The 112,577-nt window shown below is 72.1% G+C and carries 105 protein-coding genes and 4 pseudogenes (1 of these 109 cut by a window edge); 70 read left to right on the top strand and 39 right to left on the bottom strand.

Translation table 11 applies throughout. The annotated features are described in order from the left end of the window. The 3 genes from ACZ4YL_RS16950 to ACZ4YL_RS16940 form a co-directional block, all read right to left on the bottom strand. Positions 1-1,165, bottom strand: partial view of a DUF58 domain-containing protein gene (locus ACZ4YL_RS16950; protein WP_468117199.1) — the 5' portion only. It extends 212 nt beyond the left edge of the window; only the first 1,165 of its 1,377 coding nucleotides appear in the window; it begins with the start codon at positions 1,163-1,165; its stop codon lies beyond the left edge, outside the window. Next, positions 1,165-2,175, bottom strand: coding sequence for an AAA family ATPase (locus ACZ4YL_RS16945; protein WP_301371679.1), 1,011 nt, complete (start codon positions 2,173-2,175; stop codon positions 1,165-1,167). Before ACZ4YL_RS16945 ends, ACZ4YL_RS16950 begins: the two co-directional genes overlap by 1 nt. A gap of 137 nt (positions 2,176-2,312) precedes the next feature. Beyond that, a complete protein-coding gene (locus ACZ4YL_RS16940) occupies positions 2,313-2,927 on the bottom strand; it encodes a beta-class carbonic anhydrase (RefSeq protein ID WP_468117197.1) in 615 nt (204 codons plus the stop codon). 333 nt (positions 2,928-3,260) lie between these two features. Between ACZ4YL_RS16940 and rsmH the strand changes: the two genes are divergently transcribed. The 16 genes from rsmH (at position 3,261) to ACZ4YL_RS16860 (ending at position 21,545) form a co-directional block, all read left to right on the top strand. Beyond that, positions 3,261-4,220, top strand: coding sequence for a 16S rRNA (cytosine(1402)-N(4))-methyltransferase RsmH (gene rsmH / locus ACZ4YL_RS16935; protein ID WP_468117195.1), 960 nt, complete (start codon positions 3,261-3,263; stop codon positions 4,218-4,220). Continuing rightward, on the top strand, positions 4,217-4,756 hold the full coding sequence (gene ftsL / locus ACZ4YL_RS16930) for a cell division protein FtsL (RefSeq protein WP_468117193.1): 540 nt from the start codon (positions 4,217-4,219) through the stop codon (positions 4,754-4,756). The genes rsmH and ftsL overlap by 4 nt, the downstream gene beginning before the upstream one ends. A 168-nt stretch (positions 4,757-4,924) precedes the next feature. Beyond that, positions 4,925-6,934 (top strand): peptidoglycan D,D-transpeptidase FtsI family protein, encoded by a 2,010-nt coding sequence (locus tag ACZ4YL_RS16925; RefSeq protein ID WP_468117191.1) that lies wholly within the window; start codon positions 4,925-4,927, stop codon positions 6,932-6,934. A gap of 44 nt (positions 6,935-6,978) precedes the next feature. Further along, the gene (locus ACZ4YL_RS16920) at positions 6,979-8,703 is read left to right on the top strand and encodes a UDP-N-acetylmuramoyl-L-alanyl-D-glutamate--2,6-diaminopimelate ligase (RefSeq protein ID WP_468117190.1); all 1,725 of its coding nucleotides are present in this window, start codon (positions 6,979-6,981) and stop codon (positions 8,701-8,703) included. Next, the gene (locus ACZ4YL_RS16915) at positions 8,700-10,130 is read left to right on the top strand and encodes a UDP-N-acetylmuramoyl-tripeptide--D-alanyl-D-alanine ligase (protein WP_351156198.1); all 1,431 of its coding nucleotides are present in this window, start codon (positions 8,700-8,702) and stop codon (positions 10,128-10,130) included. Before ACZ4YL_RS16920 ends, ACZ4YL_RS16915 begins: the two co-directional genes overlap by 4 nt. Then, positions 10,127-11,197, top strand: a complete 1,071-nt coding sequence (gene mraY / locus ACZ4YL_RS16910) for a phospho-N-acetylmuramoyl-pentapeptide-transferase (RefSeq protein ID WP_266390627.1) — start codon at positions 10,127-10,129, stop codon at positions 11,195-11,197. The genes ACZ4YL_RS16915 and mraY overlap by 4 nt, the downstream gene beginning before the upstream one ends. Continuing rightward, the gene (murD, locus tag ACZ4YL_RS16905) at positions 11,179-12,696 is read left to right on the top strand and encodes a UDP-N-acetylmuramoyl-L-alanine--D-glutamate ligase (RefSeq protein WP_468117188.1); all 1,518 of its coding nucleotides are present in this window, start codon (positions 11,179-11,181) and stop codon (positions 12,694-12,696) included. Before mraY ends, murD begins: the two co-directional genes overlap by 19 nt. Positions 12,697-12,766: 70 nt before the next feature. Next, a complete protein-coding gene (ftsW, locus tag ACZ4YL_RS16900) occupies positions 12,767-14,128 on the top strand; it encodes a putative lipid II flippase FtsW (protein ID WP_468117187.1) in 1,362 nt (453 codons plus the stop codon). Between the two features lie 6 nt (positions 14,129-14,134). After that, complete coding sequence (murG, locus tag ACZ4YL_RS16895; protein WP_468117185.1) at positions 14,135-15,229, top strand: undecaprenyldiphospho-muramoylpentapeptide beta-N-acetylglucosaminyltransferase; 1,095 nt, start codon at positions 14,135-14,137, stop codon at positions 15,227-15,229. Between the two features lie 31 nt (positions 15,230-15,260). After that, positions 15,261-16,124 (top strand): cell division protein FtsQ/DivIB, encoded by an 864-nt coding sequence (locus ACZ4YL_RS16890; protein ID WP_468117183.1) that lies wholly within the window; start codon positions 15,261-15,263, stop codon positions 16,122-16,124. Between the two features lie 279 nt (positions 16,125-16,403). Further along, positions 16,404-17,609 (top strand): cell division protein FtsZ, encoded by a 1,206-nt coding sequence (gene ftsZ / locus ACZ4YL_RS16885; protein WP_468117182.1) that lies wholly within the window; start codon positions 16,404-16,406, stop codon positions 17,607-17,609. Positions 17,610-17,626: 17 nt separating this feature from the next. Further along, positions 17,627-18,394 (top strand): peptidoglycan editing factor PgeF, encoded by a 768-nt coding sequence (pgeF, locus tag ACZ4YL_RS16880; RefSeq protein WP_468117180.1) that lies wholly within the window; start codon positions 17,627-17,629, stop codon positions 18,392-18,394. Further along, positions 18,381-19,100 carry a YggS family pyridoxal phosphate-dependent enzyme gene (locus tag ACZ4YL_RS16875; RefSeq protein ID WP_468117178.1) on the top strand — a complete coding sequence of 240 codons (720 nt, stop codon included), beginning with the start codon at positions 18,381-18,383 and terminating at the stop codon, positions 19,098-19,100. The genes pgeF and ACZ4YL_RS16875 overlap by 14 nt, the downstream gene beginning before the upstream one ends. 149 nt (positions 19,101-19,249) lie before the next feature. Further along, positions 19,250-19,867, top strand: a complete 618-nt coding sequence (locus ACZ4YL_RS16870) for a cell division protein SepF (RefSeq protein ID WP_468117176.1) — start codon at positions 19,250-19,252, stop codon at positions 19,865-19,867. Positions 19,868-19,927: 60 nt separating this feature from the next. Beyond that, positions 19,928-20,224, top strand: coding sequence for a YggT family protein (locus tag ACZ4YL_RS16865; protein WP_030012625.1), 297 nt, complete (start codon positions 19,928-19,930; stop codon positions 20,222-20,224). Positions 20,225-20,306: 82 nt separating this feature from the next. Further along, complete coding sequence (locus ACZ4YL_RS16860) at positions 20,307-21,545, top strand: DivIVA domain-containing protein (RefSeq protein WP_468117174.1); 1,239 nt, start codon at positions 20,307-20,309, stop codon at positions 21,543-21,545. A gap of 348 nt (positions 21,546-21,893) precedes the next feature. Here the strand turns inward: ACZ4YL_RS16860 and ileS are convergent, their stop codons facing one another. Further along, positions 21,894-25,052: an isoleucine--tRNA ligase gene (gene ileS, locus ACZ4YL_RS16855; protein WP_468117172.1), complete on the bottom strand. Its 3,159-nt coding sequence runs from the start codon at positions 25,050-25,052 to the stop codon at positions 21,894-21,896. Between the two features lie 599 nt (positions 25,053-25,651). Between ileS and ACZ4YL_RS16850 the strand changes: the two genes are divergently transcribed. From ACZ4YL_RS16850 to ACZ4YL_RS16830, 5 genes are all read left to right on the top strand, one after another. Further along, a complete protein-coding gene (locus ACZ4YL_RS16850; RefSeq protein ID WP_382550732.1) occupies positions 25,652-26,401 on the top strand; it encodes a TraR/DksA family transcriptional regulator in 750 nt (249 codons plus the stop codon). A 123-nt stretch (positions 26,402-26,524) separates the two neighbouring features. After that, the gene (gene lspA / locus ACZ4YL_RS16845) at positions 26,525-27,067 is read left to right on the top strand and encodes a signal peptidase II (protein WP_258309950.1); all 543 of its coding nucleotides are present in this window, start codon (positions 26,525-26,527) and stop codon (positions 27,065-27,067) included. 41 nt (positions 27,068-27,108) lie between these two features. Beyond that, positions 27,109-28,050: an RluA family pseudouridine synthase gene (locus tag ACZ4YL_RS16840; protein ID WP_468117170.1), complete on the top strand. Its 942-nt coding sequence runs from the start codon at positions 27,109-27,111 to the stop codon at positions 28,048-28,050. After that, positions 28,047-28,517, top strand: coding sequence for a GNAT family N-acetyltransferase (locus ACZ4YL_RS16835; RefSeq protein ID WP_468117168.1), 471 nt, complete (start codon positions 28,047-28,049; stop codon positions 28,515-28,517). The genes ACZ4YL_RS16840 and ACZ4YL_RS16835 overlap by 4 nt, the downstream gene beginning before the upstream one ends. A gap of 135 nt (positions 28,518-28,652) precedes the next feature. Next, on the top strand, positions 28,653-30,245 hold the full coding sequence (locus ACZ4YL_RS16830) for a Na+/H+ antiporter (RefSeq protein ID WP_468117167.1): 1,593 nt from the start codon (positions 28,653-28,655) through the stop codon (positions 30,243-30,245). Here the strand turns inward: ACZ4YL_RS16830 and ACZ4YL_RS16825 are convergent. Next, a complete protein-coding gene (locus ACZ4YL_RS16825; RefSeq protein WP_468117165.1) occupies positions 30,242-30,745 on the bottom strand; it encodes an SRPBCC family protein in 504 nt (167 codons plus the stop codon). The genes ACZ4YL_RS16830 and ACZ4YL_RS16825 overlap by 4 nt on opposite strands. A gap of 66 nt (positions 30,746-30,811) precedes the next feature. Here ACZ4YL_RS16825 and ACZ4YL_RS16820 point away from each other — a divergent pair, with 66 nt between their 5' ends. Further along, a complete protein-coding gene (locus tag ACZ4YL_RS16820) occupies positions 30,812-31,399 on the top strand; it encodes a TetR/AcrR family transcriptional regulator (RefSeq protein ID WP_468117163.1) in 588 nt (195 codons plus the stop codon). On the opposite strand, the pseudogene ACZ4YL_RS16815 reads toward ACZ4YL_RS16820, so the two are convergent. Then, positions 31,399-32,433, bottom strand: a pseudogene (locus ACZ4YL_RS16815) (mechanosensitive ion channel family protein); the annotation flags it as partial. The gene ACZ4YL_RS16820 and the pseudogene ACZ4YL_RS16815 sit on opposite strands and share 1 nt — an antisense overlap. Before the next feature lie 71 nt (positions 32,434-32,504). Between ACZ4YL_RS16815 and ACZ4YL_RS16810 the strand changes: the two are divergent. Further along, a complete protein-coding gene (locus ACZ4YL_RS16810; RefSeq protein ID WP_468117161.1) occupies positions 32,505-33,074 on the top strand; it encodes a dienelactone hydrolase family protein in 570 nt (189 codons plus the stop codon). A 61-nt stretch (positions 33,075-33,135) separates the two neighbouring features. Here ACZ4YL_RS16810 and ACZ4YL_RS16805 read toward each other — a convergent pair whose 3' ends face one another. The 5 genes from ACZ4YL_RS16805 to ACZ4YL_RS16785 form a co-directional block, all read right to left on the bottom strand. Beyond that, positions 33,136-34,089: a zinc metalloprotease gene (locus ACZ4YL_RS16805; protein ID WP_468117290.1), complete on the bottom strand. Its 954-nt coding sequence runs from the start codon at positions 34,087-34,089 to the stop codon at positions 33,136-33,138. 232 nt (positions 34,090-34,321) lie between these two features. Further along, positions 34,322-35,983 (bottom strand): alkaline phosphatase D family protein, encoded by a 1,662-nt coding sequence (locus ACZ4YL_RS16800; protein ID WP_468117160.1) that lies wholly within the window; start codon positions 35,981-35,983, stop codon positions 34,322-34,324. 130 nt (positions 35,984-36,113) lie between these two features. Further along, positions 36,114-36,908: a DsbA family protein gene (locus ACZ4YL_RS16795; protein ID WP_468117158.1), complete on the bottom strand. Its 795-nt coding sequence runs from the start codon at positions 36,906-36,908 to the stop codon at positions 36,114-36,116. 48 nt (positions 36,909-36,956) lie between these two features. Continuing rightward, positions 36,957-37,643 (bottom strand): hypothetical protein, encoded by a 687-nt coding sequence (locus ACZ4YL_RS16790; RefSeq protein ID WP_468117157.1) that lies wholly within the window; start codon positions 37,641-37,643, stop codon positions 36,957-36,959. A 38-nt stretch (positions 37,644-37,681) separates the two neighbouring features. Then, a complete protein-coding gene (locus tag ACZ4YL_RS16785) occupies positions 37,682-39,016 on the bottom strand; it encodes a DUF2252 domain-containing protein (RefSeq protein ID WP_468117155.1) in 1,335 nt (444 codons plus the stop codon). Positions 39,017-39,189: 173 nt separating this feature from the next. Here ACZ4YL_RS16785 and dnaE point away from each other — a divergent pair, with 173 nt between their 5' ends. Beyond that, positions 39,190-42,732, top strand: a complete 3,543-nt coding sequence (dnaE, locus tag ACZ4YL_RS16780) for a DNA polymerase III subunit alpha (RefSeq protein ID WP_468117154.1) — start codon at positions 39,190-39,192, stop codon at positions 42,730-42,732. A gap of 73 nt (positions 42,733-42,805) precedes the next feature. On the opposite strand, the gene ACZ4YL_RS16775 is transcribed toward dnaE, so the two are convergent. Next, on the bottom strand, positions 42,806-42,970 hold the full coding sequence (locus ACZ4YL_RS16775; RefSeq protein WP_189736171.1) for a hypothetical protein: 165 nt from the start codon (positions 42,968-42,970) through the stop codon (positions 42,806-42,808). A gap of 220 nt (positions 42,971-43,190) precedes the next feature. Between ACZ4YL_RS16775 and ACZ4YL_RS16770 the strand changes: the two genes are divergently transcribed. The 4 genes from ACZ4YL_RS16770 (at position 43,191) to ACZ4YL_RS16755 (ending at position 47,164) form a co-directional block, all read left to right on the top strand. Continuing rightward, positions 43,191-44,498 (top strand): NYN domain-containing protein, encoded by a 1,308-nt coding sequence (locus ACZ4YL_RS16770; RefSeq protein ID WP_468117152.1) that lies wholly within the window; start codon positions 43,191-43,193, stop codon positions 44,496-44,498. A 28-nt stretch (positions 44,499-44,526) separates the two neighbouring features. Then, a complete protein-coding gene (locus ACZ4YL_RS16765; protein ID WP_468117151.1) occupies positions 44,527-45,564 on the top strand; it encodes an ABC transporter ATP-binding protein in 1,038 nt (345 codons plus the stop codon). 89 nt (positions 45,565-45,653) lie between these two features. Next, positions 45,654-46,445, top strand: coding sequence for an ABC transporter permease (locus ACZ4YL_RS16760; RefSeq protein WP_468117289.1), 792 nt, complete (start codon positions 45,654-45,656; stop codon positions 46,443-46,445). A 47-nt stretch (positions 46,446-46,492) separates the two neighbouring features. Further along, on the top strand, positions 46,493-47,164 hold the full coding sequence (locus tag ACZ4YL_RS16755) for a hypothetical protein (protein ID WP_468117150.1): 672 nt from the start codon (positions 46,493-46,495) through the stop codon (positions 47,162-47,164). A 289-nt stretch (positions 47,165-47,453) separates the two neighbouring features. Here the strand turns inward: ACZ4YL_RS16755 and ybaK are convergent, their stop codons facing one another. From ybaK to ACZ4YL_RS16740, 3 genes are all read right to left on the bottom strand, one after another. Continuing rightward, a complete protein-coding gene (gene ybaK, locus ACZ4YL_RS16750) occupies positions 47,454-47,948 on the bottom strand; it encodes a Cys-tRNA(Pro) deacylase (protein ID WP_468117149.1) in 495 nt (164 codons plus the stop codon). A gap of 10 nt (positions 47,949-47,958) precedes the next feature. Further along, positions 47,959-48,696 carry an LON peptidase substrate-binding domain-containing protein gene (locus tag ACZ4YL_RS16745; protein WP_030009959.1) on the bottom strand — a complete coding sequence of 246 codons (738 nt, stop codon included), beginning with the start codon at positions 48,694-48,696 and terminating at the stop codon, positions 47,959-47,961. Between the two features lie 96 nt (positions 48,697-48,792). Then, complete coding sequence (locus tag ACZ4YL_RS16740) at positions 48,793-50,388, bottom strand: oxidoreductase (RefSeq protein WP_468117148.1); 1,596 nt, start codon at positions 50,386-50,388, stop codon at positions 48,793-48,795. A 125-nt stretch (positions 50,389-50,513) separates the two neighbouring features. On the opposite strand from ACZ4YL_RS16740, the gene hisD reads away from it, so the two are divergent. Genes hisD through hisF form a run of 8 tightly spaced genes read left to right on the top strand, consistent with a single transcriptional unit; the run spans position 50,514 to position 56,233 of the window. Then, the gene (gene hisD / locus ACZ4YL_RS16735) at positions 50,514-51,836 is read left to right on the top strand and encodes a histidinol dehydrogenase (protein WP_468117146.1); all 1,323 of its coding nucleotides are present in this window, start codon (positions 50,514-50,516) and stop codon (positions 51,834-51,836) included. Next, positions 51,833-52,954 carry a histidinol-phosphate transaminase gene (locus tag ACZ4YL_RS16730; protein ID WP_468117145.1) on the top strand — a complete coding sequence of 374 codons (1,122 nt, stop codon included), beginning with the start codon at positions 51,833-51,835 and terminating at the stop codon, positions 52,952-52,954. Before hisD ends, ACZ4YL_RS16730 begins: the two co-directional genes overlap by 4 nt. Continuing rightward, entirely contained in the window at positions 52,951-53,544 is a 594-nt protein-coding gene (gene hisB, locus ACZ4YL_RS16725; protein WP_030009963.1) for an imidazoleglycerol-phosphate dehydratase HisB, read from the top strand. The genes ACZ4YL_RS16730 and hisB overlap by 4 nt, the downstream gene beginning before the upstream one ends. 2 nt (positions 53,545-53,546) lie before the next feature. Further along, positions 53,547-53,714 carry a hypothetical protein gene (locus ACZ4YL_RS16720; RefSeq protein ID WP_030009964.1) on the top strand — a complete coding sequence of 56 codons (168 nt, stop codon included), beginning with the start codon at positions 53,547-53,549 and terminating at the stop codon, positions 53,712-53,714. Beyond that, positions 53,711-54,361 carry an imidazole glycerol phosphate synthase subunit HisH gene (gene hisH / locus ACZ4YL_RS16715; RefSeq protein WP_030009965.1) on the top strand — a complete coding sequence of 217 codons (651 nt, stop codon included), beginning with the start codon at positions 53,711-53,713 and terminating at the stop codon, positions 54,359-54,361. Before ACZ4YL_RS16720 ends, hisH begins: the two co-directional genes overlap by 4 nt. Further along, entirely contained in the window at positions 54,361-55,092 is a 732-nt protein-coding gene (gene priA, locus ACZ4YL_RS16710) for a bifunctional 1-(5-phosphoribosyl)-5-((5-phosphoribosylamino)methylideneamino)imidazole-4-carboxamide isomerase/phosphoribosylanthranilate isomerase PriA (protein WP_030009966.1), read from the top strand. The genes hisH and priA overlap by 1 nt, the downstream gene beginning before the upstream one ends. Next, a complete protein-coding gene (locus ACZ4YL_RS16705; protein WP_468117143.1) occupies positions 55,089-55,481 on the top strand; it encodes a RidA family protein in 393 nt (130 codons plus the stop codon). Before priA ends, ACZ4YL_RS16705 begins: the two co-directional genes overlap by 4 nt. Next, positions 55,478-56,233 carry an imidazole glycerol phosphate synthase subunit HisF gene (hisF, locus tag ACZ4YL_RS16700; protein WP_030724523.1) on the top strand — a complete coding sequence of 252 codons (756 nt, stop codon included), beginning with the start codon at positions 55,478-55,480 and terminating at the stop codon, positions 56,231-56,233. The genes ACZ4YL_RS16705 and hisF overlap by 4 nt, the downstream gene beginning before the upstream one ends. Before the next feature lie 557 nt (positions 56,234-56,790). Here hisF and ACZ4YL_RS16695 read toward each other — a convergent pair. Further along, positions 56,791-57,423, bottom strand: coding sequence for a TIGR03085 family metal-binding protein (locus ACZ4YL_RS16695; RefSeq protein WP_468117141.1), 633 nt, complete (start codon positions 57,421-57,423; stop codon positions 56,791-56,793). A gap of 91 nt (positions 57,424-57,514) precedes the next feature. Between ACZ4YL_RS16695 and hisI the strand changes: the two genes are divergently transcribed. The 11 genes and pseudogenes from hisI (at position 57,515) to lgt (ending at position 66,785) form a co-directional block, all read left to right on the top strand. Beyond that, positions 57,515-57,883, top strand: a complete 369-nt coding sequence (gene hisI, locus ACZ4YL_RS16690; RefSeq protein ID WP_030012381.1) for a phosphoribosyl-AMP cyclohydrolase — start codon at positions 57,515-57,517, stop codon at positions 57,881-57,883. A gap of 15 nt (positions 57,884-57,898) precedes the next feature. After that, positions 57,899-59,389: an anthranilate synthase component I gene (locus tag ACZ4YL_RS16685; protein ID WP_351159577.1), complete on the top strand. Its 1,491-nt coding sequence runs from the start codon at positions 57,899-57,901 to the stop codon at positions 59,387-59,389. Between the two features lie 14 nt (positions 59,390-59,403). Next, positions 59,404-60,087: a TIGR02234 family membrane protein gene (locus tag ACZ4YL_RS16680; RefSeq protein WP_468117139.1), complete on the top strand. Its 684-nt coding sequence runs from the start codon at positions 59,404-59,406 to the stop codon at positions 60,085-60,087. Between the two features lie 111 nt (positions 60,088-60,198). Further along, complete coding sequence (locus tag ACZ4YL_RS16675) at positions 60,199-60,450, top strand: HGxxPAAW family protein (protein ID WP_030724546.1); 252 nt, start codon at positions 60,199-60,201, stop codon at positions 60,448-60,450. A 99-nt stretch (positions 60,451-60,549) separates the two neighbouring features. Next, on the top strand, positions 60,550-61,056 hold the full coding sequence (locus ACZ4YL_RS16670; RefSeq protein WP_468117137.1) for a DUF2752 domain-containing protein: 507 nt from the start codon (positions 60,550-60,552) through the stop codon (positions 61,054-61,056). Positions 61,057-61,228: 172 nt separating this feature from the next. Further along, positions 61,229-62,038 (top strand): indole-3-glycerol phosphate synthase TrpC, encoded by an 810-nt coding sequence (gene trpC, locus ACZ4YL_RS16665; protein WP_030012837.1) that lies wholly within the window; start codon positions 61,229-61,231, stop codon positions 62,036-62,038. A gap of 9 nt (positions 62,039-62,047) precedes the next feature. After that, positions 62,048-62,257 carry a tryptophan biosynthesis modulator TrpM gene (gene trpM, locus ACZ4YL_RS16660; protein WP_301371718.1) on the top strand — a complete coding sequence of 70 codons (210 nt, stop codon included), beginning with the start codon at positions 62,048-62,050 and terminating at the stop codon, positions 62,255-62,257. Positions 62,258-62,462: 205 nt separating this feature from the next. Then, a complete protein-coding gene (gene trpB / locus ACZ4YL_RS16655; RefSeq protein ID WP_301371719.1) occupies positions 62,463-63,704 on the top strand; it encodes a tryptophan synthase subunit beta in 1,242 nt (413 codons plus the stop codon). Further along, on the top strand, positions 63,701-64,516 hold the full coding sequence (gene trpA / locus ACZ4YL_RS16650) for a tryptophan synthase subunit alpha (RefSeq protein ID WP_189736136.1): 816 nt from the start codon (positions 63,701-63,703) through the stop codon (positions 64,514-64,516). The genes trpB and trpA overlap by 4 nt, the downstream gene beginning before the upstream one ends. A gap of 120 nt (positions 64,517-64,636) precedes the next feature. Continuing rightward, positions 64,637-65,428 (top strand): annotated as a pseudogene (locus tag ACZ4YL_RS16645) (DsbA family protein); the annotation flags it as partial. 328 nt (positions 65,429-65,756) lie between these two features. After that, the gene (lgt, locus tag ACZ4YL_RS16640) at positions 65,757-66,785 is read left to right on the top strand and encodes a prolipoprotein diacylglyceryl transferase (protein WP_468117287.1); all 1,029 of its coding nucleotides are present in this window, start codon (positions 65,757-65,759) and stop codon (positions 66,783-66,785) included. A 275-nt stretch (positions 66,786-67,060) separates the two neighbouring features. Here lgt and ACZ4YL_RS16635 read toward each other — a convergent pair whose 3' ends face one another. The 7 genes from ACZ4YL_RS16635 to ACZ4YL_RS16605 all read right to left on the bottom strand — a co-directional run bounded on the left by ACZ4YL_RS16635 (position 67,061) and on the right by ACZ4YL_RS16605 (position 75,816). Then, complete coding sequence (locus tag ACZ4YL_RS16635) at positions 67,061-67,876, bottom strand: HpcH/HpaI aldolase/citrate lyase family protein (RefSeq protein WP_468117134.1); 816 nt, start codon at positions 67,874-67,876, stop codon at positions 67,061-67,063. Further along, positions 67,873-69,066, bottom strand: coding sequence for a CaiB/BaiF CoA transferase family protein (locus ACZ4YL_RS16630; protein WP_468117133.1), 1,194 nt, complete (start codon positions 69,064-69,066; stop codon positions 67,873-67,875). Before ACZ4YL_RS16630 ends, ACZ4YL_RS16635 begins: the two co-directional genes overlap by 4 nt. Further along, entirely contained in the window at positions 69,063-70,001 is a 939-nt protein-coding gene (rbsK, locus tag ACZ4YL_RS16625; protein WP_468117131.1) for a ribokinase, read from the bottom strand. The genes ACZ4YL_RS16630 and rbsK overlap by 4 nt, the downstream gene beginning before the upstream one ends. Then, a complete protein-coding gene (locus ACZ4YL_RS16620) occupies positions 69,998-71,407 on the bottom strand; it encodes an ADP-ribosylglycohydrolase family protein (RefSeq protein WP_468117285.1) in 1,410 nt (469 codons plus the stop codon). The genes rbsK and ACZ4YL_RS16620 overlap by 4 nt, the downstream gene beginning before the upstream one ends. Positions 71,408-71,913: 506 nt before the next feature. Then, positions 71,914-73,059 carry an ADP-ribosylglycohydrolase family protein gene (locus tag ACZ4YL_RS16615; protein WP_468117129.1) on the bottom strand — a complete coding sequence of 382 codons (1,146 nt, stop codon included), beginning with the start codon at positions 73,057-73,059 and terminating at the stop codon, positions 71,914-71,916. Positions 73,060-73,066: 7 nt separating this feature from the next. Then, positions 73,067-74,563, bottom strand: a complete 1,497-nt coding sequence (locus tag ACZ4YL_RS16610; protein ID WP_468117283.1) for an ADP-ribosylglycohydrolase family protein — start codon at positions 74,561-74,563, stop codon at positions 73,067-73,069. A gap of 266 nt (positions 74,564-74,829) precedes the next feature. Beyond that, positions 74,830-75,816, bottom strand: coding sequence for an ADP-ribosylglycohydrolase family protein (locus ACZ4YL_RS16605; protein ID WP_301371725.1), 987 nt, complete (start codon positions 75,814-75,816; stop codon positions 74,830-74,832). 259 nt (positions 75,817-76,075) lie between these two features. Between ACZ4YL_RS16605 and ACZ4YL_RS16600 the strand changes: the two genes are divergently transcribed. The 3 genes from ACZ4YL_RS16600 (at position 76,076) to ACZ4YL_RS16590 (ending at position 83,202) form a co-directional block, all read left to right on the top strand. After that, a complete protein-coding gene (locus tag ACZ4YL_RS16600; RefSeq protein WP_390172923.1) occupies positions 76,076-76,807 on the top strand; it encodes a VIT1/CCC1 transporter family protein in 732 nt (243 codons plus the stop codon). A gap of 373 nt (positions 76,808-77,180) precedes the next feature. Continuing rightward, on the top strand, positions 77,181-81,749 hold the full coding sequence (gene gltB / locus ACZ4YL_RS16595; RefSeq protein ID WP_468117281.1) for a glutamate synthase large subunit: 4,569 nt from the start codon (positions 77,181-77,183) through the stop codon (positions 81,747-81,749). Continuing rightward, the gene (locus tag ACZ4YL_RS16590; RefSeq protein WP_468117127.1) at positions 81,742-83,202 is read left to right on the top strand and encodes a glutamate synthase subunit beta; all 1,461 of its coding nucleotides are present in this window, start codon (positions 81,742-81,744) and stop codon (positions 83,200-83,202) included. The genes gltB and ACZ4YL_RS16590 overlap by 8 nt, the downstream gene beginning before the upstream one ends. 226 nt (positions 83,203-83,428) lie before the next feature. On the opposite strand, the gene ACZ4YL_RS16585 is transcribed toward ACZ4YL_RS16590, so the two are convergent. Next, the gene (locus ACZ4YL_RS16585; protein WP_468117125.1) at positions 83,429-83,860 is read right to left on the bottom strand and encodes a hypothetical protein; all 432 of its coding nucleotides are present in this window, start codon (positions 83,858-83,860) and stop codon (positions 83,429-83,431) included. Between the two features lie 174 nt (positions 83,861-84,034). Between ACZ4YL_RS16585 and ACZ4YL_RS16580 the strand changes: the two genes are divergently transcribed. Further along, the gene (locus ACZ4YL_RS16580) at positions 84,035-84,865 is read left to right on the top strand and encodes a helix-turn-helix domain-containing protein (protein ID WP_468117124.1); all 831 of its coding nucleotides are present in this window, start codon (positions 84,035-84,037) and stop codon (positions 84,863-84,865) included. Then, positions 84,856-85,056, top strand: coding sequence for a DUF397 domain-containing protein (locus tag ACZ4YL_RS16575; RefSeq protein WP_468117122.1), 201 nt, complete (start codon positions 84,856-84,858; stop codon positions 85,054-85,056). Before ACZ4YL_RS16580 ends, ACZ4YL_RS16575 begins: the two co-directional genes overlap by 10 nt. On the opposite strand, the gene ACZ4YL_RS16570 is transcribed toward ACZ4YL_RS16575, so the two are convergent. The 4 genes from ACZ4YL_RS16570 to ACZ4YL_RS16555 are packed head-to-tail and all read right to left on the bottom strand — an operon-like array spanning position 85,028 to position 87,123. Then, positions 85,028-85,576, bottom strand: a complete 549-nt coding sequence (locus ACZ4YL_RS16570) for a GntR family transcriptional regulator (protein WP_468117120.1) — start codon at positions 85,574-85,576, stop codon at positions 85,028-85,030. The genes ACZ4YL_RS16575 and ACZ4YL_RS16570 overlap by 29 nt on opposite strands. Beyond that, positions 85,560-86,399 carry an alpha/beta hydrolase gene (locus ACZ4YL_RS16565; protein WP_468117118.1) on the bottom strand — a complete coding sequence of 280 codons (840 nt, stop codon included), beginning with the start codon at positions 86,397-86,399 and terminating at the stop codon, positions 85,560-85,562. The genes ACZ4YL_RS16570 and ACZ4YL_RS16565 overlap by 17 nt, the downstream gene beginning before the upstream one ends. Next, on the bottom strand, positions 86,396-86,791 hold the full coding sequence (locus ACZ4YL_RS16560; protein WP_468117116.1) for a DUF1048 domain-containing protein: 396 nt from the start codon (positions 86,789-86,791) through the stop codon (positions 86,396-86,398). The genes ACZ4YL_RS16565 and ACZ4YL_RS16560 overlap by 4 nt, the downstream gene beginning before the upstream one ends. 2 nt (positions 86,792-86,793) lie before the next feature. Continuing rightward, the gene (locus ACZ4YL_RS16555; RefSeq protein ID WP_266597700.1) at positions 86,794-87,123 is read right to left on the bottom strand and encodes a PadR family transcriptional regulator; all 330 of its coding nucleotides are present in this window, start codon (positions 87,121-87,123) and stop codon (positions 86,794-86,796) included. 187 nt (positions 87,124-87,310) lie between these two features. On the opposite strand from ACZ4YL_RS16555, the gene ACZ4YL_RS16550 reads away from it, so the two are divergent. The 3 genes from ACZ4YL_RS16550 to ACZ4YL_RS16540 are packed head-to-tail and all read left to right on the top strand — an operon-like array spanning position 87,311 to position 89,639. Continuing rightward, a complete protein-coding gene (locus tag ACZ4YL_RS16550) occupies positions 87,311-87,718 on the top strand; it encodes a GntR family transcriptional regulator (RefSeq protein WP_189736102.1) in 408 nt (135 codons plus the stop codon). Beyond that, a complete protein-coding gene (locus ACZ4YL_RS16545; RefSeq protein WP_468117114.1) occupies positions 87,715-88,608 on the top strand; it encodes an ABC transporter ATP-binding protein in 894 nt (297 codons plus the stop codon). The genes ACZ4YL_RS16550 and ACZ4YL_RS16545 overlap by 4 nt, the downstream gene beginning before the upstream one ends. Then, positions 88,605-89,639, top strand: coding sequence for an ABC transporter permease (locus ACZ4YL_RS16540; RefSeq protein ID WP_468117112.1), 1,035 nt, complete (start codon positions 88,605-88,607; stop codon positions 89,637-89,639). Before ACZ4YL_RS16545 ends, ACZ4YL_RS16540 begins: the two co-directional genes overlap by 4 nt. Before the next feature lie 61 nt (positions 89,640-89,700). Here the strand turns inward: ACZ4YL_RS16540 and ACZ4YL_RS16535 are convergent, their stop codons facing one another. Further along, the gene (locus tag ACZ4YL_RS16535) at positions 89,701-90,663 is read right to left on the bottom strand and encodes a GlxA family transcriptional regulator (RefSeq protein ID WP_468117110.1); all 963 of its coding nucleotides are present in this window, start codon (positions 90,661-90,663) and stop codon (positions 89,701-89,703) included. A 112-nt stretch (positions 90,664-90,775) separates the two neighbouring features. Between ACZ4YL_RS16535 and ACZ4YL_RS16530 the strand changes: the two genes are divergently transcribed. Continuing rightward, positions 90,776-91,711: an NAD-dependent epimerase/dehydratase family protein gene (locus tag ACZ4YL_RS16530; protein WP_468117108.1), complete on the top strand. Its 936-nt coding sequence runs from the start codon at positions 90,776-90,778 to the stop codon at positions 91,709-91,711. Positions 91,712-91,966: 255 nt separating this feature from the next. Continuing rightward, the gene (locus ACZ4YL_RS16525; protein WP_468117107.1) at positions 91,967-93,250 is read left to right on the top strand and encodes a DUF1906 domain-containing protein; all 1,284 of its coding nucleotides are present in this window, start codon (positions 91,967-91,969) and stop codon (positions 93,248-93,250) included. On the opposite strand, the gene ACZ4YL_RS16520 is transcribed toward ACZ4YL_RS16525, so the two are convergent. Genes ACZ4YL_RS16520 through ACZ4YL_RS16505 form a run of 4 tightly spaced genes read right to left on the bottom strand, consistent with a single transcriptional unit; the run spans position 93,247 to position 97,252 of the window. After that, positions 93,247-93,753, bottom strand: coding sequence for a pyridoxamine 5'-phosphate oxidase family protein (locus ACZ4YL_RS16520; RefSeq protein WP_468117106.1), 507 nt, complete (start codon positions 93,751-93,753; stop codon positions 93,247-93,249). The genes ACZ4YL_RS16525 and ACZ4YL_RS16520 overlap by 4 nt on opposite strands. Positions 93,754-93,788: 35 nt before the next feature. Beyond that, positions 93,789-94,517 (bottom strand): VWA domain-containing protein, encoded by a 729-nt coding sequence (locus ACZ4YL_RS16515; protein WP_468117104.1) that lies wholly within the window; start codon positions 94,515-94,517, stop codon positions 93,789-93,791. A gap of 54 nt (positions 94,518-94,571) precedes the next feature. Beyond that, positions 94,572-95,663, bottom strand: coding sequence for an acyl-CoA dehydrogenase family protein (locus ACZ4YL_RS16510; RefSeq protein ID WP_468117103.1), 1,092 nt, complete (start codon positions 95,661-95,663; stop codon positions 94,572-94,574). Next, on the bottom strand, positions 95,660-97,252 hold the full coding sequence (locus ACZ4YL_RS16505; RefSeq protein ID WP_468117101.1) for a FadD3 family acyl-CoA ligase: 1,593 nt from the start codon (positions 97,250-97,252) through the stop codon (positions 95,660-95,662). Before ACZ4YL_RS16505 ends, ACZ4YL_RS16510 begins: the two co-directional genes overlap by 4 nt. Before the next feature lie 99 nt (positions 97,253-97,351). On the opposite strand from ACZ4YL_RS16505, the gene ACZ4YL_RS16500 reads away from it, so the two are divergent. Next, a complete protein-coding gene (locus ACZ4YL_RS16500; RefSeq protein ID WP_468117100.1) occupies positions 97,352-97,882 on the top strand; it encodes a flavin reductase family protein in 531 nt (176 codons plus the stop codon). Here the strand turns inward: ACZ4YL_RS16500 and ACZ4YL_RS16495 are convergent. Further along, complete coding sequence (locus ACZ4YL_RS16495) at positions 97,804-98,388, bottom strand: PadR family transcriptional regulator (RefSeq protein WP_468117098.1); 585 nt, start codon at positions 98,386-98,388, stop codon at positions 97,804-97,806. The genes ACZ4YL_RS16500 and ACZ4YL_RS16495 overlap by 79 nt on opposite strands. 121 nt (positions 98,389-98,509) lie before the next feature. Between ACZ4YL_RS16495 and ACZ4YL_RS16490 the strand changes: the two genes are divergently transcribed. The 4 genes from ACZ4YL_RS16490 to ACZ4YL_RS16475 are packed head-to-tail and all read left to right on the top strand — an operon-like array spanning position 98,510 to position 101,839. Next, a complete protein-coding gene (locus tag ACZ4YL_RS16490; RefSeq protein ID WP_468117097.1) occupies positions 98,510-99,631 on the top strand; it encodes an LLM class flavin-dependent oxidoreductase in 1,122 nt (373 codons plus the stop codon). A gap of 3 nt (positions 99,632-99,634) precedes the next feature. After that, a complete protein-coding gene (locus ACZ4YL_RS16485) occupies positions 99,635-100,366 on the top strand; it encodes an SDR family NAD(P)-dependent oxidoreductase (protein ID WP_468117095.1) in 732 nt (243 codons plus the stop codon). Beyond that, positions 100,363-101,286, top strand: coding sequence for an alpha/beta hydrolase (locus tag ACZ4YL_RS16480; RefSeq protein WP_468117093.1), 924 nt, complete (start codon positions 100,363-100,365; stop codon positions 101,284-101,286). Before ACZ4YL_RS16485 ends, ACZ4YL_RS16480 begins: the two co-directional genes overlap by 4 nt. Positions 101,287-101,293: 7 nt before the next feature. Then, on the top strand, positions 101,294-101,839 hold the full coding sequence (locus ACZ4YL_RS16475) for a hypothetical protein (protein WP_468117092.1): 546 nt from the start codon (positions 101,294-101,296) through the stop codon (positions 101,837-101,839). 152 nt (positions 101,840-101,991) lie between these two features. Here the strand turns inward: ACZ4YL_RS16475 and ACZ4YL_RS16470 are convergent, their stop codons facing one another. Then, entirely contained in the window at positions 101,992-102,570 is a 579-nt protein-coding gene (locus ACZ4YL_RS16470; protein WP_468117091.1) for a TetR/AcrR family transcriptional regulator, read from the bottom strand. A gap of 86 nt (positions 102,571-102,656) precedes the next feature. Between ACZ4YL_RS16470 and ACZ4YL_RS16465 the strand changes: the two genes are divergently transcribed. The 3 genes and pseudogenes from ACZ4YL_RS16465 to ACZ4YL_RS16455 form a co-directional block, all read left to right on the top strand. Next, positions 102,657-103,106: an anthrone oxygenase family protein gene (locus ACZ4YL_RS16465; RefSeq protein ID WP_468117090.1), complete on the top strand. Its 450-nt coding sequence runs from the start codon at positions 102,657-102,659 to the stop codon at positions 103,104-103,106. A 70-nt stretch (positions 103,107-103,176) separates the two neighbouring features. Further along, a pseudogene (locus tag ACZ4YL_RS16460) lies at positions 103,177-103,599 on the top strand (DUF4267 domain-containing protein); the annotation flags it as partial. Between the two features lie 181 nt (positions 103,600-103,780). Further along, positions 103,781-103,918 (top strand): annotated as a pseudogene (locus tag ACZ4YL_RS16455) (IS5/IS1182 family transposase); the annotation flags it as partial. 627 nt (positions 103,919-104,545) lie between these two features. Here ACZ4YL_RS16455 and ACZ4YL_RS16450 read toward each other — a convergent pair. Beyond that, entirely contained in the window at positions 104,546-104,698 is a 153-nt protein-coding gene (locus ACZ4YL_RS16450) for a hypothetical protein (protein ID WP_468117088.1), read from the bottom strand. Positions 104,699-104,834: 136 nt separating this feature from the next. On the opposite strand from ACZ4YL_RS16450, the gene ACZ4YL_RS16445 reads away from it, so the two are divergent. Beyond that, positions 104,835-105,560: a class I SAM-dependent methyltransferase gene (locus tag ACZ4YL_RS16445; protein WP_468117086.1), complete on the top strand. Its 726-nt coding sequence runs from the start codon at positions 104,835-104,837 to the stop codon at positions 105,558-105,560. Here ACZ4YL_RS16445 and ACZ4YL_RS16440 read toward each other — a convergent pair. From ACZ4YL_RS16440 to ACZ4YL_RS16430, 3 genes are read right to left on the bottom strand one after another with little or no spacing between them, the layout of a single operon-like run. Next, the gene (locus ACZ4YL_RS16440) at positions 105,541-106,572 is read right to left on the bottom strand and encodes an acyl-CoA dehydrogenase family protein (RefSeq protein ID WP_468117084.1); all 1,032 of its coding nucleotides are present in this window, start codon (positions 106,570-106,572) and stop codon (positions 105,541-105,543) included. The two genes, ACZ4YL_RS16445 and ACZ4YL_RS16440, sit on opposite strands and share 20 nt — an antisense overlap. Beyond that, complete coding sequence (locus ACZ4YL_RS16435; protein ID WP_468117082.1) at positions 106,572-107,717, bottom strand: acyl-CoA dehydrogenase family protein; 1,146 nt, start codon at positions 107,715-107,717, stop codon at positions 106,572-106,574. The genes ACZ4YL_RS16440 and ACZ4YL_RS16435 overlap by 1 nt, the downstream gene beginning before the upstream one ends. After that, entirely contained in the window at positions 107,717-108,589 is an 873-nt protein-coding gene (locus tag ACZ4YL_RS16430; RefSeq protein WP_468117080.1) for an enoyl-CoA hydratase, read from the bottom strand. The genes ACZ4YL_RS16435 and ACZ4YL_RS16430 overlap by 1 nt, the downstream gene beginning before the upstream one ends. Before the next feature lie 63 nt (positions 108,590-108,652). Here ACZ4YL_RS16430 and ACZ4YL_RS16425 point away from each other — a divergent pair, with 63 nt between their 5' ends. The 4 genes from ACZ4YL_RS16425 to ACZ4YL_RS16410 are packed head-to-tail and all read left to right on the top strand — an operon-like array spanning position 108,653 to position 112,432. After that, a complete protein-coding gene (locus ACZ4YL_RS16425; RefSeq protein WP_468117078.1) occupies positions 108,653-109,801 on the top strand; it encodes an acyl-CoA dehydrogenase family protein in 1,149 nt (382 codons plus the stop codon). After that, positions 109,798-110,580, top strand: coding sequence for an SDR family oxidoreductase (locus tag ACZ4YL_RS16420; RefSeq protein ID WP_468117077.1), 783 nt, complete (start codon positions 109,798-109,800; stop codon positions 110,578-110,580). Before ACZ4YL_RS16425 ends, ACZ4YL_RS16420 begins: the two co-directional genes overlap by 4 nt. 25 nt (positions 110,581-110,605) lie before the next feature. Continuing rightward, positions 110,606-111,235 carry a TetR/AcrR family transcriptional regulator gene (locus ACZ4YL_RS16415; protein ID WP_301371752.1) on the top strand — a complete coding sequence of 210 codons (630 nt, stop codon included), beginning with the start codon at positions 110,606-110,608 and terminating at the stop codon, positions 111,233-111,235. Between the two features lie 39 nt (positions 111,236-111,274). Continuing rightward, complete coding sequence (locus tag ACZ4YL_RS16410; RefSeq protein ID WP_468117075.1) at positions 111,275-112,432, top strand: acetyl-CoA C-acetyltransferase; 1,158 nt, start codon at positions 111,275-111,277, stop codon at positions 112,430-112,432. The last annotated feature ends 145 nt before the right edge of the window (positions 112,433-112,577 follow it).

The raw sequence follows: 112,577 nt of genomic DNA, 5'->3' as shown, positions 1-112,577 counted from the left end.
AGGTGCGCTGGCGCATCCGGGCCGCCAGTTCTGTCTGTACGTCGTCCAGGTCGCCGAAGAAGGCGATGAGGAGCCCGTCACCGCCGGCTCCGCCGAAGCCGCCGCTGCCGCCGGAGCGCACCGCGTCGTAGGCGCGGGAGAGCCCGGCGCCGTCGGAGTGCCCGACGACCGCGAGGGTGTCCATCATCAGCCCGGAGGCCTCCGCGGACTCCTGGCCGCCGGAGGAGAAACCGCCGCCGCCCTCACCGGGCACGGCGTCGCCGGTGTCGGTGAGCAGCCGTGCGGAGAAGCCCTGTTCCAGGACGTGCACCAGGCTGGAGGCGGCCGCCGAGACGGCCCACTCGAAGGCGGAGTCGGGGCCGGCGCCGTCGAAGGCCAGGCGTCGGGTGTCCAGCAGGACGGTGGCCCGGCTGCGCTGCGGCTGCTCCTCGCGGCGGACCATCAGCTCGCCGTAGCGGGCGGTGGAGCGCCAGTGCACGCGGCGCAGGTCGTCGCCGCGCCGGTAGCCGCGGGGGATCACGTCGTCGTCGCCGGCCAGGGCCAGGGAGCGGCGGCTGCCGTCGCCGTAGCCGTTGGACTCGCCGGCCAGGCGGACCGGCGGCAGGGGCTCGGTGCGCGGGATGACGGTGAGGATGTCGTAGGTGCTGAAGGAACGGGTCAGCTCGACCAGCCCGAAGGGGTCGGAGAGGCGCAGCTGGAGCGGGCCGAGCGGATAGCGGCCGCGCAGGTCGGAGCGGACCCGGTAGGACACCTCGCGGCGGCCGCCGGGCTCGACCCGGTCCAGTACGAACCGCGGGCGCGGGCCCAGTACGTAGGGCACCCGGTCCTGGAGCATCAGCAGGCCGGTGGGGAGCCGGGAGACGTTGTCCATGCGCAGCTGCACGCGGGCCTCGCTGCCCGCGGGGACCCGCCCCGGGCTGAGCCGGCGGCTGCCGGAGACCCGGAAGCGGGTGCGGTGGAGGGCGTAGACGCAGATCAGCGGCAGGAGGGCGAGCAGCATGCCGACCCGCAGCAGTTCGCCTTGGCCCAGGACGTACGCGCAGACGGCGGCGGCTATCCCGGCGGCCAGGAACGAGCGGCCGCGGGTGGTCAGTCCGGACAGCGACGCGCGCAGTCCGCCACCCTCCCCCGGGCCACCGGCGCCGCGCGGGCCACCGGCGCTCATCAGAAGCCCCGGATGCCAGCGCCGGGCGGCATCTCGCCGCGGGCGTGCGCGGCCGGTACGGGGGTGCGCTGCAGGATCTCGCCGACGACCTGCTCGGCGGTGCGGCGGTTCAGCTGGGCCTGCGCGGTGGGCAGCAGCCGGTGCGCGAGGACCGGGGCGGCCAGGGCCTGGACGTCGTCGGGCAGGACGTAGTCCCGGCCGGCGAGCGCGGCGGAGGCCTTCACGGCGCGCAGCAGGTGCAGGGTGGCCCGGGGCGAGGCGCCGAGCCGCAGGTCGGGGTGGGTGCGGGTGGCGGAGACCAGGTCGACGACGTAGCGCTTGACGGGCTCGGCCACGTACACCTCGCGGACCGCCTCGATCAGCTTGACGATCTCGTGGGAGTGCGCGACGGAGGTCAGGTCGTCGAGCGGGGAGACCCCGCCGTGCACGTCGAGCATCTGGAGCTCGGCCTCGGGGCTGGGGTAGCCGACGGAGACGCGGGCCATGAAGCGGTCGCGCTGGGCCTCGGGCAGCGGGTACGTGCCCTCCATCTCCACCGGGTTCTGGGTGGCGACGACCATGAAGGGGCTGGGCAGCGTGTAGGTCGTGCCGTCGATGGTGACCTGGCGCTCCTCCATCGACTCCAGCAGCGCGGACTGGGTCTTCGGCGAGGCGCGGTTGATCTCGTCACCGATGACGATCTGCGCGAAGATCGCGCCCGGCTTGAACTCGAACTCGCGGCGCTGCTGGTCGTAGATGCTGACACCGGTGATGTCGGAGGGCAGCAGGTCCGGCGTGAACTGGATGCGCTGGACCGAGCAGTCGATGGACTTGGCGAGCGTCTTGGCGAGCATCGTCTTGCCGACGCCGGGTACGTCCTCGATCAGCAGGTGTCCCTCGGCGAGGAGCACGGTCAGCGCGAGGCGCACGACCTCGGGCTTGCCCTCGATCACGCTCTCGACCGACCGGCGCACCCGCTCCACCGTGCTGGTCAGATCCGCGAGGCTCGCTCGGTCGTCGTACGTCGTCACCTTGGTTCTCCTCGGCCCTTTCCCAGGGCCGACGCCCTTGGCGCATGAACCGGCCCACCCCGAAACACGGACACCGGCCCCGGGGATCCCGGGTGGTGCCATCCCGCATTCTTGACGGCGTTACGGCCTCGTGTCACTCAAGAGCTGGGATCGATCTCCCGCAGGAGCCCGGTGTGCACATCGAAGACGAAGCCTCGCACATCGTCCTTGTGGGGCAGGAACGGGTTCGTGCGGACCCGCTGCATCGACTGGCGAACGTCCTGGTCGACGTCCCGGAAGGCCTCGACGGCCCAGGCGGGACGCTGGCCGACCTCGTCCTCCAGCTCGTGCCGGAAGTCCTCGGTCAGGTTTTCGAGACCACAGCCGGTGTGGTGGATGAGTATGACCGCGCGGGTGCCCAGGGCGCGCTGGCTGATCGTGAGGGAGCGGATCGTGTCGTCGGTGACCACACCGCCCGCGTTGCGGATCGTGTGACAGTCGCCGAGTTCCAGGCCGAGGGCCTTGTGCAGGTCGAGGCGGGCGTCCATGCAGGCCACGACGGCGACCTTGAGGACGGGGCGGGCGTCCATGCCAGGGTCGGAGAACTCCGCGGCATAGCGCTGATTCGCCTCGACCAGCCGGTCGGTGACGGATCCGCCGACGGATGCCTCGGGCGCGGACTCGGCAGGCAGGGATGCGGAAGTCGTCATGGGTACGACGTTAGTGGTCACGGCGGCTTGTGGCCTCGCGTGAGAGCGGACAAAGAACGCCAACGAGGCTTGTTGTGAGCTAACCCACAGGGGTGGGCGTGACGCGGCTGTTCGGGTGATTCGCGGCATTTGCCGGTTCGCCCCGAGAGCCGTGGACGGCGCGCGGGGCGGTTCGTTGACCGCGGCGACCGTTGCACTAAAGTGACGCGAACCGGCCGGAGCCCGGCCCTGACCGGCCGCCCGGCCCCCGATGAACACTCCGCGTGCGCGGCGCGTACGTACGGCCCGGCCCTCTCCCGCTCACCGGCCGGCCGGCGCCACCTTCCCCGGCGCCGGCCGCGGATGCGGGGGCCCGGTGGTGCGTACGCCTGCCGCGCCGTTATCTGAGAGGGCGCTTTGACTAGCGAGTCCCGACATGTCCCGGTGATGCTCCAGCGGTGCCTGGACCTGTTGGCCCCGGCGCTGGAGAGGCCCGGGGCCGTCGTCGTCGACTGCACCCTCGGCCTCGGCGGCCACAGCGAGGCCCTGCTGACCCGGTTCCCCGAGGCCCACCTGATCGGCCTCGACCGCGACAAGGAGGCCCTGCGGCTCTCCGGCGAGCGGCTCGCGCCCTTCGGCGACCGGGCCACCCTCGTCCACGCGATCTACGCCGACCTCGCCGAGGTCCTGGACGGGCTGGGCATCCCGGCGGTCCAGGGCATCCTCTTCGACCTGGGCGTCTCCTCCATGCAGCTGGACGAGGCCGACCGCGGGTTCGCGTACGCCCAGGACGCGCCACTGGACATGCGCATGGACCAGACGACGGGCATCAGCGCCGCCGAGGTGCTCAACAGCTACGCGCCGGGCGAGCTGGTGCGGATCCTGCGCCAGTACGGCGAGGAGAAGCAGGCCAAGCGGATCGTCTCGGCGATCGTCCGGGAGCGGGGGAAGGAGCCCTTCACCAACAGCGCCCGGCTGGTCGAACTGATCCGCGACTCCCTTCCGCAGGCCGCCAAGCGGACCGGCGGCAACCCGGCGAAGCGGACCTTCCAGGCACTGCGGATCGAGGTCAACGGGGAGCTCTCCGGGCTGGAGCGGGCCATTCCGGCGGCGGTGGACCGGATCGCGGTCGGCGGCCGGATCGCGGTGCTCTCGTACCACTCGCTGGAAGACCGGCTGGTCAAGCAGGTCTTCGCGGCCGGTGCCACCTCGACGGCCCCGCCCGGCCTGCCGGTGGTGCCCGAGAAGTACCAGCCGAAGCTGAAACTGCTCACGCGCGGCGCCGAGCTGCCCACCGAGGAGGAGATCGCCGAGAACCGGCGGGCCGCCCCCGCCAGATTCCGGGGCGTCGAACGCATCCGGGAGGCGCGGCTGTGACCAAGGCCGGGAAGGTCGCCACGCTGACCCGCGGGCAGGCGGCCCGCCTCGGCCGGGTGCTCGGCGGCCGCCCGGCCCGCCCCCGGCCCGGCGGGCAGGCGGCCCGGATGCCGTTCGTCCTGCTGGTCGTGGCCCTGCTCGGCGGCGGCCTGATCAGCCTGCTGCTGCTGAACTCGGCACTGAACGAAGGCTCCTTCCAGCTCAGCAAGCTCACGAAGGAGACCACCGCCCTCACCGACGAGGAGCAGGCGCTGCAGCGCGACGTCGACGCCTACTCCGCACCCGACGCGCTCCAGCGCCGGGCGCACGAGCTGGGCCTGGTCCCCGGCGGCAGCCCGGTCTTCATCGGCCCGGACGGCAAGGTCGCCGGCAGCGCGGCACCGGCCGAAGCCCCGCCGTCGCCGACCCCGCCCCCACCGGCGGCCCCGAACGCCTCCCCGGCCGCACCTGCCGCGTCGGCTCCGGCCTCGCAGAGCCCGGCAGCCGCGTCCCCGGCCCAGCCCTTGCAGCAGCCCACCCCCAACCCAGGTCGGTGATGTCGTGACGCGGATCCCTGCGGGGCCGTTCCCCACCTCGCCCTTCCTCCGTTCCCCGGGCTCTGCCCGGACCCGCTCCTCAATCGCCGGCGAGGCTGGATCTGCAGCCCCTCCGGCGTTCGAGGAGCGGGGTTCGGGGCGGAGCCCCGCCACCGCGGCGGTGGCCGCGTGAGCCCGCAGGAGCCGCCCCGGCGGCGGGTGCCCGGACCGGCCAGGCCGCCGCGGGCCGGCGACCGGGCCAGGGCCACCGCCCGCCCGGCCTCGCGCCCGGCGACCCGGCGGCCGGCGGGCCCCCGTACCCCGCACACGATCCGGCTCGGCAGCCCACGGCCCCGGCTGCGCCTGGTCAGCGTCGGCCTGACCCTCGTCATGCTGGCCTTCGTGGTCCGCCTGCTCCAGGTCCAGGCCGTCGACGCCGCGGCGTTCTCCGCCGAGGCCTCCAAGAACCGCTACACCAGCGTCAAGCTGGCCGCCGAGCGCGGTGAGATCACCGACCGCCGGGGCGTGGCGCTCGCCACCAGCGTCGACGCGTACGACATCACCGCCGACCCGAAGATGTTCACCCCGCAGGACAGCAAGGCCCCGGACGCCCCGCAGCAGGCCGCCGCCCTCCTCGCGCCCATCCTCGGCAAGGACGCCAAGGAGCTCGCCCAGCGGCTGAGCACCAAGAACTCCCGGTACGTCGTCCTCGCGCAGCGCCAGACCCCCCAGGTCTGGAACCAGATCAAGGACCTCAAGCGGGTCTTCGCGGACAAGGCGGCGGCCGACAAGCGGAGCAACGGCCCCGGCGCCAACGTCCTCGCCGGCGTGTTCAAGGAGACCAGCAGCAAGCGCGTGTACCCGAACGGCGACCTCGCCGCCGGGATACTGGGTTACGTCAACGCCGAGGGCAGGGGCGCCGGCGGCCTGGAGTCCTCCCTCGACAAGAAGCTGTCCGGCAAGGACGGCGAGATCACCTACGCCCAGTCCGGCGGCCGCCAGGTGCCCACCGCCGACTCCAACGAGAAGCCCGCCGTCCCCGGCGAGGACATCCAGCTGACCATCGACCGGGACATCCAGTGGGCGGCGCAGAGCGCGATCGCCGAGCAGGTCCAGAAGTCCGAGGCCGACCGCGGCTACGTCATCGTCCAGGACACCCGCACCGGCGAGGTACTGGCCATGGCCAACGCCCCCGGCTTCGACCCCAACGACCTGACCCGGGCCAGCTCCGCCGCCATGGGCAACGCCGCGCTCCAGGACGTGTACGAGCCCGGCTCCACCGCCAAGGTCATGTCGATGGCCGCTGTGCTGGAGGAGAAGAAGGCCACCCCGGAGACCCGTGTCGAGGTCCCCAACCGGCTGCACCGCGGCGACCGGCTGTTCAAGGACGACATCGACCACCCGACCTGGTACCTGACCCTCAACGGGGTCCTCGCCAAGTCCTCCAACATCGGCACCATCCTGGCCACCGGCCAGCTCGGCCCCACCCAGCCCGAGGCCAACGAGGTCCTGCACTCCTACCTGACCAAGTTCGGCATCGGCCGGCCCACCGGCCTGAACTACCCCGGCGAGTCCCGCGGCATCCTCGCCGACGCCAAGGACTGGTCCACCTCCCAGCAGTTCACGATCCCCTTCGGCCAGGGACTCTCCCTCAACGCCATGCAGGCGGCCTCCGTGTACTCGGCCATCGCCAACGGCGGGGTCCGCATCGAGCCGACGCTGGTGCGCGGCACCAAGGGCCCCGACGGCCGCTTCACCCCGGCCCCCGCCCCCGAGCGCAGCCGCGTGGTCAGTGCCGAGACCGCCAAGACCCTCGCCGAGATGCTCGAATCCGTGGTCGACGACCAGGAGGGCACCGGCACCAAGGCGCGGATCCCCGGCTACCGGGTCGGCGGCAAGACCGGCACCTCCAACCGGGTGGATCCGGCCACCGGCCGCTACAAGGGCTACACCGCCTCCTTCGCCGGATTCGCACCCGCGGACAACCCGCGCATCACCGTCTACTGCGCCATCCAGAACCCCACGAAGGGCAGCTACTTCGGCGGCCAGATCTGCGGCCCCATCTACAAGAAGGTCATGGAGTTCGCGCTCAAGACCCTCCAGGTGGCTCCCACGGGAACCGCACCTGCCGGGCTTCCCGTCACCTACGACGCCGCTCCTCAGCCCGCCCCGCAGCCCAGTCCGCAGCCCGGTCAGTGACCCACAGCCAGGCCGGCCCGCAAGAAAAGCGTGAGGCACCATCAGTGACAACCATCACCCCGGAACCCGGGAACCCGACGACCGCCGAGGCCGAGGCCGGGGCCTCATTTCGCGGGCGGCCCGCCGCGCCCGGTACGCTCACCGCCGTGCCCCACGCTGATCAGCCCAGAAAGACCCAGAAAGCCCCGGCGACGCCGCCGGGAGCGCCCCGGCCCGCGTCCGCCAGCCCGAGCCCGCTGGGCGAGCTGGCCACCCTGCTGGGCATCCCGGCGCCCGGCGCGGCGCAGATCACCGGCATCACGCACGACTCCCGTGCGGTCCGCCCCGGTGACCTGTACGCGGCCCTGCCGGGAGCCAGGACGCACGGCGCCGACTTCGCCGCCCAGGCGGCCGGTCTCGGCGCCGCCGCCGTGCTGACCGACCCGGCGGGGGCGGAGCGCGCCGCGGCGACCGGCCTGCCGGTCCTGACCGTCGACGCCCCGCGCGGCCGGATGGGAGAGCTCGCCGCCGCGATCTACGGGCGCCCCGGTGAGGGCCTGCTCCAGATCGGCATCACCGGCACCTCCGGCAAGACCACCACGGCGTACCTCGTCGAGGGCGGCCTGCGCGCGGCGGGCCGCAGCACCGGACTGGTCGGCACCGTCGAGATGCGCATCGGCGACGAGCGCATCAAGTCCGAGCGGACCACCCCCGAGGCCACCGACCTCCAGGCCCTCTTCGCGGTCATGCGCGAACGCGGGGTCGAGGCCGTGGCCATGGAGGTCTCCAGCCACGCCCTGGTGCTCGGCCGGGTCGACGGCTGCGTCTTCGACGTCGCCGTCTTCAACAACCTGAGCCCGGAGCACATGGAGTTCCACTCCGACATGGAGGACTACTTCCAGGCCAAGGCGGGGCTCTTCACCGCCCGCCGGGCCCGCCTGGGCGTGGTCAACCTCGACGACGAGTACGGCCGCCGCCTGGCCAAGGAGGCCACCGTCCCGGTCGTCACCTTCTCCGCCGCGGGCGACCCGGCCGCCGACTGGCGCGCCGAGGACGTGGTCTTCGGCCCGGCGAGCTCCACCCTGACCCTGCTGGGCCCCGAAGGACAGCGCGTCCGCGCCACCGCGCCGCTGCCCGGCCCGTTCAACGTCGCCAACACCGTCGCCGCGATCGTCACGCTTGCCGCCGCCGGCCTCGACCCGCAGACCGCCGCGGACGGCGTCGCCGCGGTCCCCGGGGTCCCCGGCCGGCTGGAGCGGGTGGACGCGGGACAGCCGTACCTCGCCGTCGTCGACTACGCGCACAAGACCGACGCCGTGGAATCGGTGCTGCGCGCGCTGCGCGAGGTCACCGAGGGCAAGCTGCACATCGTGCTCGGCTGCGGCGGCGACCGTGACACCACCAAGCGCGGCCCGATGGGGGCCGCGGCCGCCCGGTTCGCCGACGTAGCCGTCCTGACCTCCGACAACCCGCGCTCCGAGGACCCGCTCGCGATCCTCGCCGCGATGTTCGAGGGCGCCGTGTCCGTGCCTCCCGCCGAGCGGGGCACCGTCCTGGTCGACGCCGACCGGGCCGCGGCCATCGCGGCCGCCGTCGCCCGCGCCCGGCCCGGTGACACCGTGCTGGTGGCCGGCAAGGGGCACGAGCAGGGCCAGGACACCGCCGGTGTCGTACGCCCCTTCGACGACCGCGAGGTGCTCCGCGCCGCGATCGAGCACCAGACCGTGCTCGACCGGACGGCCGCGCCCGATGAAACGACTCAGGTCCGACAGGCCGAGGTGAACCAGTGATCGCCCTTTCCCTCGCCGAGATCGCCGACATCACCGGCGGGCGGCCCCACGACATACCGGATCCGTCCGTCCAGGTCACCGGCCCCGTGGTCTACGACTCCCGTGAGGTCGGGCCGGGCAGCCTGTTCGCCGCCTTCGTCGGCGAGCGGGTCGACGGCCACGACTACGCGGAACGCGCGGTGTCCGCCGGGGCCGTGGGCGTCCTCGCGACCAGGCCCGTCGGCGTACCGGCCATCGTGGTCCCCGACGTGGTGGCCGCCCTCGGCGCACTCGCCCGGGCCGTGGTCACCCGCCTGGGCACCGACGTCGTGGCCCTCACCGGATCCGCCGGCAAGACCTCCACCAAGGACCTGATCGCGCAGGTGCTGCAGCACCACGCGCCCACCGTGTGGACCCCCGGGAACCTCAACAACGAGATCGGCCTGCCGATCACGACGCTGCGCGTCACCGAGGACACCCAGCACCTGGTCCTGGAGATGGGCGCCCGCGGCATCGGCCACATCCGCTACCTCACCGGACTGACGCCCCCGCGGATCGGTCTGGTCCTCAACGTCGGCACCGCCCACATCGGCGAGTTCGGCGGACGTGAGCAGATCGCGCAGGCCAAGGGGGAGCTGGTCGAGGCCCTGCCGGCCGAGGCGGAGGGCGGAGTCGCCGTCCTCAACGCCGATGACCTGCTGGTTCGTGAGATGGCCGGGCGCACGAAGGCCCGTACGGTCCTGTTCGGTGAGGCCGAGGACGCCGAAATCCGGGCCACCGAAGTCCGCATGACGGACAGGGGGCAGGCTTCCTTCACACTGCACACACCGACCGGGTGCAGCGACGTGACCTTGCGGCTGTACGGTGAGCACCACGTGTCGAACGCGCTCGCCGCGGCCGCCGTCGCCCATGTACTGGGCATGTCCGCACAGGAGATCGCCACGGCGCTCTCCGGGGCGGGCACGCTGTCCCGGTGGCGGATGGAGGTCACCGAGCGGGCGGACGGTGTGACGATCGTCAACGACGCCTACAACGCGAACCCCGAGTCCATGCGGGCCGCACTCCGCGCGCTCGCCGCGATGGGCGGTGCCGGCAGGGCGAACGGGGGACGCACGTGGGCGGTGCTCGGCCCGATGGCCGAGCTCGGAGACGACGCTCTCGCCGAGCACGACGCGGTCGGACGGCTTGTCGTCCGGCTCAACGTGAGCAAGCTCGTCGCAGTCGGGGGCAGGGAAGCATCCTGGCTGCAACTGGGCGCATATAACGAGGGTTCGTGGGGTGAGGAGTCGGTGCTCGTGTCCGACGCACAGGCGGCGGTCGACCTGTTGCGCAGTGAACTGCGCCCGGGTGACGTCGTGCTGGTGAAGGCTTCCAGGTCGGCCGGTCTGGAGCGGGTGGCCCAGGGCCTTCTCGACAGCACTGTCGAGGGCGAGGTCGCCGACCGATGAGGCAGATCCTGTTCGCCGGTGTCATCGGCATGTTCCTCACCGTCATCGGCACCCCGCTGCTGATCAAGCTGCTCGCCCGCAAGGGCTACGGCCAGTTCATCCGCGACGACGGCCCCCGCGGCCACGCCGGGAAGAAGGGCACGCCCACGATGGGCGGTATCTCCTTCATCCTGGCGACGCTCATCGCGTACGCCCTGACGAAGGTCCTCACCGGTGAGGAGCCGAGCTTCTCGGGCCTGCTCGTCCTGTTCCTGATGGCGGGCATGGGCGTCGTCGGGTACCTGGACGACTACATCAAGATCGTCAAGCGGCGTTCGCTGGGTCTGCGGGCCAAGGCGAAGATGTCCGGCCAGCTGATCGTCGGCATCGCCTTCGCGGTACTGGCCCTCCAGTTCAAGGACTCCCGCGGGCTGACCCCGGCCTCCACCAAGCTGTCGTTCGTCACGGACTTCGGCTGGGCGATAGGTCCGGTGCTGTTCGTGGTCTGGGCGCTGTTCATGATCCTGGCGATGTCCAACGGCGTGAACCTCACCGACGGTCTGGACGGTCTCGCGACCGGCGCCGCCGTGATGGTCTTCGGCGCCTACACCTTCATCGGTGTCTGGCAGTTCCAGGAGTCCTGCGCCAGGGCCGGTGACCTCACCAACCCGAACGCGTGCTTCGAGGTGCGCGACCCGCTCGACCTCGCGGTCGTCGCCTCCGCCCTCATGGGCGCCTGCTTCGGCTTCCTGTGGTGGAACACCTCGCCCGCCAAGATCTTCATGGGTGACACCGGCTCGCTCGCCCTCGGCGGCGCGCTCGCGGGCCTCGCCATCTGCTCCCGCACGGAGTTCCTGATGGCGCTCCTCGGCGGCCTCTTCGTGCTCATCACGATGTCGGTCGTCATCCAGGTCGGTTCCTTCAAGATGACCGGCAAGCGGGTCTTCCGGATGGCGCCACTGCAGCACCACTTCGAGCTCAAGGGCTGGTCCGAGGTGCTGGTCGTGGTCCGCTTCTGGATCATCCAGGGCATGTGCGTGATCGTTGGTCTCGGTCTCTTCTACGCGGGATGGGCAGCCGACAAGTGACGTCCTGGCAGGACAAGAACATCACCGTCGCCGGTCTCGGCGTGAGCGGCATCAGTGCCGCCCGCGCCCTGGCCGGCCTCGGCGCAGTGGTGACCGTCGTCGACAACGGTGACGGTGACGCGCACCGCGCCCGCGCCGGCGAGCTCGCGGCGGAGGGCATCACCGTCCGCATCGGCCGCCTGGCGGACGGCGGGCACGCGGGCGAGGTACTGCCCGAGGGCACCGAACTGGTCGTCACCTCGCCGGGCTGGAAGCCCGACAGCCCGCTGTTCGAGGCCGCCGCCAAGGCCGGCGTGGACGTGGTCGGAGACGTGGAGATCGCCTGGCTGCTGCGCGAGGTCGGCCAGGAGCTGCGCGCCGCGCGCTCCGGCGAGGACGGGGCCACGGCGCCCCGCAAGGCCCCGGCCGCCTGGCTCGCGATCACCGGCACCAACGGCAAGACCACCACCACCCAGATGCTGGCGTCGATCCTGAAGGCCGCGGGGCTGCGCACCGCCGCTGTCGGCAACATCGGCACCCCGATCATCGACGTGGTGCTCGGCGAGCAGGAGTACGACGTGCTCGCCGTCGAACTCTCCAGCTACCAGCTGCACTGGGCGCCCTCGCTGCGCGTCCACTCGGCGGCCGTGCTGAACCTGGCCCCCGACCACCTCGACTGGCACGGCTCGATGCAGGCGTACGCCGCCGACAAGGGCCGGATCTACGAGGGCAACACGGTCGCCTGCGTCTACAACGTTGCCGACCCGGCCACGGAGAACCTGGTCATGGAGGCCGACGTCGAAGAGGGCTGCCGCGCGATCGGCTTCACCCTCGGCGCCCCCGGCCCCTCCATGCTCGGCGTCGTCGACGGTGTCCTCGTCGACCGGGCCTTCGTGGAGAACCGGCAGAAGAACGCCCAGGAGCTCGCCGAGGTCACGGACGTCAACCCGCCGGCCCCGCACAACATCGCCAACGCGCTCGCCGCCGCGGCCCTGGCCCGTGCCTTCGGCGTGGAGGCACGCGCCGTTCGCGACGGGCTGCGCGACTTCCGCCCGGACGCCCACCGCGTCGCGTACGTGGACGAGGTCGCCTCGGTCACCTACATCGACGACTCCAAGGCCACCAACACGCACGCGGCCGAGGCCTCCCTCGCGGCCTTCGAGCCGGTCGTCTGGATCGCCGGCGGCCTCGCCAAGGGCGCGACCTTCGACGAGCTCGTGAAGAACGCCGCGAAGCGGCTGCGCGGCGCCGTGCTGATCGGCGCCGACCGGGCGCTCATCGCCGAGGCGCTGGCGCGACACGCCCCCGAGGTCCCGGTCGTCGACCTCGACCGGACCGACACTGGGGCGATGCTCGCAGCGGTCCGGGAAGCCGCCGCGCTCGCCGAGCCCGGCGACACGGTCCTGCTGGCACCGGCCTGTGCCTCGATGGACATGTTCGCGAACTACAACAAGCGTGGGGACGCATTCGCCGACGCGGTGCGCGAACTGGCCGCCGAGAACGCTGCGGACACGGCCTAGGCCGGGGGCTCCGGGACAGGTTCCCTCCGGCCGGCAGCTCGCCTCGTACGAGTGGAGGGGAAGATCACAGATGCCGGCCAAGCAGATGCTGCCGGGGCGGCGGCCGTCCGCCGTGAAGGCGCAGGGCCGCAAACGCCCTGCGGTGCGTTCGAAGCGGCCCGCCGGGCGCGGGCCGCTGGCCCGGCTGCGGCGTACGCAGCGGCAGTTGCAGAAGGCCTGGGACCGCCCGCTCACCGCCTATTACCTGATTTTCGGCAGTTCCCTGCTCATCACCGTGCTCGGTCTGGTGATGGTGTACTCGGCATCGATGATCAAGGCCCTCCAGCTCGGCCTCGGCGACGCGTACTTCTTCAAGAAGCAGTTCCTGGCCGCCCTCATCGGTGGCGCGCTCCTGCTGGCCGCCTCCCGGATGCCCGTCAAACTGCACCGGGCGCTCTCGTATCCGGTGCTCGCAGGCACGCTCTTCCTGATGGTCCTGGTGCAGATCCCGGGGATAGGCGTCTCGATCAACGGCAACCAGAATTGGATCTCCCTTGGCGGTCCGTTCATGCTGCAGCCCAGTGAGTTCGGCAAGCTGGCACTGATCCTGTGGGGCGCCGACCTGCTGGCGCGCAAGGGCGACAAGGGGCTGCTGAGCCAGTGGAAGCACCTGCTGGTGCCGCTGGTCCCGGTGGCCTTCCTGCTGCTCGGGCTGATCATGCTGGGCGGGGACATGGGCACCGCGATGATCCTCGGCGCCGTCCTGTTCGGTCTGCTCTGGCTGGCCGGGGCCCCGACCCGGTTGTTCGTCGGGGTGCTCGCCTTCGCGGGTGCGATCGTCGCACTGCTCATCAAGACGAGCCCGCACCGGATGGACCGACTGGAATGCATCGGTGCGACAGAACCGGGCAAGAACGACCTTTGCTGGCAGGCCGTTCACGGGATCTACGCCCTCGCCTCGGGCGGATGGTTCGGTTCCGGCCTGGGTGCAAGTGTGGAAAAATGGGGGCAACTACCCGAAGCCCACACCGACTTCATCTTCGCCATCACCGGGGAGGAACTGGGTCTGGCGGGGACGCTGTCGGTTCTCGCCCTGTTCGCGGCTCTAGGCTATGCGGGTATCCGCGTGGCCGGACGCACGGAGGATTCCTTCGTACGGTTTGCCGCGGGAGGCGTGACCACCTGGATCACGGCCCAGGCCGTGATCAACATCGGTGCGGTGCTCGGCCTGCTGCCGATCGCCGGAGTCCCGCTCCCGCTGTTCTCCTACGGAGGGTCAGCCCTGCTGCCGACCATGTTCGCGGTCGGACTGCTCATCGCCTTCGCGCGTGAGGATCCGGCGGCGCGCGCGGCCCTCGCGATGCGACAGCCGAAGACCGGCTGGTGGCGGACCGGGGTGAGATGGAAGTCGATGAGACGGCGCGTCAAGAAGCGTCCGTCCGGAGAGCGGTGAATTTCGGTGCATGTCGTACTCGCCGGTGGGGGGACCGCCGGCCACATCGAGCCGGCGCTCGCCCTCGCGGACGCCCTGCGCAGGCAGGACCCTTCAGTGGGCATCACCGCCCTCGGCACGGAGCGCGGACTGGAAACCCGCCTGGTGCCGGAACGCGGCTACGAGCTGGGCCTGATCCCCGCCGTTCCGCTGCCCCGCAAGCCGACCCCGGAACTGATCACCGTCCCCGGACGGCTGCGCGGCACCATCAAGGCCGCGGAGGAGATCCTCCTGCGCACCAAGGCCGACTGCGTCGTCGGTTTCGGCGGCTACGTGGCCCTGCCCGGCTACCTCGCGGCCAAGCGCCTCGGGGTGCCGATCATCGTCCACGAGGCCAACGCCCGGCCCGGACTGGCCAATAAGATCGGCTCCCGGTACGCGCACGCCGTCGCGGTCTCCACCCCCGACAGCAAGCTGCGCGGGGCCCGCTACGTGGGCATCCCGCTGCGCCGCTCCATCTCCACCCTCGACCGGGCCGCGGTCCGCCCGGAGGCGCGTGCCGCCTTTGGCCTGGACCCCAACCTGCCCACGCTGCTGGTCTCCGGCGGCTCGCAGGGCGCCCGGCGCCTCAACGAGGTCATCCAGCAAGTCGCGCCCACCCTCCAGCGCTCCGGGATCCAGATCCTGCACGCCGTCGGGCCGAAGAACGAACTGCCGCGTGTCGACAACATGCCCGGGATGCCGCCGTATGTGCCGGTACCGTACGTGGACCGGATGGATCTCGCGTACGCCGCCGCCGACATGATGCTGTGCCGCGCGGGAGCGATGACCGTCGCCGAACTCTCCGCCGTCGGGCTTCCCGCCGCCTACGTCCCGTTGCCGATCGGCAACGGTGAACAGCGGCTCAACGCCCAGCCGGTGGTCAAGGCCGGCGGCGGCCTGCTCGTGGACGACGCGGAGCTGACGCCCGACTGGGTGCTGAGCCAGATCCTCCCGGTGCTGTCCGACCCGCACCGCCTGTACGAGATGTCCCGCGCCGCCGGTGAGTTCGGCCGCCGGGACGCCGACGAGCTCCTGGTCGGCATGGTCTACGAGGCGATCGCGGCCCACAGGTCCCGCTGAGGCGGGTACCGCAGACGCAGGAGGCACAGGAGTGGCCGGAGGGACGACCGCGCGGCGCGGAACACCGTTTTCTGATCGGTCCGGCCCGGATGCCCACAAGGGCACCGGCGCTCCCAAGCCGCCGAAGGCTCCCAAGCCCCCCAAGGCCCCGAAGCCGGCGCAGAGGTCCGGCCCCAAGGGTCCCGGCGCACGCCTGCGCCGGGGCCCCGTGCTGGCCTCGCTGGCCGCCGCGGTGCTCCTCGCCGCGGGCGGCACCTGGGTGCTCTACGGCTCCTCCTGGCTCCGCGTGGAGAAGGTCGCCGCCACCGGCATGGACGTGCTCACCTCCGAGCAGGTCCTCGGCGCCGCGGCCGTCCCGGTCGGCGCGCCCCTGGTGAGCGTCGACACGGACGAGATCGAGGCCCGGGTCCGCGGCCGGCTGCCCCGCATCGATTCGGTCGACGTGGTGCGGGCCTGGCCGCACGGCATCGGTCTGAAGGTGACGGAACGCAAACCCGTCCTGCTCATCAAAAAGGACGCCAACTTCGTGGAAGTGGACGCATCGGGTGTGCGATTCGACACGGTTCCGAAAGCACCCGCGGGTGTTCCGGTCCTCGAATTGAACGCCGGTCGATCGCCGAGCGCCCGCCGCTTCGACGAGGAGCGGCTGCTGCACGAGGCCGTACTCGTCGCGGGCGCCCTCCCGGAGCCGATCGCCAAGGAAACCGTGCAGGTCAAGGTGGGTTCCTACGATTCGGTCGTACTGGAGCTCACCGGCGGCCGGTCCGTGACGTGGGGGAGCGGTGAACAGAGCGACGCGAAGGGACGCGCATTGAACGCTTTGTTGAAAGCCGCTCCCAAGGCCGCTCACTTCGACGTGAGCGTCCCCACCGCCCCTGCTACGTCCGGGAGTTGACGTCCGGTCCAACAGCGGCGCACCCTGGTTGGCCAGCGATACGGGTGATCACATAGGGTGAAAAGAAAAACGGGAGGTTCGGCGTGTTCGTTGAACACGCGCTACTTGTCGACTTAGTGTCCTGTTCGGAAGAGTCCGAGGAACAGGCACACCCCTAACCCTAAACTTCAGGGTGAGGGTTCGGGTCGGCGCGTTCGGACCGTCCCTATTTCGGCATCAGTCGTCGCAACGCAGGCCCGCGAGGCGGCGACACGTAACTCGAGGCGAGAGGCCTTCGACGTGGCAGCACCGCAGAACTACCTCGCAGTCATCAAGGTCATCGGTGTCGGCGGCGGTGGTGTCAATGCCATCAACCGAATGATCGAGGTCGGTCTCAAGGGCGTCGAGTTCATCGCCATCAACACGGACGCCCAGGCGCTGTTGATGAGCGACGCCGACGTCAAGCTCGACGTCGGCCGTGAACTCACCCGTGGCCTCGGCGCCGGCGCCAACCCGGCCGTCGGTCGCAAGGCGGCAGAGGACCACCGCGAGGAGATCGAGGAGGTCCTCAAGGGGGCCGACATGGTCTTCGTCACCGCCGGTGAGGGCGGCGGCACCGGCACCGGCGGCGCACCTGTCGTCGCCAACATCGCGCGCTCGCTGGGCGCCCTGACGATCGGTGTGGTCACCCGGCCGTTCACCTTCGAGGGCCGGCGCCGCGCGAACCAGGCGGAGGACGGCATCGCCGAGCTCCGCGAAGAGGTCGACACCCTCATCGTCATCCCCAACGACCGACTGCTGTCCATCTCGGACCGCCAGGTCAGCGTGCTCGACGCCTTCAAGTCGGCCGACCAGGTCCTGCTCTCGGGCGTCCAGGGCATCACCGACCTCATCACGACCCCGGGTCTGATCAACCTCGACTTCGCCGACGTCAAGTCCGTGATGTCCGAGGCCGGCTCGGCCCTGATGGGCATCGGCTCGGCCCGCGGCGACGACCGCGCCGTGGCCGCCGCGGAGATGGCGATCTCCTCGCCGCTCCTGGAGGCGTCCATCGACGGCGCCCGTGGCGTGCTGCTCTCCATCTCCGGTGGCTCGGACCTCGGTCTCTTCGAGATCAACGAGGCCGCGCAGCTGGTCAGCGAGGCGGCGCACCCCGAGGCGAACATCATCTTCGGCGCCGTCATCGACGACGCGCTCGGCGACGAGGTACGGGTCACCGTCATCGCGGCCGGGTTCGACGGCGGACAGCCCCCGGCCCGCCGGGACAACGTCATCGGCGCCGCGTCCACCAAGCGCGAGGAGCCGGCCCCGGCTCCGGTCCGCGCCGCCGAGCCGGCCCGCCCGGCCTTCGGCGGACTCGGCTCGGTCACCCCGCGCGAGGAGCCCCCGGCTCCGGCCCCGCCGGCCCCGGTCGAGGTCCAGGCCCCCGCGCCGCAGGTCCCCACGGCCCGGCCGTACCAGGACAGCCCGGCCGAAGAGCTGGATGTTCCGGACTTCTTGAAGTGACACCGGAGCAGCATCACGTGGGCGGCGCCCACTTCGCCTTCACCGACCGGTGGGGCGGAGTGAGCGCCGTTCCGTACGAGGAGCTCAATCTCGGCGGCGCGGTCGGAGACGACCCTGCCGCCGTTCTCGCGAACCGGGCACGAGCGGCGGAGTCCCTGGGCCTGGCGCCGGACCGGGTGGTCTGGATGAACCAGGTGCACGGCCGGGACGTGGCCGTGGTGGACGGGCCCTGGGGCGCGGACGACGAGGTCCCGGCGGTGGACGCGGTGGTGACCGCCCGTCGGGGACTCGCCCTCGCGGTGCTCACCGCCGACTGCACGCCGGTCCTGCTGGCGGACCCCGTCGCCGGGGTCGTGGCGGCCGCCCACGCCGGGCGGCCGGGACTGGTCGCCGGGGTGGTGCCCGCCGCCGTCGAGGCGATGGTCGCCCTCGGGGCCGATCCGGGGCGGATCGTCGCCCGTACGGGCCCCGCGGTCTGCGGACACTGTTACGAGGTGCCCGCCGAGATGCGGGAGGCGGTGGCCCAGGTGGTGCCCGCCGCCCGGGCCGAGACGAGCTGGGGGACACCGGCCGTCGACGTGGTCGCCGGGGTGCACGCCCAGCTCGCCGAGGCGGGGGTGGTGAACAGCGGCCGCTCACCGGTCTGCACACTGGAGTCGCGGGACCACTTCTCGTACCGCCGCGACCGGGTGACCGGACGCCTTGCCGGATATGTCTGGTTGACAGAGCTTTCCCGGGGGACGCCCCCCGGACCGCCGGGGGAAAAGAAGAATGACGGATCGTAAGTCGGAGCTCGCCGAGAACCTGGCGCGGGTGGAGGAACGTATCTCGTCCGCCTGCGCGGCGGCGGGGCGGGGACGGGAAGAGGTGACGCTCATCGTGGTCACCAAGACCTACCCCGCGAGCGACGTACGACTGCTGGCGGACCTGGGCGTCCGTCATGTTGCGGAGAATCGTGACCAGGATGCCGCCCCCAAGGCCGCGGCCTGCGCGGATCTGCCGCTCAGCTGGCACTTCGTCGGTCAGTTGCAGACGAACAAAGTCCGTTCCGTGGCGGGATACGCGCAAGTCGTGCAGTCGGTCGACCGGCCGAAACTCGTGACCGCCCTCTCGGCGGCCGCGGTGAGCGCCGGCCGGGAGCTCGGGTGCCTCGTGCAGATCGCCCTCGACGCGGAGTCGGGGGAGCGCGGGGCCCGCGGCGGCGCGGCGCCGGAGCAGCTCGCGGAGCTGGCGGACCTCGTCGCGGGGGCTCCGGGACTACGCATCGACGGCCTGATGACGGTCGCTCCGCTGTCCGGCCTCTACGCGGGACGCGAACAGGCCGCCTTCGAGCGGCTGATGGAATTGTCATCCCGCATGCGCGTGGACCATCCGGCTGCCACGATGGTGTCGGCCGGAATGAGCGCAGACCTGGAACAGGCCGTGGCGGCCGGTGCGACACATGTACGCGTCGGCACTGCGGTACTCGGCGCGAGACCCCGGCTCGGGTAACGTCGCGAAGAAAGTCGGACCACAGCAGAAAATATGGTCATTCCCGCTGATGGGCGGGCAGACCTAGTGGATCGCGGGCAGTTGGTGACATTCGTGACACGGCGGCACCTGCGACAGGGCGATCCACCACAGAGCGGAGGACTCGGAGAATGGCCGGCGCGATGCGCAAGATGGCGGTCTACCTCGGCCTCGTGGAGGACGACCGGTACGACAACCCGGGGTACGACCCCGACGACGAGTTCGAGCCCGAGCCGGAGATGGAGCGGGCTCGGGAACGGGATCGCCGACAGCAGCCCGTGCACCAATCGCCCGTATCGGATGAACCGGTACGAGTCGCACAGCCTCCGGCGCAGCGCGAACCTATCCCAATTCCGGTGGAAAGCGGACGTCCTGCGCGAATCGCCCCCGTGGCATCCATCACACCTGATCGTACGAACCTGGAGAAGAACGCCCCCGTGATCATGCCCAAGGTCGTCTCCGAGCGGGAGCCGTACCGCATCACGACGCTGCACCCCCGGACCTACAACGAGGCCCGTACCATCGGGGAACACTTCCGTGAGGGCACTCCGGTGATCATGAATCTCACGGAGATGGACGACACGGACGCGAAGCGTCTCGTGGACTTCGCCGCCGGACTCGTCTTCGGTCTGCACGGCAGCATTGAACGCGTGACACAGAAGGTGTTCCTGCTGTCGCCTGCTAACGTCGATGTCACGGCGGAGGACAAGGCCCGCATCGCGGAGGGCGGGTTCTTCAACCAAAGCTAGACCGATCCGTCAGACACGGGGCCGGGAACACAGCGGGAGCAGGGGAGAGGGAAGCGCGGAATGGGTGTCGCACTGCAAGTGATCTACTTCGCCTTGGGGTGCTTCCTCGTCGTGCTGATCTTCCGCCTGGTCATGGACTACGTGTTCCAGTTCGCACGTTCCTGGACACCCGGCAAGGCGATGGTGGTCGTACTGGAGGCCACCTACAGCGTCACCGATCCACCGCTCAAGCTTCTTCGGCGGGTCATTCCGCCGTTGCGTCTCGGGGGCGTGGCACTCGACCTGTCCTTCTTCGTTCTGATGATCATCGTTTACATCCTCATCAGTTTCGTGCGCACCGCTGCGAGCGGCTTGTGAACGATGTGCTTCCCCGCGGGCGCGGGGACAGTCCCGATACGGTCTTGCCGACTGCCGACGACTACGTAGAGGTGAAGAAGACATGCCGCTGACTCCCGAGGACGTGCGGAACAAGCAGTTCACGACCGTCCGCCTCCGAGAAGGCTATGACGAGGACGAGGTCGATGCCTTCCTCGACGAGGTCGAGTCCGAACTGACGCGCCTGCTGCGCGAGAACGAGGACCTGCGCGCCAAGCTGGCCGCCGCCACGCGTGCCGCCGCGCAGAGCCAGCAGCAGCAGGGCATGCGCAAGCCGGAACCCCAGGACCAGCGCGGCCCCGGCGCCCCCGTGCCCGCGGCCATATCCGGCCCGCCGCAGCAGCAGCAGCCGCAGATGGGCCCGCCGCAGCTCCCGGGCGGCCAGCCGCAGCTTCCGCCGGGCCCCGGCGGCCAGGGCCAGCAGGGCCCCGGCCCGATGGGCGGCCCCATGGGCGGTCCCATGCAGCAGCACCCCATGGGTGGACCCCAGGGCATGCAGCAGCAGCCCATGGGCGGCCCCCAGGGCATGCAGCAGCAGTCGATGGGCGGCCAGAACCCGCTCGGCCAGCAGATGCAGCCGATGGGGCAGCAGATGCAGCCGATGGGGCAGCAGATGCAGCCCATGGGTCAGCCGATGCACCAGCAGCAGCCGCAGCTTCCGCAGCAGGGCCCCGGCGGCGACAGTGCCGCCCGTGTCCTGTCGCTGGCGCAGCAGACCGCCGACCAGGCGATCGCGGAGGCCCGCTCCGAGGCCAACAAGATCGTCGGCGAGGCCCGGTCGCGCGCCGAGGGCCTGGAGCGGGACGCCCGCGCCAAGGCCGACGCGCTGGAGCGGGACGCGCAGGAGAAGCACCGCGTCGCGATGGGCTCCCTGGAGTCCGCCCGCGCCACGCTGGAGCGCAAGGTCGAGGACCTGCGGGGCTTCGAGCGTGAGTACCGTACGCGTCTGAAGTCCTACCTGGAGTCGCAGCTGCGCCAGCTGGAGACCCAGGCGGACGACAGCCTGGCCCCGCCGCGGAACCCGGCCGGTCCCGCGCTGCCGCCGTCGCCGTCGCCCTCGATGGCTCCGGCCGGTGCGATGGGCCACTCCATGGGCGGTCCCTCCATGGGCGGTCCCTCGATGGGCGGCCCGTCCCCCATGGGCGGTCCCTCCCCGATGGGTGCCCCGTCCTACGGCGGCAACCAGCAGCAGATGTCCCCGGCGATGACCCAGCCGATGGCTCCGGTCCGGCCGGCTGCGCCGCAGCCGATGCAGGCTCCGTCGCCGATGCGGGGCTTCCTGATCGACGAGGACGACAACTAGGCGCCGCCGCCGTTCTGCGGTCGGCAGCCGCGCTCTACGGGCCGGGCCCGGTTCCCCTTCGGGGGCACCGGGCCCGGCCCGTTTGCGTACCCGTCTGCGGCGCCGTTGCGGGGGCTCCGCCCCGAACCCCGCTCCTCAAACGCCGGAGGGGCTGGATTTCCGGCCCCGCCGCACCAGCCAGCCTCGCCGGCGTTTGAGGCGCGGGGGGTGGGGGCGGAGCCCCCCCGTCTTTCAGCCCCTCCGGCGTTTGAGGAGCGGGGTCTGGGGCGGAGTCCCAGGACATGGCGGGGCAGACGAAAGCGGCCCGTCCCCCCCACCCGGGAGGGGACGGGCCGCTCGGGCCGCGGGTTACGCCTTGCGGAGGCGGAAGGTCAGGCCGAGGGCCTCGTCCGTGAACGGGTCACCGTAGGCGGCATCGGCCTCGCCGGACGCGAAGTCCGTCGCCAGGACCTCGTCCGCGATCAGGGCCGCGTGGTCCGTCAGGGCCGTCACGACCTCCGGGTCCGCGGAGGACCAGCGGAGCGCGATGCGGTCCGCCACATCGAGGCCGGAGTTCTTCCGGGCCTCCTGGATCAGGCGGATCGCGTCACGGGCCAGGCCCGCCAGCCGCAGCTCCGGGGTGATCTCCAGGTCCAGGGCGACCGTCGCGCCCGAGTCGGACGCCACCGACCAGCCCTCGCGCGGGGTCTCCGTGATGATGACCTCCTCCGGCGAGAGGGAGATCTCCTCGCCGTTCAGCGAGATCACCGCAGAGCCGGCCCGCAGGGCCAGGGACAGCGCCGCCGCGTCGGCCGCGGCCACCGCCTTCGCGACGTCCTGGACGCCCTTGCCGAAGCGCTTGCCCAGCGCCCGGAAGTTCGCCTTCGCCGTCGTGTCGACCAGGGACCCGCCGACCTCCGACAGGGAGGCCAGGGAGGAGACGTTCAGCTCCTCCGTGATCTGGGACTGCAGCTCGGGGGAGAGCGCGTCGAAGCCCACCGCGCCGACCAGGGCCCGGGACAGGGGCTGGCGGGTCTTGACGCCCGACTCCGCACGCGTCGCCCGGCCCAGCTCCACCAGGCGGCGGACCAGCTGCATCTGCTGCGACAGCGCCGGGTCGATCGCCGCGCTGTCCGCCACCGGCCAGGTCGAGAGGTGGACCGACTCCGGGGCGTCCGGGGTGACCGGGACGACCATGTCCTGCCAGACCCGCTCCGTGATGAACGGGGTCAGCGGGGCGAGCAGGCGCGTCACCGTCTCGACCACGTCGTGGAGGGTCCGCAGCGCGGCCGCGTCGCCCTGCCAGAAGCGGCGGCGCGAACGGCGGACGTACCAGTTGGACAGGTCGTCCACGAACGCGGAGAGGAGCTTGCCCGCGCGCTGGGTGTCGTACGACTCCATCGCCTCGGTGACCTCGGCGACGAGCGTGTGGAGCTCCGAGAGCAGCCACCGGTCGAGGACCGTGCGGTCGGCCGGGGCCGGGTCGGAGGCGGAGGGAGCCCAGTTCGACGTACGGGCGTACAGGGCCTGGAAGGCGACCGTGTTCCAGTACGTGAGGAGGGTCTTGCGCACGACCTCCTGGATCGTGCCGTGGCCCACGCGCCGCGCCGCCCACGGGGAGCCGCCGGCCGCCATGAACCAGCGCACCGCGTCCGCGCCGTGCTGGTCCATGAGCGGGATCGGCTGCAGGATGTTGCCCAGGTGCTTGGACATCTTCCGGCCGTCCTCGGCGAGGATGTGGCCCAGGCAGACCACGTTCTCGTAGGAGGACTTGTCGAAGACGAGGGTGCCGACCGCCATCAGCGTGTAGAACCAGCCGCGCGTCTGGTCGATGGCCTCCGAGATGAACTGCGCCGGGTAGCGCTTCTCGAAGATCTCCTTGTTCTTGTACGGGTAGCCCCACTGCGCGAACGGCATCGAGCCCGAGTCGTACCAGGCGTCGATGACCTCCGGGACGCGGACGGCCTCCAGCGAGCAGCCCTCCGCCGTGCAGGGGAAGGTGACCTCGTCGATGTACGGGCGGTGCGGATCCAGGTTCGAGTGGTCCTGGCCGGAGAGCTCGGACAGCTCGGCGCGGGAGCCGACGCAGGTGAGGTGGTTCTCCTCACAGCGCCAGATCGGCAGCGGGGTGCCCCAGTACCGGTTCCGGGACAGCGCCCAGTCGATGTTGTTGTTCAGCCAGTCGCCGAAGCGGCCCTGCTTGACCGAGTCGGGGAACCAGTTCGTCTTCTCGTTCTCCCGCAGCATCGCGTCCTTGACGGCGGTGGTGCGGATGTACCAGGACGGCTGCGCGTAGTAGAGCAGGGCCGTGTGGCAGCGCCAGCAGTGCGGGTAGCTGTGCTCGTAGGCGATGTGCTTGAAGAGCAGTCCGCGCGCGTCGAGGTCGGCGGTCAGCTTCTCGTCGGCCTTCTTGAAGAAGATGCCGCCGACCAGCGGGACCTCCTCCTCGAAGGTGCCGTCGGGGCGGACCGGGTTCACGACGGGCAGGCCGTACGCGCGGCAGACCGCGAGGTCGTCGGCGCCGAAGGCGGGGGACTGGTGGACCAGACCGGTGCCGTCCTCGGTCGTGACGTACTCGGCGTTCACGACGTAGTGGGCGGGCTCGGGGAACTCGACGAGCGAGAACGGACGCTCGTACGTCCAGCGCTCCATCTCCTTGCCCGTGAAGGTCTGGCCGGTGGCCTCCCAGCCCTCGCCCAGGGACTTCTCCAGCAGCGGCTGGGCGACGACGAGCTTCTCCGAGCCCTCGGCGCCGGTGCGCGTGGCCACCACGTAGGTGACCTCGGGGTGCGCGGCCACGGCCGTGTTGGACACCAGGGTCCACGGGGTCGTCGTCCAGACCAGGAGCGCCGCCTCGCCCGCGAGCGGGCCCGAGGTCAGCGGGAAGCGGACGTAGACCGAGGGGTCCACGACCGTCTCGTAGCCCTGGGCCAGCTCGTGGTCCGAGAGGCCGGTGCCGCAGCGGGGGCACCAGGGGGCGACGCGGTGGTCCTGGGTGAGCAGGCCCTTGTTGAAGATCTCCTTCAGCGACCACCACACGGACTCCACGTACTCGGGGTCCATGGTCCGGTAGGCGTCGTCCAGGTCGACCCAGTAGCCCATCCGGGTCGTGAGCTCGGTGAACGCGTCGGTGTGGCGGGTCACGGACTCGCGGCACTTGGCGTTGAACTCGGCGATGCCGTACGCCTCGATGTCCTGCTTGCCGTTGAAGCCCAGCTCCTTCTCGACGGCGAGCTCGACGGGCAGGCCGTGGCAGTCCCAGCCGGCCTTGCGGGCCACGTGGTAGCCGCGCATGGTGCGGAACCGGGGGAAGACGTCCTTGAAGACGCGGGCCTCGATGTGGTGCGCGCCGGGCATGCCGTTCGCGGTGGGCGGGCCCTCGTAGAAGACCCACTCGGGGCGGCCCTCGGACTGCTCCAGGGTCTTGGCGAAGGTCTTGCTCTCGCGCCAGAAGTCGAGGACGGCGTGCTCAAGGGCAGGCAGGTCGACCTGGGCGGGTACCGGGCGGTACTGCGGCGGTGTGGTCATGAGGCTGAACTCTTCCTCCGGCGGGGTGTCGCTTCCGTCCGGAGGGACGAGAGCACTGCTGCTCCCGCGGTACCACCCTCCTTGGCCGCCGGACGGATCCGGTGGCCCCCTCATTGGGGTGCGAAGCCGGTTCTACTCGCCGTACGGGGACCCCGTGCGGGCTTTCTTCCGGCGGCTCAGGGGTGATCCTTCACATCGCGCTCGCCCCCGGGCTCTCACCGTCCCCGGGTCGCTCCTGGCTGCGTACGACGCTACTCGTCCCCGTCCATGCCTTTCGCTGGGCCCAGTGTACGGGCCCGGGGGGCGCACGGCAGACCGGTTTACGGGGGCCCGTACGGGGGCTGCCGGCCCGGCGTGGCGGGGTTGCGGGGAGGGCCGCGCGTGATCCCGGCGCGCCCCCGGCGTGACCCGAATGGGCCTGCGCTGCCGCTTCCGGCTCGGGTGGGGCGGGAGTGGCGGATTACCGGGGCTCCTGATGGGCACAACGGATGCAGGTTGACCTCGATGGATGCGTGCCCCGTTGCCGCGGGGCCGGTGTCGATTTATCGTTCCGGCACGATTCGCGAGCAAAGATCACAGTATGTGAAGGGGTCGCGGCCATGGTGGCGAAGAAGACCGCCGGGAGTACTGCCAAGAAGGCTGTCGGGAAGGCCGCCGGGAAGGCGGCGGTCTCAGAGGACGCGGCTCCCGCCAAGAAGGCGACCGCTGCCCGTAAGACCGCTGCCGGCGCGCTCGCTCCGGACGGGAAGGCGACCGCCGTCAAGAAGACGACCGCCGTCGAGAAGCGGACGGCCACGGCCAAGAAGGCCGCGGCCGAGGGGGCGGCACATGCCGCGAAGAAGACGGGAGTCCGGAAAGTGGTTGCCAAGAAGAGCGCGGGTACGGCGAGGAAGACGGCCGCGGCCGCCACCAGCGGGCTCCCCAAGGCACGGGCCACGGCGGCCCTGGCCCCCGGCGAGCTCGCCGTACGGCCCGGGGAGGACCCCTGGACCCCCAAGGAGGTCGAGGACGCCCGTGCGGAGCTCCTGTCGGAGGTGCTGCGGCTGCGGGCCGAGCTCGACGCCTCGGAGGCGGCGATCTCCGGCCTGATGCGGGACTCCGGGGACGGCGCGGGCGACGACCAGGCCGACACGGGCACCAAGAACATCACCCGCGAGTCCGAGCTGGCCCTCGCGGCGAACGCCACCTCGATGCTGGAGCAGACCGAGCGGGCCCTGGAACGGCTGGAGGCGGGCACCTACGGCCTCTGCGAGAACTGCGGGCAGCCCATCGGCAAGGCCAGGATGCAGGCCTTCCCGCGGGCCACGCTGTGCGTGGACTGCAAGCAGAAGCAGGAACGGCGGCACTAGCACGGTCGGGGAGGTGGGGCAGGCGGCGCGCGGGGGCCCTGACGTACCCTCGTGTTCCGTCAGGGTCCAGGAGGAGCCTGGTTCGAGCTAGTTCGAGGGACTCACGTGGCAGAGGCGGAGCGCATCATCGGTACGCCGGAGGTCGGGGACGACACCCAGCCGGAGTCCGCCGGGCCCAAGGGGCGCCGTCGGATCACGGCTCTGCTCGTCGTGGCGGTGCTCGCCTACCTGCTCGACCTCGGCAGCAAGATGCTGGTCGTGGCGAAGCTGGAGCACCAGCCGCCGATCGAGATCATCGGTGACCTGCTGAAGTTCGAGGCGGTCCGCAACCCGGGCGCCGCCTTCGGCTTCGGCGAGGCCTTCACCATCATCTTCACCTGCATCGCGGCCTCGGTGATCGTGGTGATCGTGCGGCTGGCCCGCAAGCTCTACAGCCTGCCGTGGGCGATCGCGCTCGGCCTGCTGCTGGGCGGCGCGCTGGGCAACCTGACCGACCGGATCTTCCGTTCTCCGGGTGTGTTCCGGGGCGCGGTCGTCGACTTCATCGCGCCCGCCCATTTCGCCGTCTTCAACCTCGCGGACTCGGCGATCGTGTGCGGCGGCATCCTGATCGTCCTGCTGTCCTTCAAGGGTCTGGACCCGGACGGGACCGTCCACAAGGACTGATCGCGGGACGGCCCGTCCGCCCCGTCCTGCATACTCGACGGGTGAGTACGATTCCCGAGATCCGCACCCTGCCCGTTCCCGATGGCCTTGAGGGCGAGCGCGTCGACGCCGCCATCGCCCGTATGTTCGGTTTCTCCCGGACGAAGGCGGCCGATCTCGCGGCCGCGGGAAAGGTGTCGGTCGACGGCAGTGTCGTCGGGAAGTCCGAGCGTGTGCACGGTGGCGCCTGGCTCGAAGTCGAGATGCCCGAGCCGGCCCGGCCGGTCGAGGTCGTCGCCGAGCCCGTCCCCGGGATGGAGATCATCCATGATGACGACGACATCGTCGTCATCATGAAGCCGGTCGGCGTCGCCGCCCACCCGAGCCCCGGCTGGACCGGCACCACCGTCATCGGTGGCCTCGCCGCGGCCGGCTACCGCATCTCCACCTCCGGCGCGTCCGAGCGCCAGGGCATCGTGCACCGCCTCGACGTCGGCACGTCCGGCCTGATGGCCGTCGCGAAGTCGGAGCGCGCCTACACCTCGCTCAAGAACCAGTTCCGCGAGCGGATCGTGGACAAGCGCTACCACGCGCTGGTGCAGGGCCACCCGGACCCGATGAGCGGCACGATCGACGCGCCGATCGGCCGCCACCCCAGCGCGGACTACAAGTGGGCGGTGATCCAGGACGGCAAGGAGTCCGTCACCCACTACGACCTCATCGAGGCCTTCCGTGCGGCCTCGCTGCTCGACATCAAGCTGGAGACCGGGCGTACGCACCAGATCCGCGTGCACATGTCCGCGCACCGGCACCCCTGCGTCGGCGACCTGACCTACGGCGCCGACCCGACGGTCGCCAAGCGGCTCGGCCTGACCCGGCAGTGGCTGCACGCGGTGCGCCTCGGCTTCGAGCACCCGTCGGACGGGCAGTGGGTCGAGTTCGAGAGCACCTACCCGGCGGACCTGCAGCACGCGCTGGACGTGATCCGGGCGGAGAGCGAGTGACCTCGCCGGTCGAGGTGCGGGTCGCCGCCTCGGAGGAGGACCTGAAGTCCTGCTTCGCGGTGCGGTCCGAGGTCTTCGTGGTCGAGCAGTCGGTGCCGGAGTCGATCGAGTACGACGCGTACGACGCGGACGCGGTGCACGTCCTGGCCGTCGGTGCGGACGGGGTGCCGCTGGGCACGGGCCGGCTGCTGTACGGGGACGCGGCGCTCGCGAAGACCGGCGGCGCGGAGGGCGTGGGCTCGCTGGGACGGCTGGCCGTCGCCAAGTCCGCGCGCGGGCTCGGCGTGGGCGTGGCGCTGGTCCGCGCGATCGAGGCCGAAGCGGCTCGTCGGGGCCTGGTGGCCGTGGACCTGGGTGCGCAGACGCATGCGTTGGGCTTCTACGAGCGGCTGGGGTACGTGGCCTACGGCCCGGAATTCCAGGACGCGGGCATCCCCCACCGCGCGATGCGGCGTCCGCTGGCGTAGCCGGGGCGAGGCTGAATCTTCAGCCTCGCCGGCGTTTGAGGCGCGGGCGCGGAGCGCCGTAGGGGGTTCGGGGCGGAGCCCCGACACGGCCCCCGACCCGCACCGCCAAGCGCAGCGGACTGGCAGGGTGGGGGAGTGGATCAGCTTGCTCTGCTGTTCGTGCTCCTGCTCGGGGCCGTGGTCACGGTGCCGCTGGGGGACCGGCTCAAACTGCCCGCGCCCGTCCTGATGACCATCGGCGGGGTGATCCTCGCACTGGTGCCGGCCGTGCCGAACGTCGAGATCCCGCCCGAGTTCATCCTGCCGCTGGTGCTGCCGCCCCTGCTGTACGCCTCCGTGCAGCGCACGTCCTGGCGGCAGTTCGCCGCCAACGTCCGGCCCATCCTGCTGCTGGCCGTGGCCCTGGTGTTCGTCACCACCGGCGCCGTCGCCGCCGTCGCCAACGCTGTCGTGCCCGGGCTGCCGATCGCCGCCGCCCTCGCCCTCGGCGCGCTCGTCGCCCCGCCCGACCCGGTGGCCGCCACCGCCGTCGCCGGATCGCTCGGGCTGCCCCGCCGCATGGTGTCGATCCTGGAGGGCGAGGGGCTCTTCAACGACGTGACGGCGATCGTGCTGTACCACGTGGCCGTCGCCGCCGTCGTGAGCGGCAGTTTCTCCTGGCCCGACGCGCTCGGGGAGTTCGTGCTCTCCGCCGTGGTGGCCGTGGCCGTCGGGCTCGCGCTCGGCTGGATCGCCAACCGGCTCATGGGGCGGCTCGGCGACGCCACCCTGCAGATCGGGCTGACGCTGCTGGTGCCGTTCGTCGCGTACGTCGTGGCCGAGGAACTCCAGGGGTCGGGGGTGCTGGCCGTGCTGACGACGGCCCTGTTCCTCGCCGAGTACGCGAGCGACGCCGACGACGTGCTGGGGCGCCTTGCCGGGCACACGTTCTGGGAAGTCGTCGACATGCTGGTCACCGGCGTGGCCTTCGGGCTGATCGGGCTGGAGCTGCACAACGTGTTCGGCACGGCCGAGGACCGGGTGTGGGAGATGGCCGGGTGGGCGGCGATCGTGGTCGCGGTGGTGGTCGGCGTACGGCTGCTGTGGCTGCTGCCGGCCGGCTGGCTCGCGAAGAAGCTGCACCAGCGGCGCGACTACGACGAGGAGATCCCGCTGAGCTGGCGGGAGAGCGTGGTGATGTGGTGGGCCGGGATGCGCGGAGTGGCCTCGGTGGCCCTGGCGCTCGCCATTCCGCTGCGGACGGACGCCGGTGAGCCCTTTCCCGGGCGGGACCAGATCATCTTCATCGCGTTCGCGGTGATCATGACGACCCTGGTGTGCCAGGGGCTGACCCTGCCGTGGCTGGTACGGCGGCTGGGGGTGGAGGCCGACACGGACGCCGAGCGGGACGCGGAGCGGCAGCTGGCGATCCGCGCGGCCAAGGCCGCGAAGCGGCGGCTGAAGGAGATCGAGGAGGTGGAGGAGCTCCCGGAGGACCTGGTCGAGCAGCTGTACCGGCGCGCGTACGACGTGGGGGCCAGGATCAGCCCCGACATGGTGGACGAGGAACGGCGCGAGGCGTACGCGAAGCGCGTGGAGCGGCTCCACCACGTCCAGCGGATCCAGCGGGAGATGATGTCGGCCGCCCGCCACGAGATCCTGGCCGCCCGCAGCGAACCCGGCTCCGACCCGGAGATCGTGGACCGGGTGCTGCGGCACCTGGACGTACGGAGCCTTCGGGCCACCTAGGCCGGCCGGGTCACGAGGCGTTCCAGTCCACGCAGGAAGCGGACGTACGGGGACCAGCGGGCCGGGCGGGCGACCGTGCCCGTGCAGGCCAGTTCGGCGCGGTCCAGGCCGTCCTCCAGGACTGCGTCGTGCATCGCGCGGATGGCCAGCGGCCAGGTGATGCGGCTGATGCCGCTGAGGTTCATCGCGATGGTGTGCCGCAGCACGGTGCGCCCGGCGTCGAGGGGCAGCGCGGTGAACTCGTGGAAGCCGTGGAAGCCCCGGGGTCCGGTGAACGTGAACCGCACCCAGGTGCCCGGCACGTAGGCGGCCACCGTGTAGCGCACCGGTCCGTGTCCGCCCGCCGCTCCGACCCCGAGGGGGCGGTCGAGCTCCATGTCCTCCCACAGGCGGCCGGGCCACAGCCGGTCGTCCTCCCCGCCGGACAGCGTGTCGATCAGTGCGCCGACCTCGCTCTCCTTCGCCGCGATCACGCGTTCGTGCAAGTTGTAGACGCCCATGGACGGTCCTCCCCATCGCATTATTAGAGAGGGGTCTCTAATAATCTGGAGGGTACTCTCTGATTCATGGCGAGACCACCCCGCTTCGACACCGACCAGATGCTCGACGCCGCCGTCCGGCTGGCCGCCGCCGCCGGGCCGGGCGGCGTGACCATGTCCGCCGTCGCCCAGGCGATCGGCGCGCCCAGCGGCTCCATGTACCACCGCTTCGCCGGGCGCAGCGCCCTGCTCGCCGAGGTGTGGCTGCGCAGCGTCGAGCGGTTCCAGGAGGGCTACTTCGCCAGCCTGCACAGCGACGCAGACCCGCGCCGGGCGGCTCGCGCGGCCGCCCGGCACGTCGTGGGGTGGAGCCGCGCCCACCCCGAGGAGGCCACCCTCCTGCTCTACGGCCCGTGGGAGTTCGGCCGCGCCGACTGGTCCGAGGAACACACCGGCCGGGCCGATTCCGGCAACCAGCGGGTGTACGCCGCCATCGGCGCCCTCGCCGCCGCCCTCGGCGCGACCGGGCCCCAGGACCGGGACCGCGTCACCCTGGCCCTGATCGACCTCCCGCTATCGGTCGTCCGCCGCCACCTGCGCGCCGGCGGCCCGCTGCCGCCACACGCCGAGGACCTGGCCGAGGAGTGCGCGGCTTCGCTCCTGCCCGCTTCCTAGGGGGCCTCCGCTGCCGGGGTCGTGGCGATGTGGGGGAGGGCGTAGGGGTGCTCGGCCACCAGCCAGGTGATCAGGCGTTCGCGGACCGCGCAGCGCAGCGTCCAGAGGTCGTCGGCGTCCTTCGCCGTGACCGCCGCGCGGACCTGGACCGTGTGCGGTGTGGTGTCCGTCACGGCCAGCCCCCCGCCGCGGCCGTCCCACTCCGGGATCTCCGCCAGGATCTGCTGGAGCCGCTCCCGCATCAGGTCGATCGGCGCGCTGTGGTCCAGGTGCCAGAAGACCGTGCCGGTCATCTGCGCGCCGCCGCGCGACCAGTTCTCGTACGGCTTGCTCGTGAAGTAGGACACAGGCATCGTGATGCGCCGCTCGTCCCAGGTGCGGACCGTCAGGAAGGTCAGGGTGATCTCCTCGACCCGGCCCCACTCCTTGTCGACCACCACCGTGTCGCCGATGCGGACGGTGTCGCCGAAGGCGATCTGGAGACCGGCGAAGAGGTTGCTCAGCGAGGCCTGGGCGGCGATGCCCGCCACGATGCCGAGGACGCCCGCGGAGGCCAGCAGCGAGGCGCCGAGCGTCCGCATCGGGGGGAAGGTCAGCAGCATCGCCGCCGCGGCGACCACGATCACCACCGCCGTGACCACCCGCTGGATCAGGGTGACCTGGGTGCGGACCCGGCGTACCCGGGCCTCGTCCTCGGTCACCGCCGCGTAGCGCGCGTACGTCGAGTCGACCACGGCCGTCGCGATGCGTACCGCGAGCCAGGCCGCGGAGGCGATCAGGACCAGGGTGAGGAACCGGCCGACGCCGAAGGCGTGGTCGGGCAGGATTCCGGCCCGCCGGTAGGAGGCTCTGAGCAGCGAGGTGCAGAGGACGACCTGGAAGGGCAGCCGGCAGTGGCGCAGCAGGCCCCACAGGGGGGTCTCGGTGTGCCGGGCGTCGGCCCGGCGCAGCAGCAGGTCCAGCAGCCAGCCCGCGATCAGGGTGGCGACCAGTGCGCCGCCGATGACCGTGACGGGGCGCAGGACGTTCTCCATCTCCATGGGTACGAACGTAGCGGGAAGCGGTCCGCGGGCCTCTCCTCCGCAGCGGCTGGCACGATGGAGGCATGAACATCATGCTTTTCCATTCGACGTACGGGCTGCGGCCCGCGGTGCACGCGGCGGCCGACCGGCTGCGCGCGGCCGGGCACCAGGTCCAGGTGCCGGATCTCTTCGGGGGACGCACCTTCGGGACCGTCGAGGAGGGCATGGCCCACCGGGACGAGATCGGCCGTGACGAACTGCTGAAGCGCGCGGTGCTGGCCTCCGCCCCCTACTCGGACCAGGGGCTGGTCTACGCGGGCTTCTCCTTCGGCGGTTCGGTCGCCCAGCACCTGGCGATGGCCGACGAGAAGGCGCGCGGGCTGCTGCTCCTGCACGGGACGGCGGACCTGGAGGACGGCGCTTCGGTGGACGAGCTGCCCGTGCAACTGCACATCGCCGACCCGGATCCGTTCGAGCCGCACGACTGGCTGACGGCCTGGTACCTGCGGATGCAGCGTGCGGGGGCCGACGTGGAGGTCCACAGCTACCCGGGTGCCGGGCACCTGTTCACCGACCCGGAGCTGGACGACTACGACGCCGAGGCCGCCGGGCAGCTCTGGAAGGTCGCCATCGGCTTCCTCGACAGCCTGTAGGCACGAAAGCGGAGGGGCCCGGCCCGGCGGATGCCGGACCGGGCCCCTTGTCGCGGGGAGGTCAGCCCGCGCGGTACGCGGTCCAGCTGCTCGACATGCGAGCGACCTGGCCGGCGGTGAACTGGTACATGCAGGAGTCGTACGTGTAGTCCATGAAGTTGCGGATCGGGTCCACGCCCGGCTTGCTCGCGCAGCTGTCGCGCCCGGTCGGGCACTCGTACGCGGCGCTCTTCTCCGCCGGGGTGTCGGAGACGTAGTCGCCGTTGCCGCTGCAGCCGCCCTGGAAGGTGTGGTAGAGCCCCAGCCAGTGGCCGACCTCGTGGGTGGCGGTGTCACCCTCGTTGTAGTTGGCCGCGGAGCCGCCCGGCAGCGAGCTGTCGAGCACGACCACGCCGTCCATCTTGGGGCTGGAGGCGTAGGACGTCGGGAAGGTCGCCCAGCCGAGCAGGCCGCCGGAGAGCTTGGCGGTGTAGAAGTTGAGCGCGCCCGGGCCGCCCTTGCGCAGGGTGTTCTTCATGTCCTTCTCGGCCTGGGAGCCGGAAGCCAGGTCGTACCAGGTGGCGTTGTCCGTGTAGTCGGTGGCCGCCAGGGTGAACTGGAAGTTCGTGTTGACGTTGCCGGTGCCCTGGCCGCCGTAGGCCGCGTTGAGGACCGCGAGCTGCTTGCTGACGTCCGTGGCCGTCAGCTTTCCGGTGGTGCCGGAGTGCACGACGTGGAAGTACACGGGGATGTTCACGACGGCCTCGGCGGCCGCCAGGCTGCGCTGCGGCTGGTTCTTGAGGGCCTTGTCCAGCTTCGCCGTGAGGTCGGCGTCCATGGCCTTCGCCTGCGCGTCGCTGATCGCGTTGGGCTCGTCCGCGTGCTCGTCGTGGGCGCGGGCGACGCGGGCGTTCGCGGCGCCGGAGGCGGCGGGCTGGTCGGCGCAGACCTCGGCGGGGGACTTCGAGGCCGCAAGCGTGGTGGGGGCCGCGAGCGGGGTGAAGGCCAGGGTTCCGGCCAGAACCGCCGTGCCCATCAGGCGGCGGCGGAGAAGGGGGGATATGCGGGCAACTGCGCGCACGTGTGCTCCTCGCGTGGGGGGTTGTGGGGGGTGGTGGCCTGAAGGATCTTCTTCAGCTGGCGCGAAGCTTATGTGTGCATGACATATTCAGGTCAAGTGGCTTACGTAAAAGATTTGTTGCTTCTGATGCACATGGGGCGCCTGGTATGTCCCAGGCGCCCCATGTGGCAGGAAAATTGACCGCCGGTCAGCGGACGGGCTGATGCACCCGCTCCACCTTCTGGGTCCCGTTCAGCGTCCGGTACGACCGGCTCCACGCGGAGGTCGCGCCCGGCTGCCGCTTGTCGGACACCACGTAGTAGTCCATCTGCGAGCGCTCCGCCGTCACGTCCAGCACGCCGTATCCGTGCGCGTCCATGTCGAGCCACTTCACGTGCCAGTTGGCGGCCTTGATGGCAGACTCGGCGACCAGCGAGAGGGTGTCCGGCAGGACGTGCAGCATGTCGTCGAGGTTGTCGGAGGTCACCGAGGTGACCACGAACTCGGTCGCCGCCGTGCCCGAGCCCGGGTACGTGGCCATGTTCATCGGGACCTCGTTCGCCCAGGCCATGTGGATGTCACCGGTCAGGAACACGGTGTTCTTGACGCCCCGGTCCTTCAGATGGCCCAGCAGCTCCTTGCGGTCGTCCGTGTAGCCGTCCCACTGGTCCACGTTGATCGCGAGGCCGCCCTCGGGCAGGCCGAGCAGCTTGGTCAGCGGCTTCAGCAGGTGCGCGGGCAGCGAGGCGAAGGCCACCGGCGAGATCATCACCGAGGTGCCCACCAGCTTCCAGGTCGCCTCCGAGCCCGCGAGGCCCGACTTGAGCCAGTCCAGCTGGGCGCGCCCGGTGATGGTGCGCTCCGGGTCGTCCACCGAGCCGCTGCCGACCTTGGTCTGCTGCGAGCGGAAGGAGCGCAGGTCCAGCAGGTGCAGGTCGGCGAGGGTGCCGAAGCGCAGCCGGCGGTAGACGGTGCCCGCGATGGAGGCGCGTACGGGCATCCACTCGAAGTACGCCTGCTTGGCGGCGGCCGCGCGGGCCGCCCAGTCGCCCTCGGCGCCCGGCGTGTGGTTCTCGGCGCCGCCGGCCCAGCTGTCGTTGGCGAACTCGTGGTCGTCCCAGATGGCGATGACCGGGTGGGCGTGGTGCAGGGCCTGGAGGTCGGCGTCCGTCTTGTACTTGCCGTGGCGCGTGCGGTAGTCGGCGAGCGAGACGATCTCGTGCTTCGGCTCGTGCGGGCGTACGACGTACTTCGCCTCCGGATAGCCCCCGGACTGGTACTCGTAGATGTAGTCGCCCAGGTGCAGGATCGCGTGCAGATCCGTGCGGGCCGCCAGGTGGCGGTAGGCGGAGAAGTAGCCGGACTCCCAGTTGGCGCAGGAGACCACGCCGAAGCGGACCCCTTCGGTCGTCGCCTCGTGGGCCGGGGTGGTCAGGGTGCGCCCGACGGGGGAGACGGTGCCGCCGGCGGTGAACCGGTACCAGTAGGGCGTCTGCGGCTGCAGCCCGCGTACGTCCACCTTGACCGTGTGGTCGGCGGCGGCGCTCGCGGTGACGGTGCCGGAGCCGACGATGCGGGAGAAGCCCTTGTCGGCCGCCACTTCCCAGCCCACCTGGGTGGCCGGGCCGAGCCCGGAGCCGGGTACGGCCTCGGGGGTCGGGGTGACGCGGGTCCACAGCAGGACCCCGTCGGGCAGCGGATCGCCCGAGGCGACGCCGTGGAGGAAGGCGGGCGCGGTGCCCGCCGCGTGGGCGGCCGAGGCGCCCAGGGAGGTGAGGGGGGCCAGTGCGGCCGTGGCCGCAGCGGCCAGAACGACCGTACGGCGGCGGGGAGTTGCCGCTGACTGGGAGGAGGTGAGTTGACTGGTCACGGATGATCATATTACCGACGGGTACACCCGCCGGGCCAGGTGCGGGAATGCAAAGGGCGGGCGAACTCTGGGAGTTCGCCCGCCCTTCGAAGCGGTCCGTCCGGATGGTGATTTCCGGATTGCCCCGGGATCAGCCCTGCAGTGCCTTGTCGATCGCCGCCGTGAACAGCTCCGCCGTCTGCGGAGTCTCGATCTTCTTGCCGTCCATCTTCAGGGTCGGCGTGCCCTTCACCCCGGACTTGTCGAAGGCCTTCGACATCTCCAGCGCCCACCGGTCGTACGTACCGTCCTCGACGGCCTTCTTGAACTCGGCGTTGCCCTTGAGCGCCGGGACCGTGTCCGCGACCTTCAGCAGGTAGTCGTCCTTGGCGAAGCTGTCGTCGGTCTCCTCGGGGTGCAGGTCCTTGGAGTAGAGCGCGCCCTTGTAGTCGAGGAAGGCCTGCGGGCTGACGTTGAGCGCGGCGCCCAGGGCGCTCAGCGCGTTCTTCGAGCCCTCGCCCTTGACGGCGTTGTCGATGAAGGTGGCGCCGATGTACTGGAGCTTGTACTTGCCCGCGTCCACGTCCTTCTTGACCTGCTCGCCGGCCGCCTGCTCGAAGGCGGCGCAGGCCGGGCAGCGCGAGTCCTCGTACAGCTCCAGGGTCTTCTTGGCGTCGGGCTTGCCGATGACGACCGTGGTGCCGTCCGCGCCCTCGGTGTTCTTCGGCTTGACCAGCTCGGCCGTGGCGGCCTTCTCCCAGTGGCCGGGCTGGTTGGCCTGCATGACCCCGTAGCCGATGGCGCCGATCACGGCGAGCGCGACCACGACCCCGCCCGCCACGATCACCTGGCGGCGGATCTTGTCCTTCTTGGCCTGGGCCTCGCGCTCGGCGCGCAGACGCTCGCGGGCCGCTGCCTTGTTCGCGTGGCTGTTGCGTGAACTCATCGTGATCTCCGTGGGGTGTGACGTGTGGAAGGGACTGCCTTACGTGCGTCAGGCGCGGGCGAGCGCGCCGAGCACGGGGGGTCCCCGCCGTCCCACGGAGTGTGCCGGGAAGCGGGTACGGGCCCCGGCGGCCGAGCGGACCGACCGCAGCAGCGCCCGCACCGGCCGGCAGGCCACCGCGACCGAAGACACCGCCAGCAGCAGCGGCCGGAACGCGAAGGCGGCCACCGCCCGCAGCAGCCGGCCCAGTGCCCGCTCGCCGTGGCGCAGCCAGGCGGCGGCCAGCAGCCCGACCGAGACATGGGCGCCGAGCAGCAGCCAGGGCGTGTACGGCCCCGGCGTGGACAGCAGCGCGGCTGCGCCGGCCGGTCCGGTCACCTCGGTCAGCGGCCCGCCCACCGGCGTGCCGCCGCACAGGGCGTCCAGGCCCATGGCGCGCAGCGGGCCCGCGACGGGGCCGCCGGCCGGGCCGTAGCAGAGGTGCTGGCCGGTGGTGAAGACGGTGTCGGCGGCCAGCTCAAGCGGTACGAGCAGTCCGGCGATGGGGCCGAAGCCCCGTTCGCGGCCCGCGAGCGCATAGGCGATCGCGAACACACCCGCGAAGGCCCCGGCCACCAGCGTGGGTGGCAGCGGGACCCGGGACATCAGGACGTGCGAGCCCGAGGACAGCAGTACGACGAGCGCGCTGAACAGCGCGGCCCGCAGCCCCCTGAGTCCCGTCCCGGAAATGTCCATCCTCGCGAGTGTGCCATGCGTTCCTGTGGAACAGGCGTTCAGGGAGTGAGACGCCCGTTACGGAAAAGATCCACGAAGATCTGGTGGTCGGCGCGCGCCCGGGCCCCGTACGCGTGGGCGAAGTCCACGAGCAGCTCCGCGAAGCCCTCCTCGTCGGCCGCGATCGCCGCGTCGATGGCCCGCTCGGTGGAGAACGGCACCAGGGACTGCCCGCTCTCGGCCTCGTCGGCCGACGCGTGCATGGTCGCGGTCGCCCGGCCGAGATCGGCGACGACGGCCGCGATCTCCTCCGGCTCGTCCAGGTCCGACCAGTCCAGGTCCACCGCGTACGGGGAGACCTCCGCGACCAGCTGCCCGGCCCCGTCCAGCTCCGTCCAGCCCAGCCACGGGTCGGCGTGCGCCTGCAGGGCGCGCTGGGAGATCACCGTGCGGTGCCCCTCGTGCTGGAAGTACTCGCGCACAGCCCGGTCCGTGATGTGCCGGGAGGCCGCCGGGGTCTGCGCCTGCTTGAGGTAGATCACGACGTCGTTCTCCAGGGCGTCGCTGTGCCCCTCCAGCAGGATGTTGTAGGAGGGCAGGCCCGCCGAGCCGATCCCGACGCCGCGGCGCCCCACCACGTCCTTGACCCGGTAGGAGTCCGGCCGCACGAGGGACTCGTCGGGGAGGGTCTCCAGGTACCCGTCGAAGGCGGCCAGCACCTTGTAGCGGGTGGCGGCGTCCAGCTCGATGGAGCCCCCGCCGGAGGTGAAGCGGCGCTCGTAGTCCCGTATCTCCGTCATGGAGTCCAGGAGGGAGAAACGGGTCCGGGAGCGGGCCGAGCGCAGCGCGTCCAGCAGCGGGCCCTCGGCGGTGTCCAGGGTGAAGGAGGGCACCTCGTCCTTGTCGAGGGCCTCGCCCCCGACCGCCAGCCGGTGGATGCGCTCCCGGTAGGCGCCCGCGTAGATCCGCACGAGCTCGCTTATCTGGTCGTCGCTGAGCGCCTTGGTGTAGCCGATCAGGGCGACGGAGGCGGCGAACCGCTTCAGGTCCCAGGTGAAGGGCCCGACGTAGGCCTCGTCGAAGTCGTTGACGTTGAAGATCAGCCGGCCGTTGGAGTCCATGTACGTGCCGAAGTTCTCGGCGTGCAGGTCTCCGTGGATCCACACCCGGCCCGTCCGCTCGTCCAGGTAAGGGCCGCCGTGCCGGTCCCGCTCCAGGTCGGAGTAGAAGAGGCAGGCGGTACCCCGGTAGAAGGCGAAGGCCGAAGCCGCCATCTTGCGGAATTTGACCTGGAAGGCAGCGGGGTCGGCGGCGAGCAGCTCACCGAACGCGGTGTCGAACACGTCGAGGATCTGCTCGGCGCGCTGCTCGTCGGTCGTCTCGGGGACCGCCATGGCGGGTTCCTCCTGGTGCACGGGCTGTTTCAGGTTCCGACCGACTGGACGCCGGATCGGCCCTCCTGGTTCTGCAACGCCCGACCGTACCGGTCAGTGCCCGTGATCTGTCACCCGGCCGACGTAGGATTCGAAGCTGCCCCCTCACCCCCCGCCCCCGGAGGACCCGCGCCGTGACAAAGCCGCCGTTCACGCACCTGCACGTCCACACCCAGTACTCGCTGCTGGACGGTGCCGCGCGGCTGAAGGACATGTTCAACGCGTGCAACGAGATGGGCATGACGCACATCGCCATGTCCGACCACGGCAATCTGCACGGGGCGTACGACTTCTTCCACACCGCGCAGAAGGCCGGCATCACGCCGATCATCGGCATCGAGGCGTACGTCGCCCCCGAGTCCCGGCGCAACAAGCGGCGCATCCAGTGGGGCCAGCCGCACCAGAAGCGCGACGACGTCTCCGGTTCCGGCGGTTACACCCACAAGACGATCTGGGCGTCGAACGCCACCGGTCTGCACAACATCTTCCGGCTGTCCTCCGACGCGTACGCCGAGGGCTGGCTCACGAAGTGGCCGCGGATGGACAAGGAGACGATCTCCAAGTGGTCCGAGGGCTTGATCGCCTCCACCGGCTGCCCGTCCGGCGAGGTGCAGACCAGGCTGCGGCTCGGCCAGTTCGACGAGGCCGTGCAGGCCGCCTCCGACTACAAGGACATCTTCGGCGAGGGGCGCTACTTCCTGGAGCTGATGGACCACGGGATCGAGATCGAGCGCCGGGTCCGCGACGGGCTGCTGGAGATCGGCAAGAAGCTCGGCATCCCGCCGCTGGTGACGAACGACTCGCACTACACGTATGCGAGCGAGTCCGTCGCCCACGACGCCCTGCTCTGCATCCAGACCGGCAAGAACCTCTCGGACCCGGACCGCTTCCGCTTCGACGGTACCGGCTACTACCTGAAGTCGACCGACGAGATGTACGCGATCGACTCCTCGGACGCCTGGCAGGAGGGCTGCGCCAACACGCGGCTGGTCGCCGACCAGATCGACACCGAGGGCATGTTCAAGTTCCGGAACCTGATGCCGAAGTTCGACATCCCGGACGGCCACACCGAGGTCAGCTGGTTCCGCGAGGAGACCATGCGCGGCATGCACCGCCGCTACCCCGGAGGCATTCCGGAGGACCGGATGCAGCAGGCCGAGTACGAGATGGACACGATCATCTCGATGGGCTTCCCCGGCTACTTCCTCGTGGTCGCCGACTTCATCATGTGGGCCAAGAACCAGGGCATCGCGGTGGGCCCGGGCCGAGGCTCCGCGGCCGGTTCGATCGTCGCGTACGCCATGGGCATCACCGACCTCGACCCGCTCACGCACGGCCTGATCTTCGAGCGCTTCCTGAACCCCGAGCGCGTCTCCATGCCCGACGTCGACATCGACTTCGACGAGCGCCGGCGCGTGGAGGTGATCCGGTACGTGACCGAGAAGTACGGCGCCGACAAGGTCGCCATGATCGGCACCTACGGCACCATCAAGGCCAAGAACGCGATCAAGGACTCCGCGCGCGTCCTGGGCTACCCGTACGCCATGGGCGACCGGCTCACCAAGGCCATGCCCGCCGACGTCCTCGGCAAGGGCATCCCGCTCTCCGGCATCCTCGACCCGAAGCACCCGCGTTACAGCGAGGCCGGCGAGATCCGCGGGATGTACGAGAACGAGCCCGACGTGAAGAAGGTCATCGACACCGCCATGGGCGTCGAGGGCCTGGTCCGCCAGATGGGCGTGCACGCCGCCGGCGTGATCATGTCCAGCGAGACCATCACCGACCACGTACCCGTCTGGGTGCGGCACACCGACGGCGTCACCATCACCCAGTGGGACTACCCGAGCTGCGAGTCGCTCGGCCTGCTGAAGATGGACTTCCTCGGCCTGCGCAACCTCACGATCATGGACGACGCCGTCAAGATGGTGAAGGCCAACAAGGGGATCGACATCGATCTCCTGGGCCTCCCGCTCGACGACCCCAAGACCTTCGAACTGCTCGGCCGCGGTGACACCCTCGGCGTCTTCCAGTTCGACGGCGGGCCCATGCGCTCCCTGCTGCGCCTGATGAAGCCCGACAACTTCGAGGACATCTCCGCCGTCTCGGCCCTGTACCGGCCGGGCCCGATGGGCATGAACTCGCACACGAACTACGCCCTGCGCAAGAACAAGCAGCAGGAGATCACCCCGATCCACCCGGAGCTGGAGGGGCCGCTCGAAGAGGTGCTCGCGGTCACCTACGGCCTGATCGTCTACCAGGAGCAGGTCCAGAAGGCCGCCCAGATCATCGCCGGGTACTCGCTCGGCGAGGCCGACATCCTGCGCCGCGTGATGGGCAAGAAGAAGCCCGAGGAGCTGGCGAAGAACTTCGTCATCTTCGAGGCGGGAGCCAAGGAGAAGGGCTTCAGCGATCAGGCGATCAAGGCGCTGTGGGACGTCCTGGTCCCCTTCGCCGGCTACGCCTTCAACAAGGCCCACTCGGCCGCGTACGGCCTGGTCTCCTACTGGACCGCCTACCTCAAGGCGAACTTCCCGGCCGAGTACATGGCCGGCCTGCTCACCTCGGTCAAGGACGACAAGGACAAGTCCGCGATCTACCTGAACGAGTGCCGCCGGATGGGCATCAAGGTCCTGCCGCCGAACGTGAACGAGTCCGAGCCGAACTTCGCGGCCCAGGGCGACGACGTGATCCTCTTCGGCCTCACCGCGGTGCGCAACGTCGGCACCAACGTCGTCGAGTCGATCATCAGGACGAGGAAGGCCAAGGGGAAGTACTCCACCTTCCCCGACTTCCTGGACAAGGTCGAGGCCGTCGTCTGCAACAAGCGCACCGTCGAGTCGCTGATCAAGGCCGGCGCCTTCGACGAGATGGGCCACACCCGCAAGGGCCTGGTCGCCCACCACGAACCGATGATCGACAACGTGGTCGCGGTCAAGCGCAAGGAGGCCGAGGGACAGTTCGACCTGTTCGGCGGAATGGGTGACGAGAGCGCGAGCGACGAGCCGGGCTTCGGCCTCGACGTCGAGTTCTCCGACGTCGAGTGGGAGAAGGCCTACCTGCTCGCCCAGGAGCGCGAGATGCTCGGCCTCTACGTGTCCGACCACCCGCTCTTCGGCCTGGAGCACGTGCTCTCCGACAAGACGGACGCCGGTATCTCCCAGCTGACCGGCGGCGAGCACTCCGACGGCGCCGTCGTCACCATCGGCGGCATCATCTCGGGCCTGCAGCGCAAGATGACCAAGCAGGGCAACGCCTGGGCCATCGCCACCGTCGAGGACCTGGCCGGTTCCATCGAATGCATGTTCTTCCCGGCGACCTACCAGCTCGTCTCCACCCAGCTGGTCGAGGACACCGTCGTCTTCGTCAAGGGCCGCCTCGACAAGCGCGAGGACGTCCCCCGCCTGGTCGCCATGGAGATGATGGTCCCCGACCTCTCCTCGGCCGGCACCAACGCCCCGGTGGTCCTCACCATCCCCACCGTCAAGGTCACGCCGCCGATGGTGACCCGTCTGGGCGAGATCCTGCGCCACCACCAGGGCAACAGCGAGGTGCGGATCAAGCTCCAGGGGCCGCGGACCACCACCGTGCTCCGCCTCGACAAGCACCGGGTCAAGCCCGACCCCGCGCTCTTCGGCGACCTCAAGGTGCTGCTCGGACCGTCCTGCCTGGCCGGATAGCGACCCCGGAGGTACGTGCGGAAGGGCCCGCCCGGTGTCACCGGGCGGGCCCTTCCGCGTACGAGTACGGCCGTCAGTTGTGGCCGAACTTCTTCTCCTTGCGCTTGTGCGCCATGTCCATCGGGCTCGGCGCCGAGGAGGAGGGCATCGACTCGGTCTCCGAGGTGCCCTTGGTCGGATCCTGCCCCGACCGGGGCTGCTGCTTGGCGGGCTGCTTCTGGTTCTTGTTCTTGGCCATGGTGGAGCCTCCGTGAGGGTCTAGGGGCCAGGACCGCCTTCACACTCACACAACGCCAGAAACGGCGCATTTTGGATCATTACTGCGCGTAGCCGAGGCCTTCCGCGCCGTCGACCGTGAGATCCGCCACGCCGATGATCGAGTTCCGGCCTTCAACGCCCTTGGGGTCGGGCAGACTCGGGGAACCGCCGCAAAGCACAGAGGACCCCCAGGGAAGAGGGTGGAACGCGTGGACCGCTGCGTCGTCCTGGTGGACGCCGGCTACCTGCTGGGTGCCGCCGCCAGCCTTCTCGCCGGGGAGCCCTCCCGCTCCCGGATCACCATCGACCATGCCGCCCTCATCCAGGGCCTGCGCGAGCGGGCCGAGGCCGACACCGAGCAGCCCCTGCTGCGCATCTACTGGTTCGACGGAGCGCCCGACCGGGTGCCCCAGCCCGAACACCGGCGGCTGCGCGTCATGCCCCGCGTCACCGTCCGGCTGGGCGCCCTGACCCGCAGCGACGGCCGCTGGGCGCAGAAGGGCGTCGACGCCGCCATGCACGCCGAGCTCACCGAGCTCGCCCGCAACCGGGCCTGCTCCGACGTGGTCCTGGTCACCGGCGACGGAGACCTGCTGCCCGGCCTGATGTCCGCCAAGGAACACGGGGTCGCCGTCCACCTGTGGGCCGTCCAGGCCGCCGACGGGGACTACAACCAGTCCGAGGACCTCGTCGCCGAGGCCGACGAACGCCGCGTCCTGGACCGTGCCTGGATCACCCGGGCCGTCCGCGCCAAGGACCTCACCGGACTGTGCTCCCCGCCGCCCGCACCGCGCCCCGACATCGCCGCCATCCTCTCGGCCCCGCTGCCCGAGGCCGCGCTCGCCGAGGCCGCCCGCAACGGCGCCGCCGCCACCGGGCAGGAAGACCGCGACGGGGCCCCCGTACCGGCGCCCACCACCGCCGGGGGCAAGCCCGTACCCACGCCCAAGGACCTCGCCGGAGCCCTGCGCGCCACCGGCCCGCAGAGCCACCCCCAGACCGGGCCGAGCGGCGCCCACGCCCCCGCCAGCGCCCTGCGCTGGTCCTCCGACAAGGGCTGGATCGACCGGGCCGGACCGCTGGGCGAGCCCGCCGAGACCGCCTCGCTGCCCACCCTCGCCCAGCTCACCAGCGCCGAACAGCGCTGGGCCGACCGCGAGGAGGACATCACCACCGTCGGCGGCGACCCGTTCGAGGTGGGACAGGTGTTCGCCCGGCGCTGGATGGAACGGCTCCCGGAGACCGTGCACCTGCAGAAGCTGGCCACGATGTACCCGCGGATCCCGCACCGGATCGACGGCGAACTGCTGCGCTACGCGGCCCGGTTCGGGCTGCTCGCACACAAGGACGACCAGATCGACGAGCACGACCGGTACGCCATCCGCGCCGGGTTCTGGCGGGAGATCGACGTCCGCGCCGCCGCCGAACACGTGGCCGCCGTACCGGCCTCCGCGCCCGGAACCGCCCCCGCCGACCTCGCGGCCCCGCTGACCCCGACGGCCGAGTAGGGCCGGGAACCCCGTAGGCTGCACCCTCGTGAGTACGGGCACAGCACAGGCGCGAGAAGGCACGGCAGCGGCCGCGGGAGCGGCGCCGGACGTCATCTGCGCGGTGCGTGACCTGGTCAAGACGTATCCCGCGGTACGCGGTCGGCGCGGGGCCCCGGCCCTGCCCGAGACCCGCGCCAACGACGGGATCTGCCTGGACGTCCGGCGCGGCGAGATCTTCGGACTGCTCGGCCCCAACGGCGCCGGCAAGTCCACGCTGGTCCGCCAGCTCACCGGCCTGATGCGGCCGGACTCCGGCTCGGTGACCCTGCTCGGCCACGACCTCGTGGACCACCCCGAGCGGGCCTCCCGGCTGCTCGCCTACCTGGGGCAGGAGTCCACCGCCCTGGACGAGCTCACGGTGGCGCTGGCCGCCGAGACCACCGGACGGCTGCGCGGGCAGGGCGTCCGCGCAGCCCGGGCCGCGCGCGACGCCGTACTGGACGAGCTCGGGCTGACCCCGATCGCCGGACGGCCCCTGAAGAAACTTTCCGGCGGCCAGCGCCGCCTCGCCTGCTTCGCCACCGCACTGATGGGGGAGCGGCCCGTACTGGTCCTCGACGAGCCCACCACCGGCATGGACCCGGTCGCCCGGCGGGCCGTGTGGTCCGCCGTCGACCGGCGGCGCGCGCAGCACGGCGCGACGGTCCTGCTCGTCACCCACAACGTCATCGAGGCCGAGACCGTCCTGGACCGGGTCGCCGTCATCGACCAGGGCAAGGTCATCGCCTGCGACACCCCGGCCGGACTGAAGGCCACCGTCTCGGGCGAGGTCCGGCTGGAGCTGGTGTGGCGCGAGGGCGCTCCGCTGGAGGTCCCGGAGGTCGCAAGGCTGCGCGACCGGGCCGTCGAGTCCGGGCGCCGCTGGGTGCTCCGGCTGGCGCCGGACGAGGCGAGGGCGGCGGTGGCCTCGGTCACCGGGAGCCCGGCCTTCGCCGCGCTCGACGACTTCACCCTGGCCACCCCCAGCCTGGAAGACGTGTACCTGGCCCTCGGCGGCAAGACGAAAGGGCTGGTGAAGTCGTGAGCGACCGTTCGACGGGGACCGTCCGGGCCGTGCTCACGCCCGACGCCGTGCCGTCACCCGATGCGTCACCCGCTGCGGACACCGCGCCGGTGGCCGCCGCCGGCGGCCGTGCACAGGCACCGCAGCCCGCGCCGCTGGCGCCCGGCGCACGCTTCTTCCCCTCCCTGGCCGCCGTCTACCGGGCCCAGCTCTCCCGGGCCCGGGTGGCCCGGATCCCGCTGCTGTTCGTCGCCACCTTCCAGTCCGTCGGGATCATGATCCTGATGCGGGGCGTGGTCGACGGGGGCTCGGAGGCCCGTGCCGTCGTCGCCGGCTCCTCGGTGCTCGTCGTCGCCTTCGTCGCCCTGAACCTGCTCGCCCAGTACTTCGGGCAGCTGCGGGCCGGCGGCGGGCTCGACCACTACGCCACCCTGCCCGTGCCGCCCGCGTCGGTGGTCCTGGGCGCGGCCGCCGCGTACGCCTCCTTCACCCTGCCGGGGACCCTGGTCACCGCCGTCTTCGGATGCCTGCTGTTCGGGCTGCCGATGAGCGGGCTGTGGATCCTGGCCGCGGTGGTACCGCTGGCCGGGGCCGCGCTGGCCGGGCTCGGCGCGGCGCTGGGACTGCTGGCACCGCGCCAGGAGCTGGCCACCCTCGCGGGCCAGCTCGGCATGTCGGCGGCGCTGCTGCTCGGGGTGCTGCCGCCGGAGCGGATGCCGGACGTGATCGTGTGGGCCCGGGACCTGCTGCCGTCCACGTACGGCGTCGAGGCGTTCGCCCGTACCTTCGCCCCCGAACCGGACTGGGCCGCCGTCGCCTTCGACCTGGGCGTGTGCGGGGCCGTCGGAGTCCTCTCGCTCACCGTCGCGACCTGGGCGTACCGCCGGGCGGCCGTCCGCTGACACGGTCCGCCGACGCCGCTGCCGTGCACACCTGGCACGATGTGGGGGTGACCGAAGCCGTGACCCCGCCGTCCCCCCTCGACCCGCCGCCGCTCCCGCACGAGAAGCGGGGAGCCGCCGCCGGGGCGATCACCCCGGAGGACGTCCGGGACGGGGCCGTCGTCGCCCTGCTCCTCGGGGCGGCCGGACTGCTCCTCGGCCTGCTGTGGCTGTGGCTGGCCCCCCGGGTGCAGTACGTCTCCAACGGGGAGGCCGTCTTCCTGCGCAACAGCGAGAGCGAGGCGCGGATCGCCTCCGACGGCACCTTCTTCCTGCTGTCGCTGGGGCTGGGCGTGCTCAGCGCCGTCGGCACCTTCCTGTGGCGCCGGGCCGGCGGTGTGCCGCTGGTGATCGGGCTGGCGGTCGGATCCGTCTTCGGAGCGCTGGTGGGGTGGCGGTTCGGGCTGTGGCTGGGGCCGACGTCGGACCTGGTCGCGGCCGCGAAGCAGGCGGGCAAGGGGGTTCCGTTCGACGCGCCGCTGGAGCTGCTCGCGCACGGGGCGCTGCTGGCCTGGCCGATGACCGCCGTGCTGCTGCATCTGGGGCTGACCGCGTTGTGGACGCCGCGGGATCCGGATCCCGTGCCGGTGTTCGGCTGGTCGGGGTACTACCAGGCGCCGGCGTCGACGCCGCCGCCCGCCGATGCCGCCCCGTCGGCTCCGGAGACCCCCCGCGCCTGACCGTGCCGGGTGGTGCGGGGCCGCCGCTGCGCGGAGCTGGTCCCCGCCCCGCCCTTTCTCCGTTTCCCGGGGCTCTGCCCCGGACCCCGCCGGGCTCTGCTCCGGACCCCGCCGGGCTCTGCTCCGGACCCCGCCGGGCTCTGCTCCGGACCCCGCCGGGCTCTGCTCCGGACCCCGCCGGGCTCTGCCCCGGACCCCGCCGGGCTCTGCCCCGGACCCCGCCGGGCTCTGCCCCGGACCCGCGCCTCAATCTCCCCCAGCTACCGCTGGGAGGTGCCCCCTGGCGGGGCTATGCCCGGGCGATCGGGGCCAGGGTGGCGGCCGTGAGGGTGGTCAGGTCCGACGGGGAGAGTTCGATCTCCAGGCCGCGGCGGCCCGCCGAGCAGCAGATCGTGGGGTGCGCCGAGGCCGAGGCGTCGATCACCGTACGCAGCCGCTTGCGCTGCCCCAGCGGGGAGATGCCGCCGAGGACGTAGCCGGTGGTGCGCTCCGCCAGGGCCGGATCGGCCATCGCCGCACGCTTGCCGCCGACCGCCGTCGCCAGGGCCTTGAGGTCCAGTGATCCCGAGACCGGGACCACCGCCACCGTCAGGACGCCGTCCACGTCCGCGACCAGGGTCTTGAAGACCTGGGCGGGCGAGACGCCGAGCGCCTGCGCCGCCTCCTCCCCGTACGAGGGATGGGCCGGGTCGTGCTCGTACGCGTGCGTGGTGAACGCGACGCCCGCCGCCGTCAGGGCGACGATCGCCGGGGTGCCTGCCGCCTGCTTGGACCTCTTCGCCATCGGTGTGCGCTCAGTTCGGGCTCGTCGGGGCACGGGTCAGGTCCACCGCCGGCAGGGACGGGAGGTGACGGATCACCGCCGTCTCCGTGCGCAGCAGCTTCAGCTCCTCCGCCAGCCGGGTCGCGGTGTCCGGGGCCTGGAGCAGCCGCTGCTTCGCCGGGATGTCCAGCACCGCCGCCGCTGCCACCAGGTAGGAGACCACCGAGGGCTCGTCGGGGAGCTCCGCGCCCGTCAGGGACCGCTCCCGGGCCCCGGCCAGCCGCTTCTGGTAGTTGCGGAAGGCCCGCAGCACCCCCTCGGCCAGGACGCCGGCGCCGTCGCCCGCATCCTCCGGGAGCTCTTCCAGCTCCGCCGTCAGGAAGGGGCCCGAGGCGTCGACCGAGACCAGGCGGACCCGCGTCGTACCGGTCGCCAGGACCTCGAAGCTGCCGTCCTCCCGCTCCCGGACGGTCGCCGCGTCGGCGATGCAGCCCACCCGGTGGAAGGCCTGGATGGGGTCGGGGCCGAAGCCCGCCGCCGGGCCCCGCTCGGGCAGGGACGTCTGGTCCGGCAGGCCGGGCGCGGTCGGCGCGACCTCCCGGCCGTCGCGGATCGCGACGACAGCGAAACGGCGCGGCTCGTCCTCGCCCGTCTTCAGCAGCTCGCGCATCATGGCGCGATAACGCTCCTCGAAGATGTTCAGCGGGAGGACGAGTCCCGGGAACAGCACCGAATTCAGCGGGAAGAGGGGCAGGCGAACGGTGGTCACGAGGCACAGGGTAATCGCCCGGACCACCGAGGGTGTCCGGCGTCTGAGGGGCGGACGGCGTCACATGCGCGATCCGTCGGACGACCCCCTCCGCCGTCACCCCCGCCGCAGGAGCCGGGAGGCCCCCGCCGCCACCGTCGTGGCCAGGATCCAGCCCATGACGACCAGGCCCGCCGCCCCCCACTGCCAGCCGCCCTCCAGCTTCCACTGGCCCTGCTGGCCGAGGTCGATCACCGGGAGCAGCAGGTCCAGCGCGTACAGGGCGGCGCTCCACTGCGGGTGCTCGTCCTCCTTGATCGCCGGCGGGTGGAGCTGGGAGAACAGCAGCGCCCCCGCCGCCCACAGCACCGCCATCCACAGCGCGGCCCGGCCCGGCCGGTAGCCGTAGACCACCGTCCAGTCCTGCAGGTACCCCCACGCCTTCGGCCCCGGCGGCAGCGTGGCCCGGCGCCGCCGCTGCTTGGCCAGCAGCACCTCGCGGGCATCCTGGTCCTCGCCGCTGGCCCGCAGTACGGCGGCCAGCCGCTCGTACGGCTCCGGCGAGTACTCGGGAGTCGCCGCCTCCACCCACTCCAGGCGGCGGGAGAGCGGGAAATGGCCCCGGGGCGCCAGGTTCTCGTAGACGAAGCCCTCGATGGACACCCCGCCCGCGCCCGGCCAGCTCGTGGAGGTGTCGACGAGCTTGACCACCTTGGCCCCGGACACCACCACCCGCCCGTGCTCCGGCCGCTCGCCGACGAAACGGAACTCGGGGGTCTGGATCCGGCGCAGGGATATCTCCTGCTCGTCGGTGAGCGTGAACCGGGCGCCGTAGAAGTCGATGGCGTCCCCGAAGCGGCCGTCGTCCAGCCGCAGCCCGCCCCGGCACTCGAAGCGCTGGGCCCGCTGACCGCGCGTGGGCGTCGCCGCCAGCCCGTACGGGGGAGTGGAGGAACCCACGCCCGCCGCGTAGTCCAGCGCGATGGAGGTCAGGTACAGGGTGCGCTCGACCGTCAGCTGCGGGGCGTTCAGCGCGTACCGCCCGTACGGGTTGCGCAGGCGGGCCCCGCGCAGGTTCATCGACACGCCGACCTTCGCCCCGCGCAGGCTCACCTCCCCGTACGTCTCCAGCAGCTCGCCCTGGAAGTCCTGCGCGACGGACATCCCGTCCGCGGCGATCGCCCGCCCCTTGCTGTCCCGCTGCACCACGGCCTGGCTGACCAGCAGATCGGTACCGATCTGCGCGTCCGTCAGCCGGATCCCGCGCGCCACCCGGCAGCGCGGCAGGTGCAGATCGCCCTCGGTGTGCAGCCGGGCGGCCTCCAGCCGCGGTATCGCGCAGTTGATCAGGCGCAGCGTGCCGAAGCGGGCCTCGGACAGCTGGATCTCGCTGTCGAACCGGCAGGACTGCAGCTCCACGTACGGGGCCACCGCCCCGCCGGACAGTTCCAGCCGCCCGCTGATCCGCACCCCGCGCAGCTTGAGGGAGGCCACCCGGCCCGGCACCGGCGGCGGCCCGTGCAGCAGCAGCCGGGCGACCACCCGGGCGCGCACGCTGCGCTCGGGCCCCCAGACGTGCTCGGCGTGCGGATCGTCCCGGTCGGCGGCGCGGGTGCTGAGATCGCAGATGCTGCCCGTGCGGTACGCGTCCCACATGCGGCGTTCCGAAGCGGTGAGATCCGCCGGTTCCTCGTCCGTGCGCGCCTCGGTCACGGCGGCCCCCCTCCGCTGTCATCTACGTGTAGGGGAACGCTATCGGGCGCCTGTGACATCCGGGGCCTGTATCAGCCAGTGATACGGGCGGACGGTGGCGCGAAGCGGTCTGAGAGAATTGTGAGGTGATCTCTCGTATCGACCTGCGCGGTGACGCCCTCCCCGAGGGTGGCGCCCTGCGCGATCTGCTGCCCCGTGCCGAGTTCGACGTAGAAGCTGCCCTGGAGAAGGTGCGGCCCATCTGCGAGGACGTCCATCATCGTGGCACGGCGGCGCTGATCGAGTACGCGCAGAAGTTCGACGGGGTCGAGCTCTCGCAGGTCCGGGTACCCGCGGAGGCCATCAAGGCCGCCCTGGAGCAGTTGGACCCGGCCGTCCGCGCCGCCCTGGAGGAGTCGATCCGACGCGCCCGGATCGTGCACCGCAATCAGCGCCGCACCGAACACACCACCCAGGTGGTCCCCGGCGGCACCGTGACCGAGAAGTGGGTTCCGGTGGAGCGCGTGGGGCTGTACGCCCCGGGCGGCCGCTCGGTCTACCCGTCCTCCGTCGTCATGAACGTCGTACCGGCCCAGGAGGCGGGCGTCGAGTCGATCGCGCTCGCGTCCCCGCCGCAGAGGGAGTTCGGCGGTCTGCCGCACCCGACGATCCTCGCCGCGTGCGCGCTGCTCGGTGTGGACGAGGTGTACGCGGTGGGCGGTGCGCAGGCCGTGGCGATGTTCGCGTACGGGACCGAGGACTGCCTTCCCTCCAACATGGTGACCGGCCCCGGCAACATCTGGGTCGCCGCCGCCAAGCGCTACTTCACCGGGAAGATCGGCATCGACACCGAGGCCGGCCCGACCGAGATCGCCGTCCTCGCCGACTCCACGGCCGACCCGGTGCACGTCGCCGCCGACCTGATCAGCCAGGCCGAGCACGACCCGCTGGCCGCCGCCGTGCTCGTCACGGACTCCGCGGAGCTCGCGGACGCCGTCGAGAAGGAGCTGGAGCCGCAGGTCGCCGCGACCAAGCACGTCGAGGACCGGATCAAGCCCGCGCTCGCCGGCAAGCAGTCCGCGATCGTGCTGGTCGACAGCCTGGAGGACGGCCTCAAGGTCGTCGACGCGTACGGCGCCGAGCACCTGGAGATCCAGACCGCCGACGCCGCCGCCTGGGCCGCCCGCGTACGCAACGCCGGTGCGATCTTCGTCGGCCCGTGGGCCCCGGTCTCGCTCGGCGACTACTGCGCCGGCTCGAACCACGTGCTGCCCACCGGCGGCTGCGCCTGCCACTCCTCCGGCCTGTCCGTGCAGTCCTTCCTGCGCGGCATCCACATCGTCGACTACACGCGGGACGCCCTCGCCGAGGTCACCCACCACGTGGTGACGCTGGCCGAGGCCGAGGACCTGCCCGCGCACGGCGCCGCCCTGAAGGCGCGCTTCGGATGGAAGGTGCCCACCGTATGACCGCCGCCGCCGGCATCGGCATCGACGACCTGCCCATCCGGGACGAGCTGCGCGGCAAGACCCCGTACGGCGCCCCGCAGCTCGACGTGCCCGTCCAGCTGAACACCAACGAGAACCCGTACGAGCTGCCCGAGGAGCTCGTCCGGCGCATCGCCGAGCGCGTCGCCGAGGCGGCCCGCACCCTCAACCGCTACCCCGACCGGGACGCGGTCGAGCTGCGCACCGAGCTGGCCGCCTACCTCACCCGTACGGCCAAGCACCCGGTCGCGCGCGAGAACGTATGGGCCGCCAACGGCTCCAACGAGGTCATCCAGCAGCTGCTGCAGACCTTCGGCGGGCCCGGCCGCACCGCGCTCGGGTTCGAGCCCTCCTACTCGATGCACGCGCTGATCTCCCGCGGTACCGGCACCGGCTGGATCTCCGGACCGCGCCGCGAGGACTTCACGATCGACGTGGAGGCGGCCGAGCAGGCGATCACCGAGAACGCCCCCGACGTCGTCTTCATCACCTCGCCCAACAACCCCACGGGCACCGCGGTCGAGGCCGAGACGGTCCTCGCCCTCTACGAGGCCGCGCAGGCGGCCAAGCCCTCCCTCGTCATCGTCGACGAGGCCTACGTGGAGTTCAGCCACCGGGACTCGCTGCTGCCCCTCATCGAGGGCCGCCCGAACATGGTGGTCTCCCGGACCATGTCCAAGGCCTTCGGCGCGGCCGGCCTGCGCCTGGGCTACCTGGCGGCGCACCCCGCCGTCGTCGACGCCGTCCAGCTGGTGCGCCTGCCGTACCACCTGTCGGCCGTCACCCAGGCCACCGCACTGGCCGCCCTGGAACACACCGACACCCTGCTCGGCTACGTCGAGCAGCTCAAGGCCGAGCGCGACCGCCTGGTCGTCGAACTGCGGGCCATCGGCTTCGAGGTCACCGATTCCGACGCCAACTTCATTCAGTTCGGGAAGTTCGCGGACTCGCACACCGCCTGGCAGAAGATCCTCGACCAGGGCGTCCTGGTCCGGGACAACGGCGTACCGGGATGGCTGCGGGTCACCGCCGGCACCCCGGCGGAGAACGACGCGTTCCTGGAAGCGGTTCGCGCACTGAAGAAGGAGCAGCACGCATGAGCCGCATCGGACGGGTCGAACGGACCACCAAGGAGACCTCGGTCGTCGTCGAGATAAACCTCGACGGCACCGGCCAGGTCGACGTCTCGACGGGCGTGGGCTTCTACGACCACATGCTCGACCAGCTCGGCCGCCACGGCCTCTTCGACCTCACCGTCAAGACCGAGGGCGACCTGCACATCGACAGCCACCACACCATCGAGGACAGCGCGCTCGCGCTGGGCGCCGCCTTCAAGCAGGCCCTCGGCGACAAGGTCGGCATCTACCGCTTCGGCAACTGCACCGTGCCGCTCGACGAGTCCCTCGCCCAGGTGACCGTCGACCTGTCCGGCCGCCCCTACCTCGTGCACACCGAGCCCGAGAACATGGCGCCGATGATCGGCACGTACGACACGACGATGACCCGGCACATCTTCGAGTCCTTCGTCGCGCAGGCCCAGATCGCCCTGCACATCCACGTCCCGTACGGCCGCAACGCCCACCACATCGTGGAGTGCCAGTTCAAGGCCCTCGCCCGGGCCCTGCGCTACGCCGCCGAGTTCGACCCGCGCGCGGCCGGCATCCTGCCCTCCACGAAGGGCGCCCTCTAGCCGTGAACGGCCTGAACACCATCCTGATCGTCCTCGGCCTGTTCCTGGCCGGGGGCGTCTACTCCTTCCAGAAGCAGAAGATGCCCAAGTCGGTCATCATCCTGCTGGCCCTCGCCTCCGCGATGTGCCTCGCCGCCGGAGTCCTGCGAATCCAGGGAATTTGGGAATGAGCGCAGTCCGCCCCACCAAGAACGTCGTCGTCTTCGACTACGGCTTCGGAAACGTCCGCTCCGCCGAGCGGGCCCTCGCCCGCGTCGGCGCGAACGTCGAGATCACCCGCGACTACGACAAGGCCATGGACGCCGACGGACTCCTCGTCCCCGGCGTCGGCGCCTTCTCCGCCTGCATGCAGGGCCTCAAGGACGCCCGCGGTGACTGGATCATCGGCCGCCGGCTCTCCGGCGGCCGCCCGGTCATGGGCATCTGCGTCGGCATGCAGATCCTCTTCGAACGCGGCATCGAGCACGGCGTCGAGACCGAGGGCCTGGACGAATGGCCCGGCACGGTCGGCCCGCTCAAGGCCCCGATCGTCCCGCACATGGGCTGGAACACCGTCGAGGCACCGGCCGACAGCCAGGCCTTCAAGGGCCTGGACGCCGACGCCCGGTTCTACTTCGTGCACTCCTACGCGGCGCGCGACTGGACCCTTGAGATCACCAACCCGCTGATCCGCGCCCCCAAGGTCACCTGGGCCACCCACGGCGAGCGTTTCGTGGCGGCGGTGGAGAACCGGGCCCTGTGGGCCACGCAGTTCCACCCCGAGAAGTCCGGCGACGCCGGCGCCCAGCTCCTCACCAACTGGATCGAGACCCTGTGATGACCGCACCCACGCTCGAACTCCTGCCCGCGGTCGACGTCCGCGACGGACAAGCCGTCCGCCTCGTCCACGGGGTGTCCGGCAGCGAGACCTCCTACGGCTCCCCGCTGGAAGCGGCCCTCGCCTGGCAGCGCTCCGGCGCCGAATGGCTGCACCTGGTCGACCTGGACGCCGCCTTCGGCACCGGCGACAACCGCGCCCTCGTCGCCGAGATCACCCGCGCCATGGACATCAAGGTCGAGCTCTCCGGCGGCATCCGCGACGACGCCACGCTCGCCGCGGCCCTGGCCACCGGCTGCACCCGCGTCAACCTGGGCACCGCCGCCCTGGAGACCCCCGAGTGGGCCGCCAAGGCCATCGCCGAGCACGGCGACAGGATCGCCATCGGCCTCGATGTCCGCGGCACCACCCTCAAGGGCCGCGGCTGGACCAGCGAGGGCGGCGACCTCTACGAGACCCTCGCCCGCCTGGACTCCGAGGGCTGCGCCCGGTACGTCGTCACCGACATCGGCAAGGACGGCACGCTGACCGGCCCCAACCTGGAGCTGCTGAAGAACGTCTGCGCCGCCACCGACCGGCCCGTCGTCGCCTCCGGCGGCATCTCCTCGCTCGACGACCTGCGGGCGCTGTCCGAGCTGGTCCCGCTGGGCGTCGAGGGCGCGATCGTCGGCAAGGCCCTGTACGCCAAGGCCTTCACCCTGGAAGAAGCCCTGAAGGTGGTCTCCGCATGAGCAACCCCTCCACCGACGTACGCCGCATCTCCTCCGGCGGTGCCTACGAGGACGTCATCGGCTACTCGCGCGCCGTGGCCCTCTCCAACGGCCTGGTCCTGGTCTCCGGCTGCACCGCGGCCGACGCGGGCGGCCCGTACGACCAGACGGTCAAGGCCTTCGACGTCGCCTTCAAGGCGCTCGCCGAAGCCGGCCTGGGACCCGGGGACGTGGTCCGCACCCGGATGTACCTCACGCACGCCCGGGACGTCGAAGAGGTGGGCCGCGCCCACAAGCAGCTCTTCGACGCGGTCCGGCCCGCCGCGACCATGCTCATCGTCTCCGGCTTCGTCGACCCCGGCATGGTCGTCGAGGTGGAGGTCGAGGCGTTCAAGGCGGTGGCGGAATGACCCTCGCCGTACGCGTGATCCCCTGCCTGGACGTGGACAACGGCCGGGTCGTCAAGGGCGTCAACTTCCAGAACCTGCGCGACGCGGGTGACCCGGTGGAGATGGCCAAGCTGTACGACGCCGAGGGCGCCGACGAGCTGACCTTCCTCGACATCACCGCGTCCTCCGGGAACCGCGAGACCACGTACGACGTGGTGCGCCGCACCGCCGAGCAGGTCTTCATCCCGCTCACGGTGGGCGGCGGCGTCCGTACGGCCGACGACGTCGACAAACTCCTTCGCGCGGGAGCGGACAAGGTGGGCGTGAACACGGCCGCCATCGTCCGCCCCGAGCTGATCCAGGAGATCGCGGAGCGCTTCGGCCGGCAGGTCCTCGTCCTGTCCGTGGACGCGCGCCGCACGGCCGCCGGAACGTTCGAGGTCACCACGCACGGCGGCCGCCAGGGCACCGGCATCGACGCGGTCGAGTGGGCGCACCGGGCGGCCGAACTGGGCGCGGGCGAGATCCTGCTCAACTCGATGGACGCGGACGGCACCAAGGACGGCTACGACGTCGAGATGATCGCGGCGGTGCGCAAGCACGTCACGGTCCCGGTGATCGCCTCGGGCGGCGCGGGGCGCCTCGCCGATTTCGCGCCGGCGATCGAAGCGGGTGCCGATGCCGTGCTGGCGGCGTCGGTCTTCCACTTCGGCGACCTCCGCATCGCCGAAGTCAAATCCGCCCTCCGCGAAGCGGGCCACCCGGTTCGCTGATCCCGTTTCCGGGTGCGGCCCTTGCCCTGGCCGGGCGGGTGCGGGCCGGTGGCCGCGCCTCAAGCGCCGGCGGGGCTGGGTTTGGCTTCGGTGTGGGGTGGTGCCCCTCCGGGGGCTCTCCTCGGCTCGCGCCAGGCGGCCGTGGTTCTGCCGTACGGCCTGGGTTGCGCGCTCGTCCTGCGGGGAGCCCCCGGAGTGTCCCCACCCCACGGCGGAGGGCTCGGCAGGGGTGGGGGTGCGGGGACGGTGGGGGGTGTCCCCGCAGGACGAGCGCGCAACCACCGGGTACAGCCGAGATGGCCCGTCACGCGCGAGCCGAGGAGACACCCGCCGGCGGCCCCGCACCCCCACCCCCGCAACCGACCCCGCCCAGGCGAAGCCAAACCCAGCCCCGCCGGCGCTTGAGGCGCGGCCACCGGCCCGCACCCGGAACAGGACCGGCACCCGCCCGGCCAGGGCAGGGGCGCGGCCACCGGCCCGCACCCGGAACAGGACCGGCACCCGCCCGGCCAGGGCAGGGGCGCGGCCACCGGCCCGTACCCGGGGCGTTGCCCAGGTCAGATACCCAGCGACGCCACCGTCAGCTTGGCCACGGCCTCCTTCTCGCCGTCCAGCGTCACCGACGCCGCCGCCTGACGGCCGAAGCAGAACAGCGTCAGTTCACCCGGCTCGCCCGTCACCGTCACCACCGGCGCACCCTTGCGCGCCACCGCCGTCCGCCCGTCGGGACGCCTCAGCACCAGGCCCACCGGCGAGCGCCGCCCCGTCAGGCGGGCCAGCTTCTCCAGCCGGGACCACAGCGCGTCCGAGAAGACCGGGTCCAGCTCCCGCGGGGACCAGTCCGGCTGCGCCCGGCGGACGTCCTCCGCGTGGACGTAGAACTCGACCGCGTTCGCCGCCTCGTCGATCTGCTTCAGCGCGTACACCGACATCCTCGGCGGGCCGGTCCTGATCAACTGGATCAGTTCCTCGTACGGCTTGGCCGTGTACTCCTCCATCGCCCTGTCCAGGCGGGCCTTCAGCACGTTCAGCAGCAGGCCGCCCGCCGCGTCCGGCCGCCGTTCGCGGACCACCACGTGCGCGGCCAGCTCGCGACAGGTCCAGCCGGAGCACAGCGTGGGGGCCTCCGGACCGGCCGCCTCCAACAGGTCCGCCAAGAGCAGACGTTCACGCTTCGCATGGGTAGACATGCGGGCCAGCCTACGGCGGGAACCCGTCGAACACCCGCCCATCAGGCGGACGCGGATCAACACCCCCGCCCCGGCCCGGCACAATGTCCACATGAGTACGTCCCCCCGCCCCGGCAACCTCGACCCCGCCATCGCCGCGCGCCTCAAGCGTTCCGCGGACGGGCTGGTCCCGGCCATCGCCCAGCAGTACGACACCGGTGAGGTGCTCATGCTCGGCTGGATGGACGACGAGGCCCTGCACCGCACCCTGACCACCGGCCGCTGCACCTACTGGTCCCGCAGCCGCCAGGAGTACTGGGTGAAGGGGGATACGTCCGGCCACTTCCAGCACGTGAAATCCGTCGCGCTCGACTGCGATGCCGACACCGTGCTCGTCCAGGTCGACCAGGTCGGAGCGGCCTGCCACACCGGGGCACGCACCTGTTTCGACGAAGATGTCCTCCTCCGCGCAGCCGACTAGGTAGGGTCCCCCGAAATGGATCTTGAGACGTTCCGCAAGCTCGCGGCCGACCGCCGCGTCATCCCCGTGAGCCGCAAGCTGCTGGCCGACGGGGACACCCCCGTCGGGCTCTACCGCAAGCTGGCAGCCGAACGCCCCGGCACCTTCCTCCTGGAGTCCGCCGAGAACGGCCGCTCCTGGTCCCGGTACTCCTTCATCGGGGTCCGCAGCGACGCCACCCTGACCGCCCGGGACGGCCGGGCGCACTGGATCGGCACCCCGCCCGTCGGCGTACCCACCGACGGCGACCCCCTCGACGCCCTGCGCGCCACCGTCGAGGCCCTGCACACCCCCCGCGACCTCGCGGGCGGCATGCCGCCCTTCACCGGCGGCATGGTCGGCTACCTCGGCTACGACATCGTCCGCCGCCTGGAGCGCATCGGCGAGCACACCGCCGACGACCTGGAGCTGCCCGAGCTGACCATGCTGCTCACCTCCGACCTGGCGGTCCTGGACCACTGGGACGGCACCGTCCAGCTCATCGCCAACGCCATCAACCACAACGACCTCGATTCCGGGGTCGACGAGGCGTACGCGGACGCCGTGGCCCGCCTCGACGCGATGGAGGCCGACCTCGCGCGGCCCGCCCCCTACGTGCCGGCCGCACTGCCCGCCTCCGAGCTGCCCGAGTTCTCCGCCCTCTGGGGAGGCGAGAAGTACCAGGCGGCCGTCGAGGACATCAAGGAGCGCATCCGGGCCGGCGAGGCCTTCCAGGTGGTGCCCTCGCAGCGGTTCGAGACCCCCTGCCACGCCTCCGCGCTGGACGTCTACCGGGTGCTGCGGGCCACCAACCCGTCCCCGTACATGTACCTCTTCCGCTTCGAGAACGGCTTCGACGTGGTCGGCTCCAGCCCCGAGGCGCTGGTCAAGGTCGAAGACGGGCGGGCCATGGTCCACCCCATCGCCGGCACCCGCCACCGCGGCGCGACCCCGCAGGAGGACAACGACCTCGCCGACGAGCTGATGGCCGACCCCAAGGAGCGCGCCGAGCACCTGATGCTCGTCGACCTGGGCCGCAACGACCTCGGCCGGGTCTGCGAGCCGGGATCGGTGGAGGTCGTCGACTTCATGTCGATCGAGCGCTACTCCCATGTCATGCACATCGTCTCCACCGTGACGGGGCGCGTGGCCGAGGGGAAGACCGCCTTCGACGTGCTCACCGCCTGCTTCCCGGCCGGCACCCTCTCCGGCGCGCCCAAGCCCCGCGCCATGCAGATCATCGAGGAGCTGGAGCCCTCCCGCCGCGGCCTCTACGGCGGCTGCGTGGGCTACCTGGACTTCGCCGGGGACTCCGACACGGCCATCGCCATCCGCACCGCCCTGCTGCGCGACGGCACGGCGTATGTGCAGGCCGGAGCCGGTGTCGTCGCGGACTCGGTGCCCGAGCTGGAGGACAACGAGTGCCGGAACAAGGCGGCCGCCGTGCTGCGCGCGGTGGGAGCGGCGAACCGCCTCCACGGCTCCTGAGGGCGTAGGGGATAGTGGGGTACGTGAGTGCCGTACCCCCGCCCCGAAACGACGCCGACGCCGAGTCCGAGCCCGAGGCTCCCGACAGCCGCGGCGGCGGCCGCCGCAGTGTGGCCGTCGCCCTGCTGCTCGGCGCCCTGGGCGCCACCGTCGTCCTGCTCGCCTCCGGCCGGACCTGGGCCCGGGGCACCGCCGCCATCGGCAGCGACTCGCTCCAGCTGACCGCCGACGGGCGGGCCGTCACCGGCCTGCCCGCCGCGCTGGCCATCGTGGGCCTCGCCGCACTGGTCGCCGTCTTCGCCGTACGCGGCAAGAGCCGGCTGCTGGTGTCCGGGCTGCTCGCGCTCAGCGGCCTGGGCGCGGCCCTGTCGGCCGTTCTCGGCGCCGACGGCCGCCGCGCCCTGGACGCGCAGGCCGCCCGTACGACCGCCGACAGCGCCGCGCACGTGGCCGGGCTGACCCAGACGACCTGGCCCTACGTCACGGCCGCCGGCGCGGTCCTGATCCTGGCGGCCGGTCTGCTGGCCCTGCGCTTCGGCCGGAGCTGGCCCTCCATGGGAGGCCGCTACGAGCGTGACGGCAGCCCGCGCGCCCGGACTGTCGCAGCGGTTGATCCGGACCGGCCGGAAGATCTGTGGAAGGCTCTGGACCGGGGCGAGGACCCGACCAACGGCCCGGGCGCCGACCGGGCCCGCTGACCCGACCCCCCTGGACGGCGAAGCCGCCCGGTGCGGGACAATGGTCGCCGAGCGTCCGACACAGACCGCACGTTCGACACAGCAGCGCGACAGAGCAACGAGGAGCAACTCATGGCGGGCACTAGCCACGGACACACCCCGGCCGCCTGGACCGGTGTCATCATCGCCTTCATCGGTTTCTGCATCTCCGGCGCCTTCATGGTGATCGCGAACCCGCTCGGCTTCTGGGCCGGCCTCGTCGTCGTCGCGCTCGGCGGCGTCGTCGGCCTGGGGATGCGGGCCGCGGGCCTGGGCGCGCCGAAGCCCGCCCACAAGGACCTCGCCGAGGTCATCGCCGCTTCCAAGGTTCCCGCCAAGGTCTGAGCGCGCGAGCGGCGCGGTCCGTAGCGACGCGGTCCGTAGCGACGCGGTTCGAAGCAACGCAGCCGAAAGGCGCGGCCCCGCCGGGCTGCGCCTTTTGTCATGAGCGGAGAGAATCAGCAGGTGGACGCCTCTCGTACCCCCGATGCCCCGCCGTCACCGGCACCCGTGCCCGCGGACCCGGGGCAGCCCGCCGGGCGGCCGTCCCCGTCGCGGGCCCGGCGGCTCGCCGTCCCGGCGTTCTACCTGGCCGGGGTCACCGCGGCCTTCGCGTACGTGGGCGCCGTGGATCCCAACGAACCCGGCCACTACCCGGTGTGCCCGCTGTTCCGGCTGACGGGCATCCTGTGCCCGGGCTGCGGCGGCCTGCGCAGCGCGCACGCCTTCGCGCAGGGCGATCTGGTCACCGCTCTCGGGGCGAACGCCCTCGCGGTCGCGGGCTATTTCGTCTTCGCGGGGTTCATGGCGCTGTGGCTGGTCCGCGCGTTCCGCGGCGGGCCGACCCCGAGGATCGTCCTGCGTCCGAGGTACTGGTGGGCGCTCGGTGCGCTGGCACTTATTTTCGTCATTGTCCGAAATCTCTCTTTCGGCTCCGCTCTGGCGCCCTGAGCCCCCTGGGCAGGCCCTATGAAGCACGGATTCCGAATGTCCAGTTACTGGGACAGCGTCAACCGCGTGCGGAGGGCAACGCCTCCTGCGGATACCATTTGAATGCCGACCTTGCTTCTGTACTTGTCTGCAAGGCGGCCGACCGTCATCGACCCGGAAGGGGGCCGCTCGCGTGAGTGTGCTCGACGAGATCATCGAAGGGGTCCGCGAAGACCTTGCCGAACGGCAGGCCCGCGTGAGCCTCGACGAGCTCAAGGAGCGTGCCGCCAAGGCGCCCCAGGCCAAGGACGGCGTCGCTGCCCTGCGCGGCGACAGCGTCAAGGTGATCTGCGAGGTCAAGCGCTCCAGCCCCTCCAAGGGCGCGCTGGCCGCCATCGCCGATCCGGCCGGGCTCGCCGCCGACTACGAGGCGGGCGGTGCGGCGGTCATCTCCGTCCTCACCGAGCAGCGCCGGTTCGGCGGCTCGCTGGCCGACCTGGAGGCCGTCCGCGCCCGCGTGGACATCCCGATCCTGCGCAAGGACTTCATCGTCACGGCGTACCAGCTCTGGGAGGCCCGCGCCTACGGCGCCGACCTCGTCCTGCTGATCGTCGCGGCCCTGGAGCAGGAGGCCCTCGTCTCCCTCATCGAGCGGGCCGAGTCCATCGGTCTCACCCCGCTCGTCGAGGTCCACGACGAGGAGGAAGTGGAGCGCGCGGTCGCCGCCGGTGCCAAGATCATCGGCGTCAACGCCCGCAACCTCAAGGACCTCAAGGTCGACCGCTCCACCTTCGAGCGCGTCGTCGGCGAGATCCCGGACCACATCGTCAAGATCGCCGAGTCCGGCATCCGTGGCCCGCACGACCTGATCGCCTACGCCAACGAGGGCGCCGACGCCGTCCTCGTCGGGGAGTCCCTGGTGACCGGCCGCGACCCGAAGGCGGCCGTGGCCGACCTCGTCGCCGCCGGTGCCCACCCCGCCCTGCGCCACGGGCGGAGCTGACCCGTACCCATGGCCCACGACCGTTCCTGCGTCCGCACCCGGCCGGGCTCCCGCCCGGCAGCCGTGCCGACGGCTCACGCGCCCCTGGCGCGCGGCTGCCGCCCCCGCGGCTGCCGTGCCCCGGCCCGGCGCGTGCACGGGCGGCGGGTCCGGTACGTGATCGGCTCCGAGCCCGGTCAGGTCAACGGCATGCGATGGCGCCGCGGAGGCGCGCTGTAACGAGGGCCGCCGCGGCCCGGTACGCGAGACGTACCGCGCCGCGCGCAGCTCCCGTACGGCCTGACGTCCCGGGCCGCCGGCCCCGGACGCGGGCCGCCCCGCTCCGTACGCACGACATCCCCCAGCGGGGTGTGCGCGGCACGGGCGGGCGGCGCAATACGGTGAATGCACCCCGCCGCATCTCGCACCCGTAGGAGCACTGGACATGTCCAGCGAGTTCTTCATTCCGGACCCGGAGGGTCACGTTCCCAACGCCGAGGGCTACTTCGGCGACTTCGGCGGCAAGTTCATCCCGGAGGCGCTCGTCGCCGCCGTGGACGAGGTCGCCGTCGAGTACGAGAAGGCCAAGGGCGACCCGGCCTTCGCGGCCGAGCTCAATGACCTCATGGTCAACTACACCGGCCGCCCGAGCGCCCTCACCGAGGTGCCCCGCTTCGCCGAGCACGCCGGCGGCGCCCGGATCTTCCTCAAGCGCGAGGACCTGAACCACACCGGCTCGCACAAGATCAACAACGTGCTGGGCCAGGCGCTGCTCACCAAGCGCATGGGCAAGACCCGCGTCATCGCCGAGACCGGCGCCGGGCAGCACGGCGTGGCCACCGCCACCGCCTGCGCGCTCTTCGGCCTTGAGTGCACCATCTACATGGGCGAGATCGACACCCAGCGCCAGGCCCTCAACGTGGCCCGCATGCGCATGCTGGGCGCCGAGGTCATCGCCGTGAAGTCCGGCTCCCGGACGCTCAAGGACGCGATCAACGAGGCGTTCCGCGACTGGGTCGCCAATGTGGACCGGACCCACTACCTCTTCGGTACGGTCGCCGGCCCCCACCCCTTCCCGGCCATGGTGCGCGATTTCCACCGGGTCATCGGCGTCGAGGCCCGCCGCCAGATCCTGGAGCGCGCCGGCCGGCTGCCGGACGCCGTCGCGGCCTGCGTCGGCGGCGGCTCGAACGCCATCGGCCTGTTCCACGCCTTCATCCCGGACGCCGGCGTCCGTCTGGTCGGCTTCGAGCCCGCCGGGCACGGCGTCGAGACCGGCGAGCACGCGGCCACGCTGACCGCCGGCGAGCCCGGGATCCTGCACGGCTCCCGCTCCTACGTCCTCCAGGACGAGGAAGGCCAGATCACCGAGCCGTACTCCATCTCGGCCGGCCTGGACTACCCGGGCATCGGCCCGGAGCACTCCTACCTCAAGGACTCCGGCCGCGGCGAGTACCGCGCGGTCACCGACGACGCGGCGATGCAGGCCCTGCGCCTGCTCTCGCGCACCGAGGGGATCATCCCGGCGATCGAGTCGGCGCACGCCCTCGCGGGCGCCCTCGACCTGGGCAAGGAGCTGGGCAAGGACGGCCTGCTGGTCGTCAACCTGTCCGGTCGCGGCGACAAGGACATGGACACGGCGGCCCGTTACTTCGGGCTGTACGACGGCGAGGGGGAGAACAAGTGAGCACCGGAAACCTCCAGCTGCTGAGCGACACCCTCGCCAAGGCGAAGTCCGAGGACCGCGCGGCCCTCGTCGCCTACCTCCCGGCGGGCTTCCCGACCGTCGACGGCGCCATCGAGGCGGTCAAGGCCGTCATCGAGGGCGGCGCGGACGTGGTCGAGATCGGCCTCCCGCACAGCGACCCGGTGCTGGACGGCGCGATCATCCAGACCGCCGACGACATCGCCCTGCGCGGTGGAGTCAAGATCGCCGACGTGATCCGCACGGTCCGCGAGGCGCACGAGGCGACCGGGGCCCCGGTCCTGGTGATGACCTACTGGAACCCCATCGACCGCTACGGCGTCGAGCGGTTCACGGCCGAGCTGGCGGCGGCGGGCGGAGCCGGCTGCATCCTGCCCGACCTGCCGGTGCAGGAGTCCGCGCTGTGGCGCGAGCACGCGGAGAAGCACGGTCTGGCGACCGTCTTCGTCGTGGCTCCCAGCAGCAAGGACGCCCGCCTGGCCACCATCACGGCGGCCGGCTCCGGCTTCGTCTACGCCGCCTCCCTCATGGGAGTCACCGGCACCCGCGAGTCCGTCGGCAACCAGGCCCAGGACCTGGTCCGGCGCACCCGCGCCACCACCGAGCTCCCGGTCTGCGTGGGACTCGGCGTCTCCAACGCCGTACAGGCCAAAGAGGTCGCGGGCTTCGCCGACGGCGTCATCGTCGGCTCGGCCTTCGTGAAGCTGCTCCTGGACGCGCCGGACCTGCCGGCCGGGCTGGACGCCGTACGGGCGCTCGCCGGCGAGCTCGCGGAAGGCGTACGCCGCAGCTGACGCGCGAGCTGACGCGCGTTCGATCACAGCCACGGATGTCTGATCGGGTTCTGTAGCCCGATCGGGTGGAAGTGCGGGCAGGGAGGCACGCGAGTGCCTCCCTGCTTCGTTTGGCGGAACGTGAGCGAGAAGAACGACGGTGCGAACCGCGATGCGACGAAACGATCGGCCCGGGAACGACTCCTCGTGGAGCGCGAGCGGCAGAAGACCCGGGACAAGCGCCGACGGACCCTCGTCGTGGCGGCGGCGGTGGTCGGCGTCCTCGGCCTGGCGACCGTCGTCGGCGTGATCGCGGCCAACACCGGCAAGGACGGCTCCGCCAAGGCGGGCCCGGTGGTCGCCCCCTCCGGGGCCACCGGAAAGGACGCCCTCGCCATCCAGGCGGGCAAGCCCGAGGCGAAGTCCTCCCTCACCGTGTGGGAGGACTTCCGCTGCCCCTCCTGCAAGTTCTTCGAGGACAACTACCGCGATGTCATCCACGACCTGGAGGCCAAGGGGCTGCTCAAGGTCGACTACCACCTGGTCACGCTCATCGACCGGAGGATGGGCGGCAGCGGCTCGCTGAAGGCGGCCAACGCGGCCGCCTGCGCGCAGGACGCCGGCAAGTTCACCGAATACCACGACCTCCTCTTCCAGAACCAGCCGCAGGAGACCGACGACGCCTTCGGCAAGAACGCCAAGCTGCTGGAACTGGCGGGCAAGGCCGACGGGCTGGACACCCCCGAGTTCCGCTCGTGCGTCGAGGACGGCACCCACAACAGCTGGGTGGCCAAGTCGGACACCGCCTTCACCACCGGAGGGTTCCGGGGCACCCCGACCGTGCTGCTGAACGGCAAGGACATCCTTTCCGACCAGGCCAACCAGGTGACCCCGCAGAAGCTGAAGGAGCAGGTGGAGGCCGCGGCCAAGGGCTCGGGAGGCGCGGACGCAGGGGCCGGGGCCGAGAAGGCCTCACCGTCGGGCAGCGCGACCCCCGGATCCGGAGCGAAGGCCACGGACAAGGCCGGGGACAGGGCCGGGGACAGGGCCGGGGCGAAGGCCTCGCCGTCGGCCTCGCGTACGGGATCGGGCGGATCCTCGTCCGGCGGGTCCTCGAACCGGTCCACCGGTGGGACCTCCGGCGGTTCCTCCAGCGGGTCCTCGGAGGACTGACCGCAGCCGGTTCCATGTCTGGATTTGGTTTCGTCTTGCCGGGCGGGTTGCGGTGCGCACCACCCGGCAAGGTAGCGTCATGTCTGCCATGGACCTTGCTTACATCCCCAGTCCGTCGACCGGCGTGATCCATCTCGGACCGATCCCGCTCCGCGGCTACGCGTTCTGCATCATCATCGGCGTCTTCGTCGCCGTCTGGCTCGGCAACAGGCGATGGATCGCGCGCGGCGGAAAGCCGGGCACGGTCGCGGACATCGCCGTGTGGGCCGTGCCCTTCGGCCTGGTCGGTGGTCGCCTCTACCACGTGATCACCGACTACCAGCTCTACTTCGGCGCGGGCCGCAACTGGGTCGACGCCTTCAAGATCTGGGAGGGCGGACTCGGCATCTGGGGCGCCATCGCGCTCGGCGCGGTGGGTGCCTGGATCGGCTGTCGCCTGCGCGGGATCCCGCTGCCGGCCTGGGCGGACGCCCTGGCCCCCGGTATCGCGCTGGCCCAGGCCTGCGGACGCTGGGGCAACTGGTTCAACCAGGAGCTGTACGGCCGGGCCACCGACCTGCCGTGGGCGGTGGAGATCAGCGCGGGCCCGAACCGGGACGCCGGGACCTACCACCCGACCTTCCTGTACGAGTCGCTGTGGTGCATCGGTGTCGCGCTGCTGGTCCTCTGGGCCGACCGCCGCTTCACGCTCGGCCACGGACGGGCCTTCGCCCTGTACGTCGCCGCGTACTGCGTCGGCCGCGGCTGGATCGAGTACATGCGCGTCGACGAGGCGCACCACATCCTGGGCGTCCGGCTGAACGTCTGGACCTCGATCGTCGTCTTCGTGCTGGCGGTCGTCTACCTGGTGCTGTCGGCGAAGCTGCGGCCGGGCCGCGAGTCGGTCGTCGAGCCGGACACCGGTGCCTCCGACGGTGAAGGCGGGGACGCGGCGGCATCGTCGCAGACGAAGGACACGGGGGCCGAGGGCAAGTCCTCGGACACCGATGGCTCTGCCACCGACGGGGCCGAGGCCAAGGCCCAGGCGTCCGTTCTGGCGAAGGGCGAGCCCGCCAAGGCCGATCTGCGCAAGGCGCAGCCCGCCGAGGGCGGCGCCCCGGGAGCCGGGACGCTCTGACCCGAAGGTCCGAGAAGGGGGGTGTCGCGTACGCGGCACCCCCCTTTTCCGCTGCGGCTGCCGTGACGAGCCCGGCGGCGGCAGCCGAACCCAGCCCCGCCGGCGTTTGAGGCGCAGGGTCCGGGGCGGAGCCCTGGGATACGGCGCCGCGGACGGTCACGGTCGGTCGTCGGGCGGGTTCCGGGCGGAGCCCGGAAGGCGGTGTCGCGGCGGGTCACCGCGCGGGGTCCGGGGCGGAGCCCCTGGGCGGGGCTCCGCCCGGCGGAGGCCCGGGGTCAGCGGGCGGCCATGCGAGCGGCGAGCGCAAGGGTGCGGTGCGCCGCGGCCACCACCGCCGGATCCACGAACCGCCCGTCGGGCAGGGCCAGCGCACCCGGCGTGGCGCGGGCCGCGCTCAGCACCTCCACGGCGGCGCTGACCTCCTCGTCCGCCGGGAGGTAGGCCCGCTCGATCACCGGGAGCTGGCGCGGATGGATCGCGGCCCGGCCGAGGAAGCCCAGGGAGCGGCCGCGGGCGCACGAGACGGCCAGCGACTCCAGGTCCCGGATGTCGGGGAACACCGACTGCGCCGGGGGCGTCAGCCCCGCGGCCCGGGCCGCGACCACCACCCGGGAGCGGCACCAGTCCAGGCCCGTCTCCGCGCTGACGGCCAGGTCGGCCCGCAGGTCCGCCTCGCCGAGGGAGAGCCCGCGCAGGGCGGGGTGGGCGCGGGCGATCTCGTACGCGCGCTCCACACCCACGGCCGATTCGAGCAGGGCGTGCAGGTTCACCCCGCCGGTGCGCTCCGCGACGGCCGTGATCTGCCCCGGGGCACTGATCTTGGGCAGCCGCAGCCCCGCGAGTCCGTGCAGCCCGCCGAGCGCGGTGAGGTCGGCGCCGCCCCAGGGGGAGTCCAGGGCGTTGACGCGGACGTGGACGGGGAGCGGGGGCCGCTCGGCGAGCAGATCGGCGGTCGCGGCGCGCGCGTACTCCTTGCGCGAGGCCGGTACCGCGTCCTCCAGGTCGACGATGACGGCGTCCGCCCCGCAGCCGAGGGCCTTGGCGACCACCTCGGGGCGGTCGCCGGGCGCGTACAGCCAGGTCAGGATCACAGGGCTCCCTCGGTCCGCAGTGCGGTGATCTCGGCCTCGGACAGCCCGAGCTCGGTCAGGACCTCGTCGGTGTCCGCGCCGTGCGGGCGGCCCGCCCAGCGGATCCCGCCCGGGGTCTCGGAGAGCCGGAAGAGGACGTTCTGCATGCGCAGCGGGCCCAGCTCCGGGTCCTCGACCTCGGTGACCGTGTCGAGGGCCGCGAACTGCGGGTCGGCCATCACGTCCCGGACGTCGTAGACCTGGGCGACGGCCGCCTCGGCGTCCTCGAACGCGGCGACCACCTCCTCGGCCTTGTGCCGGGCGATCCAGCCGCCGACCGCCTCGTCCAGCACGTCCGCGTGCCGGGCCCGCCCGGCGCCGGTCGCGAACCAGGGCTCGGCGATCAGCTCGGGCCGGCCCACCAGCCGCACCACCCGCTCGGCGATGGACTGCGCGGAGGCGGAGACCGCCAGCCAGCGCCCGTCGGCACTGCGGTAGGTGTTGCGGGGGGCGTTGTTCGTGGAACGGTTGCCGGTGCGCGGCTGGACGTAGCCGAGCTGGTCGTACCAGAGCGGGTGCGGGCCGAGCACGGTGAGGATCGGCTCGACGATCGCCAGGTCCACGACCTGACCGTGCCCGGTGCGCTCCCGCCCGGCGAGGGCGGTCATCACGGCGTACGCGCAGGTCAGCGCGGCGATCGAGTCGGCGAGCCCGAAGGGCGGCAGGGTCGGCGGCCCGTCCGGCTCCCCGGTGATCGCGGCGAAACCGCTCATCGCCTCGGCGAGCGTTCCGAAGCCTGGACGGTGGGCGTACGGGCCGTGCTGGCCGAAGGCCGTGACGCGCGCCAGGACCAGGCGCGGGTTGGCGGCGGACAGCTCGGGCCAGCCCAGCCCCCACTTCTCCAGGGTGCCGGGGCGGAAGTTCTCGACGACCACGTCGGCGGTGGCGGCGAGGCGCAGCAGGGTGTCCCGGCCGCCCGGGGTGGACAGGTCGAGGGTCATCGTCCGCTTGTTCCGGCCGAGGAGCTTCCACCACAGGCCGATGCCGTCCTTGGCGGGGCCGTGGCCGCGCGAGGGGTCGGGACGGCCGGGGTGCTCGACCTTGACGACCTCGGCGCCGAAGTCGCCGAGCAGGGTGGCGGTCAGCGGCCCGGCGAAGAGGGTGGCCAGGTCGAGCACGCGCAGCCCTTCCAGCGGCCCGGTGGAGGTCACGAGGCGGCTCCGCGCTGCGCCGCGGCGAAGGCGTCGGTCTCGGCGCGGGTCGGCATCGAGTCCTGGGCTCCCGGGCGCTGGACGGAGAGCGCGGCCGCCGCCGAGGCCCAGCGCAGGGCCTCGGGCATCGGTCGGCCCTCGCCCAGGGCCACGGCGAGGGCGCCGACGAAGGTGTCCCCGGCGGCGGTCGTGTCCATGGCCCGCACCCGGGGCGCGGGCACGGTCAGCGGTTCCGCGCCGCGGGCGGCGTACAGGGCCCCGGCCGCGCCGAGTGTGATCACCACCTCGGGCACCTCGGCCAGCAGGGCCTCGGCGGCCTGGAGCGGGTCGGTGAGCCCGGTGAGGGCCGCCGCCTCGTGCTCGTTCGGGACGAGGAGGTCGGTGGCGGCGAGCAGATCGGCGGGCAGCGTCCCCCAGCTACCGCTGGGAGGTGCCCCCGGGGCGGGGGCCGGGGTGAGCACCGTACGGACGCCGTGCGCGCGGGCGGCGCGGGCCCCGGCGAGGACGGCGGAGAGGGGCAGTTCGAGCTGGAGGAGGAGGGAACCGGCGGCGGCGATCCGGGCCTCGTCCCCCGCCTCCAGACCGGTGACGGCGGCGTTCGCGCCGGGGATGACGACGATGCTGTTGCCGCCCTCGTCGTCGACGGTGATGTGGGCGGTGCCGCTGGCGCCCTCGACGGTGCGCAGGGCCGCCGTGTCGACGCGGGCCGCGGTGAGCGCGGAGCGCAGCCGTACGCCGAACTCGTCGGCCCCGACCGCGCCGATCATCACGACCTCCCCGCCGGAGCGGGCGGCGGCGACGGCCTGGTTGGCGCCCTTGCCGCCGGGGACCGTGCGGAAGGCCCGGCCGGTGACGGTCTCCCCCAGGCGGGGGGCTTTGGGGACGTAGGCGACGAGGTCCATGTTCGTACTGCCGAGCACGGCGATGGCCGTCATGAGCGTGCTGCCTCCTGTGCGGTGAGGTGGGCGAGGGTGTCGAAGCCGATGCCGTCGAAGCCGGGGACGGTGGTGGCGAGGCGGTTCTTCAGGGGCGCGGTCCAGCGGTGCGGGAGGGCGTCCGGGGATCCGGCGAGCAGCCCGGCGAGGGCGCCGGCCGTGGCCCCGTTGGAGTCGGTGTCCCAGCCGCCGGACACGGCGCGGCAGACGGAGTGCGAGAAGTCGCCGTCGGCGTGGGTGAGGGCGGCGGCGATCAGCGCGGTGTTGGGGACGGCGTGGACCCAGTGGTAGTGCCCGTAGCGGGCGTGCAGCCGGTCGACGACGAGGTCGAAGTCCTCCGGCTCCGTGCGGGCCGCCCGGATTCCGAAACGGACGGCCTCGGCGAGGCGCGAGCGGGGCGGTACGAAGGCCAGCCCGGTCCGGAGCGCCGTGTGGACGTCCGGTCGGCCGGTGGCGGCGGTGGCGGTGGCGGCCGCGACGAAGAGGGCGGCGTAGACGCCGTTCCCGGTGTGGGTCAGGGCGGCGTCCCGGTAGGCCTGGGCCGCGGCGGCGGCCGGATCGCCCGGATTGGTCCAGCCGTGGACGTCGGCGCGGATGAGGGCGCCGATCCACTCGCGGAAGGGGTTGTGGTGGGTGGCGGTGACGGGCGGCTCCAGACCGAGGAGGAGATTGCGGTAGGCGATGCGCTCGGCGGTGAAGGTCCGCCCGGCCGGCAGCTCGTCGAGCCAGAGGCGGGCCACGTCGGCGGTGGTGAAGCCCTTGCCGTGGCGCTGGAGCAGGAGCAGCCCGAGGAGGGGGTAGTTGAGGTCGTCGTCCTCGGGCATGCCGTCGATGGTCTCGGCGAGGGAGGTAGGGGCGGAGCGGCGGTTCCACGGGTACGCGGCCAGCACCTGGGGCGGTACGCCGCGTTCGCTGAACCAGTCGTTCAGCGGCCAGTTGCCGGCGGCGCGGGCCAGTGCCCGGATCCCCTCCAGGGGCAGCTTCTCGACGGGCTTCCCGAGCAGACACCCGACGGCCCGCCCCACCCAGGCGGCTTCCAGCCGCTCCCGCAGCCGGCCGGCTTCGGGCCGGGCTCGCCCTGCGGTCGGGCGTGCGGCCGGATCCGGCTGTCCGGCGGGCCGGGCGGGCGGGGCCGCGTTCCTGCTGCCCGGCGGGGGCTCGTGGATCCGGCCGTCGGGGCAGGGGCGTGGCTGTGCCGCCGGGTGCCGGGGATCCCGGTCGGGCCGAGTGCTCGCTGCGCGGGTCGGGGCCGCTCCGGGGGCGGCGGGCCGGGTGGGTCCCTGCCCTGCGGGCGGTGCCCCTGCTGCGCCGGGTGGCGCGGGGGTACGGGCGGGCCGCAGGGGATCCTGCCCTGCGGGTGGTGCCCCTGCTGCGCCGGGTGGCGCGGGGGTACGGGCGGGCCGCAGGGGATCCTGCCCTGCGGGTGGTGGGCCGGGGGCCGGGGCTGTGGTCGGGGGTTCGCCCGGGTGCGCGGCCCGATCCGGCAATGCGGCGGGGCCGGGGGGTCCCGCCGCTTGCCCGGCGTCGGGCTTCGGGTCCGGGGCGGCGGGCAAGCGGGTCCGGGCGCCCGGTCCTGGCTGTGGCGTCGGGGTCGGGAGTTCGGCGGGCGGCCGGGGGGCTTCCGCGACCGGGGCCGGAGGCCAGGTGGCCTGGATGGCGGGCCAGGACTGGGGCTCGTCGGCCGTGGAGCGCGGTGGGAGCTGCGCCAGGTCGTCGAGGAGGCGGGCGGCCAGTGCGCGCAGTTCCGGCGGGGCCGGGGTGGGGGAGGACCCGGCGCGTTCGGGGGCGGGGTGGCCACCCGCCGCGAGCCAGGCCCGGAGGGCGGCGGCCGGGTCCCTGCCGTCCTCCGCGGCCTGGCGCAGCTCGTGCCCGACGAGGTCCTCGGGCTGGGCCCAGGTCAGCCGGACCGCCGTCATCGGGGGTCCGCGATCGCGGTGAAGGCCGACTCGTGGGACCGGCGGCGGGAGCGGTCGAGGGCGAAGATCTCCCGGGCCACCGCGGTCAGCGCCTCGGCCGGGGCGTGCAGGTCGAGGCGGCTGGCCTCGGCGACCTGCTTGGCCCAGGCGGCCGGGACCGCGGCCTCGCCGCCCAGGGCCCCGGCGATCGCCCCCGCCATGGTGGCGATGGAGTCGCAGTCCCGGCCGTAGTTGACCGCGCCGAGCACCGCGGTCTCGTACCGTCCGTCCGCGACGAGCAGCATCCCCAGTGCGACCGGGAGTTCCTCGATGGCGTGCAGGCGGGAGGGACGGCGGGCGCCGAGCGACGGGTTGCGGTAGTCCGGGCCGACCGAGTCGTACGGGGTCACCGCCGCCCGCAGCGGGGCCAGCGCCGACTCGAAGTCCCGATGGCCGGCGGCCACTTCGCGGACGGCCGCGATCGCGTCGCGCGTGCCGTCCTTGGCCAGGGACAGGGTCGTGTCCACCACCGAGGCGGCCGTCGCCCCCGGCACGCACGCGGCGGCCACCGCCGCCGCGAACACGCCCGCCGCCTCCCGTCCGTACGAGGACTGGTGCGCACCGGCGATGTCCAGCGCCTCCGCGTACGCGCCCGCCGGATTGCCCGCGTTGGCGATGCCCACCGGCGCCATGTACATCGCCGCGCCGCAGTTGACGATGTTGCCGGTGCCGGCCTCGCGGGGGTCGGCGTGCGCGTAGTGCAGCCGGGTCACGATCCACTTCTCGGCGAGGAAGATCCGCTGCAACGGCAGTGCCTCGGCCTCCAGTTCCGGGATCCAGCGGGGCGTGGACATCAGGTCTGGGACCAGGTGCTCGGCGATCGCGTAGGCGTCGAGGTGGTCCCGTACGGCCTCGTAGACCCGTACCAGTGCGTGCGTCATCAGGGTGTCGTCCGTGACGTGCCCGTCGCCCTTGTGGTACGGCGCGATGGGGCGGGCCGTGCGCCAGTCCTCGTGCCAGGGGCCGACGATGCCGTGCACGCGTCCGCCGTGCCGTTCCACGATCTGGTCCGGGGTCCAGCCCTCCACCGGGCCGCCGAGCGCGTCGCCGACGGCGGCCCCGACGAGAGCGCCGCGGGCCCGGTCCTCCAACGTGAGCGTCATGTCCGAATCATCCCTTGGGTGAGGTGAGTTCCGTGGCCGCGAGGAGTGCGGCGAGTTCCACGAGGTCGGTGCCGGCGAGGCGCGGGAGCGCGCAGCCGGAGAGGGTGCGGCAGGCCTCGCGCCAGGCGGCGGGGATCGAGTCGCCGCCGCCGAGGACGCCGGTCAGCGCGCCGGCCAGGGCGGGGGCGGAGTCCGCGACGCGGGACAGGCAGGCGGCGGCCGGGACCGCCTCGGTCATCCTGCCGCGGGCGGCGGTGGCGAGGGCGAGGGCCACGGGGACGGTCTCGGCGGCGGCGATCCCGTAGCTGTAGACGTGGTCGACGATCTCGTGTTCGAGGGTGGGGACGATGGCGAAGGCGCCGCCGTCCTTGTGGGTACGGGCGAGGCGGACCGCGTGCCGGGCGTTGCGGCCGATCTCGGTGGCCTCGGGGAGCTGGGCGAGGGCGGCGTCCACGGCGGCGTCGACGTCGGAGGTGGTGAGGGCGGTGGCGATGGCGGCGGCCATGGCGCGGGCGCCGTGCACCCCGTCGCCGTCCTGGGTGTAGCGGGCGTCGAACTCGGCGAGGTCGGCCGCCGCGCGGGCGTCGCCTGGATGCACGACGGCGAGGACGCAGGCGCGGATGCAGGCGGCGTCGTCGAAGTAGTGCGGGTTGTCGTGGCCGGTGGCGGGCGGGCGCAGGCCGGTGGCGAGATTGCCGAGGCCGGCGCGGACGGAGATCCGGGCGCGGAGGGGCAGGACGGCGGACTCGACCTCGGGCGCGCGTTCCGCTGCCGCGGCGACCTCGGAGGCGAGCGCGTTCCACGCGAGGTCGATGGCGGCGCGCATGCGGCGGGACCGGGAGAGGTCGCTGAGCAGCACACCGGCGGCGGTGAGTACGGACTCGGCGACGAAGGCGGCCCATTCGGCGTCGTCGGAGGGGCCGAGGCGAAGGGGTTCGGGGGGCTGGTTGAGGGCGATGGGGACGGGGAGGGTGGTGGTGGCGTTCTGCTCGGCGAAGGTGTCGAGCTCGCGGGTGAGACGGCGGGTCCACTCGGGCATCCGGCTGGCGCGGTGGCGGGCGGCGGGCCACCCGGCCGCGTCGCCTGCGGCGAGCCCGAGGAGGAGACCCTCGATGGGCCGCTTCCCCGCCGGGCCCCCTGCCGGTCCCCCTGCGGGGAGCTCGGCAGGACGTTCCGGGGTCCGGACCACGGCCACGGCCACGGCCCTGGTCCCGGTCCGGGTCCCGGACGCCGTCTCGGCCCCGGTCGTGCCTGTGGCTGTGGCCGTACGGGTCCGCGCCAGGGCGGGGTCGGCCGTGCCTGCGGCATTCTGCCCGACCCGGACCGCGGTCCCGGCCCCGGGACCGCCGGCTCCGGCCACGCTCCCGGTCCCGAGTGTGCCCGCGGCGTGCTGCCCGGTGCGGACCACGATGCGGGATCCCGCCGTGGGAGCGGGGGCGAGGACGCTTCCCACCCCGCCGCCCTCCGCACCCGAGGGCAGTGCCGGCGCTGTGCGCGGTGGCATTCCGGCCGGGGCGACTCCGCCCGGGGCCGCGTGCCCCGGATCCGGCGCCAGGGCCGCCGACCCCGGGGTCAGGCCTCCGGACCGCCGCTCCGGCTGAGCCGGACCCGACCCCGTGACCAGGTCTGCGACGGCCGGGGCATGACCGGCCGGGGTCAGGCTCCCGGGCCTCCGCTCGGCCGGGGCCGGTGGCGCACCCGTACCCGGGGGCAGGGGGCCCGGGCCCCGGTCCGGCGGGGTGGTGGTGGTCGGGTCGTCCGGGGAGAGGGTCATCGGGCGGCCTCGCATTCCGGGGTGAGGAGGTCCGCGATGTCCAGGACGTGGTAGCCCCGCATCGAGGGGAGGCAGCTGCCGCGGACCGGGCCGATGGCCGAGGACCAGGCGGCGGGGATCGCGGCGGCGCCCGACAGCGCGCCGGCCAGGGCGCCCGCCACCGCCGCGGTGGTGTCGGCGTCGCGGCCCATGTTCACGGCGGTGAGGACGGAGGACGGGAAGTCGCCCCGGCAGGCGGCGAAGGCGCCGAAGGCCAGGCCCACCGCCTCCGGGGCCAGGTCGGTCCACGGGTAGCCGCCGATGACCACCGCCGAGCGCACCGCCCGTTCGCCGCGCGGGGCGGCGGTGACCGCCCGGCGCAGGGAGCGGGCCGTCCAGGAGTCGGACGGGATGACGGACAGGGCCGCCGAGATCACCGACGCGGGGGAGCCGCCCGCCATGGCCGCGGCCACGCCCGCCGCGACCGCCTGGCCGCCGTAGATGCCCTCGCCGTCGTGGCTGACCGAGCCGTCGATGGCGACGAGCCGGGCCGCTTCCGCGGGCCGGCCCGCGGCGAACACGCCGAACGGCGCGGCCCGCATGGCCAGGCCGTCCGACCACGCGTGCCGGTGCTGGGCGGAGATGGGCGCGGCCAGGCCCCGGCGGAGGTTCTCCAGGGTGCCGCGCTCCGAGAACCCGGCGCCCCGGAACGGGCCTTCGTCGAGGTCGGCGATCCAGTGGTGCCAGGCCCGCTCCACGTGGGAGACGGTGAGCGCCGAGCCGTGGCGGGCCAGCAGCAGCCCCGAGAAGATCGCGTACTCGGTGTCGTCCGTGCCCGCCGGGTCCTCCGACACGAAACCCTCGATGCGGCCCCACTTCGCCCGGATCTCCGACGGCTTCATGTTCTCCGCGGGGGCGCCCAGCGCATCGCCGACGGCGAGTCCGAGAAGAGCGCCCCTGGCCCGTTCGAGGAGGACCTGCGGATTGCATGCAATCAGCTTCATCGGCTCCATGGCGCGCCTCTCCCACATTGGATGGGGCTCATCATGAGCCCTTGGGGGATTTGTGCCATGGCATGTGGTTTGTCGCTCGTCGCGAAACACCCCGCGAACACCCCCGTCACCCGGTCGCCGACCCGCAAAAGTCCAGGTAAGTACGGCCTTCCTTGCTGGCGGGCGGCAGAAATCGTGCGTAGTTTCGAGGTGTTCAGGGGGAGCGGGGCGCGTTGTGGCGTCCGATCGCACATTTGGGGAGATTCCACGCATGTCCATCATCGACATCGAAGCACCGCTGCACACCGCGCACCGTGACAACCACACCCACCGCGACGTCAACGGCGGATGGCTGAGGCCGGCCGTCTTCGGCGCCATGGACGGGCTCGTCTCGAACCTCGCCCTGATGACCGGTGTGGCCGGCGGCGCCGTCGCCCCGCAGACCGTCGTCATCACCGGACTGGCGGGTCTCGCGGCCGGTGCCTTCTCGATGGCGGCCGGTGAATACACCTCCGTCGCCTCGCAGCGCGAACTGGTCCTCGCCGAACTGGACGTGGAGCGCCAGCAGTTGCGCAAGCATCCGATCGACGAGATGGAGGAGCTCGCCGAGCTCTACGTCTCCCGCGGCGTCGAGCCGCCGCTCGCCCGCGAGGTCGCCATGCAGCTCTCGCGCGATCCCGAGCAGGCGCTGGAGATCCACGCCCGCGAGGAGCTCGGCATCGACCCCGACGACCTGCCCTCGCCGCTGGTCGCCGCGGTCTCGTCGTTCGGTTCGTTCGCGCTGGGCGCGCTGCTCCCCGTGCTGCCGTACCTGCTCGGCGCCACCGCCCTGTGGCCCGCGGTGCTGCTCGCGCTGGCCGGGCTCTTCGCCTGCGGTGCGGTCGTCTCCCGGGTCACCGCGCGGTCCTGGTGGTACAGCGGCGTGCGCCAGCTGGTCCTGGGCGGCGCGGCCGCCGGTGTGACGTACATCCTGGGAACCTGGATCGGCGGAGCCATAGGCTGACCGCGGCTGGAGTGAGACACTATGCAGTACGCAACATAAGTAGTCCGTTACCCGGCGGTTTCGAATCCGTGTCCGCCGGGAATCACACCAGGGCTCCGGGCAACGATGCCCGCCACGCACCGGGACCTCCGCCTCGCGCGATACCTCCGTAGAGCGCCGCGAAAGTCCCCTCTTTCTGCCTCGTGCAGTCCGCATGCTGGAATGGCGTATCCGCTTCTCGGGATTGTCGTCATCATGTAATCTGCACGAAATTTCGCAGAGGGCCAACGTCGTCCCTCGGCTATGTACATATGCCACGACGACGACGGGAGAGCCGATGCGTTCCGCATCCACGCACTCCGCGACCGGCCCCAGCACCACCGCCTGGTCGCCCATGGACGGTCGCCCCGCCCAGCAGGGCATGTACGACCCGCGCAACGAGAAGGACGCCTGTGGCGTCGGATTCGTGGCGAACCTCACCGGCGAGGCCACCCACACACTCGTTGAGCAGGCCCTGACCGTATTGCGGAACCTCGAGCACCGCGGCGCGACCGGCTCCGAGCCGGACTCGGGCGACGGCGCCGGAATCCTCAGCCAGGTCCCCGACGCGTTCCTGCGCGAGGTGGCCGGCTTCGAGCTCCCCGCGGCGGGCGGCTACGCCGTCGGTATCGCCTTCCTCCCCGCCGACGGCACCGCACAGGCCGTCGCCGTGGAGCAGATCGAGGCCATCGCCGCCGAGGAGAACCTCACGGTCCTCGGCTGGCGCGAGGTCCCGGTCACCCCGGACCTGCTCGGCAACGGCGCCCGCGCCACCATGCCGGCCTTCTCCCAGCTCTTCGTGACCGGGGGTACCTCCCGGACGGAGTCTGGGGGCGAGAGCACGGGCATCGAGCTGGACCGCAAGGCCTTCGTGCTGCGCAAGCGCGCCGAGCGCGAGGCCGGTGTCTACTTCCCGTCGCTCTCCGCCCGCACCATCGTCTACAAGGGCATGCTGACCACCGGCCAGCTGGAGCCCTTCTTCCCGGACCTCTCCGACCGCCGCTTCGCCTCGGCCGTCGCCCTGGTCCACTCGCGCTTCTCCACGAACACCTTCCCGTCGTGGCCGCTCGCCCACCCGTACCGCTTCGTCGCGCACAACGGCGAGATCAACACGGTCAAGGGCAACCGCAACTGGATGAAGGCCCGCGAGTCCCAGCTGGCCTCCGAGGCCTTCGGTGACGGCGTGCTGGACCGGATCTTCCCGATCTGCACCCCGGACGCCTCCGACTCGGCCTCCTTCGACGAGGTCCTGGAGCTGCTCCACCTCGGCGGCCGCTCCCTCCCGCACAGCGTGCTGATGATGATCCCGGAGGCGTGGGAGAACCACACCTCCATGGACCCGGCCCGCCGCGCGTTCTACAAGTACCACTCGACGCAGATGGAGCCCTGGGACGGCCCGGCCTGCGTCACCTTCACCGACGGCACCCAGGTCGGCGCGGTCCTCGACCGCAACGGTCTGCGCCCCGGCCGCTACTGGGTCACCGACGACGGCCTCGTCGTCCTCGGCTCCGAGGTCGGCGTGCTCGACATCGACCCGGCCAAGGTCGTCCGCAAGGGCCGCCTGCAGCCCGGCAAGATGTTCCTCGTCGACACCGCCCAGAAGCGGATCATCGAGGACGACGAGATCAAGAACGAGCTGGCCGCCGCCGCCCCCTACGCGGAGTGGCTGGAGACCGGCGAGATCGAGCTCTCGGACCTGCCCGAGCGCGAGCACATCGTGCACACCCACGCCTCGGTCACCCGCCGCCAGCAGACCTTCGGCTACACCGAGGAAGAGCTGCGCGTCATCCTCGCGCCGATGGCCCGTACCGCCGGCGAGCCGCTCGGCTCCATGGGTACGGACTCCCCGATCGCGGCCCTGTCCGAGCGCCCCCGGCTGCTCTTCGACTACTTCACCCAGCTCTTCGCGCAGGTCACCAACCCGCCGCTGGACGCCATCCGCGAGGAGCTCGTCACCTCGCTGCTGTCCTCGCTCGGCCCGCAGGGCAACCTGCTGGAGTCGACCGCCGCGTCCTGCCGCAGCGTCACCCTGCCCTTCCCGGTGATCGACAACGACGAGCTGGCCAAGCTCATCCACATCAACGCCGACGGCGACATGCCCGGCATGAAGGCCGCCACGCTCTCCGGCCTCTACCGGGTCTCCGGCGGCGGCGAGGCCCTGGCCGCCCGGATCGAGCAGATCCGCGCCGAGGCCGACGCGGCCATCGCCAACGGCGCCCGCCTGATCGTCCTCTCGGACCGCCACTCGGACGCCGAGCACGCGCCGATCCCGTCGCTGCTGCTCACCTCCGCCGTGCACCACCACCTCATCGCCACCAAGCAGCGCACCCAGGTGGGTCTGCTGGTCGAGGCCGGTGACGTCCGCGAGGTCCACCACGTCGCCCTGCTCATCGGCTACGGCGCGGCCGCGGTCAACCCGTACCTCGCCATGGAGTCCGTCGAGGACCTGCTGCGCGCCGGTACCTTCCTGTCCGGCCTGGAGCCGGAGCAGGCCATCAAGAACCTGATCTACGCGCTCGGCAAGGGCGTCCTGAAGGTCATGTCCAAGATGGGCATCTCCACCGTCGCCTCCTACCGCGGCGCCCAGGTCTTCGAGGCCGTCGGCCTGAACGACGAGTTCGTCGAGACCTACTTCAACGGCACCGCCACCAAGATCGGCGGCGCCGGCCTGGACGTCATCGCCAAGGAGGTGGCCGCGCGCCACGCCAAGGCGTACCCCGTCTCCGGCATCGCGGCCACGCACCGCGCGCTGGAGATCGGCGGCGAGTACCAGTGGCGCCGCGAGGGCGAGCCGCACCTGTTCGACCCGGAGACGGTCTTCCGCCTCCAGCACGCCACCCGCAACCGCCGGTACGACATCTTCAAGCAGTACACGGCCCGGGTGAACGAGCAGTCCGAGCGCCTGATGACGCTCCGCGGCCTGTTCGGCTTCAAGTCGGACCGCGAAGCCATCTCCATCGACGAGGTCGAGTCGGTCGCCGACATCGTCAAGCGCTTCTCCACCGGCGCCATGTCGTACGGCTCCATCTCCAAGGAGGCGCACGAGACCCTCGCCATCGCCATGAACCAGCTGGGCGCCAAGTCCAACACCGGTGAGGGCGGCGAGGACCCGGACCGCCTGTACGACCCGGCCCGGCGCTCGTCCATCAAGCAGGTCGCCTCCGGCCGCTTCGGCGTGACCTCGGAGTACCTGGTCAACGCGGACGACATCCAGATCAAGATGGCGCAGGGCGCCAAGCCCGGCGAGGGCGGCCAGCTGCCCGGCCACAAGGTGTACCCGTGGGTCGCCAAGACCCGCCACTCCACCCCGGGCGTCGGCCTGATCTCCCCGCCGCCGCACCACGACATCTACTCCATCGAGGACCTGGCTCAGCTGATCCACGACCTCAAGAACGCCAACCCGGTCGCCCGCATCCACGTGAAGCTGGTCTCCGAGGTCGGCGTGGGCACGGTCGCCGCAGGTGTCTCCAAGGCCCACGCGGACGTCGTCCTCATCTCCGGCCACGATGGCGGAACGGGCGCCTCCCCGCTCACCTCGCTCAAGCACGCGGGCGGCCCCTGGGAGCTCGGCCTCGCCGAGACCCAGCAGACCCTGCTGCTCAACGGGCTGCGCGACCGCATCGTCGTCCAGACGGACGGCCAGCTCAAGACCGGCCGCGACGTGGTCATCGCCGCGCTGCTCGGCGCCGAGGAGTTCGGTTTCGCGACCGCGCCGCTCGTCGTCTCCGGCTGCGTCATGATGCGCGTCTGCCACCTGGACACCTGCCCGGTCGGCATCGCCACCCAGAACCCGGTCCTGCGCGACCGTTTCTCCGGCAAGCCCGAGTTCGTCGTCAACTTCTTCGAGTACATCGCGGAGGAGGTGCGCGAGATCCTCGCCGAGCTGGGCTTCCGCACGATCGAGGAGGCCGTCGGCCACGCCGAGCTCCTCGACACCACCAAGGCCGTCACGCACTGGAAGGCGCAGGGTCTCGACCTGGAGCCGCTCTTCTACGTGCCGGAGCTGCCCGAGGGCGCGGTCCGCCACGCCCTGATCGAGCAGGACCACGGTCTGGAGAAGGCCCTCGACAACGAGCTGATCGAGCTCGCCGCCGACGCGCTGAACGCCGAGACCGCCGAGGCGGCCCAGCCGGTCCGCGCCCAGGTCGCGATCCGCAACATCAACCGGACCGTCGGCACCATGCTCGGCCACCACGTCACCAAGAAGTTCGGTGGCGCGGGCCTGCCCGACAACACCATCGACCTGACCTTCACCGGCAGCGCCGGCCAGTCCTTCGGCGCCTTCGTGCCGAAGGGCGTCACCCTCCGCCTGGAGGGCGACGCCAACGACTACGTCGGCAAGGGTCTCTCCGGTGGCCGCATCGTGGTCCGCCCGGACCGCGGCGCAGACCACCTCGCCGAGTACTCCACCATCGCCGGCAACACCATCGGCTACGGAGCCACCGGCGGCGAGATGTTCCTGCGCGGCCGCACCGGCGAGCGCTTCTGCGTCCGCAACTCGGGTGCGCTGGTCGTCTCGGAGGGCGTGGGCGACCACGGCTGCGAGTACATGACCGGTGGCCGCGCGGTCGTCCTGGGCGAGACGGGCCGCAACTTCGCGGCCGGCATGTCGGGCGGCGTCGCGTACGTCATCGACCTCGACCCGCACAACGTCAACGTCGGCAACGCGGGCGCGGTCGAGACCGTCCTGTCCGACACCGACAAGCAGTGGCTGCACGATGTGGTGCGCCGCCACGAGGAGGAGACCGGCTCGACCGTGGCCGCGAAGCTCCTGGCTGACTGGTCCGTCGCGGTGGACCGCTTCAGCAAGATCATCCCCACCACGTACAAGGCAGTGCTCGCCGCCAAGGACGCCGCTGAGCTCGCCGGACTCTCGGAATCCGAGACCACGGAGAAGATGATGGAGGCGGCGACCCATGGCTGACCCGAAGGGCTTCCTCACCACCCCGCGCGAGACCGCCTGCACCCGTCCCGTCGCCGATCGGCTGCAGGACTGGAACGAGGTCTACGTTCCGGGCTCCCTGCTCCCGATCATCAGCAAGCAGGCCGGCCGCTGCATGGACTGCGGCATCCCGTTCTGCCACAACGGGTGCCCGCTCGGGAACCTGATCCCGGAGTGGAACGACTTCTCGTACCGCGAGGACTGGACCGCCGCGTCGGAGCGCCTGCACGCGACGAACAACTTCCCGGAGTTCACTGGGCGGCTGTGCCCGGCCCCCTGCGAGTCGGCGTGCGTGCTCGGCATCAACCAGCCCGCCGTGACCATCAAGAACGTCGAAGTCTCGATCATCGACAAGGCGTGGGACAACGGCGACGTCACCCCGCAGGCGCCGGAGCGGCTGTCCGGCAAGACGGCCGCCGTCATCGGCTCGGGCCCGGCGGGTCTCGCCGCCGCCCAGCAGCTGACCCGGGCCGGCCACACCGTGGTCGTGTACGAGCGCGCGGACCGCATCGGCGGCCTGCTGCGCTACGGCATCCCCGAGTTCAAGATGGAGAAGGTGCACATCAACCGCCGCATCGAGCAGATGCGCGCGGAGGGCACCAAGTTCCGCACCGGCATCGAGGTCGGCCGCGACATCACCGCCACCGACCTGCGCAAGCGGTTCGACGCGGTGGTCATCGCGGCGGGCGCGACCGTCTCCCGCGACCTGCCGGTCCCGGGCCGCGAGCTGAACGGCATCCACTTCGCCATGGAGTACCTGCCGCTCGCCAACAAGGTCCAGGAGGGCGACTTCATGGCGCCCCCCATCACGGCCGAGGGCAAGCACGTGGTCGTCATCGGCGGTGGCGACACCGGCGCGGACTGCGTGGGCACCGCCCACCGCCAGGGCGCGGCCTCGGTCACGCAGCTGGAGATCATGCCCAAGCCGGGCGAGGACCGGAACGCCAACCAGCCCTGGCCGACCTTCCCGATGCTCTACAAGGTCACCTCGGCCCACGAGGAGGGCGGCGAGCGGGTCTACTCCGTCTCCACCACCCACTTCGAGGGCGACGAGGACGGCAACGTCCAGGCCCTCCACCTGATCGAGGTCGCCTTCGAGGGCGGCAAGCTCGTCCAGAAGCCCGGCACCGAGCGCGTCCTCCCCGCGCAGCTGGTCACCCTGGCGATGGGCTTCACGGGCACCGACCAGGAGAACGGCCTGGTCCAGCAGTTCGGCCTGGAGCTGGACCCGCGCGGCAACATCGACCGCGACGCCTCCTACGCGACCAACGTGGACGGCGTCTTCGTCGCCGGCGACGCGGGCCGCGGCCAGTCGCTGATCGTCTGGGCCATCGCGGAAGGCCGCTCGGCCGCCCGCGGCGTGGACCGCTTCCTGACCGGCAGCAGCACCCTCCCGTACCCGGTCAAGCCGACGGATCGTTCTCTGACCGTGTAGCCCTTCTCAACGCCGCGCTCGCACCGCTCGGCCGCAGGCGGCCTCCCGGGCTTCGCCCGGCTGCGCCGGCCTCCGGCCGTCGGTGCGGGACCGCGCGACCTGCAGCACCCCCGCCTCGCGAAGGGCGGGACCCCTCATACGGTCCGTACAACGGCGTACGGAACTCCCGACACAGCGCCCGCCACGTCCCCGACCAGGGGTGGCGGGCGCTGTGGCGTATTCGGGGTTACTCGGGCTGGACGACGGTGGCGCCCCAGCGGGTGGACGGGGCCGAGGCCGTCACCCAGGCACCGAAGCCGCCCTGGAGGCCGGTGCCGAGGGGGACGGTGACGCGCGCCGGGTCGGTCTCGGGGCAGTCGACCGTGAAGGGGGCCAGGTCGCGGTCCGGGTGCTCGTTGAGGTGGAAGGCCACCTCTATGCTGCCGCCGCCCGCGCAGCCGAAGGTGATGAACGTGTCCAGCCGGGACGAGAGGCCGCCCGAGACGAAGCCGCTGGAGCCGGCCTGCTCGGGTATCCAGATCAGCCCGTCGGGCCCCGGATAGCCGACGATCTCGCCCCCCGCCGAGGCCTGGGCCGTGCCGGCCGCAACCGTCAGCGTGAGTGCCGCGGCCAGCGTGACGATCGCTGCGGCCTTGCCGCGCCCGTGTGCCTGCTTCATGTGGTCCCCCGTGGTGTCTTCGGTTCCGACTGACACCGATCACGTTAACCAGCGGCACTGACAGTGGCCTGTGGCGTTGGGTAGTCGTATCAATCCGTTCCGATGTTTCGCCGACTTGGTCGGGACTACGCTTTTCGCGGATCAACGGGGAGTGCGGAAGCGGGGAGTTGGCTCGTGGCCAAGCAGAAGGATCTGAGTGGGGCGCAGACGCCGGAGGAGTTCGCCCGCGAGGAGCTGCGGCGCCACCGGGAAGCGGCCGGGCTGACCCAGGAGGGTCTGGGCGAGCGGATCTTCACGAGCGGCACGTATGTCGGGCAGATGGAGTGCGGCACGCGGCGGCTGCGGCCGGAGATCGCGGAGCTGATCGACAAGGTGTTCGACACCGGGGACTACTTCACTCGCCTGGCCAGGGCGTTCAAGTCGAAGCATGTTGAGTACTTCGCCGAAGCGGCTGAGTTGGAACGTCTGGCGACGGCCATCTTTGACTACGGCCCCACGCTCGTTCCCGGGCTGCTCCAGACAGCGGACTATGCGCGCGCCGTGATTCGGGCCGCTAGTCCCACCGGTCCGGCGGACCGTGTCGATTCCCTGATCGCGGCTCGCATGGAGCGTGCCCGAATTCTTGACGACCCAGATACCCCCGAATTGTGGGTTGTTCTGCATGAAGCCGTACTGCGTACGGCAGTCGGCGGGCACGCTGTGATGGCTGCCCAGCTGCGGCACGTCTCCTCCTGCATTCGCGCGCATCGGATCACCGTCCAGGTGGTGCCATTTGCGGCGGGTGCCCACGGTGCTCTGGGGGCGTATGTGCGCATCATGCAGTTCGCCGACGCACCCGACGCGGCTTACACGGAGGGCCCGCACGCAGGGCAGTTGCTCGACTGCCCGGCACTGGTTCGGCGTCACTGGAGGTCTTACGATCTTGCTAGGGCTGCCGCGCTGTCGCCGGAGGCATCCCTGGCCTTGATCGAGTCAGTGGCGGAGGAGCACGCAAAATGCGGGTAGACGTGAACGGCCTGTCCTGGCGGACGTCCTCCTACACCAACGGGGAGGGCGGCGAATGTGTCGAGGTCTCCGACGATCTGCCCGGCGTCGTCCCCGTCCGGGACACCAAGCTCGCAGGCGCCGGCCCGGTGCTGGTGTTCCCGGCCGCCGCGTGGGCGCCGTTCATCCGGGCCGTGAAGGGTCGAGCCTGATCTCGTAGCGCAGCTGCTGGCGCCCGGCCGGCATGAGCATCACGTCCGCCTGGACGGGGCGGTCCGCCGCGTCGTAGGTGGTGCGGGCCAGGCGGAGCACCGGTTCGCCCGCGCCGAGGCGCAGTTGCTCGCGCTCCTCGTCCAGCGGCACCAGCGCCGTCACGTCCTCGACGACCCGGACCCCGATGTGCCCGAGGGCGGCCAGCAGCGTCACGGCGCCGCCGCGGATCTTCGCCGTGCCGGCCAGTGGGGTTCCCGCGGCGATGTCCGGCGGATAGTAGGTGTCCGTCAACTCCGTCGGCTCGCCATCGAGTTCGATGACCCTGCTGCGTACCACGACCGTACTTCCGGCCGCCAGGCCGAGCATGGCGGCGACGGCGGCGGGGGCTGCGGTCTTTCCTGCGTGCAGGATGCGCTGACTGCCCCGCCGCCCGGCCTCCGCGGCCTCCTCCGTCCAGGCGTCCGCCGCGCCGGGCGGGCGCGCGGTCAGATACGGCAGCGACTTACTGGTCCACTCCATGCCCGCCACGGTACGTGCGTTCCGGGCCGTAGGGCGCGCCGTCGGCGAGGGCGGCGACCTCGCGTACCGCTGTGGCGACGGCCGGGGCGTCCCTCCTCAGGATCGCGCCGTGGTTGCTGGGGACCTTCGCGCTGAGCTGGATGTTCGGCTTGCGCGCGAACACCGGGTCGAGGCCCGCGCGGATGCGTTCCTGTTCGTCGCCCTTGCTCCCGAAGGACGTTCCCGAAGCCAGTACGTACCGCACCGGGACGGTGATGTTGTCCAGTACGGGGCCCAGTTCGCGCTCGCGGGCGAGCCGGCCGACCTCGATGTTGCTGTTGGCCATCTCTTCGGCGGTCATCCGCGGGGTCAGGCCCGTCGGGCGAAGCAGTGGCATCAGCGGGCCCATCCGCTTGAAGAACCTGCGGATCCCCTGCTCCATCTCCTCGGTGAGCCAGTCGTACGGTTGCGCGCCGTCCACCAGGACCGCACCGAGGGCACGGTCCGGATTGCGGCTCGCCCAGTGGGCGCCGACGAACGCCCCGTAGGACCAGCCCACCACCAGCGCCCGGTCCACGTCCCTGGCCGCGAGCACGGCGTCGACGTCCCGGACGGCCGCCTCGAAGGAGTAGTCGGCCGAGCGCTTCGACTTCCTGCCGCGGGCCCGCTCGTCGTAGGTGATGTGCCGCCACTCGGGTCCCAGGTCGGCGATGACCCGCCGCCAGTACCCCTGGGTGGCGAAGTGGCCGTTGAGGTAGACCACGGGTGTGCCGGGTCCGCCGGTGTCGGTGACGGCCAGGGCCGTGTCGTCGACCGGCACCATGCCGGTCCATAACGCAGTCATGCCGTGTCCCCTGCCGTGTCCCCGGCCTCCTCGGCCTCCTCGGCGCGGGTGAGGGCTTCGGCCAGTTGCTTCTTCGCGCGGGCGGGGACGTAGCCGCCCTCCGAGTAGTTCTCGGCGAACGCGTCGGCGAACTCCACCGGGTCCTCCCCGACGATCTCGCGTATCGGGGTGCCGTCCGCCGCGGCCTGCTCGAAGAGGTCGGCGAGGTCTTCGAACATCGACGCGTTGCTGTCGCCGTCGGCCGGGACGAAGTGCATCAGGTACCGCTCGATCGCCTCGACCGCCGTGCGCCGGCTCTCGGGGAGCCCCTTGACGCGCGCCTTGTACGCCCTCCAGCGCTTCTTCGGGCCGATCACCTTCGCGATGAAACCGCTCTTCTCACCATCGGACATGGCTACTTTCCCCCTTCGCGGAGCTGGTCCAGTCGTTCCGTGAGGAAGCTCCAGGTCCTCCAGAACTCTTCGAGGTACTCCCGGCCCTCGGCGTTGAGGGAGTACACCTTGCGCGGGGGCCCCTTCTCGGAAGGGACCTTCTCCACGTCGACGAGACCGCGCTTCTCGACCCTGATGAGCAGCGCGTAGACGGTCCCTTCGGCGATGTCGGAGAACCCCTGCTCCCGCAGCCATGCCGTGATCTCGTAGCCGTACGCGGGCCGGCCGGACAGGGTCGCGAGGACGATGCCCTCCAGCGTGCCCTTGAGCATTTCCGTCAGCAGTTTGGGCATGGAACACCTCCTCCCTGAGCTATTCGGTGTTGCTGAGTACTGGTACACCGTAACGCTGACTACCGGTACCTAGCAAGGCCGAATAGCCCGGAGGTCCGGGCAACTTCGCCCGCTTGAACGGTGGTTGACAGTCACCGCATATGTAGAGTCCTATAGTGCTAGGAAGCTAGATGAATAGAGGAGGACAGTGATCGAGTTTCACCTCGATGCCCGGTCCGGCGTCGCTCCGTACATGCAGCTCGTCCACCAGGTCCGTCAGGCCCTGCGGTTGGGGCTGCTGTCCGAAGGGGACCGGCTGCCGACCGTCAAGGACGTCGCGGCCGGCGTGGCGATCAATCCGAACACCGTGCTCAAGGCCTACCGGGAGCTTGAGTACGAGGGCCTGGTCGCGAAGAAGCCCGGGGTCGGCACGTTCATCTCCGGCACGCTCAGCGACGACTCGCTCTCCGAGCACGAGCCGCTGCGCCGGGAGTTGCAGCTGTGGCTCGACAAGGCGCGGGCCGCCGGGCTGGGCGAGGAGAGCATCGAGGCCCTGTTCCTGAGCACCTTCCGCGCCCGCACCGGCACGGACCCGCACATCGAAGAGGAGAAATGACCGCAATCTTGGAAGCCCGCGCGCTGGGCAAGCGGTACGGCCGCAAAGAGGCGCTGAGCGACTGCACCCTGAGCGTGCCGTCCGGGCGGGTCGTCGGCCTGGTCGGGCCCAACGGGGCCGGGAAGTCGACCCTGCTGCAGCTGGCCTGCGGGCTGATCGGCCCGACCTCCGGCAGCATCGAGGTGCTCGGCGGCCGGCCCGCCTCCGGGCCCGAGCAGCTCGCCAAGGTCGGGTTCGTCGCCCAGGACACCCCCACCTACGCCGGGCTGTCCATCGCCGACCACCTGAAGCTGGGCGCCCGGCTCAACCCGGGCTGGGACGCTCAGCTGGCGCGGGACCGGATCCGGCAGCTCGGCCTGGACCCCGCCCAGAAGGCGGGCAGGCTCTCCGGCGGCCAGCGCGCCCAGGTGGCACTGACCCTCGCCGTCGCCAAACGGCCCGAGCTGCTGATCCTCGACGAGCCCGTCGCCGCCCTGGACCCGCTGGCCCGCCGGGAGTTCCTGCAGAGCCTGATGGAGGTCGTCGCCGAACACGGAACCACCGTCGTGCTCTCCTCGCACCTGGTGTCCGACCTGGAACGGGTCTGCGACCACCTGATCTCGCTGGTCGCCTCCCGGGTCCAGGTCGCGGGCGACGTCGACGACCTGCTCGCCACCCACTTCCGGCTCACCACCGCCCGCCGCGAGGCGGCCACCCTGCCCCAGGGCATGCAGGTCATCCAGGAGACCCACACCGAGCGGCAGAGCACCTTCATCGTGCGCTCCGACAAGCCGGTCCGGGACCCCTCCTGGGTCCTGGAGCCCCTCAACCTGGAGGACCTCGTGCTCACCTACATGAGTCAGGCCACGGCCGGGCCCGGCCCCCGACCCACCCGGGAGAACCAGCGATGATCTGGCTGACCTGGCGCCAATACCGCGTCCAGACCCTCGCCGCGCTCGCCGTCCTGGCCGCGATCGCGATATTCCTCGTGGTCACCGGCCTCCGGATGCGCGAGGTCTACGACAGCACCGTCGCCGGCTGCGGCAGCGACTGCGGATCGGCGAAGAACGCCCTGGTCGTCGAGTACCAGACCCTGACCTACTACGTCACGAGCCTGCTGCTCGCCGCGCCCGGCATCATCGGGATCTTCTGGGGCGCCCCGCTGATCGCCCGTGAACTGGAGACCGGCACCCACCGGCTCATCTGGAACCAGAGCATCACCCGGGGCCGCTGGCTCCTGGTCAAGCTCGGGGCCGTCGGCCTGATCGCCGTCGCCGTCACCGGGGTGCTCAGCCTCCTGGTGACCTGGTGGGCGAGTCCCATCGACCGGGTCAACCTGGACCGGTTCACCGCCCTGATGTTCAGCGGCCGCGGGGTCGTCCCCCTCGGCTACGCGGCGTTCGCCTTCACCCTCGGCGCCTCGGCCGGACTCCTGATCCGGCGCACCGTGCCCGCGATGGCCGCGACCCTCGCCGCCTTCCTCGCGGTGCAGATCTTCGTGCCCTACGCGATCCGCCCGCACTTCGCGGCGCCGGAGCACACCGATGTCGCACTCAGCTCCCTCGTCATGGCGCCGGTCGGCGGCGGCGAGGAGTCCGGTGCGCCGAAGGACGGCTGGAACGGGAACCACATCCAGCTGAAGGGCTCCGGAAACGACGCCCACCTGCGGATCGGGGTCCTCAAGCCCGGCGTCTGGGTCGTGTCCGATCTCGGTACGGTCCTCGACGCCTCCGGCAAGCAGGTCCGCGGCGCCGAGGGCTGCGCGGAGCGCGAGAAGGACCCCTTCGAGTGCTTCGCCGCCTCGAAGCACCACATCGAGGTCGACTACCAGCCCGCCGACCGCTACTGGACCTTCCAGTGGATCGAGACCGGGATCTTCCTCGCGCTCTCCGGACTGCTGGCCGCGTTCTGCGCCTGGTGGCTGCGCCGTCGGGCGGCCTGACCGGACGAGGGCGAAAGGGCGGCCGAAGCCAACGCAACTGGCTTCGGCCGCCCCCTCGACTCTACGGCCGTCGGGCCCGCGCCGTGGCGCGGTAGGTGCTCGGGGTCAGGCCCGTGTGCCGGGTCAGGTGGGTGCGGAGGGAGTCCGCCGTGCCGAGGCCGCTGCGGGCGGCCACCTGATCCATCGGGAGGGTGGTGGTCTCCAGGATCTCGCAGGCGCGGTCCAGACGCTGGTGCAGCAGCCACTGGAGGGGGCTGAGGCCCGTTTCCGCGCGGAAGCGACGGGTCAGGGTGCGGGTGCTCGTGCCCGCGTGCCGGGCCAGCCCGGCCAGGGTCGTCGGTTCGTGCAGGCGGGCCAGCGCCCAGGAGCGGGTGGCCGCCAGGGAGGTGCCGCGCTCGGGCGGGAGCGGGGTCTCGATGAACTGGGCCTGGCCGCCCGGCCGTACGGGGGCCGCCACGACCAGACGGGCCGTGGTGTTCGCGACGGCGGCGCCGTAGTCGCGGCGCACCAGGTGCAGGCACAGGTCGATCCCGGCCGACATGCCCGCCGACGTCAGCACCCTGCCGTCCTCGACGAACAGCACGGCGGGCACGAGGTCGACGTCGGGGAAGAGCCGCCCGAATTCCGCGGACGCCGTCCAGAAGGTCGTGGCGCGGCGGCCTTTCAGGAGACCCGCCTGCGCGAGGACGAAGGCACCCGTGCAGATGGAGGCGATGCGAGCGCCCCGCGCGGCGGCGGCGCGCAGGGCGTCCAGCACCCGGGGGTCGGGACCCTCCCGGTCGGCCGTCCCCGTGACCATCACCGTGTCGGCCCGCTCCACCGCCTCCAGGCCGTGCGGCACCACGACGTCCGTGCCGTACCGCGCCTGCACCACGCCGGGGACGAGGGTGCAGACCGCCACCTCGTACGCAGGCTGCTCACCGAGGGTCGTCGCGCCGAACACCACCCCCGGGATCGACAGGTCGAAGGTGGTGACCGGCGGGCACGCGATGACCGCGACGCGGTGCGGGGGAGTGATCGGCATGGCTCGAATCTCCGGATTGCTGGCATTCCAGCCACTACTGTACGGCCGTGCCCGGGGCGAGGGTTGACCTGTCAACCACAGCAACTCGCCGTACCAGCACAGGAGTACATCCATGGCCCTGCACGTCATCACGGGCGCCGGTGCGATCGGCACCGCCACCGCACGCCTGCTCGCCGCTTCCGGTGAGCGGGTCCGCGTCATCACCCGCAGCGGCGGCGGGCCCGATCTTCCGCTCGTCGAGCGGGTCGCCGCCGACATCACCGACACCGACCGGCTCGCCGAGCTGCTGCAGGGCGCCCGCACCCTCTACAACGCGGCCGCGCCCGCCTACCAGGACTGGCGGACCGCCTTTCCGCCCCTCGCCGCCTCACTGCTCGCCGCCGCCGGGCGGACCGGCGCCGACTACGTGATGCTGGGCAACGTGTACGGGTACGGGCCCGTCGAAGGCCCCCTCACGCCCGACCTGCCCATGAGGCCCAACTCCGACAAGGGACGGGTGCGCGCCGCCATGTGGCAGGAAGCGCTCGCCGCGCACCGGGCCGGGCGGGTCCGGGTCGCCGAGGTGCGCGCCGGCGACTTCCTCGGGGCGAACGTCCTCGGACTCTTCCCCCTCCTGGCCGTGCCCGCCGTGCTGGCCGGCGAGGAAGCCGTGCTGCCGGTCGGCCTCGACGCGCCGCACGCCTGGTCCTATACGGACGACGTCGCGCGGACCCTGATCGCGGTCGGCGGGCGGGACGACGGCTGGGGCCGCGCCTGGCACGTGCCCTCCACCTCCGAACTGTCCCCGAGGGAGCTGATGGGGCGGCTGGCCGAAGCCGCCGGCGCGCCGGGCCCGAGGCTCAGGACCACGACCCGGGAGGAACTCGACGCGGCGGCCGCGGCGGACCCGGTGATGGCCGAGATGCCGGAAATGGCCTACCAGTACGACGGCGAGCTGCGCCTCGACGCCTCCGACACCGAGCGCCTGCTCGGCGTACGGGCCACCGAACTCGACCACGTGCTGAAGGAGTTGATCTCCACCGGGCCGTCGGCACAGACGGGGCGGTGAGACCGGCGGGCGCGGCTTCCCGGGCCGGCGGCGCACCGACCGACGGGGCCGAGCCCGATTCGCTCGTGCGGGTGACCCGACGGGGGAGGGCGGGGGGCGCTCCTGCCGGGCGCCTGGCGCACGGAGGGAAGGAACGGATCCTCGCGACCGACCCGGCCGGGCCCTGAGGACCGGCCGGGCCCTGGACCGGACGGAGCATCTGCGCGGCCTCTCCGGACAGTTGAGGGGCCCCGCCGTCTGGTACCCATCTGGGTCATGGCCCCCATCCGAACCCTGCTGAGCGGCCTGCTCGGCGCCGCCCTGCTGGTCTCCGTCCAGCCCTCCGCCACCGCCGACGACGGCCGGACCGTCGACTACCACGGTCTGCGCGTCACCCTCCCGGCCGGCTGGCGGGTCGTCGACCTCGACCGGAACCCCGACGCGTGCCTGCGCCTCGACCTGCCCACCCTGTACCTCGGCCACGCCGGCACCCAGGCCGAGTGCACCGGCCGGGCCGTCGTCAGCCGCGCCGACACCCTGCACCTCGAACCCCTCGACGGGGCCCCGGAGCGCGCCGACATCCCGACCGTCGCCGTCGACTCCTGGAACGTGCTGCGCGAGGTCCCGCCCCGCTCCGACAGCAACGAGCTGCGCTACGCCCTGCGCCGCTCCGGAGTCATGGCCACCGTCTCCTACGGGGCCACGCCCGACGCCGTACGCGCCGTCCTGGCGCAGGTCCGCTCCGTGACGCCGCCGCCCGGCCCGGCCCCCGTCGTCGCCGTGCCGGCCGCCGGAGGACCGAAGCCCCGTAACGCCCAGGAGCCCTTCAAGGGCGAGGGCTTCGACGCCTGCACCGCCCCCACCCAGAAGGCCATGGACACCTGGCGGGCCGAATCCCCCTTCGGTGCGATCGGCGTCTACATCGGCGGCGGGGCCCGGGCCTGCGCCCAGCCGCGGCTCACGGCCCGCTGGGTGGAACGGCAGGCCGCCGCGGGCTGGCACCTGATGCCGATCTGGGTGGGCCCGCAGCCCTGGCACAACGCCGCCACCGGCCTGTCCACCGACCCCTCCGAGGCCAACGGGCAGGGCCGGGAGGCCGCCGAGGGCGCGGCGGACGCGGCCCGGTCGCTGGGGCTGGCCGAGGGCACGGTGCTCTACAACGACCTGGAGAACTACACGGACCGCTCCACCTGGGACGCCCCGGTCGTGGCCTACCTGACCGCCTGGACGGACCGGCTGCACGAGCTGGGCTTCCGCTCCGCCGCCTACGTCTCGGTGAGCTCCGGGGTCAAGGCACTGAGCGCCCACTACCACCAGGCCCCCCAAGCCATGCCGGACGTGCTCTGGGCCGCCCGCTGGAACCTGTCGGCCTCCGTCGGCGACGCCGACATGGGCCTGCCGACGGGCACGGCCCAGTGGGCCGGTCCGCGCCGGGCCCACCAGTTCCGCGGCGACCACCACGCCACCTACGGCGGGATCACCCTCAACATCGACCGCAGCCGGGTGGACGTGAACCCGGCCGCCCTCGGCCCGATCGGCGGCCTGCCCCCGCTCAGCTAGGGCGTCTCCTCGCGCGGCGGTTCGTCGTCGTCGCCCCGGCGCAGGGTGCGCAGGCCGTGCTCCGGGGTCCACGACCGCACCACCAGCTCCTCGCCCTCCGCGCGGACGCGGACGACCTCCGTCAGATCGGCGTAGAAGAGGTGGAAGGGGTGCGGGGTCGCCGTCTCCTCCGCGTACCGGTGCAGTTCGGGCGGGTCCACGAGCTCCACCGCGCGTCCGGAGATCCGTGCGTCCCCGTCCGGCATGTCCTCGCCCGCGCCCGGATTGGTGTGCAGGGCGAAGCGCGGGTCGTGCTGGAGGTCCCTGGCCTTCATCGAGCCGAACATCATGCCGAGCCACAGCTCCCCGCCCCGGATGTCGACATTCAGCCCGGTCGCGCGGGGGGAGCCGTCCTTGCGCAGGGTGGCCAGGACGTGGTGCGGGTACTGCGCGAAACGGGCCTGGACGGCCGCAGCGAACTCCGGTTCCGCCGTCTCGAAGACTGCCCAGCTGGTATGCGTCATACGTCCATCAAAGCGCGGGTACCGGCAGGCGCAGGTCAGGCGCGCACGATGCCCGCACTCCGTGCCGCCGCCAGCCAGGCCGGGAAATCCCCGACCAGGCGGTCGTACAGTTCGCCGTCCGGCACGGTGCGGGGGTCCGCTCCCGCATGGAAGTAGCCCGCGTTGTCGACGGCCCGCTGCGCCGGGACGGGCAGCTCGTCCAGCCGGCGCAGGAAGTCGAACTGCGTGCTGCGCGTGTTCCCGAAGCCGACGAACTGCCAGAAGAGCGGCAGCCGGGCCGCCTTGCACAGGTACCGCTCCGCCGCGAGTTTGTTGATCGGCCCGCCGTCGGTCTGGAAGACGACCAGGGCGGGGGCCGTCGCCCCCGAGTCCAGGTAGTGGTCGATGACCGCGTCCATCGCCGCGTGGTACGCCGTCTTGCCCATGTGGCCCAGCCGGGAGGCGATCTCGGTGACCCGGCCCTCGTGCCCGGCCAGGGAGATCTCCTCCAGCGCGTCGACCTCGGTGGAGAAGAAGACCACCGGCACGCGGGCGTCGTCGTCCAGGTGTGCGGACAGCCCCAGCACCCGGTCCGCGAGGGCCTGCACGCTGCCGTCCGCGTAGTACGGGCGCATCGACCCGGAGTAGTCCAGCACCAGGTAGACGGCGGCCCGCCCGCCCTCCATGCCGTACTTGCGCAGGGAGACCCCGGCGCTCTTGTAGAAGCTCACGAGCGCCGGAGCCGTCTCCTCGACCTTGCGGAGGTTGATCGCGCTGCCCGTCATGGGGCGAGCGTACGGCAGCGCCCCGGCCCGGCAGCCCGTCGGTCCGTGAGCCGGTCAGCCCGCCATGGTGAAACCGAGGCCCGCCGCCAGCCGTGCCCGGTGCGCGGCCGGCGCGCCGAGCAGGAGGGCGGAGCCGTGGGCCCGCTTGAAGAACTCGTGCGCCTCGTGCTCCCACGTGATGCCGATGCCGCCGTGCAGCTGGATCATCTCCCCGGCCACGTACGAGAACGCCTGCGAGCAGGCCGACTTCGCGGCGGCCGCGAGGTGCGGCGGTGCCCCGGCCGCGGCCGCCGCGCGGGCGAGCGCCCGGGCCGTCTCCACCGCCGTGTGCATGTCGGCGAGCCGGTGCTTGACCGCCTGGAAGGAGCCGATGGGCCGGCCGAACTGGACCCGGTCCTTCGCGTACCGGACCGTCACCTCCAGGGCGCGCGCGGCCGCCCCCACCTGCTCGGCGGCCAGCGCCGTACAGGCCAGGTCGCGGACCCGGGCGAGGACGGCGGTTCCGTCGGGCGACAGCAGCCGGGCCGGGGTCCGGTCCAGGGTCAGCTCCGCGAGGGGGCGGGTGCGGTCCAGGGTCGACCGTACGGTGAACCCGGCCGGTGCGGCGGTCAGTTCGAACAGGCCGAGCCTCCCGGTGCCGGCGGCCCTCGCGAAGGCCAGCACCAGGCCCGGCTCGGCCGGACCGGCCGGCACGTACCGCTTGGTTCCGGTGAGCAGCCACCCGGCGCCGGCCGGCTCGGCCCGCGCGGTCAGGCCGGCGGCCTCCCAGCCGGGCGTCTCCGCCCAGGCCAGCGCGCCCACCACCGAGCCCTCGGCCAGCCCCGGCAGGTGCCGGGCACAGGCCCCCGGGTCACCGGCCGCGAGCAGCGCCCCCGCCGTCAGGACCGCCGAGCCCAGATACGGTACGGGGCTCAGCGCGCGGCCCAGTTCCGCCATGACCACCGCGACCTCGGCGGCCCCGCGGCCCAGCCCGCCGTACTCCTCCGGCACGGCCAGCGCGGCCGCGCCCACCTGGGCCGTCAGCGGGGCCCAGGCCGCGTGGCCGGGATGGCGGGCGAGCACCGCCCGTACGGCGTCCCCCAGTTCCGCCAGCTCCTGCGCCTGCGCCAGCTCCTGCGCCTGCGCCTGCGTCTCCGTGCCGCTCATGCCGGCTCCCCCCGGGCCGCGCGCCGCAGTTCCGTCTTCAGCAGCTTGCCGCCCGCGTTGCGCGGGAGCTCCGGCAGCCGGGTGAAGCGTCGCGGCACCTTGAAATTGGCCAGCCGTTCCCGGGTCCAGGCGGTCAGCTCGGCGGCCGTGACCGGGGCGGAGGTGACCACGTAGGCCACGCCGACCTCGCCGAGCCGCTCGTCCGGGGCGCCGACGACGGCCGCGTCGGTGATGGCGGGGTGGGTCAGCAGTACGTTCTCCACCTCCGCCGGATAGGCGTTGAAACCGCCGACCACGTACATGTCCTTCAGCCGGTCGGTGACCGAGAGGTAGCCGCGCGCGTCCAGCACGCCGATGTCCCCGGTGCGCAGCCAGCCGTCGGGCGGGACGGCCTCGGCGGTGGCCGCGGGGTCGTCCAGGTAGCCGGAGGTGACGTGGTAGCCGCGGACCTGCACCTCTCCGGGCTTCCCGGCGGACATTACCTCGCCGAGCGGGGAGACGATCCGTACCTCGGTGTCCGGCAGCGGCAGGCCGACGGTGTGGGCGACGGTCCAGGCGTCGGCGTCGGCGGGGCAGACGGTGACCACGCCGCCGGACTCCGTCAGTCCGTACGCGGTGAACACGTCCGGGGCGCCGAGCACCTCGCGGATCTCCTCGACGAGGGCGGTGGGCACGGTGGCCGCGCCGGTGCCGGCCAGCCGCAGCGCGGACAGGTCGAAGGCGGCGCGCCCGGGGTGGCGGATCAGGCCGTGGAAGACGGTCGGCGGGCCCATCAGGCAGGACACCCGCTCGGCGGCCATGCGCACCAGGATGCGGTCGGTGTCGTAGACGGCCTCCGGGAGCATGGTCGCCCCGCGCAGCAGGCAGGCGAGGACCCCGGCCTTGTAGCCGAAGGTGTGGAAGAAGGGGTTGACCAGCAGGTAGCGGTCTCCGGGGCGCAGGGTGACCAGCTCGGACCAGGAGGTGTAGAGCCGGATCGTCTGGCCGTGGGTGGTCATCACGCCTTTGGAGCGCCCGGTGGTGCCGGAGGTGTAGAGGATGTCGCTCAGGTGTTCCGGGCGGATCAGGTCGGCGCGGGCGAGGCGTTCCGCCTCCGTGACGGACGTTCCGGCGGCCAGGTACGCCTCCCAGGACCCGGGCCCTGTCCCGCCGCGCAGGACGACGGTGGACGAGAGCGCCCCGAGGTCCTCGCCCGAGGAGTGCAGGGCCTCGGCGTAGTCGGTGCCGAGGAAGCCGCGCTCGGTGAAGAGGACGCGGGCGCCGCTGCGCCGGATGGTGTCGGCCGCCTCGGCGGGCTTGTAGCGGGTGTTGACGGGGACGAGGACGGCTCCCGCGCCGACGGCGCCGAGTGCGCAGGCGATCCACTCGCGGCTGTTGGGGGCCCAGAGTGCCACCCGGTCCCCTGGCCGGATCCCGTGGGCGATGGCGGCGCGGGCGGCCGCCGCGATCTCGGCGGCCAGCCGGACGAAGGTCCAGCGGACCTCGCCGTCGGCGAGTGCCTCGCGCTCCCCGTACGCGGCGGCCGCGTACTCCGGGAGCCGGGCGAGCGTGGCGGGCGGTGGTGGCGGCACCAGGGGCGGCGGTGGCATCGGACGGACCCTCCCTGCTTGACGAGCGAGCGTGGGCGGTATCCAATCACGCATGTTTTGGTTAGGCATATACCTAGTAGAAATGATCAGGAGGCTTCCATGGCGTCCCTGGACTTGAAGTCCGCCCTGTCCAGCTTCTGTACCGGCGTCGCCGTCATAACGGCACGCGCAGCCGACGGCCGTCCCGCCGGGATGGCCGTGCAGTCCTTCTCATCGGTGTCGCTGGACCCGCCGCTGGTCTGCTTCTGCCCCGCCCGCACCTCGGCCTCCTGGCCGCGGATCGAGGCCGCCGGCGCCTTCGCCGTCAACATCCTGGCCGTCGGCCAGGAGGAGCTGTGCCGCCGGTTCGCCGTCACGGGCGGGGACAAGTTCGCCGGTGTGTCCTGGCGTGCGGGCGGCAATGGCGCGCCCCTGCTCGACGGGGTCCTCGCGAGCGTCGAATGCGGCCTGGAGGGCGTGCTGGACGGCGGTGACCACGTCATCGTGCTCGGCCGGGTCACCGGCCTGACCGCGCACCGCGACGGGCCGCCGCTGCTGTACTTCCGGCGTTCCTACGGCAGCTTGCCGAGCCCCTCAAGCTCGTCGATGTCGGCGAGCATGCCCGCCGCGAGGTCGCGCTCGGAGGCGTAGTACCGCTCGGCCCACTTGAGGGTGAGCGTCGGGTACGCCCAGGCGCTCTCGTCCTTGGCGCCCTCCCCGTCGGCCACCGCGCGACGGCGCATCGTCTCCGCGAACTCCTGGTGCCGGAGGAGGACTTCGCGCAACTGCTCCGGCTCCAGCAGGTGGCCCAGCCACAGCCGCAGCATCGGCCCGTGCTTGAGGACGGGCGGGTCGACGGGGGCCTCGCGGGCCCACTCCCGTACGGCCGCCATGCCCTCGTCCGTGATCCGGTAGACCCGCTTGTCGCGCGTCCCGGTGTCCTGGGCGACCATCCGCGAGGACGCGTAGCCGGCCTTCTCCAGGCGCTTGAGCTCGCTGTAGATCTGGCTGAACGACGGGCTCCAGTAGAAGAACCGCAGCGACCAGTCCGACCACTTCTTCAGGTCGTAACCGGAGAGCTCCTCTCCGAAGGAGAGCAGCCCGAGCACCGCCCAGCTGGTCGCGGGGAGCGCGCGCTTGTTCGTCTCGTCTGCCACGCAGCGCAGTCTACGACCGGTCCTCACGGCACCCTTCCCCCTGCGAGGTATGACTGCTAGAAGTATTCCTATTCGAAATATTCGACAACGGGCTCGAAGTACCGGATGGAGGGACCTCACCGTGAAGTTCTCGATGATCTTCGAGGCGCAGCTCGTCGACCCCACCCCCGAACGTGAACGCCAGGTCATCCACGACTGCGTCGAACAGGCCGTCCACGCCGAGGAGATGGGCTTCGACCGGATCTGGGCCGTCGAACACCACTCCCTGACCCGGTACGCGCACATGAGTGCCTCCGAGATCTTCCTGACCTGGGTGGCCGCCCGCACGCGCCGGATCCGGATCGGCCACGGCGTCGTCACCATGCCCTTCGGCTACCAGCACCCGGTGCGCGTCGCCGAGCGCGCCGCCATGCTCGACGTGCTCTCCGGCGGCCGCGTCGACATCGGCGCCGGGCGCGGTGCCACCCGCCAGGAGATGTCCATGTACGGGGTCAGGCCCGAGGACACCTACCCGCAGATGGAGGAGGCGCTGCGGATCTTCTCCTCGGCCTGGAAGGAGGAGACCTTCGAATGGCACGGCTCCATCGACATCGGCCCCGGCGCGATCCTGCCCCGCCCGGTCCAGGACCCGCACCCGCCGCTGTTCATGGCCTGCTCCAGGCACGACACCCTCAAGCTGGCCGCCGAGCTCGGCATCGGAGCCCTGGTGATGGGCTTCGCCGGCGCCGACGACGTACGCGCCATGCGCAAGGTCTACGACGAGGCCATCGCCACGCGCACCGGCGAGCGCTTCGTCGGGGCCGAGGCCAACGACCACCTCTCCGCCCTCTGCCCGACCATCGTCCTCGACGACGCCGAGCGGGCCCTGCGGCTGGGCACGCGCGGGCAGCGCTTCTTCGCCGAGTCCATCGCGCACTGGTACGGGAACGGCCCCGAGCCGACCGGGTACGCGGAGGAGGAGGACCACGTGGGGGCGCTGGCCAAGGGCCGGGAGGAGCTCGTCGCCCGGCTGCACGAGGCGAACATTCCCGCCCGCCCCGTCGACACCGGCACCTACAACGCGGAGCACGCGTACGGCAGCGCCGAAACCGCCATCGCCTACGTCGAGCAGCTGCGCGAGATCGGCGTCGACGAGGTGATGTGCCTGATCCAGATGGGCACCGTCCCCCAGGAGGCGTGCATGGAGACCATCCGCCAGTGGGGCGAGAAGGTCATCCCGCACTTCCGCGCGCTGGAGGGCTGAGCCGTGGGGGAGCAGCTCGGCGGGAAGGTCGTCGTGATCACCGGCGCCGGGCGTGGCCAGGGCGCCGCCGAGGCCCGGCTGTGCGCGCAGGCGGGGGCCCGGGTCGTCGTCACCGACGTACGGGAGGACGAGGGCCGGGCGGTGGCCGCCGAACTCGGCGACCAGGGACTGTACGTCCGCCACGACGTGGCCGACGCGGCGAGCTGGGCGACGGTGGTGAAGGAGACGGTCCGCGCCTTCGGGACGGTATCGGCGCTGGTCAACAATGCGGCCCTGTGGCGCACCGCCCACGTGGAAGAGCAGCGGCCGGCGGACTTCGAAGCGCTTCTGCGGGTCAACCTGCTCGGCCCGTTCCTCGGCATCCAGGCGGTCGCGCCGGTGCTGCGGGCGGGCGGGGGCGGCTCGGTCGTCAACATCTCCTCCACCGCCGGACTGGTCGGGATACCGGGCCACGCCGCCTACGGATCCACCAAGTTCGGGCTGCGCGGACTGACCCGGTCGGCGGCGCTCGACCTCGCCGGGGACCGGATCCGGGTCAACTCGGTGCACCCGGGGGCCATCGACACCCCGATGGTGGCCGAGGCGGTGGCGGGCCGGGACTGGTCGCACATACCGCTGGGGCGCATCGGCCGCCCGGAGGAGGTCGGGGAGCTGGTCCTCTTCCTCTGCTCGGACGCGTCCTCGTACGTGACGGGCAGCGAGTTCACCGTGGACGGGGGGATGACGACGGCATGAGCGACCTCCGTGCACCCGACCCCCTCTCACCGCAGGCCAGACAGCTGTGCGACGCGATGACCGCCGGCTTCCCGGGCCCGGGCGACATCCGCGCGCTGCGGGCGGCCGCGGCGTCCGGGTCCGGCCGCGAGGGCCCGGCCGTGGCCTCGGTGTCCGACGCCGCCGCGGGCGGGGTCCCGGTCCGCATCTACGATCCCGCGCCCGGCCGGTCCGACCGGCCCCTGGTCGTCTTCCTGCACGGTGGCGGCTGGGTGATGTGCGGCCTGGACAGCCACGACGCGACCTGCCGCTCCCTGGCCGTGGCCGCGGGGGCGGTGGTCGTCTCGGCGGACTACCGGCTGGCCCCGGAACACCCCTGGCCGGCGGCGCCGGACGACGCGCTCACCGTCCTGCTCTGGGCCCGGGACCGGGCCCGCGCGCTCGGCTGCGACCCCGGCCGGGTGGTGCTGGCGGGGGACTCCAGCGGCGGCAACCTCGCGGCCGTGACGGCCCTGCGCGCACCCGGACTCGTAGCGGGACAGGTGCTGTTCTATCCGCCGCTGGACGCCTGGATGGACTCCGCCTCCGTGGAGAGGTACGCGGAGGGCTACTTCCACACCGCCGCCCACATGGCCTGGTACTGGGACCAGTACGGCGGCGACCCGGAGCACCCGCACGTCTCGCCGCTGCGCGCCCCCGACCTGTCGGGCCTGCCGCCCGCCCTGATCGTCCTCGCCGACTGCGACGTGCTGCGCGACGAGGGGCTCGCGTACGCCCGCCGACTGGCGTCGGCCGGCGTCGACTGCACGCTCCAGCTCCACCCGGGGGTCTTCCACGGCTTCCTGGGCCTGCCGCTTCCGGCGGGAGCCGCCGCGCTCCGGGCGGCCGCGGACTGGGTGGCGGGGGCGGGAAGGGTGGGGCGGCCGGGCTCCCAGGCATGATGTGTCCATGGCTGAACTGATACGGAGACTGCCGGGCGCGGTCCTGCGCAACTGCCTTCTCCTGGCGGTGGAGTTCGGTGCGATCTGGCTGCTTCGGGGACCCGGGGGAGCCTGGATCCCGGTCCTGCTGGCCGTCTTCGTCGCCGGTGCGGCCGTACCGCACGGAACCGGCGCGGAATTCGTCGCCCGCACCTCCGTCGCACTGCTCGCGGTCGGCATCGCGGTGGCCGGCGGGATCGCCTGGGACCGGCACACCCTGCACGACCGCGGCCGGGAGGAACAGGCGGTCGTCGCCGAGCGGGCCATGGTGCAGGACGGCTCGACCACCTCCCCGTCGCTGCGGCTGCGCACGGAGTCCGGCCGGGACCTGCCCGGACCGGTGGCGACGGACCTCCCGGTCGGCGCCCGGCTGACCGTGACGGTGGACCCCGACGGCCCCGCCTGGGCCGTGGGCGGCCGCCCGGACCGCCCCCTCTGGCCGGCGGCCGGCACCGCGGCCCTGATCCTGCTCCAGACCACCCTCGTCGGCCGGATCTCCCTGCGCCCCCGCTAGGCCGTATCGGGTCGTGATCAATGAGCACCGCAGCCTCTGGGGTGCGCCGCGTGGGTGCGAGTGACCGGAAGCGTTGCCGCAGGCAGGCAGGCAGGCAGGCAGGCAGAGCCGGGGCCCGAGGGCCCCGGCTGCGTGCCCGCCGGGGTGGCGTGTCAGACCATGGCGAGCCGGTCCACCAACAGCTCCACCCTCGGCTCGGCGTCCTCGGGCAGCAGGCGGCCCGCTCGGGTCAGGGTCGCCAGGCCGTGCAGAGCCGCCCAGAACACCTCGGTGAACAGCCCCGGGTGGACGCCGTCGCCGGCGACCTCGGCGAGGCACTCGAGCAGGGCGGCGAAGGCGTCCTTCAGCGGCTCGGGGGTGTCCTCCTGCGCGTACGCCAGGCCGCCGTCGAGCTGGAACAAGGCGTCGTACACTGCCGGGTTGCGTCCGGCGAAGTCGAGGTAGGCGCGGGCGAGGGCGGCGACCCGCTCGCGCGGGCTGTTCGCTCCGGAGGCCGCGGCACGCACCGCCGCGGCCAGCTCGGCGGCGCCTTCCAGGGCGACGGCGCCGATGATCTCGCGCTTGCCGCGGAAGTGGCTGTAGAGGACGGGCTGGCTGTATTCGATGCGCTCGGCGAGCCGGCGGGTGGTGACTGCGTCCCAGCCCTGCTGCTCGGCGAGTTCGCGGGCCGTCGCCACGATGAGGCGCTCGCGCTCCGCCCGTTCGCGCTCCTTGCGTTCCTGTACCGACATGGATCGATCCTAGCATCGCTAGACAACCGAGCGTTAGCAACGCTAGCGTTGCCTCATCATCTAGCGACGCTAGTTCAGGGATCGTCATGCTCACCACACTTGAGGTCGTCACCACCGTCGTCGTCGGCCTGATGGTGGGGGTGGAGTTCTCCGTCGCCTTCATCATGAACCGGATCCTGGACGCCCTTCCCGAGGACAGCGGGCAGCTCGGTCACGCCCACGGCGGCCGGATCCTCGGCACCCTGATGCCGTTCTGGTACGTAGGCTCGCTCGTCCTCAGCGCGATCTGGGCCGTTGCCGGATGGCACCACCACGGCGCCGGACTCGTCGTCACCGCCGCCGGACTGCTGATCCTCAGCGTGGTCATGTCGATCCTGCTGCTCGTCCCGATCAACAACCGGAACAAGACCTGGACCCCCGAGAACCGGCCCGCCGACTGGAAGGAGCAGCTGCGCCGCTGGGACCGCTACCACTACATCCGCGTCGCCGTCATCGTCGCCGCGTTCACCCTGCTGGCCGCCGCTCTCGCGGCCTGATCAGGCCCCACACGACTCGGCAAGCTCCACCAAGCTCACCAAGCCGGCGATGACTCGCATGGAGAAGAAAATGTCGCTGAAGAAGATCAACACCGTCCTGGCCGCCGCCTTCATCCTCTTCATCCTCTGGTTCGGGACGGAGTACATCCTGAGCCCGGAGACGACGGCGCCGGGCTACGGCCTGCCGAGCTGGCCGTCCGGCGACGGCGACGGCTTCCTGACCATCAAGGGAATCCGCGACGTCGTCTTGGCCCTGGTTCTGGGCATCCTGCTGGTGACGGGCCACCGCCGGGCGCTGGGCTGGGTGCTGTTGGTGGAAGCACTCGCCGCGTACGGCGACATGACCAACGTGCTGGCCCACCACGGCTCCGTGACCACCGCGCTCGGCGTCCACTGCCTGACCGCGACGCTGATGGTGGTCAACGGCCTGCTGATCATGCGCGAGACCCGCAGCGTCGCGGCCGCTCCGGAAACGCCCGCCCCGCAGCCCGCCCGACGCGGACCGGGCCGTGATCGATCCGTGCGGGTTTCGCCCCGTTCCTGGCCCTGGCCCGGCAGGCCGTCGTGCGTGACGCGCGCAACTGACTGACGAAGAGTGGGAGTTCATCGAGCCGCACCTGCCGATCGGCGAGTACGGCCCGTACCCCAAGACCCTGCGGCAGCAGTTCGAGGGCCGGCGAAAGCTCCGCCTGAAGGCCGCCCTCCTGGGGCGCTCGCGGGGCGGGCAGACCGGCAAGGTCCACCTCGTCGCCGACCGCAGGTGCCGCCCGCTGGCGTTCGTGCCGACCGCCGGGCGGGCGGCCGACAGCCCGTAGTTCATTCCGGGCCTTTCCGGTCATCCGGCTCGACGGCCACTGCGTCCGGCGATCTCGTGACCGCCGTCATTTGTCAAGTCCCGAAATCCAGGGACGTGAAGCATTTCGCCGCCCCGGGCCTAATTGAGTCATGGGATCACGCAGAGCAGGTGACCCACCCGCACCGTCCGGAACGCTCCGGCGGCGCGGATTGCGGGAGAAAGTGTCCCGCTGCCGAAAGGTCCATGTGAGAGCAGGATCATTCGGCAATCCATCTGTCCTTTCTCACCGGAGGTGAATTCTCATGACTCACGCATTCGTCACACGGCGTTTCGCCATCCTTACGGCCGCGTCCGCTCTGGCCGCAGCAGGTGCACTGCTGCCTTCCAGCGCATTCGCCGCGCCGGCGACGCCGAACGTCAGCACCGCAACCACCACGACGGCAGTCAAACACGGTGGTCACGGTCACGGCCACGGCCACGGGCACGGGCACCATCACCACCGCCACTGTCACGGCCACTGGGACTGGGGCTGGGGCTGGTAAGGCGGCGAGACGGGAAAGAAGTCATCGTTGACAAGAACGGTTGAGTTCCGGTCCAGGCTGGGTGGCAAAGCCATACAGCCTGGACCGCCGAATGCGTGCACCTACTTGATCGCGTAGGAGCATCCCTTCACGGTAGTGACGCCGTCGCTCTCCGCGACCTTCTTCCCGTCGGCCTTGATGACGCACCGGGCCTGCTGCAGCTTGCCGTCGGGGCCCGTGATCGTGCCCGGGGTCACGTTCAACAGGTAGCCCACCTGCTGCTCCGCGGCGGTGAGCTCCGCGGTCCAGGGTCTCCTCGTGGGTCGCGCCGCCGGCCTTGGCGGGGCGGCCTTCGCACGGTGCAAGTACCTCGATCTTGTTGTCGCTTGTGTGATCGAAAACAATGGACGCATGACCACACGTGCCCGTTCCTTCGATGCAGCAGCCGCTTCGTACGCGGCCCACCGCCCCAGCTACCCCCCGGCGCTCTTCGACGCCGTCGAGTCCCTCACCGGGCGGCCGCTCGCCGGGGCCCGGGTGGCCGACGTAGGAGCCGGCACCGGGATCGCCACCGCGCTCCTGCACGAGCGCGGGGCCGAGGTCGTCGCCGTGGAGCCCGGGGACGGAATGGCCGCCCAGTTCCGCCGCACCTGCCCCGGGATCCCGGTCGTGCGCGGCGACGGGGACCGGCTGCCGCTGGCCACCGGCGCGTTCGACCTGCTCACCTACGCCCAGGCCTGGCACTGGACCGACCCGGCCCGCTCCGTGCCCGAGGCCCGGCGGGTGCTGCGCCCCGGCGGCGCGCTCGCGCTCTGGTGGAACGACACGGACGCCACCGTGCCGTGGATCGCCGAACAGGAGGAGCGGCTCCGGGTCTTCTTCGAGGTCAAGGGGGAGACCCACCGCACCCTGCCCGAGGGGCTCGGCGCGTTCACCACCCGGTCCGTGACGTGGACCCGGCGCATCACGCTGGACGACCACCTCGCCAACCTCGCCAGCCACTCCGCCTTCCTGGTCCTGGGCGAGGCCCGCACCCGCGCGTACTTCGAGGGGGAGCGGGAGCTGCTGAACCCGCTCTTCCCGGACGGCATCGTCGAGGAGCAGTACGTCGTGAGCCTCAGCGTCGCGGTGGTGTGAGGGACCGCAGGACCTCGGCCCGGCAGGCCGATGGCGTTCCCCAGGCGTCCCGCAGGGGGCGGGCCTTGCGCAGCCACAGGGACAGGTCCAGCTCCTCGGTGTAGCCCACCGCACCGTGGAGCTGGAGCGCGGTCATCGCCGCCCGGTAGGACGCCTCGCCGGCCGCCAGTTTCGCCGCCGCCACCTCGCCCGGGTCGAGCGACAGCGCCGCCGCCCACACCAGCGGGCGGGCGAACTCCAGGTCGAGCAGGGTGTCCGCCAGCCGGTGCTTCACCGCCTGGAAGGTCCCGATCGGCGTCCCGAACTGCGTGCGCTGCTTCACGTACTCCACCGTCCTGGCCAGCAGCGCCTCGCCGGCGCCCAGGCACTGGGCCGCCGTCAGCAGCCGGGCCCAGCGTCCGGCCACCTCGGCCGCCCGGGCCACCGCCGGGCCCGCCGCCAGCAGTTCACCCGCGCCGACCGGCGGGCGGGACAGCCGGCGTGCGGGGTCCGTCGACCGGAGCGGCTCACCCGCCGAGCCCGCGCCGCCCGCCACTCGCAGTTCGCCCGCGCCGCCCGCCACTCGCAGTTCGCCCGCCGGGGACACCGTGAAGCAGTACGTCGCCGTGTCCGCGTCCAGGGCGTACGGGCTCCCGCCCGGCAGGGTCAGCGTGGCCGAGGTCGCGCCCTGCGCCAGCCCCGGCAGGAACCGCTTGGCCAGCGCCTCGTCCGCCAGCTCCGCCAGCAGCACCGACACCGCGGCGCTCTCCACCACCGGCCCCGGCACCCCGGCCCGGCCCAGCTCCACGAAGCCGAGGGACAGCTCCGCCGGGAGCAGGCCCGCCCCCTCGTAGGGCTCCGGTACGGCCAGCGCGAACAGCCCCGTCCCCGCGAGCCGGGACCACACCGTCCGCCCGGGCCCGGCGTCGCCGTCCGCCCAGGCCCGTACTGCCGCCGGGACCTGTGCCGAGCCCAGCAGGGAGCGCAGCGTACGCGCGAAGTCCGACTGCTCGTCGGTCAGCAGGAAGCGCATCAGCGGCGGCCCTTCGGGAGGCCGAGCAGCCGCTCGGCGATGATGTCGCGCTGGATCTCGTTCGTTCCCGCGTAGATCGGTCCGGCCAGGGAGAACACCCACGGCTCGGCCCACTCGCCCTCCGCGAGCTCCGCGTCCGCGCCCAGCAGGTCCAGCGCCGTCTCGTGCAGGGCGATGTCGTACTGCGACCAGAACACCTTGTTCAGGCTGGACTCGGCGCCGATCGTCGCGCCCGCCGCGAATCGGGAGGCGTTCGCCCAGGTGAACAGCTCGTACGCGCGGGCCCCGACCACCGCGTCCGCCACCCGGTCCCGCAGCGCGGTGTCGGACGGGTCCCCGTGTTCGCGCCACAGCCCGACCAGCCGGTCCGCCGCGGCCAGGAAACGGCCGGGGGAGCGCAGGGTCAGCCCGCGCTCGTTGCCGGTCGTCGACATGGCGATCCGCCAGCCCTGCCCCGGCTCCCCGATCACGTCCTCGTCCGGCACGAAGACCTGGTCCAGGAAGAGCTCCGCGAAGGCCGGCTTGCCGTCGAGGCGCCCGATGGGCCGCACCGTCACCCCCGGCGCCCGCAGGTCGAACATCAGGTACGTCAGCCCCTGGTGGGGTTTCGGGGTGTCCGGGTCGGTGCGGAAGATCCCGAAGGCGCGGTCCGCGAAGGCCGCCCGCGAGGACCACGTCTTCTGCCCGGTCAGCAGCCAGCCGCCCTCCGTGCGGACCGCCCGCGACATCAGCGAGGCCAGGTCGGACCCCGCGCCGGGCTCCGACCAGGCCTGCGCCCAGATCACCTCGCCGCTCGCCATCGACGGCAGGACCCGCGCGCGCTGCCGCGCGCTCGCGTGGTCGAAGAGGGTGGGGGCGAGGAGGCTGATGCCGTTCTGCGAGACCCGGCCGGGCGCGCCCGCGGCCCAGTACTCCTCCTCGAAGACCAGCCACTTGACGATGTCCACGCCCCGGCCCCCGTACTCCTCGGGCCACGAGACCACCGACCAGCGCTCCGCGTGCAGCAGCGCCTCCCACTCCCGGTGCGCCGCGAAGCCCTCGGCCGTCTCCAGGGAGGGCAGGGGCCGGGCCGGGACATGGGCGCGGAGCCAGGTGCGGGCCTCGGCCCGGAAGGCCTCCACGTCCGCCGTGTGCGTGAGTTCCATCAGGTGTTCGCCTCCTTCAGGGCGGCGATGTCGATGCCGCCGAGCGAGTCCGCCGCCGTCTCCGCGTTGTGCGCGTGGGCGAGGTGGTGCAGGCCGAACACCGAGTCCATGCCGGTGTGTAGGCCCTGGAGGTCCTCGGCCTGGTTGACGGCCCGCTTGGTCAGCGCCAGTCCGAAGGCGGGCATCCCGGCGATCCGCAGCGCCAGCCGTTCGGTCTCGGCCTCCAGGCCGTCCGGTGCCACGACCCGGTTGACCATGCCGACCTCGTACGCGCGCCGGGCCGTCATCCGGTCGCCGGTGTAGAGGAACTCCTTCGCGATCCGCGGCGGCATCGCCCACGGGTGCGCGAAGTATTCGACCCCGGGGATGCCCATCCGTACGACCGGGTCCGCGAAGAAGGCGTCCTCGCTCGCCACGATCAGGTCGCAGACCCAGGCCAGCATCAGCCCGCCCGCCACACAGGCGCCCCGCACCGAGGCGATCACCGGCTTCGGCAGCTCCCGCCAGCGCCGGCACATCCCCAGGTACACCTCCGATTCGCGCGCGAAGCGGGACTCGGCGCCCGGCCGCCCGGTGTGGTCCCACCACAGGCCGGCCCGCCGCTCGAAGGGCAGGTGGGCGTCGCGCCCGGGGGTGCCGATGTCGTGGCCCGCGGAGAAGTGCTCACCGGCCCCGGCGAGGACGACCACCTTCACCTCGGGGTCCTTGGCGGCCCGGTAGAAGGCGTCGTCCAGCGCGTACGTCATCGCGCTGTTCTGCGCGTTGCGGTAGCGGGGGCGGTTCATCGTCACGTACGCGACCGGGCCGCGGCGCTCGTAGAGCACGGGGGTGTCGTCGGGCGAGCGGTCGTGGGGCCTGCGGTCGTCGGGCATGCGGCGTCCATCCTTCACGAGCGAAGCTTCCCTAACAAGTGTTTGGTAGGTTAACGTACGGCCATGAGTAGCGTCGAGGAGTTCCGCACCGAGGTCCGGGGGTGGCTACGGGCCCACCTCACCGGCGAGTTCGCCGGCCTCAAGGGCCGCGGCGGCCCCGGCCGCGAGCACGAGGCCTTCGCCGAACGCCTCGCCTGGGAGCGCCACATGGCGGCCCACGGCTGGACCTGCCTCGGCTGGCCCGTCGAGTACGGCGGCCGTGGCGCGAGCACCGCCGAGCAGATCGCCTTCCACGAGGAGTACGCCCTCGCCGACGCCCCCGCCCGCGTGGGCCACATCGGCGAACAGCTCCTCGGCCCCACCCTCATCGACCACGGCACCGAGGAACAGAAGCGCCGCTTCCTGCCGCCCATCCGGGCCGTGGAGGAGCTGTGGTGCCAGGGCTACAGCGAACCGGGCGCCGGCTCCGACCTCGCCGCCGTCCGCACCCGCGCCACCCTCCGAGGCGGGCAGTGGATCGTCGACGGCCAGAAGACCTGGACCTCGCTCGCCCACGCCTCCCAGTGGTGCTTCGTCCTCGCCCGCACCGAACCCGGCTCACGCCGCCACAGCGGCCTCTCCTACCTCCTGGTCCCCATGGACCGGCCGGGGGTCGAGGTCCGCCCGATCGTGCAGCTCACCGGCACCTCCGAGTTCAACGAGGTCTTCTTCGACGGCGCCCGCACCGACGCCGCCCACATCGTCGGAGCCCCCGGCGACGGCTGGCGCATCGCCATGGCCACCCTCGGCCACGAGCGCGGCGTCTCCACCCTCGGCCAGCAGGTCGGCTTCCGCCGCGAACTCGAAGCCCTCGCCGCACTCGCCCGCGCCAACGGGGCCCTCGCCGACCCGCTCATCCGCGACCGCCTCGTCCAGGCCTGGATCGGCCTGGAGACCATGCGCGCCACCGCCCTGAACCCCGCCACCGCGCCCTCCACCGCCAAGCTGTACCGGTCCCGCTGGCACCGCGACCTCGGCGAGCTCGCCATGGACGTCTGCGCCGCCCCCTCGCTCCTCGCCGACGGCGCGCACGGGGACCCGTACGACCTCGACGACTGGCAGCGGCTCATCCTCTTCTCCCGCGCCGACACCATCTACGCGGGCTCGGACGAGATCCAGCGCAGTCTCATCGCCGAGCGGATCCTCGGCCTTCCCAAGGAGGTACCGGCGTGACCGCTCCCGACTATGTCCCCGGGCACGGACTGCTGAAGGACCGCACCGCCGTCGTCACCGCCGCCGCCGGGGCCGGGATCGGCGGGGCCACCGCCCGCCGCCTCCTGGAGGAGGGCGCCCGCATCGTCATCGGCGACGCCCACGCCCGCCGCCTGAAGGAGACCGAAGAGGCGCTCGCCGCCGAGTTCGGCGCCGACCGCGTCACCTCCCTGCCCTGCGACGTCACCGAAGAGGACCAGGTCCAGGCCCTCTTCGCGCTCGCCGAGCACACCCACGGCCGCCTCGACATCGTCGTCAACAACGCCGGCCTCGGCGGCACCGCCGCCCTCGTCGACATGACCGACGACCAGTGGTCCCGCGTCCTCGACGTCACCCTGAACGGAACCTTCCGCTGCACCCGCGCCGCCCTGCGCGCGTTCAAGGCGTCCGGCGGCGGCGGAGTGGTCGTCAACAACGCCTCCGTCATCGGCTGGCGCGCCCAGACCGGCCAGGCCCACTACGCCGCCGCCAAGGCCGGGGTGATGGCCCTGACCCGCTGCGCGGCCCTGGAGGCCGCCGAGTTCGGCGTACGCGTCAACGCGGTCGCCCCGAGCCTGGCCATGCACCCGCACCTGGTGAAGGTCACCAGCGAGGAGCTCCTGGCCGAACTCACCGCCCGCGAGGCCTTCGGCCGCTACGCCGAACCCTGGGAGGTCGCCAACGTCATCGTCTTCCTGGCCAGCGCCTACTCGTCGTACATGACCGGCGAGACCGTCTCGGTCAGCAGCCAGCACGCCTAGCCATGCCGTGGCCGAGAATGGGCGCGTGCCAACGAACAAGCCGACATCCCAGAAGAAGCCGCAGGTGACGGCCTCCCCCGAACGGCGTCGTGAACTCCTCGACACCGCCGCCGAGGTCTTCGCCGCGCAGGGCTACAACGCCACCACCGTCCGCAAGATCGCCGACGCCGCCGGCATGCTCGCCGGCAGCCTCTACTACCACTTCGATTCCAAGGAATCGATGCTCGACGAGATCCTCTCGGCCTTCCTGACCGAACTGTGGGACGGGTACGACACCGTTCTCGCCGCCGGTCTCGGCCCCAGGGAGACCATCGAGGCCCTCGTCACCGAGTCCTTCCGGGAGATCGACCGGCACCGCGCCGCCGTCGCCATCTACCAGAAGGAGTCCCGCACCCTGTCCGCCCAGCCCCGCTTCCACTACCTGTCCGACTCGCAGCAGAAGTTCGAGAAGGCCTGGCTGGGGACGCTGGAGCGGGGCGTCGAGGCCGAGGTCTTCCGCGCCGACCTCGACATCCGCCTCACCTACCGCTTCGTGCGCGACACGGTGTGGGTGGCGGCCTCCTGGTACCGGCCGGGCGGACAGCACAGCCCCGAGGAGATCGCCCGCCAGTACCTGTCGATGGTGCTGGACGGGATCGCACTGCGCCCCACCTGACCGACCGGCCCGACCGACCCGACCGTCTGAGGAGTCCCGATGCCCGAGGCCTACATAGTCGATGCGGTACGCACGCCCGTCGGGCGGCGGGGCGGCGGTCTGTCCGCCGTCCACCCCGCCGACCTGGGCGCACACGTCCTGAAGGCACTGATCGAGCGGTCCGGGGTGGACCCGGCCGCCGTGGAGGACGTGGTGTTCGGCTGCCTCGACACGGTGGGGCCGCAGGCGGGGGACATCGCCCGGACGGCCTGGCTGGCGGCCGGCCTGCCCGAGGAGGTGCCCGGGGTCACCGTCGACCGCCAGTGCGGGTCCTCGCAGCAGGCCGTGCACTTCGCGGCGCAGGGCGTCCTGTCCGGCACCCAGGACCTGGTGGTCGCGGGCGGCACCCAGAACATGTCGATGATCCCGATCGCCTTCGCCTCGCGGCAGGCGGCGGAGCCCCTCGGCCTCACGGAGGGGCCGTACGCGGGCTCGGCGGGCTGGCGGGCCCGGTACGGGGACGCCCCGGTGAACCAGTTCCACGGCGCCCAGCTCATCGCGCGGAAGTGGGGGATCACCCGGCAGGACATGGAGGAGTTCGCGCTCCGCTCCCACCGGCGGGCGATCCGGGCCATCGACGAGGGCCGCTTCGCGCGCGAGACGGTGGCGTACGGGGAGGTGAGCGTGGACGAGGGCCCGCGCCGGGACACGACCCTGGAGAAGATGGCCACCCTCAAGCCGGTGGTCGAGGGCGGCACCATCACGGCGGCCGTCTCCTCGCAGGTCTCGGACGGGGCGGCCGCGATGCTGATCGCCTCCGAGCGGGCGGTACGGGAACACGGCCTGCGGCCGCGCGCCCGCATCCACCACCTCTCGGTACGGGGCGAGGACCCCATCCGCATGCTGTCCGCGCCGATCCCGGCCACCGCCTACGCGCTGAAGAAGACCGGGATGTCGCTGGCCGACATCGACCTGGTGGAGATCAACGAGGCGTTCGCCCCGGTGGTGCTGGCCTGGCTGAAGGAGACCGGGGCCGACCCGGAGCGGGTCAACGTCAACGGCGGCGCGATCGCGCTCGGCCACCCGCTGGGGGCGACCGGGGTGAAGCTGATGACCACCCTGCTGCACGAACTGGAACGCACCGGCGGCCGCTTCGGCCTCCAGACCATGTGCGAGGGCGGCGGTCAGGCCAACGTGACGATCATCGAGCGGCTGTGAGCCCCGGCTGGGAGCGGCATCCGCCGGCCGGGGGCCGGCGCAGGCCGTCGAAGCCTGTGAGGCCCCGCGGGCCGAGCGGTGCGAGGGGGCCGTGGGGGGAGGGGCCCATGTGCGAGGGCGGCGGCCAGGCCAACGTGACGATCAT

It is taken from the genome of Streptomyces sp. NPDC030021, assembly GCF_055574035.1.
The sequence above is the reverse complement of the archived record's forward strand: the minus strand, read 5'-3'. Positions and strand labels throughout refer to the sequence as shown.

Excerpts from the sequence above, each read along its gene's own strand:
- ftsW (WP_468117187.1), top strand. The coding sequence starts at position 12,767 with ATGCCGGCCAAGCAGATGCTGCCGGGGCGGCGGCCGTCCGCCGTGAAG.
- rbsK (WP_468117131.1), bottom strand. The coding sequence starts at position 70,001 with ATGACGGCCATCGCCGTGCTCGGCAGTACGAACATGGACCTCGTCGCC.
- ACZ4YL_RS16875 (WP_468117178.1), top strand. The coding sequence starts at position 18,381 with ATGACGGATCGTAAGTCGGAGCTCGCCGAGAACCTGGCGCGGGTGGAG.
- ACZ4YL_RS16570 (WP_468117120.1), bottom strand. The coding sequence starts at position 85,576 with ATGGAGTGGACCAGTAAGTCGCTGCCGTATCTGACCGCGCGCCCGCCC.
- ACZ4YL_RS16410 (WP_468117075.1), top strand. The coding sequence starts at position 111,275 with ATGCCCGAGGCCTACATAGTCGATGCGGTACGCACGCCCGTCGGGCGG.
- ACZ4YL_RS16675 (WP_030724546.1), top strand. The coding sequence starts at position 60,199 with ATGGCGGGCACTAGCCACGGACACACCCCGGCCGCCTGGACCGGTGTC.
- ACZ4YL_RS16615 (WP_468117129.1), bottom strand. The coding sequence starts at position 73,059 with ATGACGCTCACGTTGGAGGACCGGGCCCGCGGCGCTCTCGTCGGGGCC.
- lgt (WP_468117287.1), top strand. The coding sequence starts at position 65,757 with ATGGACCTTGCTTACATCCCCAGTCCGTCGACCGGCGTGATCCATCTC.
- ACZ4YL_RS16470 (WP_468117091.1), bottom strand. The coding sequence starts at position 102,570 with ATGTCGGTACAGGAACGCAAGGAGCGCGAACGGGCGGAGCGCGAGCGC.
- ACZ4YL_RS16695 (WP_468117141.1), bottom strand. The coding sequence starts at position 57,423 with ATGTCTACCCATGCGAAGCGTGAACGTCTGCTCTTGGCGGACCTGTTG.
- ACZ4YL_RS16610 (WP_468117283.1), bottom strand. The coding sequence starts at position 74,563 with ATGCCACCGCGCACAGCGCCGGCACTGCCCTCGGGTGCGGAGGGCGGC.
- ACZ4YL_RS16560 (WP_468117116.1), bottom strand. The coding sequence starts at position 86,791 with ATGTCCGATGGTGAGAAGAGCGGTTTCATCGCGAAGGTGATCGGCCCG.
- priA (WP_030009966.1), top strand. The coding sequence starts at position 54,361 with ATGACCGCACCCACGCTCGAACTCCTGCCCGCGGTCGACGTCCGCGAC.
- ACZ4YL_RS16510 (WP_468117103.1), bottom strand. The coding sequence starts at position 95,663 with ATGAGCGGCACGGAGACGCAGGCGCAGGCGCAGGAGCTGGCGCAGGCG.
- ACZ4YL_RS16530 (WP_468117108.1), top strand. The coding sequence starts at position 90,776 with ATGGCCCTGCACGTCATCACGGGCGCCGGTGCGATCGGCACCGCCACC.
- ACZ4YL_RS16535 (WP_468117110.1), bottom strand. The coding sequence starts at position 90,663 with ATGCCGATCACTCCCCCGCACCGCGTCGCGGTCATCGCGTGCCCGCCG.
- ACZ4YL_RS16465 (WP_468117090.1), top strand. The coding sequence starts at position 102,657 with ATGCTCACCACACTTGAGGTCGTCACCACCGTCGTCGTCGGCCTGATG.
- hisH (WP_030009965.1), top strand. The coding sequence starts at position 53,711 with ATGAGCGCAGTCCGCCCCACCAAGAACGTCGTCGTCTTCGACTACGGC.
- murD (WP_468117188.1), top strand. The coding sequence starts at position 11,179 with ATGGGCAGCCGACAAGTGACGTCCTGGCAGGACAAGAACATCACCGTC.
- gltB (WP_468117281.1), top strand. The coding sequence starts at position 77,181 with ATGGACGGTCGCCCCGCCCAGCAGGGCATGTACGACCCGCGCAACGAG.
- ACZ4YL_RS16795 (WP_468117158.1), bottom strand. The coding sequence starts at position 36,908 with ATGAGTTCACGCAACAGCCACGCGAACAAGGCAGCGGCCCGCGAGCGT.
- ACZ4YL_RS16565 (WP_468117118.1), bottom strand. The coding sequence starts at position 86,399 with ATGACTGCGTTATGGACCGGCATGGTGCCGGTCGACGACACGGCCCTG.
- ACZ4YL_RS16785 (WP_468117155.1), bottom strand. The coding sequence starts at position 39,016 with ATGGCGGTCCCCGAGACGACCGACGAGCAGCGCGCCGAGCAGATCCTC.
- ybaK (WP_468117149.1), bottom strand. The coding sequence starts at position 47,948 with ATGGCGAAGAGGTCCAAGCAGGCGGCAGGCACCCCGGCGATCGTCGCC.
- ACZ4YL_RS16605 (WP_301371725.1), bottom strand. The coding sequence starts at position 75,816 with ATGAAGCTGATTGCATGCAATCCGCAGGTCCTCCTCGAACGGGCCAGG.
- ACZ4YL_RS16555 (WP_266597700.1), bottom strand. The coding sequence starts at position 87,123 with ATGCCCAAACTGCTGACGGAAATGCTCAAGGGCACGCTGGAGGGCATC.
- ACZ4YL_RS16810 (WP_468117161.1), top strand. The coding sequence starts at position 32,505 with ATGAACATCATGCTTTTCCATTCGACGTACGGGCTGCGGCCCGCGGTG.
- ACZ4YL_RS16520 (WP_468117106.1), bottom strand. The coding sequence starts at position 93,753 with ATGACGCATACCAGCTGGGCAGTCTTCGAGACGGCGGAACCGGAGTTC.
- ACZ4YL_RS16540 (WP_468117112.1), top strand. The coding sequence starts at position 88,605 with ATGATCTGGCTGACCTGGCGCCAATACCGCGTCCAGACCCTCGCCGCG.
- ACZ4YL_RS16475 (WP_468117092.1), top strand. The coding sequence starts at position 101,294 with ATGGCTGAACTGATACGGAGACTGCCGGGCGCGGTCCTGCGCAACTGC.
- ACZ4YL_RS16590 (WP_468117127.1), top strand. The coding sequence starts at position 81,742 with ATGGCTGACCCGAAGGGCTTCCTCACCACCCCGCGCGAGACCGCCTGC.
- ACZ4YL_RS16435 (WP_468117082.1), bottom strand. The coding sequence starts at position 107,717 with ATGGAACTCACGCACACGGCGGACGTGGAGGCCTTCCGGGCCGAGGCC.
- ACZ4YL_RS16445 (WP_468117086.1), top strand. The coding sequence starts at position 104,835 with ATGACCACACGTGCCCGTTCCTTCGATGCAGCAGCCGCTTCGTACGCG.
- ACZ4YL_RS16430 (WP_468117080.1), bottom strand. The coding sequence starts at position 108,589 with ATGCCCGACGACCGCAGGCCCCACGACCGCTCGCCCGACGACACCCCC.
- trpM (WP_301371718.1), top strand. The coding sequence starts at position 62,048 with ATGGCCCACGACCGTTCCTGCGTCCGCACCCGGCCGGGCTCCCGCCCG.
- ACZ4YL_RS16600 (WP_390172923.1), top strand. The coding sequence starts at position 76,076 with ATGTCCATCATCGACATCGAAGCACCGCTGCACACCGCGCACCGTGAC.
- trpB (WP_301371719.1), top strand. The coding sequence starts at position 62,463 with ATGTCCAGCGAGTTCTTCATTCCGGACCCGGAGGGTCACGTTCCCAAC.
- ACZ4YL_RS16820 (WP_468117163.1), top strand. The coding sequence starts at position 30,812 with ATGGCGAGACCACCCCGCTTCGACACCGACCAGATGCTCGACGCCGCC.
- hisF (WP_030724523.1), top strand. The coding sequence starts at position 55,478 with ATGACCCTCGCCGTACGCGTGATCCCCTGCCTGGACGTGGACAACGGC.
- hisB (WP_030009963.1), top strand. The coding sequence starts at position 52,951 with ATGAGCCGCATCGGACGGGTCGAACGGACCACCAAGGAGACCTCGGTC.
- ACZ4YL_RS16705 (WP_468117143.1), top strand. The coding sequence starts at position 55,089 with ATGAGCAACCCCTCCACCGACGTACGCCGCATCTCCTCCGGCGGTGCC.
- ACZ4YL_RS16515 (WP_468117104.1), bottom strand. The coding sequence starts at position 94,517 with ATGACGGGCAGCGCGATCAACCTCCGCAAGGTCGAGGAGACGGCTCCG.
- ACZ4YL_RS16505 (WP_468117101.1), bottom strand. The coding sequence starts at position 97,252 with ATGCCACCGCCGCCCCTGGTGCCGCCACCACCGCCCGCCACGCTCGCC.
- ACZ4YL_RS16440 (WP_468117084.1), bottom strand. The coding sequence starts at position 106,572 with ATGCGCTTCCTGCTGACCGACGAGCAGTCGGACTTCGCGCGTACGCTG.
- ACZ4YL_RS16825 (WP_468117165.1), bottom strand. The coding sequence starts at position 30,745 with ATGGGCGTCTACAACTTGCACGAACGCGTGATCGCGGCGAAGGAGAGC.
- ACZ4YL_RS16850 (WP_382550732.1), top strand. The coding sequence starts at position 25,652 with ATGGTGGCGAAGAAGACCGCCGGGAGTACTGCCAAGAAGGCTGTCGGG.
- ACZ4YL_RS16585 (WP_468117125.1), bottom strand. The coding sequence starts at position 83,860 with ATGAAGCAGGCACACGGGCGCGGCAAGGCCGCAGCGATCGTCACGCTG.
- ACZ4YL_RS16685 (WP_351159577.1), top strand. The coding sequence starts at position 57,899 with ATGGATCTTGAGACGTTCCGCAAGCTCGCGGCCGACCGCCGCGTCATC.
- ACZ4YL_RS16500 (WP_468117100.1), top strand. The coding sequence starts at position 97,352 with ATGGCGTCCCTGGACTTGAAGTCCGCCCTGTCCAGCTTCTGTACCGGC.
- ACZ4YL_RS16860 (WP_468117174.1), top strand. The coding sequence starts at position 20,307 with ATGCCGCTGACTCCCGAGGACGTGCGGAACAAGCAGTTCACGACCGTC.
- ACZ4YL_RS16865 (WP_030012625.1), top strand. The coding sequence starts at position 19,928 with ATGGGTGTCGCACTGCAAGTGATCTACTTCGCCTTGGGGTGCTTCCTC.
- ACZ4YL_RS16425 (WP_468117078.1), top strand. The coding sequence starts at position 108,653 with ATGAGTAGCGTCGAGGAGTTCCGCACCGAGGTCCGGGGGTGGCTACGG.
- ACZ4YL_RS16545 (WP_468117114.1), top strand. The coding sequence starts at position 87,715 with ATGACCGCAATCTTGGAAGCCCGCGCGCTGGGCAAGCGGTACGGCCGC.
- ACZ4YL_RS16775 (WP_189736171.1), bottom strand. The coding sequence starts at position 42,970 with ATGGCCAAGAACAAGAACCAGAAGCAGCCCGCCAAGCAGCAGCCCCGG.
- ACZ4YL_RS16790 (WP_468117157.1), bottom strand. The coding sequence starts at position 37,643 with ATGGACATTTCCGGGACGGGACTCAGGGGGCTGCGGGCCGCGCTGTTC.
- ACZ4YL_RS16870 (WP_468117176.1), top strand. The coding sequence starts at position 19,250 with ATGGCCGGCGCGATGCGCAAGATGGCGGTCTACCTCGGCCTCGTGGAG.
- ACZ4YL_RS16575 (WP_468117122.1), top strand. The coding sequence starts at position 84,856 with ATGCGGGTAGACGTGAACGGCCTGTCCTGGCGGACGTCCTCCTACACC.
- ACZ4YL_RS16805 (WP_468117290.1), bottom strand. The coding sequence starts at position 34,089 with ATGGGCACGGCGGTTCTGGCCGGAACCCTGGCCTTCACCCCGCTCGCG.
- mraY (WP_266390627.1), top strand. The coding sequence starts at position 10,127 with ATGAGGCAGATCCTGTTCGCCGGTGTCATCGGCATGTTCCTCACCGTC.
- hisI (WP_030012381.1), top strand. The coding sequence starts at position 57,515 with ATGAGTACGTCCCCCCGCCCCGGCAACCTCGACCCCGCCATCGCCGCG.
- ACZ4YL_RS16730 (WP_468117145.1), top strand. The coding sequence starts at position 51,833 with ATGACCGCCGCCGCCGGCATCGGCATCGACGACCTGCCCATCCGGGAC.
- ileS (WP_468117172.1), bottom strand. The coding sequence starts at position 25,052 with ATGACCACACCGCCGCAGTACCGCCCGGTACCCGCCCAGGTCGACCTG.
- ACZ4YL_RS16670 (WP_468117137.1), top strand. The coding sequence starts at position 60,550 with ATGAGCGGAGAGAATCAGCAGGTGGACGCCTCTCGTACCCCCGATGCC.
- ACZ4YL_RS16525 (WP_468117107.1), top strand. The coding sequence starts at position 91,967 with ATGGCCCCCATCCGAACCCTGCTGAGCGGCCTGCTCGGCGCCGCCCTG.
- ACZ4YL_RS16480 (WP_468117093.1), top strand. The coding sequence starts at position 100,363 with ATGAGCGACCTCCGTGCACCCGACCCCCTCTCACCGCAGGCCAGACAG.